Origin of the sequence: Sphingobium sp. PNB (genome assembly GCF_019873065.1) — a bacterium.
In the GTDB taxonomy this organism is placed as follows: domain Bacteria; phylum Pseudomonadota; class Alphaproteobacteria; order Sphingomonadales; family Sphingomonadaceae; genus Sphingobium; species Sphingobium fuliginis.
Map to the genome: position 1 here is coordinate 1 of NZ_JAINEZ010000006.1, position 114017 is coordinate 114017.

Annotated in this window: 103 protein-coding genes and 2 pseudogenes (1 of these 105 running past the window's edge); 50 read left to right on the forward strand and 55 right to left on the reverse strand. The window is 64.2% G+C overall.

Annotation, left to right across the window (positions count from 1 at the left end; genetic code table 11):
• Positions 1–79: 79 nt before the first annotated feature.
• The 4 genes and pseudogenes from K7W03_RS03580 to K7W03_RS03595 all read left to right on the forward strand — a co-directional run.
• Positions 80–514, forward strand: a pseudogene (locus K7W03_RS03580) (IS5 family transposase); the annotation flags it as partial.
• 61 nt (positions 515–575) lie between these two features.
• A complete protein-coding gene (locus K7W03_RS03585) occupies positions 576–1388 on the forward strand; it encodes a universal stress protein (RefSeq protein ID WP_319024289.1) in 813 nt (270 codons plus the stop codon).
• A 454-nt stretch (positions 1389–1842) separates the two neighbouring features.
• Positions 1843–2856: a universal stress protein gene (locus tag K7W03_RS03590; RefSeq protein ID WP_222885580.1), complete on the forward strand. Its 1014-nt coding sequence runs from the start codon at positions 1843–1845 to the stop codon at positions 2854–2856.
• 143 nt (positions 2857–2999) lie between these two features.
• Positions 3000–11315, forward strand: coding sequence for a GH36-type glycosyl hydrolase domain-containing protein (locus K7W03_RS03595; RefSeq protein ID WP_226869669.1), 8316 nt, complete (start codon positions 3000–3002; stop codon positions 11313–11315).
• Positions 11316–11707: 392 nt separating this feature from the next.
• Here K7W03_RS03595 and K7W03_RS03600 read toward each other — a convergent pair whose 3' ends face one another.
• The 3 genes from K7W03_RS03600 to K7W03_RS27685 form a co-directional block, all read right to left on the reverse strand.
• Positions 11708–12265 carry a nitroreductase family protein gene (locus tag K7W03_RS03600; RefSeq protein WP_222885582.1) on the reverse strand — a complete coding sequence of 186 codons (558 nt, stop codon included), beginning with the start codon at positions 12263–12265 and terminating at the stop codon, positions 11708–11710.
• A gap of 106 nt (positions 12266–12371) precedes the next feature.
• Positions 12372–13373, reverse strand: coding sequence for a zinc-dependent alcohol dehydrogenase family protein (locus K7W03_RS03605; RefSeq protein WP_222885583.1), 1002 nt, complete (start codon positions 13371–13373; stop codon positions 12372–12374).
• A gap of 247 nt (positions 13374–13620) precedes the next feature.
• Positions 13621–14124, reverse strand: coding sequence for a DUF305 domain-containing protein (locus tag K7W03_RS27685; protein ID WP_226869670.1), 504 nt, complete (start codon positions 14122–14124; stop codon positions 13621–13623).
• A 256-nt stretch (positions 14125–14380) separates the two neighbouring features.
• Here K7W03_RS27685 and K7W03_RS03615 point away from each other — a divergent pair, with 256 nt between their 5' ends.
• Positions 14381–14671, forward strand: coding sequence for a hypothetical protein (locus K7W03_RS03615; RefSeq protein ID WP_222885584.1), 291 nt, complete (start codon positions 14381–14383; stop codon positions 14669–14671).
• On the opposite strand, the gene K7W03_RS03620 is transcribed toward K7W03_RS03615, so the two are convergent.
• The 7 genes from K7W03_RS03620 to K7W03_RS03650 all read right to left on the reverse strand — a co-directional run bounded on the left by K7W03_RS03620 (position 14668) and on the right by K7W03_RS03650 (position 19571).
• Positions 14668–14829, reverse strand: coding sequence for a hypothetical protein (locus K7W03_RS03620; RefSeq protein ID WP_222885585.1), 162 nt, complete (start codon positions 14827–14829; stop codon positions 14668–14670). The genes K7W03_RS03615 and K7W03_RS03620 overlap by 4 nt on opposite strands.
• Positions 14826–17192, reverse strand: coding sequence for a heavy metal translocating P-type ATPase (locus K7W03_RS03625; protein ID WP_222885586.1), 2367 nt, complete (start codon positions 17190–17192; stop codon positions 14826–14828). The genes K7W03_RS03620 and K7W03_RS03625 overlap by 4 nt, the downstream gene beginning before the upstream one ends.
• Before the next feature lie 78 nt (positions 17193–17270).
• Complete coding sequence (locus K7W03_RS03630) at positions 17271–17921, reverse strand: methyltransferase family protein (protein ID WP_222885587.1); 651 nt, start codon at positions 17919–17921, stop codon at positions 17271–17273.
• 11 nt (positions 17922–17932) lie between these two features.
• Positions 17933–18181, reverse strand: coding sequence for a DUF2933 domain-containing protein (locus tag K7W03_RS03635; RefSeq protein WP_222885588.1), 249 nt, complete (start codon positions 18179–18181; stop codon positions 17933–17935).
• A gap of 69 nt (positions 18182–18250) precedes the next feature.
• Complete coding sequence (locus tag K7W03_RS03640) at positions 18251–18919, reverse strand: CopD family protein (protein ID WP_222885589.1); 669 nt, start codon at positions 18917–18919, stop codon at positions 18251–18253.
• Positions 18916–19161 carry a hypothetical protein gene (locus tag K7W03_RS03645; protein ID WP_222885590.1) on the reverse strand — a complete coding sequence of 82 codons (246 nt, stop codon included), beginning with the start codon at positions 19159–19161 and terminating at the stop codon, positions 18916–18918. The genes K7W03_RS03640 and K7W03_RS03645 overlap by 4 nt, the downstream gene beginning before the upstream one ends.
• 5 nt (positions 19162–19166) lie before the next feature.
• Positions 19167–19571, reverse strand: coding sequence for a copper resistance protein CopC (locus K7W03_RS03650; protein WP_222885591.1), 405 nt, complete (start codon positions 19569–19571; stop codon positions 19167–19169).
• Between the two features lie 129 nt (positions 19572–19700).
• On the opposite strand from K7W03_RS03650, the gene K7W03_RS03655 reads away from it, so the two are divergent.
• The 5 genes from K7W03_RS03655 to K7W03_RS03675 are packed head-to-tail and all read left to right on the forward strand — an operon-like array spanning position 19701 to position 23864.
• Positions 19701–19979: a hypothetical protein gene (locus tag K7W03_RS03655; RefSeq protein ID WP_222885592.1), complete on the forward strand. Its 279-nt coding sequence runs from the start codon at positions 19701–19703 to the stop codon at positions 19977–19979.
• Positions 19976–20416: a periplasmic heavy metal sensor gene (locus tag K7W03_RS03660; protein ID WP_222885593.1), complete on the forward strand. Its 441-nt coding sequence runs from the start codon at positions 19976–19978 to the stop codon at positions 20414–20416. Before K7W03_RS03655 ends, K7W03_RS03660 begins: the two co-directional genes overlap by 4 nt.
• Positions 20413–20976, forward strand: coding sequence for an RNA polymerase sigma factor (locus K7W03_RS03665; RefSeq protein ID WP_222885594.1), 564 nt, complete (start codon positions 20413–20415; stop codon positions 20974–20976). Before K7W03_RS03660 ends, K7W03_RS03665 begins: the two co-directional genes overlap by 4 nt.
• 51 nt (positions 20977–21027) lie before the next feature.
• Positions 21028–22860: a copper resistance system multicopper oxidase gene (locus K7W03_RS03670; RefSeq protein ID WP_222885595.1), complete on the forward strand. Its 1833-nt coding sequence runs from the start codon at positions 21028–21030 to the stop codon at positions 22858–22860.
• The gene (locus K7W03_RS03675; RefSeq protein WP_222885596.1) at positions 22857–23864 is read left to right on the forward strand and encodes a copper resistance protein B; all 1008 of its coding nucleotides are present in this window, start codon (positions 22857–22859) and stop codon (positions 23862–23864) included. The genes K7W03_RS03670 and K7W03_RS03675 overlap by 4 nt, the downstream gene beginning before the upstream one ends.
• Before the next feature lie 2 nt (positions 23865–23866).
• Here the strand turns inward: K7W03_RS03675 and K7W03_RS03680 are convergent, their stop codons facing one another.
• Both K7W03_RS03680 and K7W03_RS03685 read right to left on the reverse strand, forming a co-directional pair.
• Positions 23867–24463, reverse strand: a complete 597-nt coding sequence (locus K7W03_RS03680; RefSeq protein WP_222885597.1) for an HdeD family acid-resistance protein — start codon at positions 24461–24463, stop codon at positions 23867–23869.
• Between the two features lie 569 nt (positions 24464–25032).
• Entirely contained in the window at positions 25033–25683 is a 651-nt protein-coding gene (locus K7W03_RS03685; RefSeq protein WP_222885598.1) for a BON domain-containing protein, read from the reverse strand.
• A 527-nt stretch (positions 25684–26210) separates the two neighbouring features.
• Between K7W03_RS03685 and K7W03_RS03690 the strand changes: the two genes are divergently transcribed.
• The 5 genes from K7W03_RS03690 to K7W03_RS03710 all read left to right on the forward strand — a co-directional run bounded on the left by K7W03_RS03690 (position 26211) and on the right by K7W03_RS03710 (position 31800).
• Positions 26211–27248 (forward strand): zinc-dependent alcohol dehydrogenase family protein, encoded by a 1038-nt coding sequence (locus K7W03_RS03690; protein WP_222885599.1) that lies wholly within the window; start codon positions 26211–26213, stop codon positions 27246–27248.
• Positions 27245–28369 carry a VIT1/CCC1 transporter family protein gene (locus K7W03_RS03695; protein ID WP_222885600.1) on the forward strand — a complete coding sequence of 375 codons (1125 nt, stop codon included), beginning with the start codon at positions 27245–27247 and terminating at the stop codon, positions 28367–28369. Before K7W03_RS03690 ends, K7W03_RS03695 begins: the two co-directional genes overlap by 4 nt.
• A 147-nt stretch (positions 28370–28516) precedes the next feature.
• Positions 28517–29272 (forward strand): sensor histidine kinase, encoded by a 756-nt coding sequence (locus K7W03_RS03700; RefSeq protein ID WP_222885601.1) that lies wholly within the window; start codon positions 28517–28519, stop codon positions 29270–29272.
• The gene (locus tag K7W03_RS03705; RefSeq protein ID WP_222885602.1) at positions 29244–29894 is read left to right on the forward strand and encodes a BON domain-containing protein; all 651 of its coding nucleotides are present in this window, start codon (positions 29244–29246) and stop codon (positions 29892–29894) included. Before K7W03_RS03700 ends, K7W03_RS03705 begins: the two co-directional genes overlap by 29 nt.
• Before the next feature lie 304 nt (positions 29895–30198).
• Complete coding sequence (locus tag K7W03_RS03710; protein WP_222885603.1) at positions 30199–31800, forward strand: MBL fold metallo-hydrolase; 1602 nt, start codon at positions 30199–30201, stop codon at positions 31798–31800.
• Positions 31801–31830: 30 nt separating this feature from the next.
• On the opposite strand, the gene K7W03_RS03715 is transcribed toward K7W03_RS03710, so the two are convergent.
• The 3 genes from K7W03_RS03715 to K7W03_RS03725 form a co-directional block, all read right to left on the reverse strand.
• Entirely contained in the window at positions 31831–33345 is a 1515-nt protein-coding gene (locus K7W03_RS03715; RefSeq protein WP_319024290.1) for an acetyl-CoA hydrolase/transferase family protein, read from the reverse strand.
• 192 nt (positions 33346–33537) lie between these two features.
• Positions 33538–36081, reverse strand: a complete 2544-nt coding sequence (gene mgtA, locus K7W03_RS03720) for a magnesium-translocating P-type ATPase (protein ID WP_222885605.1) — start codon at positions 36079–36081, stop codon at positions 33538–33540.
• Positions 36078–36803, reverse strand: a complete 726-nt coding sequence (locus K7W03_RS03725) for a Bax inhibitor-1/YccA family protein (RefSeq protein WP_043151081.1) — start codon at positions 36801–36803, stop codon at positions 36078–36080. Before K7W03_RS03725 ends, mgtA begins: the two co-directional genes overlap by 4 nt.
• A gap of 140 nt (positions 36804–36943) precedes the next feature.
• On the opposite strand from K7W03_RS03725, the gene K7W03_RS03730 reads away from it, so the two are divergent.
• From K7W03_RS03730 to K7W03_RS03740, 3 genes are all read left to right on the forward strand, one after another.
• On the forward strand, positions 36944–38755 hold the full coding sequence (locus tag K7W03_RS03730; protein WP_222885606.1) for a PHA/PHB synthase family protein: 1812 nt from the start codon (positions 36944–36946) through the stop codon (positions 38753–38755).
• A complete protein-coding gene (locus K7W03_RS03735) occupies positions 38739–39794 on the forward strand; it encodes a lysylphosphatidylglycerol synthase transmembrane domain-containing protein (protein ID WP_222885607.1) in 1056 nt (351 codons plus the stop codon). Before K7W03_RS03730 ends, K7W03_RS03735 begins: the two co-directional genes overlap by 17 nt.
• Before the next feature lie 75 nt (positions 39795–39869).
• On the forward strand, positions 39870–40481 hold the full coding sequence (locus tag K7W03_RS03740; RefSeq protein WP_043151079.1) for a murein L,D-transpeptidase catalytic domain family protein: 612 nt from the start codon (positions 39870–39872) through the stop codon (positions 40479–40481).
• 133 nt (positions 40482–40614) lie between these two features.
• Here K7W03_RS03740 and K7W03_RS03745 read toward each other — a convergent pair whose 3' ends face one another.
• The 7 genes from K7W03_RS03745 to K7W03_RS03775 form a co-directional block, all read right to left on the reverse strand.
• On the reverse strand, positions 40615–41859 hold the full coding sequence (locus tag K7W03_RS03745; RefSeq protein ID WP_222885608.1) for a TolC family protein: 1245 nt from the start codon (positions 41857–41859) through the stop codon (positions 40615–40617).
• Positions 41856–42155, reverse strand: coding sequence for a DUF3240 family protein (locus K7W03_RS03750; RefSeq protein ID WP_222885609.1), 300 nt, complete (start codon positions 42153–42155; stop codon positions 41856–41858). Before K7W03_RS03750 ends, K7W03_RS03745 begins: the two co-directional genes overlap by 4 nt.
• On the reverse strand, positions 42148–45219 hold the full coding sequence (locus K7W03_RS03755) for an efflux RND transporter permease subunit (protein ID WP_222885610.1): 3072 nt from the start codon (positions 45217–45219) through the stop codon (positions 42148–42150). Before K7W03_RS03755 ends, K7W03_RS03750 begins: the two co-directional genes overlap by 8 nt.
• A 7-nt stretch (positions 45220–45226) precedes the next feature.
• On the reverse strand, positions 45227–46351 hold the full coding sequence (locus K7W03_RS03760) for an efflux RND transporter periplasmic adaptor subunit (protein WP_222885611.1): 1125 nt from the start codon (positions 46349–46351) through the stop codon (positions 45227–45229).
• A gap of 50 nt (positions 46352–46401) precedes the next feature.
• Positions 46402–47418 carry a sensor histidine kinase gene (locus K7W03_RS03765; protein WP_222885612.1) on the reverse strand — a complete coding sequence of 339 codons (1017 nt, stop codon included), beginning with the start codon at positions 47416–47418 and terminating at the stop codon, positions 46402–46404.
• Complete coding sequence (locus K7W03_RS03770; RefSeq protein ID WP_169572539.1) at positions 47415–48092, reverse strand: response regulator transcription factor; 678 nt, start codon at positions 48090–48092, stop codon at positions 47415–47417. Before K7W03_RS03770 ends, K7W03_RS03765 begins: the two co-directional genes overlap by 4 nt.
• Positions 48093–48211: 119 nt before the next feature.
• The gene (locus K7W03_RS03775) at positions 48212–48943 is read right to left on the reverse strand and encodes a cytochrome b/b6 domain-containing protein (RefSeq protein WP_169572541.1); all 732 of its coding nucleotides are present in this window, start codon (positions 48941–48943) and stop codon (positions 48212–48214) included.
• A 456-nt stretch (positions 48944–49399) separates the two neighbouring features.
• Here K7W03_RS03775 and K7W03_RS03780 point away from each other — a divergent pair, with 456 nt between their 5' ends.
• The gene (locus K7W03_RS03780; RefSeq protein ID WP_222885613.1) at positions 49400–50161 is read left to right on the forward strand and encodes an NRDE family protein; all 762 of its coding nucleotides are present in this window, start codon (positions 49400–49402) and stop codon (positions 50159–50161) included.
• Between the two features lie 167 nt (positions 50162–50328).
• On the opposite strand, the gene K7W03_RS03785 is transcribed toward K7W03_RS03780, so the two are convergent.
• Positions 50329–50511 carry a hypothetical protein gene (locus tag K7W03_RS03785; protein ID WP_043151069.1) on the reverse strand — a complete coding sequence of 61 codons (183 nt, stop codon included), beginning with the start codon at positions 50509–50511 and terminating at the stop codon, positions 50329–50331.
• 361 nt (positions 50512–50872) lie between these two features.
• Here K7W03_RS03785 and K7W03_RS03790 point away from each other — a divergent pair, with 361 nt between their 5' ends.
• From K7W03_RS03790 to K7W03_RS03810, 5 genes are all read left to right on the forward strand, one after another.
• Entirely contained in the window at positions 50873–51244 is a 372-nt protein-coding gene (locus K7W03_RS03790) for a hypothetical protein (RefSeq protein ID WP_169572545.1), read from the forward strand.
• Between the two features lie 180 nt (positions 51245–51424).
• Entirely contained in the window at positions 51425–53053 is a 1629-nt protein-coding gene (locus K7W03_RS03795) for an NAD(P)-binding protein (RefSeq protein WP_222885614.1), read from the forward strand.
• Between the two features lie 11 nt (positions 53054–53064).
• Complete coding sequence (gene nifJ, locus K7W03_RS03800; RefSeq protein ID WP_226869671.1) at positions 53065–56700, forward strand: pyruvate:ferredoxin (flavodoxin) oxidoreductase; 3636 nt, start codon at positions 53065–53067, stop codon at positions 56698–56700.
• Between the two features lie 82 nt (positions 56701–56782).
• The gene (locus K7W03_RS03805) at positions 56783–57856 is read left to right on the forward strand and encodes a dihydroorotate dehydrogenase-like protein (protein WP_222885615.1); all 1074 of its coding nucleotides are present in this window, start codon (positions 56783–56785) and stop codon (positions 57854–57856) included.
• 86 nt (positions 57857–57942) lie between these two features.
• Complete coding sequence (locus K7W03_RS03810) at positions 57943–59157, forward strand: MFS transporter (RefSeq protein ID WP_222885616.1); 1215 nt, start codon at positions 57943–57945, stop codon at positions 59155–59157.
• A gap of 3 nt (positions 59158–59160) precedes the next feature.
• Here K7W03_RS03810 and K7W03_RS03815 read toward each other — a convergent pair whose 3' ends face one another.
• Positions 59161–60252, reverse strand: coding sequence for a patatin-like phospholipase family protein (locus tag K7W03_RS03815; protein WP_222885617.1), 1092 nt, complete (start codon positions 60250–60252; stop codon positions 59161–59163).
• Positions 60253–60285: 33 nt separating this feature from the next.
• Positions 60286–61476 carry an NAD(P)/FAD-dependent oxidoreductase gene (locus K7W03_RS03820; protein WP_222885618.1) on the reverse strand — a complete coding sequence of 397 codons (1191 nt, stop codon included), beginning with the start codon at positions 61474–61476 and terminating at the stop codon, positions 60286–60288.
• A 359-nt stretch (positions 61477–61835) separates the two neighbouring features.
• Here K7W03_RS03820 and K7W03_RS03825 point away from each other — a divergent pair, with 359 nt between their 5' ends.
• The gene (locus tag K7W03_RS03825; protein ID WP_048576642.1) at positions 61836–62021 is read left to right on the forward strand and encodes a hypothetical protein; all 186 of its coding nucleotides are present in this window, start codon (positions 61836–61838) and stop codon (positions 62019–62021) included.
• Positions 62011–62697, forward strand: a complete 687-nt coding sequence (locus K7W03_RS03830; protein WP_222885619.1) for a sigma-70 family RNA polymerase sigma factor — start codon at positions 62011–62013, stop codon at positions 62695–62697. Before K7W03_RS03825 ends, K7W03_RS03830 begins: the two co-directional genes overlap by 11 nt.
• Before the next feature lie 16 nt (positions 62698–62713).
• Here K7W03_RS03830 and K7W03_RS03835 read toward each other — a convergent pair whose 3' ends face one another.
• The 10 genes from K7W03_RS03835 to K7W03_RS03880 all read right to left on the reverse strand — a co-directional run bounded on the left by K7W03_RS03835 (position 62714) and on the right by K7W03_RS03880 (position 70101).
• Positions 62714–62962, reverse strand: coding sequence for a hypothetical protein (locus K7W03_RS03835; RefSeq protein WP_222885620.1), 249 nt, complete (start codon positions 62960–62962; stop codon positions 62714–62716).
• Positions 62963–63042: 80 nt separating this feature from the next.
• Positions 63043–63540: a hypothetical protein gene (locus K7W03_RS03840; protein ID WP_222885621.1), complete on the reverse strand. Its 498-nt coding sequence runs from the start codon at positions 63538–63540 to the stop codon at positions 63043–63045.
• Positions 63541–63783: 243 nt separating this feature from the next.
• Positions 63784–64437 (reverse strand): DUF2059 domain-containing protein, encoded by a 654-nt coding sequence (locus K7W03_RS28190; RefSeq protein WP_222885622.1) that lies wholly within the window; start codon positions 64435–64437, stop codon positions 63784–63786.
• 29 nt (positions 64438–64466) lie between these two features.
• Positions 64467–65051, reverse strand: a complete 585-nt coding sequence (locus tag K7W03_RS03850) for a glycine zipper 2TM domain-containing protein (RefSeq protein WP_226869672.1) — start codon at positions 65049–65051, stop codon at positions 64467–64469.
• Between the two features lie 398 nt (positions 65052–65449).
• A complete protein-coding gene (locus tag K7W03_RS03855; RefSeq protein ID WP_226869673.1) occupies positions 65450–66025 on the reverse strand; it encodes an NUDIX domain-containing protein in 576 nt (191 codons plus the stop codon).
• Positions 65967–66386, reverse strand: a complete 420-nt coding sequence (locus K7W03_RS03860) for a secondary thiamine-phosphate synthase enzyme YjbQ (protein ID WP_169572558.1) — start codon at positions 66384–66386, stop codon at positions 65967–65969. The genes K7W03_RS03855 and K7W03_RS03860 overlap by 59 nt, the downstream gene beginning before the upstream one ends.
• Positions 66387–66948: 562 nt before the next feature.
• Entirely contained in the window at positions 66949–67305 is a 357-nt protein-coding gene (locus K7W03_RS03865; protein ID WP_169572560.1) for a carboxymuconolactone decarboxylase family protein, read from the reverse strand.
• Positions 67306–67322: 17 nt separating this feature from the next.
• On the reverse strand, positions 67323–68594 hold the full coding sequence (locus tag K7W03_RS03870; protein ID WP_222885623.1) for a TolC family outer membrane protein: 1272 nt from the start codon (positions 68592–68594) through the stop codon (positions 67323–67325).
• Complete coding sequence (locus K7W03_RS03875; protein ID WP_169572564.1) at positions 68591–68794, reverse strand: DUF2892 domain-containing protein; 204 nt, start codon at positions 68792–68794, stop codon at positions 68591–68593. Before K7W03_RS03875 ends, K7W03_RS03870 begins: the two co-directional genes overlap by 4 nt.
• Positions 68795–68820: 26 nt before the next feature.
• Positions 68821–70101: an NAD(P)/FAD-dependent oxidoreductase gene (locus K7W03_RS03880; protein WP_222885624.1), complete on the reverse strand. Its 1281-nt coding sequence runs from the start codon at positions 70099–70101 to the stop codon at positions 68821–68823.
• 87 nt (positions 70102–70188) lie between these two features.
• On the opposite strand from K7W03_RS03880, the gene K7W03_RS03885 reads away from it, so the two are divergent.
• The 6 genes from K7W03_RS03885 (at position 70189) to K7W03_RS03910 (ending at position 77323) form a co-directional block, all read left to right on the forward strand.
• On the forward strand, positions 70189–70530 hold the full coding sequence (locus tag K7W03_RS03885) for a rhodanese-like domain-containing protein (RefSeq protein WP_048576679.1): 342 nt from the start codon (positions 70189–70191) through the stop codon (positions 70528–70530).
• Positions 70531–70556: 26 nt separating this feature from the next.
• Entirely contained in the window at positions 70557–71579 is a 1023-nt protein-coding gene (locus K7W03_RS03890; protein WP_222885625.1) for an efflux RND transporter periplasmic adaptor subunit, read from the forward strand.
• On the forward strand, positions 71576–74794 hold the full coding sequence (locus K7W03_RS03895) for an efflux RND transporter permease subunit (protein ID WP_222885626.1): 3219 nt from the start codon (positions 71576–71578) through the stop codon (positions 74792–74794). The genes K7W03_RS03890 and K7W03_RS03895 overlap by 4 nt, the downstream gene beginning before the upstream one ends.
• Positions 74791–75114 carry an ArsR/SmtB family transcription factor gene (locus tag K7W03_RS03900; RefSeq protein WP_226869674.1) on the forward strand — a complete coding sequence of 108 codons (324 nt, stop codon included), beginning with the start codon at positions 74791–74793 and terminating at the stop codon, positions 75112–75114. Before K7W03_RS03895 ends, K7W03_RS03900 begins: the two co-directional genes overlap by 4 nt.
• Before the next feature lie 353 nt (positions 75115–75467).
• Positions 75468–76961 (forward strand): catalase, encoded by a 1494-nt coding sequence (locus K7W03_RS03905; protein WP_222885627.1) that lies wholly within the window; start codon positions 75468–75470, stop codon positions 76959–76961.
• A gap of 44 nt (positions 76962–77005) precedes the next feature.
• On the forward strand, positions 77006–77323 hold the full coding sequence (locus K7W03_RS03910; RefSeq protein ID WP_222885628.1) for a hypothetical protein: 318 nt from the start codon (positions 77006–77008) through the stop codon (positions 77321–77323).
• A gap of 307 nt (positions 77324–77630) precedes the next feature.
• Here K7W03_RS03910 and K7W03_RS03915 read toward each other — a convergent pair whose 3' ends face one another.
• From K7W03_RS03915 to K7W03_RS03930, 4 genes are read right to left on the reverse strand one after another with little or no spacing between them, the layout of a single operon-like run.
• Positions 77631–78104, reverse strand: coding sequence for a Dps family protein (locus tag K7W03_RS03915; RefSeq protein ID WP_222885629.1), 474 nt, complete (start codon positions 78102–78104; stop codon positions 77631–77633).
• A gap of 52 nt (positions 78105–78156) precedes the next feature.
• Positions 78157–78267: a cytochrome bd-I oxidase subunit CydX gene (cydX, locus tag K7W03_RS03920; protein ID WP_043151041.1), complete on the reverse strand. Its 111-nt coding sequence runs from the start codon at positions 78265–78267 to the stop codon at positions 78157–78159.
• Positions 78268–78284: 17 nt separating this feature from the next.
• Positions 78285–79433 carry a cytochrome d ubiquinol oxidase subunit II gene (cydB, locus tag K7W03_RS03925; protein WP_222885630.1) on the reverse strand — a complete coding sequence of 383 codons (1149 nt, stop codon included), beginning with the start codon at positions 79431–79433 and terminating at the stop codon, positions 78285–78287.
• Between the two features lie 11 nt (positions 79434–79444).
• Complete coding sequence (locus K7W03_RS03930; RefSeq protein WP_222885658.1) at positions 79445–81019, reverse strand: cytochrome ubiquinol oxidase subunit I; 1575 nt, start codon at positions 81017–81019, stop codon at positions 79445–79447.
• Positions 81020–81137: 118 nt separating this feature from the next.
• Between K7W03_RS03930 and cydD the strand changes: the two genes are divergently transcribed.
• Together cydD and K7W03_RS03940 are read left to right on the forward strand one after the other, a co-directional pair.
• Positions 81138–82709, forward strand: coding sequence for a thiol reductant ABC exporter subunit CydD (gene cydD / locus K7W03_RS03935; protein WP_222885631.1), 1572 nt, complete (start codon positions 81138–81140; stop codon positions 82707–82709).
• Positions 82706–84298 (forward strand): ATP-binding cassette domain-containing protein, encoded by a 1593-nt coding sequence (locus K7W03_RS03940; RefSeq protein WP_222885632.1) that lies wholly within the window; start codon positions 82706–82708, stop codon positions 84296–84298. Before cydD ends, K7W03_RS03940 begins: the two co-directional genes overlap by 4 nt.
• Here the strand turns inward: K7W03_RS03940 and K7W03_RS03945 are convergent.
• Positions 84295–84666 (reverse strand): metalloregulator ArsR/SmtB family transcription factor, encoded by a 372-nt coding sequence (locus K7W03_RS03945; RefSeq protein ID WP_319024291.1) that lies wholly within the window; start codon positions 84664–84666, stop codon positions 84295–84297. The two genes, K7W03_RS03940 and K7W03_RS03945, sit on opposite strands and share 4 nt — an antisense overlap.
• On the reverse strand, positions 84663–85325 hold the full coding sequence (locus tag K7W03_RS03950; protein ID WP_169572591.1) for a peroxiredoxin: 663 nt from the start codon (positions 85323–85325) through the stop codon (positions 84663–84665). Before K7W03_RS03950 ends, K7W03_RS03945 begins: the two co-directional genes overlap by 4 nt.
• Positions 85326–85415: 90 nt before the next feature.
• Between K7W03_RS03950 and trxC the strand changes: the two genes are divergently transcribed.
• Positions 85416–85871, forward strand: a complete 456-nt coding sequence (gene trxC, locus K7W03_RS03955) for a thioredoxin TrxC (RefSeq protein ID WP_169572593.1) — start codon at positions 85416–85418, stop codon at positions 85869–85871.
• Between the two features lie 232 nt (positions 85872–86103).
• On the opposite strand, the gene K7W03_RS03960 is transcribed toward trxC, so the two are convergent.
• Entirely contained in the window at positions 86104–87855 is a 1752-nt protein-coding gene (locus K7W03_RS03960; protein ID WP_222885633.1) for a chloride channel protein, read from the reverse strand.
• 127 nt (positions 87856–87982) lie between these two features.
• Between K7W03_RS03960 and lgt the strand changes: the two are divergent.
• Positions 87983–88844: pseudogene (gene lgt, locus K7W03_RS03965) on the forward strand (prolipoprotein diacylglyceryl transferase).
• A gap of 105 nt (positions 88845–88949) precedes the next feature.
• On the opposite strand, the gene K7W03_RS03970 reads toward lgt, so the two are convergent.
• The 4 genes from K7W03_RS03970 to K7W03_RS03985 are packed head-to-tail and all read right to left on the reverse strand — an operon-like array spanning position 88950 to position 91600.
• Positions 88950–89873: an alpha/beta hydrolase family protein gene (locus tag K7W03_RS03970; RefSeq protein ID WP_222885634.1), complete on the reverse strand. Its 924-nt coding sequence runs from the start codon at positions 89871–89873 to the stop codon at positions 88950–88952.
• Positions 89874–89883: 10 nt separating this feature from the next.
• Entirely contained in the window at positions 89884–90693 is an 810-nt protein-coding gene (locus K7W03_RS03975; protein ID WP_222885635.1) for a sterol desaturase family protein, read from the reverse strand.
• 1 nt (position 90694) lies between these two features.
• A complete protein-coding gene (locus K7W03_RS03980; protein WP_222885636.1) occupies positions 90695–91132 on the reverse strand; it encodes an EF-hand domain-containing protein in 438 nt (145 codons plus the stop codon).
• Positions 91133–91189: 57 nt separating this feature from the next.
• Positions 91190–91600: a hypothetical protein gene (locus K7W03_RS03985; RefSeq protein ID WP_222885637.1), complete on the reverse strand. Its 411-nt coding sequence runs from the start codon at positions 91598–91600 to the stop codon at positions 91190–91192.
• Positions 91601–91758: 158 nt separating this feature from the next.
• Here K7W03_RS03985 and K7W03_RS03990 point away from each other — a divergent pair, with 158 nt between their 5' ends.
• Both K7W03_RS03990 and K7W03_RS03995 read left to right on the forward strand, forming a co-directional pair.
• Entirely contained in the window at positions 91759–92475 is a 717-nt protein-coding gene (locus K7W03_RS03990) for a response regulator (protein ID WP_222885638.1), read from the forward strand.
• Between the two features lie 4 nt (positions 92476–92479).
• Complete coding sequence (locus tag K7W03_RS03995) at positions 92480–93871, forward strand: ATP-binding protein (RefSeq protein ID WP_222885639.1); 1392 nt, start codon at positions 92480–92482, stop codon at positions 93869–93871.
• Positions 93872–94156: 285 nt separating this feature from the next.
• Here the strand turns inward: K7W03_RS03995 and K7W03_RS04000 are convergent, their stop codons facing one another.
• Positions 94157–94882 carry a DUF6629 family protein gene (locus K7W03_RS04000; RefSeq protein ID WP_222885640.1) on the reverse strand — a complete coding sequence of 242 codons (726 nt, stop codon included), beginning with the start codon at positions 94880–94882 and terminating at the stop codon, positions 94157–94159.
• 313 nt (positions 94883–95195) lie between these two features.
• Positions 95196–97613 (reverse strand): phosphoenolpyruvate synthase, encoded by a 2418-nt coding sequence (gene ppsA, locus K7W03_RS04005; RefSeq protein ID WP_222885641.1) that lies wholly within the window; start codon positions 97611–97613, stop codon positions 95196–95198.
• Between the two features lie 140 nt (positions 97614–97753).
• Here ppsA and K7W03_RS04010 point away from each other — a divergent pair, with 140 nt between their 5' ends.
• The 4 genes from K7W03_RS04010 to K7W03_RS04025 all read left to right on the forward strand — a co-directional run bounded on the left by K7W03_RS04010 (position 97754) and on the right by K7W03_RS04025 (position 100509).
• Positions 97754–98761 carry a 2-hydroxyacid dehydrogenase gene (locus K7W03_RS04010; RefSeq protein WP_222885659.1) on the forward strand — a complete coding sequence of 336 codons (1008 nt, stop codon included), beginning with the start codon at positions 97754–97756 and terminating at the stop codon, positions 98759–98761.
• 217 nt (positions 98762–98978) lie between these two features.
• The gene (locus K7W03_RS04015) at positions 98979–99212 is read left to right on the forward strand and encodes a hypothetical protein (RefSeq protein ID WP_152542740.1); all 234 of its coding nucleotides are present in this window, start codon (positions 98979–98981) and stop codon (positions 99210–99212) included.
• A gap of 149 nt (positions 99213–99361) precedes the next feature.
• Positions 99362–100276, forward strand: a complete 915-nt coding sequence (locus K7W03_RS04020) for a class I fructose-bisphosphate aldolase (RefSeq protein ID WP_222885660.1) — start codon at positions 99362–99364, stop codon at positions 100274–100276.
• A gap of 65 nt (positions 100277–100341) precedes the next feature.
• Complete coding sequence (locus K7W03_RS04025; protein WP_200866976.1) at positions 100342–100509, forward strand: hypothetical protein; 168 nt, start codon at positions 100342–100344, stop codon at positions 100507–100509.
• Positions 100510–100659: 150 nt separating this feature from the next.
• On the opposite strand, the gene K7W03_RS04030 is transcribed toward K7W03_RS04025, so the two are convergent.
• Both K7W03_RS04030 and K7W03_RS04035 read right to left on the reverse strand, forming a co-directional pair.
• Entirely contained in the window at positions 100660–101076 is a 417-nt protein-coding gene (locus tag K7W03_RS04030) for a CBS domain-containing protein (RefSeq protein ID WP_222885642.1), read from the reverse strand.
• Between the two features lie 61 nt (positions 101077–101137).
• Positions 101138–102136, reverse strand: a complete 999-nt coding sequence (locus K7W03_RS04035; RefSeq protein WP_222885643.1) for a 1-phosphofructokinase family hexose kinase — start codon at positions 102134–102136, stop codon at positions 101138–101140.
• A 207-nt stretch (positions 102137–102343) separates the two neighbouring features.
• On the opposite strand from K7W03_RS04035, the gene K7W03_RS04040 reads away from it, so the two are divergent.
• From K7W03_RS04040 to K7W03_RS04050, 3 genes are all read left to right on the forward strand, one after another.
• Complete coding sequence (locus K7W03_RS04040; RefSeq protein ID WP_222885644.1) at positions 102344–103486, forward strand: L,D-transpeptidase family protein; 1143 nt, start codon at positions 102344–102346, stop codon at positions 103484–103486.
• A gap of 122 nt (positions 103487–103608) precedes the next feature.
• The gene (locus K7W03_RS04045) at positions 103609–105066 is read left to right on the forward strand and encodes a CHAD domain-containing protein (RefSeq protein WP_222885645.1); all 1458 of its coding nucleotides are present in this window, start codon (positions 103609–103611) and stop codon (positions 105064–105066) included.
• A 37-nt stretch (positions 105067–105103) separates the two neighbouring features.
• Positions 105104–105649 (forward strand): potassium channel family protein, encoded by a 546-nt coding sequence (locus K7W03_RS04050; protein WP_319024293.1) that lies wholly within the window; start codon positions 105104–105106, stop codon positions 105647–105649.
• 249 nt (positions 105650–105898) lie between these two features.
• Here the strand turns inward: K7W03_RS04050 and K7W03_RS04055 are convergent, their stop codons facing one another.
• The 3 genes from K7W03_RS04055 to K7W03_RS04065 form a co-directional block, all read right to left on the reverse strand.
• Positions 105899–106081, reverse strand: a complete 183-nt coding sequence (locus K7W03_RS04055; protein WP_222885646.1) for a hypothetical protein — start codon at positions 106079–106081, stop codon at positions 105899–105901.
• Between the two features lie 160 nt (positions 106082–106241).
• Positions 106242–106967 (reverse strand): Crp/Fnr family transcriptional regulator, encoded by a 726-nt coding sequence (locus K7W03_RS04060; protein WP_222885647.1) that lies wholly within the window; start codon positions 106965–106967, stop codon positions 106242–106244.
• Positions 106957–107415 (reverse strand): response regulator, encoded by a 459-nt coding sequence (locus tag K7W03_RS04065; RefSeq protein WP_319024294.1) that lies wholly within the window; start codon positions 107413–107415, stop codon positions 106957–106959. The genes K7W03_RS04060 and K7W03_RS04065 overlap by 11 nt, the downstream gene beginning before the upstream one ends.
• A 513-nt stretch (positions 107416–107928) precedes the next feature.
• Between K7W03_RS04065 and K7W03_RS04070 the strand changes: the two genes are divergently transcribed.
• Positions 107929–110721 carry a cation-translocating P-type ATPase gene (locus K7W03_RS04070; RefSeq protein ID WP_264319021.1) on the forward strand — a complete coding sequence of 931 codons (2793 nt, stop codon included), beginning with the start codon at positions 107929–107931 and terminating at the stop codon, positions 110719–110721.
• Here K7W03_RS04070 and K7W03_RS04075 read toward each other — a convergent pair.
• Together K7W03_RS04075 and K7W03_RS04080 are read right to left on the reverse strand one after the other, a co-directional pair.
• Positions 110670–111170: a hypothetical protein gene (locus K7W03_RS04075; protein ID WP_152542745.1), complete on the reverse strand. Its 501-nt coding sequence runs from the start codon at positions 111168–111170 to the stop codon at positions 110670–110672. The two genes, K7W03_RS04070 and K7W03_RS04075, sit on opposite strands and share 52 nt — an antisense overlap.
• A complete protein-coding gene (locus tag K7W03_RS04080) occupies positions 111148–111447 on the reverse strand; it encodes a DUF5132 domain-containing protein (protein ID WP_222885649.1) in 300 nt (99 codons plus the stop codon). The genes K7W03_RS04075 and K7W03_RS04080 overlap by 23 nt, the downstream gene beginning before the upstream one ends.
• Before the next feature lie 570 nt (positions 111448–112017).
• Between K7W03_RS04080 and K7W03_RS04085 the strand changes: the two genes are divergently transcribed.
• The 4 genes from K7W03_RS04085 to arsC all read left to right on the forward strand — a co-directional run.
• Complete coding sequence (locus tag K7W03_RS04085) at positions 112018–112587, forward strand: hypothetical protein (RefSeq protein WP_226869676.1); 570 nt, start codon at positions 112018–112020, stop codon at positions 112585–112587.
• Positions 112588–112833: 246 nt separating this feature from the next.
• Complete coding sequence (locus K7W03_RS04090) at positions 112834–113166, forward strand: ArsR/SmtB family transcription factor (RefSeq protein ID WP_043152239.1); 333 nt, start codon at positions 112834–112836, stop codon at positions 113164–113166.
• 11 nt (positions 113167–113177) lie between these two features.
• Positions 113178–113705 carry an arsenate reductase ArsC gene (locus K7W03_RS04095; RefSeq protein WP_222885650.1) on the forward strand — a complete coding sequence of 176 codons (528 nt, stop codon included), beginning with the start codon at positions 113178–113180 and terminating at the stop codon, positions 113703–113705.
• On the forward strand, positions 113705–114017 hold the 5' portion of the coding sequence (gene arsC, locus K7W03_RS04100; protein ID WP_222885651.1) for an arsenate reductase (glutaredoxin). 119 nt of this gene lie beyond the right edge of the window; 313 of the gene's 432 nt are visible here — the first part of the coding sequence; it begins with the start codon at positions 113705–113707; the stop codon falls past the right edge of the window. The genes K7W03_RS04095 and arsC overlap by 1 nt, the downstream gene beginning before the upstream one ends.

Below are 114017 nucleotides of genomic sequence, written 5' to 3' on the forward strand. Positions count from 1 at the left end.
TCCATGACCCTTGCTCCTTTCGCAAACGGCCTGCTGCCGTAAGGCAACAACGCTCAGTTAAGGGGCGAGCCATCCATAAAGGGGGGCTGAAGCTGCCGCCATCGGTCGTTCGCGCGGCGGCCTGACGACCAAGTTGCACGCTGCTGTCGACGCGATCGGTTTGCCGCTGCGCATCCATCCAACGCCGGGGCAATATGGCGACTGCCCGCAGGCTGAGGCCCTCCTGTCAGGCTTGCAGGGCGTCGGCCATGTCATCGCCGATGCCGCCTATGATGCCGATCCGCTACGCGCCTTCATCGCCGATAACCTCGGCGCAACCGCCCAGATCAAGGCCAACCCCAGCCGCGCCACTGCACCGCCAATCGACTGGAGGCTCTATAAGGAGCGCCATCAGGTCGAATGCTTCTTCAACAAACTCAAACGCTTCCGGCGGATCGCTCTTAGGTGCGAGAAAACCATCACCGCCTTCATGGGATTCGTACATCTCGCATGCGCCATGATCTGGATACGATGAATGCAGACAGCACCTAGCGTGCGATTGCAAACGGGATCGTAGCGAAAACGAGGAGGGCGTGGTGAAATCGATACTTCTGCATATCCATGACGATCACGGACAGACGGAGCGGCTTGCCGTGGCGCTGGACCTTGCGCGCGCCCACCAGTCACATATCACCTGCGTCCAGGTCACTCCGTTCAACAGCTATGTCGTCGGCGACCCCTTCGGCGGCCTTTATGCCTCTTCGCAACTGCTTGAGGCCCTTCAGGCGCGCGACGATGAGGAGCGAGAACGCATCGAGCAGCGACTGAAAAGCGAGGATATCTCCTGGGATTGGGAGCATGCCGATGGAAATGCCGCCGATGCGCTGGTGAGCCGCGGGCGCCTGGCCGACGTCCTGATCTTGAGCCGCCAGTACAAGGGGCAGGATGACACGCCGGAGCCTCTGCCGATCGTCGCCGACGTGGCCATTCACGCGCGCGCGCCGGTGCTGGTCGTGCCCCCGGGCACGACCAGCTTCAACGCCAGCGGGCCGGTCGTCATGGCCTGGAACGGATCGATCGAAGCCGCGCACAGCCTGCGTCTGACGCTTTCCTTCCTGCGGGTGGCGAGCGAAGTCCACATCGTCAACATCTCAAGCGATAACAACGATTTTCCACCGATGGACGCGAGCCGATATCTCGCCCGGCATGGCATAGGTTCTCAGTTGCACGAATGGCCCCAAGAGGCGCGCACGATCGCGCAGACGCTTTTGGACCCAGCGGGAGAACTGGCGGCATCTTCTCTCGTTATGGGAGCCTACGGGCACTCTCGGCTGCGTGAGACGGTGCTCGGCGGGGTGACCCGCGACCTCCTGTCCGACACGTCCGTTCCGCTGCTGCTGGCGCATTAGCCGCTCCGTGAGAATATCCGGTGGCGCCCAAGCACAGCAGGCGCTCCGCACATGATCCAATTCTATTGACGGGATGCTGAGCGGACGTGTGCGGCATACGAACTGAGAATCGGATTTTCGGCAGCATTGTTGACCCGCGATCCAGGAAAGCCGCTTGCGCGGATTGAGCCGTTGGCCGTCCTTGGGTCCTTCGATCAGGAGTGGCTGTTGGACAGATAGCTTTCACGCCTCATCGGGACTGGCGAGTCGTGCTGTTCGAGGCGGACGGCACGCGCCATGACTCCGTAGATACACTTATTTCGAGTCTCTTCCGGATCGGTCACCGTGGCCGCCATCAGAAATTGCGGCGTCGCAACGAGCTTCGGGCTTGTCCTCGAACGCCTGGCGCTGGGCGTGGTGGCCCTGTGTTAGGGCGCACGGAAAAATGCCGCGTAAGACAACAGGAGGCCGGAATATGTCGACATCGAACGCACTCTTCCCAGGCCGCGCCGACACGCAAGCGGGAACCTGTCACGTCGTCGCGTGCCTGGATCGATCCGAGCACGCGGCCGGCGTCGTTTCCCATGCATTTGCGATCGCCCAGGCGCTCGAGGTTCAGGTAACGCTGCTGCAGGTGCTGGAAGGCCAGCCGGCAAAGGAGATGCGGCCTGACCCGATCGAATGGGATCTTCGCCGGCACGAGGCGAGACGCACTCTGGGGAAACTGGCAGCCGCTCCCGAGCCCTCGACTACCATCGCCGAGATCAAACTTGCAGAAGGTGCAACTGCCGAGGAAATCTGCCGATTCACCTGCGGACAGCCCGATTGCCTTCTCGTACTTGGCACTCAGGGCGAGAATGGCGCAAGCCAGAAAGGCATTGGCGGCACGGCCCATAATGTTCTCGAGCGGGCGCCCGGTTCGATCCTGCTGGTCCCGATCGCGGCCTCCGTCGCGCCGGCGCCGAGCTATCGGCGCATCCTTGTGCCCGTGGATGGATCGACCTGGGCCGAAAGCGTCATCCCGCTCGCGGCCCGGCTTGCGAAATCGGCGCAAGCGGAACTGATCCTCGCGCACGTCGTCCCGACGCCGGAACTCACTGAAACCAGGCCGCTCGAGCCTCGCGATCTCGAACTCCAACGGCATGTTGTCGAACGAAATGAAGCGACGGCGCGCGCCTATCTCGACCATGTTCGGACATATGTGGCGGCCATGGGGCTGACAGTTCGGGCGATCTCGATGCGCAGCGAGGATGTTCGCGCTGCTCTGGCCGGGTTGATCCGCGCCGAAGCGGCCGACCTCGTCGTGCTGTCGGCGCGGGGCCATGGCGGCCGCCATCACATGGACGTTCCCTATGGCAGCGTCGCCGCCTACCTCATGACCCATTCGCCCGTGCCGATGCTGATCGTTCGTCCATCCGTGACTGCAGTGGAGCCGATGGTGCTGGCGAATGTCCAGAATGCGCGCCTCCCGGCCGTAGGTCCGGTCTGAGAATGGCGGATGTCGAGGATGCGGACCCGATAGTCGCCGCTGCGCACGAGCTTGCGCGCCGTCACCGTCTTGTGGGCTTGGCCCGCAGAGCGGCGCCGCTGACAACCTGGTCGCAGCTGCCGGCATTGCGTGCATGGCTGAGTATGGCCCGGATCGCCGCTGGCGCCGCGGAGCCGCAAAGCAGCTCGGCGGCCGAATGGCTGCTCGACAACGATTATCACGTTCAACGCGCAATCCTCCAGATCAAGGAGGATATGCCGGCCCAGTTCTACCGGCGCCTGCCCGGCCTCGCGGGTGAGGCGGCGAAGGGCCTGCCTCGCATCTATGCCCTGGCCCATGGGCTGCTCCACGCGTCGCATCTGCAGATATCGCTCAATACCGCGATCCCGTTCATCGAACGCTATCAGGATGAAGAGCCGCTGAGCATTGCCGAGCTCTGGGCGTTTCCGGCCATGCTGCGCCTGGCCTGCCTCGAGCTTCTGGTAACCGGCTTCGGACGCATATTCCCGGATGTGGCGCCGCCCTTCGAGGTGGGGCCCGATGCCGCCAAATCCGCCGCAGCGGACGATACCGAATGCGTTTCGCGTGCGATCGCTAACCTCGCAGTGATCTCGACGATCCAGTGGAAGGACTTTTTCGACCGGACAAGCCGCGTCGAGGCGATCCTGCGGCTCGACCCTGCCAAGGTCTATCCGCACATGGATTTCGACACGCGCGACCGTTACCGGCATGCAATCGAGCAACTGTCGGACCATGGCGGCCTGCCAGAGTTGGATGTCGCCGAACGCCTGCTCGTTCAATGCCGGGCCAATGACGACGTGCCGGCCGATCATGTCGGCTACTGGCTGGTCGGCGAGGGCCGGCCGGCGTTCGAGGATGCGATCGACGTGCGGCCGCTGGCGCTGGAATCGATAGGCCGCAGGCTTCTGCGCTATCCCGCGGCGCTTTATACGGCGTCGCTGTTTCTGGCCGGATTCGTCAGCTTTGTCGTTCCGGCGCTTTACCTGGCGCTGGTCGAGGCGACCGCCATGAGGTGGCTCCTAGGTATCGCGCTCACCACGCTGCCGGCGACCATCCTGAGCGTCACGTTCGTCAACTGGATCGCGACGCTGCTCGTGTCGCCCCGGGTGCTTCCAAAGCTCGATTTCGAGAGGGGTATCGCCGACGATTGCCGGACAGCGGTCGTGATGCCGGTGCTTGTCGCGCATCCGGCGGACGTGGCGGCGCTCCTCCAGCGGCTGGAAGGTCACTATCTCGGCAATCCCGATCCAAGGCTGCAGTTCGTTCTGCTGAGCGACCATGCCGATGCCGACAACGACAGCCTTCCTGGCGATGCGGATGTCGAGGCCGCGCTGGAAAATGGCGTGAAGCGCCTCAACGAGACCTATGGCGGCGCGGGCCGCGGCCCTTTCCATATGCTGCACCGGCCGCGGCTCTACAATCCCGCCCAGTCGGTCTGGATGGGATGGGAACGCAAACGCGGAAAGCTGGAGCAATTCAACGGCTATATCCTGCGCGGCGACCTCAGCCCTTTTTCACGCACCGCCGGCCGCATCGAAGCACTTCGCGAGGTTCGGTTCGTCGTGACCGCGGACGCCGATACCCGCCTGCCGACGGGCGTAGTCAATCGGATGGTGGCGACGCTCGCCCATCCGCTCAACAAGGCTCGTTTCGATCCGCGCACCGGGCGGGTGGCAAGCGGCTACACGATCCTCCAGCCGCGGGTCGAGATCGCACCTGAAACCAGCGGACGATCGCTGTTCACGCGCTACTTCGGCGGCGACACCGCGATCGACATCTATTCACGCGCCGTATCCGACGTCTACCAGGACCTGTTCGGCTCAGGCATATTCGTCGGCAAAGGCATCTATGAAGTCGCCGCCTTCGAGCGCAGTGTCGAGGGACGGATACCCGAAAACAACCTGCTCAGCCATGACCTGTTCGAAGGGCTGCATGGTCGCGCGGCGCTCGCCAGCGACATCATCGTCTATGAGGGCTTTCCGTCCGGCTATCTCGATTACCGCCGGCGCTGGCACCGCTGGGTGCGCGGCGATTGGCAGCTGCTGCCCTGGCTGCTTCCCCTGGTGCCGGGCCGCGCGGGAACGCGCCTTCACAACCGCCTCACCTGGTTCGACCGGCTCAAGATCTTCGACAATCTGCGCCGCAGCCTCGTGCCGCCCAGCCTTGTCGCCCTGCTGCTTGGCGGATGGTTCATCCTGGGCGGCAACCCCTGGATATGGACATCGCTCGCCATCGTCGCGCCGGCAGCCTATCTGTTCACCGACGTCGTCACCGGTCTCGCGCGCGGCCGCCGGCGCGGCGTTCTCCAGGGTGTCCTGCGACGGCTGGGCGATGAACTGGGACGATGGGCGCTGTCGATCGCCTTCCTGATAAGCGATGCCGCCATCGCGCTCAATGCGATACTGATCACGCTCTGGCGGCTAGGCACCGGGCGTGGACTGCTGGAGTGGACGTCTGCAGCGCACACGACAGCGCATTTTGCCGCGCTCGATCCGCGGCGGGCCGCCTGGCGCGAGATGTGGGTGTCACCCGCATTCGCGCTTGCAGTCGGCTCGGGGCTGGTACTGGCACATGCTGCGGCCCTCCTGCCCGCCGCGCCGCTACTGATGCTGTGGGTGCTGGCGCCTGAAATCGCGTACCGGATAAGCCGTCCGCGCCGCTCCTCGGTCGAGACGCTGGGCGCCGAAGACCGTCTGTTCCTGCGCAGCATCGCACGGCGGACATGGTTGTTCTTTGAAACCTTCGTGAGGCCGGAGGACAACTGGCTGCCGCCCGACAATTACCAGGAGCCGCCCGAGGAGGAGATCGCCCATCGGACGTCGCCGACCAATGTCGGCATGATGCTGCTCTCCACGCTGACGGCATGGAAGCTGGGGCATATCGGCGTGACCGATCTCGAGATGCGACTGCGTAATGCGCTGGACGCGCTCGACCGGCTCGATCGCTACCGGGGACATATGCTCAACTGGTATGATACCCGTACATTGCAGCCGCTCGAGCCGCGCTACGTCTCCACGGTCGACAGCGGCAATCTGGCCGTCAGTCTTGTCGTCGTGAACGAGGCGTGCCGCGATGCTGTTCGAGCCCCCGTGCTTTCCCCTGCATTATGGTCCGGTCTCGACGACACCCTCGATCTGCTTGTCGGCGCGCTTGCGGCCGATCGCGCCGACCCGGATCATGCCTGTCGTACTCTTGTTGCGGCGATGCGGGACGCCGCAACTGCGGCGCGGGACGACAGCGCCTGCTGGGGCGACCGGCTGGACGCGCTCTGCGATCGGGACTGCCCCGAGCTGCAGGAAAGGATCCGCAATGGCATCGCCAACGCGGGGACACTCCCGACGAACGTGATCCGCGACGTTCAGCTGTGGCTCGAGCGGGTTGATCATCATCTGCGCAGCATGCGCCGCGACGTGCAGATATTCCTCCCGTGGCTGACGCTGTTGACGCGCGCGCCCGCCGATTGCGCCGACATCGCCGCCCGGATCGGCCCCATGCTCGCGGGCGAGCGCACGCCCGCCGAAATCGAGGCCGCGTGCGCGGAGGCGAGCGCGCTGCTGGACACATTCGGCGGCTCCCTCGACCCTTGCGAAGCAAGGAACTGGGCGGAAGAACTCGGTTCGGCTCTCGCCCGCGCCGCGGATGCCCATAAGACCATGCGCGACCGGCTGGATGGCATCGCCCGGCGAGCGGGCGCCTGGGCCCATGGCATGGATTTCGCCCTGTTGTTCGATATGAGCAGCCGACTGTTCCATATCGGCTACAATGTCACCGTCGACCGCATCGATCAGCACCATTATGACCTGCTGGCGAGCGAGGCGAGGCTCGCGAGCTTCTTTGCCATCGCCAAGGGCGATGTGCCTCCCGAGCATTGGTTCTTCCTCGGCCGCCCGATCACGAAGAAGGCCTCGGGCCTGTCGCTGGTCTCGTGGAACGGCTCGATGTTCGAATATCTCATGCCAAACCTGTTCCTGCGCAGCGATCCCGCAACACTTCTCGGCCAAAGCGACCGGACCGCCGTCGATCTTCAGCATGCCTACGCGGCCAAGCATGGCATCCCCTGGGGCATATCCGAATCCTCCTTCGCCTCGATGGGTTCCGATCGCGTGTATCGCTACCATGCGTTCGGCGTCCCGGGGCTGGGCTTGCGCCGTGGGCTTGCGCGCGATCTGGTGGTGGCCCCCTATGCGACTGTGCTCGCACTCGCTGCGCGAACGGTCTTGGCAGTCCGTAACCTTCGTGATCTCGCGGGGCTGGGCATGCTCGGGCGATACGGCTTCTACGAGGCCATCGACTTCACACCCGAGCGGGTACCGGACGGAGAGCGCTTCGCGGTGGTTCGATCCTATATGGCGCACCATCACGGGATGAGCATGGCCGCTCTCGGCAATGCGCTGTGCGGCGATATGTTCGTCCGCTGGTTCCACGCCGACCCCCATATCCGCACGATCGACCTCCTCCTCAACGAACGCATTCCCTGGGAACTCCCGCCCGAGATTTCGCGCATCGAACTCCGCGAGCCGCAGCCGGTCGCCGAGGGCGCGATCCCCCGTCTCCAGCCCTGGAACCCTGGCTCCATCGGCGGTTCCACTGCGCTGCATGCGATCGGCAATGGTCGTCTGACCAGTCGTCTGGCGGCGAATGGGGGAGGGGGGCTCTACTGGCAGCGTTATGCGCTCACCCGCCCCGATCGGATCCCTGGCGACGCCGGGCTCTGGATCTATGTCCGCGATCGGGACACCGGCGCGCTCTGGTCGGCGACGCCGGAGCCGGTGCGCGCGCCGGCCACCGAGGCGCGCATTCTCTTCGAGGCGCATCGGGTCGAATATCATCGTCGGGATCACGATATCGCTCTGACCATGGCTGTCGGCATCCCGCACGGGGACGATCTGGAGATCCGCCGGGTCACTGTCGTCAACGAGAGTGACCGGCCGCGAACACTCGACTTCACGAGCTATGCCGAGGTCATGCTCGCGCCGCCGCTCGACGGCGCGCGCCACCCGGCGTTCAGCAAGCTCTTCGTCGGCAGCGAGCTGCTGCCGGGCGTGAATGGCCTGCTGTTCACGCGCCGACCACGCGATGCTGGCGATCGTCCGCCCGTGCTGCTTCACCGGATCATTGCCGACGACAAGGGCTTCACGCTGCGGGGTGCCGAAACCGATCGCGCGGCCTTCTTGGCGCGCCACGGTAATCAGGCGGACCCCGCCGCGATGCACTCTGATGAACTGGGCGGCACGACCGGCTGGACCCTCGATCCGATCTTGGCGATGCGCGCGGAGTTGGAGCTTCCGCCGCACGGGAGACGCGAACTCGCCTTCGTCACGATCGTTGCGGGCTCACGGGAATCCGCTCTGGAGCTCGCCGAGCGCTATGCGACTTTGACGGCACTCGAATGGGCAATGAATGACGCCCTGGCGGATGCGGCGCGCGAGATGCATCAACTTGGATTGGCGCCTGACCGCGTGCGGGACGCACAGATGTTGCTGTCCGCGTTGCTCCAGCCCGTTCAGTCATCTCCCGGCATGCAGAATGCGCTTGTTGCCGACCGTCACGGCAGAGGCGATCTCTGGGCGCATGGAATATCGGGCGATCATCCCATTCTGCTGGTGCGCGCAGGCGACGGCCAGCGAACCGCCCTGCTGCGGTTTCTTGCGGCAGCCCAGCAGCTGTGGCGGAGGCGGGGCATCGCGATCGATCTCGTGATGATGCACGAAGGGGCAGCGGGCTATCTTGAGCCGGTGCGCGAGCGGTTGATCGAGATCCTCCGCGAGGCGGGCGTGCAGGAGCAGCTCGGGCAAAATGGCGGAATCCACCTCGTGGGGATCGGGCACGGCGACACCGATCGCGCCCAATTTCTGGAACGCGCCGCGCAGATCGTGCTCGACGAAGCGGCGGGTGCGCTCGGCGACCAACTCGCGCGCGCCGAATCTCCCCAGCTTCGGAGCCCGCGCTTCGAGCCGGTCGGCAGCACCGGGGCGTCGCCAAGCGCCGGTTTGGGCTTGCTCCCGCTCAAGGAGCTGGCGTTCGACAATGGTCGCGGCGGGTTCACGCCGGAAGGCGAGACCTATGTGATCCACCTCGCGCCGGGTGAGACCACCCCCGCGCCCTGGTCGAACGTCCTCGCCAATGACGGCTTTGGCACCATCGTCACCGAGGCCGGTCTCGGTTTCACCTGGGCGATCAACAGCGGCGAAAACCGTCTGACCCCATGGAGCAACGATCCCGTTCGGGATCCGCAGACCGAGATCCTGTATCTGCGTGACGAGGAAAACGCGCATCTGTGGACCCCGACGCCGCAGCCCGCCGGGGCCGGAACCGCCTGCCGCATCCGACATGGCGCGGGCTATACGAGCTGGGAGAGCAGCAGCGAAGGCCTCGAACAGGAACTTCAGGTGTTCGTCCCCGTCGACGATCCGGTCAAGATCGTCCGGCTGAGGCTTCGCAACCTGTTGCCCCATGCCCGCCGGATCACGGCGACCTATTATGCCGAATGGCTGCTGGGCGCGGTTCACGGCGAACCGGCCCCGCTGCGGACCGCGCATTATGATGCCGAAGTCCATGCACTGATGGCAAACAACCCGTGGAACGAAGAATTCGGAGAGCGGACGGCTTTCCTTTCATGCAGCCGGCCACCGCACAGCCTGACGACATCGCGACGGGACTTCATGGGACGCGATGGCAATCCACGCCGGCCCGAAGCGCTGCTGAACTGGGATCTGGGCGGTCGGCAGCAGTCAGTCGGCGCGGATTGCTGCAGCGCCTTGCAGGTCCATCTGGATATCGCCGCCGGGCAAGCCGCCGAGGTCGTATTCGTACTGGGGCAGGGGGATCACCGTGCCCACGCCCGAACGCTGGTGCTGCGGTGGCAGGATAACGCTGAGGTGGAGCGCGCCTTCCAGCAATGCCAGGATGATTGGGACAGGCGTCTGGGCGCCGTCAAGGTGAAGACGCCGGATCCTGCGTTCGACATGCTCGTCAACAGATGGCTCCCCTACCAGACAATCAGTGCGCGTCTGCGGGCCCGTGCGGGTTTCTATCAGGCCGGCGGCGCCTTCGGTTATCGCGACCAGCTACAGGACGTGCTCGCCTTGCTGCATGCCGATCCCGATCTGGCGCGACGGCACATTCTCGCGGCCGCTGCTCACCAGTTCGAGCAGGGCGACGTTCTCCACTGGTGGCATCCGCCGCTGGACCGGGGTGTCCGGACGCATTGCTCAGACGACCTGCTCTGGCTGCCTTTTGTCACTGCCGCCTATGTGGAGGCTACGGGCGATGTCGGCATTCTTGCGGAAGAGGTGCCGTTCCTGCGCGGTCCCCCGCTGGCCGGGGACGAGGCCGACCGCTACGCGCGGTTTGACATCGCGGATGAACACCGATCCATGTTCGAGCATTGCGAGCGTGCGCTCCAATGCGGTCACCGCCTCGGGGCCCATGGGCTGCCGCTGATGGGCACCGGCGACTGGAATGACGGTATGAACCGGGTGGGCGAGCAGGGGCGCGGTGAAAGCGTCTGGCTCGCATGGTTCCTGATCGCCACGATCGATGGGTTCGTTGGCCTTTGCGGCCGGCTGCAGCGCAACGATCTGGCCGAGCGCTGGAAGCCCCGTGCGACGGCGCTTGCCAAGGCGGCCGAGCAATCCGCCTGGGATGGCGAATGGTACCTGCGGGCCTTCGACGACGACGGTCGGGCCTGGGGCTCGGCTGCGGACAGCGAGTGCCGGATCGACTCGATCGCTCAATCCTGGGCAGTGCTGTCGGGCGCCGGCAGTCCAGAGCGGATGGCGCGCGCCATGGCTGCGGCCCTGCAGCATCTGGTCCGTGACGACGATCGGCTGGTCCGGCTTCTCTCGCCCCCCTTCGACGCCACGCCACGCGACCCCGGCTACATCAAGGCCTATCCACCCGGCATTCGGGAAAATGGCGGCCAATACACGCATGCCGCCGTCTGGCTCGGCATCGCCCTTGCCCGGCTTGGCGATGCCGAGGGCGCGATGCGGGTCTTCGATCGCATCAACCCCATCAATCAGACCCGCTCGAGCGAAGACGTCGCGCGCTATCGAACCGAGCCCTATGTGCTGGCGGCGGACGTTGCCGGCACGCCGCCCCATGTCGGCCGCGGCGGCTGGAGCTGGTATACGGGCGCGGCCGGCTGGACATGGCGACTGGCGGTCGAGGAAATATTGGGGTTGCGGCTGGTGGAAGGCCGGCTGCATCTCGCGCCTTGCCTGCCGGCGGCATGGCGATCCTTCGAGGCAACGATCACCAGGACGGCGGGCAGCCTGCATATCCGGGTCGACAACCCCGAAGGACTTGCGCCAGGCGACGCGCATATCACGGTCGATGGGGCCGGGCCGCCAGGGGATGGCATTCCGTTTCCCTCTGGAGGCGAGATGCGTGAAGTTCGGTGTCTCCTGACCCCCCGCATTGCCTTGGCATCGTGATTTTTCGCAGGATGGTAACGCCGCAATTGCCGGTTAGATCTTCAGAATATATCACGTAGGCGGGCCGGATATTCGGACGGCCACAATTGCCATCGAACCGATTCCGACCGCCGGAAGTCCTTTGGTTCCGCCATGGCGCCCAACCTTGGACGTGGCGCTGTTGCACGGGAGAACAATCGAAGGAGCATGCGCACGGACACCATAATCATGGACAGCCGGTGGCAGATCAGCTGCTCGAAAAAGTCCGGTTCGCGGCATCATGATCGAGCCGGGAATGACCGCTGATCAAGTCGATCATGCGGGCAATAGCTGGTACTTCTGCAGCGCCTGATGCCGCCGCAGGTGCCGGCCAAAAGTCGTTCCTGTCGCCGCGATGTTTGCGGAGGGGATTTTCAGTCAATCCAGCGCAGCTGCGGCGGGTGGCGCGGGACTGGCGCGATCGGCGCCGTTGGATATCCGATAATGATCGGGGCAATCGGCACGAACGCGTCGGAAACGCCAAGCGTTCGCTTGCCGTCCGCCGTTTCGAGCCATCGCTGGGCGAAGCCGATCCAGCAGGATCCCAGGCCCAGCCCGTGTGCCGCCAGCATCAGGTTCTCCGCCGCAAGTGTGGCATTTTCGATAGCCCATCCTCCGGCGCGTGCCGAGACGGTGATGAGGACCGGTGCATGGTAGAAGATGTGGAAATCCGGACTTCTGAGAGTCTCGTGGAGATGTTCCGGAAAGGATCCGCTCGGCATCGTCTCAATCATATAGGCTTTGGCCGCCGCAGAAATCCGATCGAGCAGCGATGTGTTCTGGATAATGGTGAAGTCCCACGGCTGTTCGTTGACAGCGCTCGGGGCCTGAACGGCGGCATCGACCAGGCTCTTCAGCACCTCTTTCGGGACAGGAGCCGCCGTGTAGGTACGTGTCGCGCGGCGTCCGTAGATCGCTTCGGTCAGGTCCATGTGATGCACTCCGCAATAGATTGAAATCCTGGTTCGTCCGATGCCGCGGGCGGGGGTGGACAATCGTGCGCCGCAGCCTTTTGGTCGGCTCAGAGTCGATCGCGGCCTATGTTTCCGGATCGGGACAGATCACCGCAGCACCGGTCAATCGACCCTCGCGCAGCCGTCGCAATGCCTCGTTCGCGCGCTCCAGTGGAAAAGATTCGGTCACGGTCCTGATCCCCGCCCTTTCCACCATCTCGAAAAAGGAGGTGCCATCCTCGCGCGTCAGATTGGCGACGGAGAGGATCGCGCGCTCACCCCACAAATCGGCGTAGGGGAAAGCAGGGATGTCACTCATGTGAATGCCCGCGCAGACAACGCGGCCGCCCTTGCGTACGACCTTTAGCGCCGCCGGAACCAGCGCTCCTACCGGCGCAAAGATCAGTGCGGCGTCGAGCGGAACGGGAGGGGCCGCCTCGGACGACCCGGCCCAGATGCAGCCGAGCGACCGCGCGAACGCCTGTCCGTCCTCGTCGCCGGCCTTGGTGAAGGCATAGACCTCGCGTCCCTGCCATGTCGCGACCTGGGCGAGGATGTGCGCAGCCGCGCCAAAACCGCACAGCCCGATCCTCTGCCCGTCGCCGGCGAGACGCAGCGCGCGCCAGCCGATCAGACCGGCGCATAATAGCGGCGCAGCCTCCACGTCAGTGAAGCGATCCGGCAGCGAGAAGCAATAGCGTGCGTCCGCGACGACATGGCTGGCATAGCCCCCATCACGGGTACAGCCGGTAAACTCCGGCTGATCGCAGAGATTCTCGTGATCGCTTCTGCAAAAGCTACAGACGCCGCAGGTGTGGCCGAGCCAGGGGACACCGACACGTTGGCCGATCGCGAAACCTGCCGTTCTCGCGCCCATGGCAATCACGCGTCCGACAATTTCGTGGCCCGGGACGATCGGATAATGGGCCGGGATTTCCCCGTCGAGCACATGGAGGTCGGTGCGGCAGACGCCACATGCGACCACCTTGATCAGGAGCTGTGCCGGACCGGCAACAGGCAGCGGCCGCGTGACCATGCGCAAAGGCTTGCCGGGTCCGTCGAGTTGCATGGCATGCATTTGGCCCATGTCACGATCCTTTCATTGACGGCACGGCCAGTCTCGCACGACTCGCCGGACATCGCGCTAGGTAGACTTACGCAATGCCATGAAGGTCTCGTCGCGGCACATGACGCTGGCTGGGAGACCGGTATACTAAAGGGTTCAGAGAGGCAGCGGCCCCGCCAGCACCATTGTGAGCGCAAGACCAAGCACTTCGGTTTCAGAGTGGACTGCTTCCTCGGATGAACCTCGTTGGCTTACTCGCCTCAATGAATCATTGCGCAGTCTTGCCATTCTGGCGCAGCCACGCCTGCAGGGCATCGATCTCACGGTTCTGGACCGCAATGGATTGCGTAGCCATCCGGCTCACGGCGCCCTCAGGCTTGCCGGTGAGGATTAGCCGCGACATCTCCACCGCACCGCGATGATGTTCGACCATCTTGCGGACATAGGTTTCCGTCGCGTCGGCTCCGGTCGCATGCATCATCGCCATGTGCATCTTCATCTCGACATGCGGGAAAGGATTGGCAGCGGTCGGTTCCATCATCGGCATCTGACCCATTCCCTGCATGCCACCGCCCATGCCGCCCATCGAACCGCCTGCCGCGGTGCCATGGTCATGTTCGCTGTGGGTATCCGGTGGGGGAGCCGGTTGCGTTGGGGCGGGCTGCACCTGACCGTGGTCATGGTCCATAGCGGGCATCGGCCCGGGCTGGGCGAACGAGGGAGAACTGGCCAAAGTCAGGGCCATACAGGCTGCGAGGGTGACTGCTTTCATTGTTCTGCTCCTGTGAAGTCGTTCCAGGCCATACGCAGGCGGCGCATTTGCCCCTCCAATCTCCGCGATTTTATTTCAGGAGCGACTTGGAGCAGTCGTTGAAGACGCGCTGCGTGGTTATGTGCCGCAGGAGGCGGTCGCCAAAATGGGTCGGCTGGTTCAGCTCGGACCGACCCTGGCTCGGCCCGCCGGTGCTGCTGCCGGTAAGCCTCGAAGAGGCTAACGCCGCGTTCGAGGCGGGACGCGAGCAGGACTCTTGAAGGCCGATGCCCTTCTCGACAGCAACCTGCTCATCGCGATGTTGGCGGAAGCCCACGATCATCATGCGCTCTCTCCGGACTTGCTGATCGGCGAAGCAGCGATCGTTCACGACGTTCCGGTGATCGTCACCGGAAATGTCAGCCACATGCGGAGCCTATTTCCTTCGCTGACTATCGCGACACCCAAGGACGTTGGAAAAGGTCTCGTTCGCTGGGAAATGTTGCATGATCCGACCTATCGCGCTGGCTGCGCCAAGATCACTGAACCGACCTTTTTCCCCGGCTAGAGCATCGAGGCTGCATGGATGCTGCCGCCACCCTTCATGAACGATGGGCAGCACATATGTTTGGCCAGCAGGTCCGGTTCGTCGGCAATGACACGGATACCTTCCGCCGACCCGGCTGTTGGCGCGCTCGCTTCGAAATGACGAGGCAGGTCGATCACAGACGAATGACCCGCAATCGCAAGGCATTGGTGATGACACTTACCGATGACAGCGCCATGGCGGCCGCTGCAATGGCAGGCGAGAGCATCCAGCCAAAGGTTGGATAGAGCGCGCCGGCTGCGATCGGAATGCCCGCGACATTATAGGCGAAGGCGAAGACCAGGTTCTGGCGAATGTTGCGCATCACGGCGCGCGACAACCGCCGCGCGCGTAGGATACCGTTGAGATCGCCTTGCAGCAGCGTAACCCCCGCGCTTTCTATGGCGACATCCGCTCCCGCTCCCATGGCGATCCCGACCTCGGCTGCCGCCAGCGCCGGGGCGTCGTTGACGCCGTCGCCCGCCATGGCGACGCCGCGGCCGTCGGAGCGCAGCTTCTGCACAACGCTGGCCTTGTCTTCGGGCAGAACCTCGGCCTCGACATTATCGATGCCAAGGCGGGCCGCAACGGCAAGAGCAGTGGTGCGATTGTCCCCGGTCATCATGACGATACGGATGCCGTCTGCCTTTAGCTCGCGGACGGCTTGAGCCGAAGTTTCTTTGATAGGATCGGCTATGCCCAGAAGTCCGGCAAGCTTGCCATCGACGCTGGCAAAGATCGCGGTCGCGCCCTCGGCGCGCATCGCCTCGGCCGCTTCGTTGAGCGCAGCCGTATCGATCTTCTGCTCCGCCATGAACCGCGGGCCACCAAGCAGGATATGCTTGCCCGACACTGTGCCGGTCACGCCGCGCCCGACAGGCGAGTCGAAATCGCTCGCCTGTTCGAGCGCCAGCGTGCGGTCCTGCGCGGCGCGCAGAATGGCGTCAGCCAGCGGATGTTCGCTGCCCCGTTCGAGACTGGCCGCAAGGCGCAGAATCTCGTTCTCGTCCCATCCGCTGACGGTGCGGATACCAGTCACAGCGGGTCGGCCTTCGGTCAGCGTTCCGGTCTTGTCGACCACCAGCGTGTCGATCTTCTCGAACCGTTCCAGCGCCTCGGCATTCTTGATGAGTACGCCAGCCTGCGCGCCGCGCCCGACGCCGACCATGATCGACATCGGCGTGGCGAGGCCAAGGGCACAAGGACAGGCGATGATTAGCACCGAAACGGCGGCAACGAGGGCATAGGTCAGGCGCGGGTCGGGACCGAATACCGCCCAAGCGGCGGCCGCGATCAGCGCGACCGCGATCACTACGGGCACGAACCAGCCGGAGACCTGATCGGCCATGCGCTGGATCGGCGCACGGCTGCGCTGCGCCTCGGCCACCATCTGGACGATCCGCGAAAGCAGCGTCTCGCTCCCGACCTTCTCGGCGACCATGACGAAGCTTCCCGTCTTGTTGAGCGAGCCGGCGATCACCTTGGCGCCTGCTTCCTTGGTGACAGGCATGGATTCGCCGGTCACCAGTGATTCATCGATCGATACTCGTCCTTCGGCGATGACGCCGTCCACCGGCACCTTCTCGCCGGGCCGAACCCGCAGATGATCGCCGACAACCACGAGGTCGAGCGTGACTTCCTCGTCCTGTCCAGCGGCGGTCACCCTGCGGGCGGTCTTTGGCGCCAGATCAAGCAGGGCCTTGATCGCGCCGGACGTGCGCTCACGCGCGCGCAATTCCAACACTTGGCCGAGCAGGACCAGGACAGTGATGACGGCGGCCGCCTCGAAATAGACCGGCACAGTGCCCATCGTATCCCGGAAGGCGGGCGGAAACAGCGATGGCGCGAAATGGGCAACGAGGCTGTAGGCATAGGCGACGCCTACCCCCATGGCGACCAGCGTGAACATGTTGAGATGGCGAGATTTGAGCGAGGACCAGCCGCGCGTGAAGAACGGCCAGCCCGCCCACAGCACGACCGGCGTTGCGAGGAAAAACTGGATCCAGTTCGATGTCTGCTTGCCCACGAACATCATAAGGCCGGTCAGATGCCCGCCCATCTCCAGAGCAAAGACCGGAATGGTCAAGATAAGCGCCACCCAGAAACGGCGCGTCATGTCGGCGAGCTCGGGGTTGGGGGGGCTGTCGGCCGATACTATTGCCGGCTCGAGGGTCATGCCGCAGATCGGGCAGGAGCCGGGTCCGATCTGCCGCACCTCGGGATGCATCGGGCAAGTGTAGATGACAGCGTTTGCGACGGCGCGGGCCGGTGGCACGTCTTTCTTGTCCAGATACTGGTCCGGGTTTGCGACGAACTTCGACAGGCATTCTGCACTACAGAAGTGGTAGCCTTGGCCTGTATGGGTCGCATGATGCTCGGTCGCTGCCGAATCGACTTTCATGCCGCACACCGGATCAACGGCAGTGGCTGTACCGCTTGCCTTCGCGCCGCCGCCACAGCAGCCCGCACCATGATGATGCGCCTCGTGATCAGTCGATGTCATATCGATTCTCCTTCAACGTAGCGTCATGTGGGGTCTGACGTCATGTCAGGATCAAGCCCTCATTTGCCGGAACATGGTTCATCTCGGGCTTGAGGTTCGCCATTTCGGAAAGAAGCCGCCGGTCCGCGCCACATATTGGCGATAGGCATCGCCAAATTGAGCGATCGCAACCTGCTCTTCGTGGTAGGCAAGGCGGACGTACATAACGACGAGAACCGGATACATGACCAGCGTCAGCAGTGTCGGCCACTGCAATAGGAAGCCGGTCAAGATCAGGATGAAGCCGATATATTGGGGGTGCCGCAGCCGTTCATAAATGCCGGTGGCCGCCATTGCGCCATGTTGTTGCGCTGCATGGAGAACAGCCCAGCCCACCGAGATCATCCAGAAGCCGCCGCCGATCAGGACAAAACTGGCGATGTGGAATGGTCCGAAATGCGGGTTTATGCGCCATCCGAACATCATCTCGAGCAGATGGCCGGCATCATGTGAGAACCAGTCGACGCTGGGATAATGCGATTGGAGCCAGCCCGAGAACAGGTAGATGGTGAGCGGGAAGCCGTACATTTCGGCGAACAGCGCGACGAGAAAGGCGCTGAACGCGCTGAAACTGCGCCAGTCCCGTGCCGATTCCGGTTTGAAGAAACTCAGAGCGAACAGGATGAACACCACCGAGTTGACGAAGGCGAGGCCCCAGAGGCCGAAGCCCTGCATTTGATGCGCGCCCATGGTGCCCTCCATCATTGCACACCGGCGTCGCCGGTCCCCTGCGGTTTGCTTGAAGGAGTCCCGCCGCCATGTTTGTGACCATGGTGCATGAAGAGGTGCATGATCGGGCAGGACAGGACGAGCAGGAATGGCAGCGCGTTTAGCACATGCGCGGTATGTTCGGTAAAGAGATAATAGCCCGCGACGACGGCGAACCCGACGAAGATGAGTTTGGCGCGGCCTGACATCTTGCCGCCGTAATGGGCCTCATGATCCGACATGGGGTGTTCCTTCCAGTAGAGGGGAAGCTTGGTGGCACGCATTGCCGTGCGAAATGGCGCTGATGAGGGTCACCAGCCCGGCTCCAGTGTCCCGAGCCATGCAACGAGTCCGAGGATCAGGGCTGCGGCGACAAGTTCCATGACCATGGTCGCCCTGATCCGTCCCAGAGCCGCAGCCCCGTCCTCTAGGCTGGACGCGCGCTCAATCGCTGGAACAAGCCGGAACCGGTGGAGCGCAGCCAGCGCCAGCATGAGACCGAACAGCGCAAGCTTGCTGCCCATCAGAACGATATAGGTCGATCCGAAGGGAGGGCCGAAAGGCTGGTCGCCGAGGACGGCCAGACCGTTGACCAGGCCGGTCGCGATCAGCAGCGCGACCACAATCGGCCCCATGATGCCGAAACTCTTGAGGGATCGCTGCGCGACCGCCAAGTCAATGAGCGAGGCCCCTGGGCGACTCACAATGAAGAGAAGGCAAGCAATGGCGCCAATCCAGGTGCCTGCGACCAGAAGATGTATGATGGCGGCAAGGAGATGTGTCCATGCTGATGCGCCTTCGGTAGCGACACCGTGTCCGTTCCAGGCCAGCGATGCAAGGGCGATACCGCTGAGCGCCGCCACGCCTGCCATCGTATCTGTTCGACGCGCCGGTGCGAGCAGGGCAAGGCACAAGGTCAACGCGGTCGCGGCAAGACGCAGCGCAAAGGCCCAGCCAACCGAAGTGTTCAGCAGGATCAAACGGGCAGGCTCGAGGTCAGGCCATCGATCGACCTGCCCGACATGCTGGCCAGCAGCAGGGCAAAGCCGACGATGATCAGGCCTGCAGCACATAGACTGAGCGGGATCAACCATGCCCGGAACGGGATCTGGCCCCGTTCCGGCGCGCGCAGGACGTAGAGGCCGAAGAGGGGGACGCCGAACTGGAGCCCCTCGATCGCAAAGAGGCCGAAGCGGACAACAATGATCGGCCCCTCGGACATGGCCTTCAGCTGACCGTGAAAGCGAACTGGCTTTCGACCCGGTGGGTGTCTGCCGCTACCGCATGCCAGGTCACGATATAGCTGCCGCGCGGCAAAGCGTTCGCGAAAGTCGCGATGAGGGTTTTGCCATCCGAGGAAAATGTCGTTTTGACTGTCGGCACAAGCGGCATGGCCCCGTGAGCCATATGATCCGCGTGCGGCATGCCAGCCATGCCGGCAGGCGTGATCTCAAGACCGGTCAACTGGGGCAATAGCCGCTCAGTGAAGCGCAGCATGACCTGCCGGGTCGACGCGACGGATGCCTGGGCGGCGGGAATCGACGCGACCAGCGTCGGATGCGCCAGCACGGGCATGGCCGTCGTCATCGCGGTGGCGGCGAAGGCAGTGGCGACGATTTTGATGGCCTTCATGAAGCGCTCCTCGGATATCTCGCTGTCCATACGCAGGCCGAGTGCTCACCCCTCGGATCGTGCAGCCATTAATTTGAGGGGTCGGAGCATTCCTTGCGTATGACGAAGCGCGGAGATCGGAGAAACAGAATGACAGATATAGAAAGCGCGCTTGCGTGCCTGCGGGCGTTGCCGGTGGACCCCCGGGTCAGCACGATCGATGCAGCGGTGCTCGATGGGCTGAATCGGCAATTGGCTGGTGATCGCGCTTCCGGGCGGCTGTTCGTCACGGCCGCCGCCGTCGCGCTTGTGACCGGTATCCTGGGATCGAGCTTTCCGGGTGAACCCGCAACTGCGGCGACCGCCGCCTTCCCGCTCGGCGCCCCAGCAGCGCTCGCACCGTCAACATTGCTTGCGGGCGTGCGATGACCGACCGGTCCCGCTTCCTGTTCGTTATATTGATTGCATTCGGCGCGGCATTGGCGGGCGTCTTTGTCGGCCGCAGCTATATCGTGGCGCCGCCGCCGGTCGAGAGCGAACTCCATCAACTGCTCCATGAGCATCTCGAACTTGATCCCGCTCAGGAAACGAGGATCGAGGCAATCGAAGCCCGGTTCGCCATCCAGAAACAGGCGCTCGAACTGGAGTTGCGCGCGGACAATGCCCGTCTGGCGCAGGCCATTCGGACCGAGCATGGCTATGGCCCGCAGGTCAGCGACGCGATCGACCGCTCGCACAAGGCGATGGGCGAACTGCAGAAAGTGACGCTCGAGCATATCTTCGCGATGCGCGGGGTACTCCGGCCCGAGCAAGCCGCGCGGTTTGACGACGCAGTGGTCAAGGCGCTGACCGTCGAGGCAAAATGAGCCTCGATCTCGCCGAATGTTTGGACGGCGAACTGGCGGCGCTGGCGATCGGAGGGCGGCAAAGCGCGTACAGCGAACTGATGCGCCGGCATCGTGATGCCATTTTCCGCTTCGCCCGCGCGCACGCCGCCGATGACGATGCGGCTCTCGATATTACCCAGCAAACCTTCATCTCCGGCTTTGCGGCCCTGAAACGCTACGATCAATCGCGACCGATGAAGCATTGGCTGACCCGCATTGCGCTTAACAAATGCCGGGATTGGGGACGGCGCCGAAAGGTGCGTGCGATCTTCGCGTTTGCCGCGCCCTTGGAAGACGCGCCCGATCCGGTCGACCAGTCCGCCGATGTCGAGCGCGAAGCCAGTGACCGCCAGGAACTGAAGGAAGTGATGCAAGCGATGGTCAAACTGCCGGCCAAGCTCAAGGACGTGTTGGTGCTGCGCGCCGTTGAGGGTGCGTCGCAAGCAGAGGCCGCCGCGATCTTGGGCATCACCGAGAAAGCCGTCGAGACGCGGCTGCATCGCGCGCGGAACAAATTGCAGGAAGTTTTGAGGGCCTGAAGCGCGATTTGCGTATTGGCGCACAACAGATTCCGAACAGGCAGCCCTTCCATGACGACCTCTTCCGCCTCGCTACCGGCCCTTGATCGCCGGACGCTCCTGCGTGGCGCCAGCCTGGGCGGCGGGGGCCTTGCGCTTGCCGCGTGGATGCCCGCCTGGGCGCAGCCGGTATCGCGCGGCATCGCCAATCCTTTGCCCGAGCTTTCGGGCGACAGCATCTCCTTGCGGGTCGCGCACGAGACGGTGAAGGTCGACGGACGGCAGGCACATGTGATCGCCATGAATGGCACCGTTCCTGCCCCATTGCTGCGCCTGCGCGAAGGGCAGACCGTTCGAATCACCGTCGACAACGCGCTGGATGAGGAGACGTCGCTGCACTGGCATGGCCTGCTGGTGCCCTTCCAGATGGACGGCGTCCCGGGCCTGAGCTTCCCCGGCATCCCCGCGCGCGCATCCTTCACCTATGAGTTTCCGATCGTGCAGTCGGGCACCTACTGGTATCACAGCCATTCGGGTCTGCAGGAGGCGATGGGGCAGTACGGCCCGATCGTCATTGACCCCAGGGGCGCCGATCCGATCGCCTATGATCGCGAACATGTCGTGATGTTCTCCGACCACAGCTTCGTGCATCCGCACAAGCTGTTCACCAAGCTCAAGCAGGAGCCGGGCTACTATAACCGACAGAAGCAGACGCTGGTGGGGCTGCTCGGGGGAAAGGACCAGAAGCACGCCGATCGCCTGGAATGGGCGCGGATGCGGATGGACCCGACCGACATCCTCGATGTGACGGGTGCGGCCTATACGTATGTCGTCAACGGCTATGGTCCGCAGGACAATTGGACCGCGCTGTTCAAGCCAGGCGAGCGGGTGAGGCTGCGGCTGATCAACGCCGCCGCCATGACGATTTTCAATGTTCGCATCCCGGGCCTGCAAATGACCGTGGTGGCCGCCGATGGGCATCCGATCCGCCCGGTCGCTGTCGATGAGCTCCAGATGACGATCGCGGAGACCTATGACGTCATCGTCACGCCCATTGAAGACCACGCCTTCACCATCGTCGGCGAGGCGATCGACCGGTCCGGCATGGCGCGCGCCACGCTCGCGCCGCGCGAGGGCATGGCCGGCGAAGTGCCGCCGCTGCGCGATCGACCGCTGCTGACGATGACGGACATGGGCATGGGCGCGATGGAAGCGCCGACCGGGCCGAGCGGCCAGGCGGGGCAAGACATGGTGGGTATGGACATGCCCGGGATGGATATGTCCGGAATGAGTCATGGTGCGGGCCATGCCGCGCCAATGGATCATGGTTCCGCCAGCGCGTCTGGGCATTCGATGAAGATGCGCGATGGCGTCAATGCACCGCAGGTGGTGCTGGGACCAGGCGTTCAGACCATCGCACCGATGCCGGCGGACCGCACTGGCGAACGCGGCGTCGGCCTGGAAAGTGCTGGACACAAGGTGCTGGTCTATCGCGACCTGGTCGCGCTTGATCGCAATCCCGATGTCCGAGCTGCCGCGCGCGAGGTCGAACTGCATCTCACGGGCAACATGGAACGCTATATGTGGTCCATCGATGGCCAGACGCTGTCGGAATCACGGACTCCGATCCCGGTTCGCACCGGCGAGCGCGTGCGCATGACGCTTATCAACGACACCATGATGAACCACCCCATCCACCTGCACGGCCATTTCTTCGAGCTGGTGACGGGGCATGGCGATCATTCCCCGCGCAAGCACACGGTCAACGTGCCGCCGGGCGGCAAGGTCAGCTTCGACTTGACCGGCATCTATGGCGACTGGGCGTTCCACTGCCACATGTTCCTCCACATGCACGCGGGTATGATCCGCGTGGTGCAAGTGCGCAATTCGCGAGATGCCGCATGAACGCGCTCGGACTTCTCGGGCTTTCGCCACTCCTGTTCGCCGCATCGGTGTCCGCTCAGACGACGGATCAGTCAGGCTATCAGGACCACGACATGTCGACCATAGCGATGCCGGCGCAGCCGGCGACGCTGCCCGATCCGCATGCTGGTCACGCCAAGCCAAACCCGGACACGCAGTCGCAGGATCGCCGGGACATGGGCGCCATGCTGATGCCTGCCGCGGCGTCAGGCAAGCCCGTTGGCCCGGCAGGAACCGACGTCGACCCCGGCAGCGTGCCACCACCGCCGGTTGTGATCGACCGGCCTGCCGATCGCTATTTCGATCCGCAGGCGATGGCCGCCGCCCAGGCCAATCTGCTCGGCGAGCATGGCGGCATGACCTTCCATAAAATACTGTTCAATCTGGCTGAATATCAGGCGCGCAAGGGTCGCGATGGCTACCGCTGGGACGCGAGCGCATGGTTCGGCGGCGACATCGACCGGTTGGCGCTCAAATCTGAAGGTGAGGGTAGCTTCGGCGAACCGGTCGAGCATGGCGAAGTGCAGGCGCTCTGGTCGCATGCGGTCGATCCCTATTGGAACGTGCAGGGCGGTGTTCGGCAGGACTTCGGCAAGGGACGGAACCGCACCTATGCCAGCATCGGGATCGAAGGACTCGCGCCCTATTGGTTCGATCTTGGCGCTTCAGCCTTTGTGTCGACCAAGGGTGACGTGATGGCCCGCGTGGAAGGCGACATTGATCAGCGCATCACCCAGCGGCTGATCCTCCAGCCCCGCGTCGAAGCCAATTTTGCCGCGCAGGATATTCCCGAGAATGGGATCGGCGCCGGCCTCTCGAATCTCGAGCTCGGATTGCGGATGCGTTACGAGGTCGCTAGGGAATTCGCGCCCTATGTCGGCGTTTCCTGGGACCGGAGGCTCGGCGAGACGGCGCGCATCGCGCGGGCCGCGGGAGAACGAGCGTCATCCACGAGCTTCGTCGCTGGGATTAGGTTCTGGCTCTAGCCCTACCGCCAGCCCGAAGCGCGCGGTCCGAACGTGGCGCTACGCAGGGACAGACCGATCAGCAAGAGGGCGACCCCCTGGAATAGCAGGTCGATCGACAGAATCAGTCCCAGAACCCAGATCGAATTGACGGGCCAGCCGAGTGCAATCACCAGCGCGGCGGCAATGCTCGCGACGGCCGAGATAGTCATCCATCCCCAACCAGACGGCGTGCGCGTTGTCAGTGCTATGAAGAGGCGCAGCGCGCCGGAGAGCCCGAGCGAGACGGCGAGGAACAGGGTGAGCAGGGTGGCGGCGAACAGGGGATCGAGGAACATCGCAACGGCGGCCGCAAGATAAAGCAGGCCGCTCAGGAGCCAGAACGCGAATCGCGCCCATTTTTTGACGCCGAAGGCATGGATGATCTGGAACGTGCCGGCGGCGAGCATGACGACGCCGACGTAAAAAGTCGCTGCAACGGTCGTGATGAACAGATTCGCGGAGGCGATGGCTCCCAGCAGGATAAGTGCGATGCCGAGCACCGTGAACCAGCACCATGCGCCGCGTTGCTCCAGCGAAGCCGGACCGTCGCCGAAGCGCGATCCTTGCGTGTTGATCATGATGTTCGTCTCCTCTGTGTGCGGTCCAACGCCCGACGACTGCTTGCTAGGCTCCGGCGGCGTCCAGCACACTCCTTTTATCTACGGATTGGCGCCCCGAGGGTCAGTTCAGCGCATTATCCAGACAATGTCGGCGCGAATGCCGACGACGTCGCAAGAGCTGCCAGATGTCGCCGCCGATGAGGAAATCCCGACCCATGGCCAATGACCATATGTAGCCAGCCAGAGCTACCTCGGCGGCGGCGGGATCGCGTCCCTGGCGATGGCGGTTTCCTGATGCATGATGCGAATGTCCGGGACTCGATATCACCATTTTCGAGCAGCTTCACCGCCCGGTGGCAAGGGGAACCCGGGCGATGAGCATGTGCTGCATGGCCGCTGGATGTTCGAAAGCAAATCTGTGCACCTACGACCTGTTATCCGAGAGTTCGACGCTCAACGGGAGCCGGACGGTCACCGAGAAAATATTCGAGAGCGCGGCCGTTCTGGTGTGGCGAACGGCGATGCGCCATATCGACCAGCGCTTTTCGCAAGGATATCGTCGTCTGTCAGAGTCCAATACCGCGCATTCACGCGATGATGATGTCGTTCCGCACATCGGTCACGCCCGGCGCGGCCCATGCCGTTGCCGCAGCGACTTGCCTGTCATGGGGCGAGTGAACCGTTCCGGCGAGCACGACATTCCCCTCCTGCGCGCTGACCGTGACGGTCTTCGGGTCGAAAAACCAGGAGCGATGGAGCGCGTGCATGATCTCGTCGCTGATATTCGAGATATCGACCTTGCGCTTGATCGTGACCTGGTTGGACACGCCGATAACGCCGAGCAGCCGCCGGATATCCTGTTCGGCGCTGTCCCTCTGATAGTGCCAGTCGACCTCGCCGGTCAGGGTGATCCACCCCTTTTCAACCTGTACCTTGATGGCGTCGCGTGGAACGGACACGTCCCAGGCGAGCCGATCGACCGCGGCTGCCGCTATATCGTCGTCATCGCGCTGACTATCAAAGGGGAGCCGGATCTCGATCTCTTCGGCCACGGCCTTGACGCCCTTCACCCTGCGGGCCGCAGCCTCGGCTGCCTGCTTTTCCGCGAAACTCTCGACATGGCCCGTGAGCGTCACGACGCCTGCGTTCGCAGTGACGCCGATATGGGCGGCGGTCACGCTCGGTTCCCAGCTCAGCTCGGCGAGCACGGACTGTTGAAGATGACTATCCTGGGACATGATGTTCTCCAAAGCGATCGACAAAGGGAAGCTGCGCGTCTTGATCGACGATCCTCCTTACAGGTGTCATGTGACAGACAGGCGCAAACTACCTTCGCTCCGACGGAATTTGACTCCTGTAGAGGCAACTCGTCGCGCATCGGCCTTCTAAGCCGGGCTTGCAGGGCCGGCATTCCGGAGTTTTACTGGCGGGTCGTCCACGCATAAGCATCTGGGATGGGCTTCCGCACCGCCGAGATTCATCGCGCTCGTTTTGATGCGCAAGCAGGGCGTTACGAGTCTCTCGGTGCTCCTGGACGTCGCGTTCCTGTATCGCGACATGCTGGTGTGAGAGATTCGCCTTTGGCCAGCCCCACAGAAAGCCGAAACCCGTCGGATGTCACGCGACGCCGACAGGATTCGCCCCCTCCGTTGATTTACGGATAGGTTCGGCGCGAGTCCGGGTTCAAATCGCGGGACTTGATCATCGGCCCTGGAGGGATGCGCCCAGGGCGCACGCCGACATTTCACCACAAAGAGGTTTGTTCATGAAAGCGCTCGTTTATCAGGGTCCTGGCGCCAAGGCGCTCGAGGACCGACCCAAGCCCGAGATCCGTGACGCCGGCGACGCCGTCGTCCGCATTACGCGGACGACGATCTGCGGGACGGACCTGCATATCCTGAAGGGCGACGTCGCGACCTGCGCGCCGGGCCGCATCCTCGGTCATGAAGGCGTGGGCGTGGTCGAGGCGATCGGCGCGGGCGTCACCGTCTTCAAGCCGGGCGACCGCGTGCTCATCTCATGTGTCACCGCCTGCGGCCGCTGCGACTATTGCCGTCGCGGCATGTATTCGCATTGCACGACGGGAGGCTGGATCCTCGGCAACGAGATCGACGGCACCCAGGCCGAATATGTCCGCATCCCCCATGCCGACACCAGCCTCTACCCAATCCCCGAAGGCGCCGACGAGGAGGCCCTGGTGATGTTGAGCGACATATTGCCGACCGGCTTCGAGTGCGGCGTGCTCAACGGCAAGGTCGCGCCTGGAGGCAGTGTCGCCATCGTCGGTGCGGGTCCGATCGGGCTCGCGACGTTGCTGACGGCGCAATTCTATTCTCCCGCCCAGATCATCATGATCGATCTCGACGACAACCGGCTGGAAGTCGCCCGCCGTTTCGGTGCGACGCATGTCGTCAACAGCGCCGACGGGAAAGCGGCGGACGCGGTGAAGGCGCTGACCGAGGGACGCGGCGTCGACGCCGCGATCGAGGCCGTGGGCGTCCCCGCCACCTTCCTGCTGTGCCAGGATATCGTCGCGCCGGGCGGCGTAATCGCCAATATCGGCGTCCACGGCTCCAAGGTCGATCTCCACCTTGAGCGGCTCTGGTCGCACAACATCTCGATCACGACGCGGCTGGTCGACACCGCGACGACGCCGATGCTGCTCAAGACGGTCCAATCGAAGAAGATCGATCCCAAGCTGCTGATCACGCATCGCTTCGCGCTGGCGGACATTCTCGACGCCTATGATACCTTCAGCCGCGCCGCCGCGACCCAGGCGCTGAAAGTGATCATAGAAGCTTGACCACTGGGACCGACCCTGGCGCCCTGCCGCGCTATCGCTCCAATCTCCAGGGCGAGGTCGACGGCGCGGCGGTCTATGCGGCGCTGGCCGAGAGCGAGGCCGACCCGAAGCTGGCGGAGGTGTTCCATCGGCTCGCCGCTGTCGAGCAGGCCCATGGCGAGTTCTGGCGCAAGCGGATCGAAGCGGACGGCGGTCATTTCTCGCCTGCGCCTTCGGCAAGCGCACGCATCCTCTCCTGGCTGGCGAAGCGATTCGGACCGGCTTTCGTCCTGCCGGCGATCGCGGCCAGCGAGGCGCGCGGCAGCACAGCCTATGACGCTCAGCCCGAGGCGAAGGCCGCCGGGCTTCCGGGCGACGAGCGATCGCATGCCGTGCTGATGCGGGCCGCCGCCGGCAGAGGAGGTCTTTCAGGACCGACGATCGCGCTCCTCGAGGGACGCCACCGCGGCGGTGGCAACACCCTGCGCGCCGCCGTGCTCGGGGCCAATGACGGTCTCGTCTCCAATCTCAGCCTGGTGATGGGGGTGGCCGGCGCCGCCGTGGCGGACAATACGCTGCTGCTTACGGGACTTGCCGGTCTTGTCGCGGGCGCCTGCTCGATGGCGATGGGCGAATGGCTGTCGGTCACAAGCTCGCGCGAACTCTATCAGAGCCAGATCGAGACCGAAGCAGAGGAATTGCGCGAGGTTCCCGAGGAAGAGAAGGAGGAGCTGGTCCTGATCTATCAGGCCAAGGGCATTTCCGAACCGCAGGCACGCGCGCTGGCGGAGCGACTGCTGAGCAATGAAGGAACCGCGCTCGACACGCTGGCGCGCGAGGAGCTCGGGATCGATCCGGATCAGCTCGGCGGGTCAGCCTGGACGGCCGCGACATGGTCGTTCCTGCTCTTTGCGACCGGCGCGATCATCCCGGTCGCGCCGTTCCTGCTGCTCTCGGGGCGACCGGCGCTGATCGCCAGCCTGGCCGCCAGCGGTCTTGCCCTCGCGCTGATCGGCGCCGGCACGAGCCTTTTCACCGGCCGTTCCGCACTGTTCTCGGCGGCGCGCCAACTCGTCATAGGGATTGCCGCTGCCGCAGTCACCTATGGTGCCGGGGCAATCGTTGGCGTGTCGCTCGGCTGACGGCCACGATGAAGCCGTCGCCAAGAGCCCGCGGCGTGAAACATCAATATGGAAGGACGCGAGCACGGGGGATCGACCCCTAAGTAACATTCCCGATTCTCCGGGCGCTTCCTGAGAGGGACAAGAATTGCGTCAACGGAGGGCGCCATGCACAGTGTCTCACTTCACCGGGATCCGGATATATCCACGCGTGAGACTATTCACGATCTGCGCAACCTCTTCAGCGTCGTGGCCTCCGCGCGGCACATGCTGGACGACAGGCCGACGGGCGACCGGCGGACATTGCTGCTCGACGCGATCGAGGACGCCGCGTTGCGCGGGGGACGACTCACCAGCGCGATGCTCGGGCAAAGCAGATCGCAACGTGCCGGCGCTTGCTTCGATCTCAACGAGCATCTTTCCGGCCTCGGATCGCTGATGCGCGCGCGGGCGGGTCGGCAGGTCGAAATCCGGTTCGAACCAGCCGCCGGTTCGCTGCCGGTGAAGCTCGATCCCGCCGATCTCGACGCCGTGATCCTGGAGATGGTCTCCAATGCGTGTGCGGCGTTCGTGAAGCCCGGCGTCATCCGGATTCGCACCAGGCGGCTCGGAGGCCGTGTCCGGCTGATCGTCGCGGATAATGGATGCGGCATGAGTACCGCCAAGCTCCACAGGGCGCTGAATCGAGTCGAGCAGCCGTCCGTGAACGGCACCGGCCTCGGTCGCGTCCGGCATTTCGCGCAGAGCGCCCATGGCCGTCTGCGGATTCGGAGCCGCGAGAACAGCGGCACGATCGCTTCCCTGAACTTACCGCTGGTCCTCAAGGTCGCCGGCGCTGAGACCTCCGCGACGGCCCTCGCCCGGTGGAATAGAAAGACCCCCAAGGAGATCAGACATGAAAAGCGACAGTCAATTACAGCGTGATGTCCTCGATGAGCTGGAGTGGGAGCCTAGCATCGACCAGGCCGATATCGGTGTGGCGGTAACAGACGGCGTCGTCACCCTTTCCGGCTTCGTCAAAAGCTATCCGCAGAAGATAGCCGCCGAGAAGGCCACCCGCCGCGTGACCGGCGTCAGGGCAATCGCCGAGGAGATCAAGGTCCGGTTCGCTTCGGATCCGAAGACCGCTGATCATGAAATCGCCAAGCGCATCCTCGATATGTTCGCCTGGAACGTCTCGATCCCCGACGACAAGATCGCGGTGAAGGTAGAGCATGGCTGGGTGACGCTCAGCGGCACAGTCGACTGGTATTATCAGAGTGATGAGGCCCGGAAGGTCGCCGGCAAGGTCAACGGCGTCGTCGGCGTCAGCAACCTGATCGAACTGCGCAAGCTGCCCACATCGGGCGACGTCAAGGAACGGATCGTGGCGGCGATCAAGCGCAACGCCGATCTTGATGCCGCCTCCGTCACCGTCTTCACCGATGGCGGCAAGGTGACGCTGGGCGGCAAGGTCAGGGCGTGGAACGAGCGCCAGATCGCCGAGCGTGCGGCTTGGGCCGCTCCCGGCGTCACCACGGTCGACGACAATATCATCGTCGTCTGACTGCGCCACGTCGGACTCAGGGGCTGCCGGGATGTCCCGGCGGCCGCATCTGCGTTATCCTCTTCTAAACTCGGAGTTTCGTCGATCGCGCTGCCATCCGCGCCGATAGGCTGCTCAGCCAACGTCCGGATGAATGCCGCCCAGAATGTCGTCCCAAATACTGATTTCGTGGCGGCAAGTCCTGCTTGGGTTGCCTTCCTCTGCAACACGTCGGACACTCTCCGGCGAAACAATGGACATGGGCAAGTTCGAGTGGGAGAAACGACCTGTCCCCAGCCGATCCAGGACAATGATCTGATACTTCATGACTGACGACCTCACACTCGCCTTCCACGGAGCAGCCCGTACTGTCACTGGCTCCTGCATGGAATTCTGCCGTGACGGGAAACGGTTGCTTGTCGATTGCGGACTCTTCCAGGGTTCCCGTACGCTCGAAGTGCTCAACCGGAGTGCCCTCCCGTTCGACGCGGAGGAGGTCGACGCGGTCATCCTGACCCACGCCCATATCGATCATAGCGGGCTATTGCCCAGGCTCGTGGCCGAAGGCTTCACGGGCGAGATCTGGTGCACGGCGCCAACGGCGGATCTGCTCGAGTTCATGCTGGCCGACGCGGGGCGCATCCAGGAGAACGACGCCGCCCGACGCAATCGACGCAAGGATCGTGCGGACCAGCCGGAGATCCTACCGATCTACACCGAGCAGGACGCGATGGCCGCGTGGCGGCGGACCCGGCCCGTTGAGCTCGAGACATGGTTTGAGCCTGTCCCCGGGTTCAGGGCCCGCCTTTGGAACGCCGGGCACATCCTGGGCTCGGCGTCGGTTGAGCTCGATGTCGGGGGCAAGCATGTCCTGTGTTCCGGTGACCTTGGTCCCGAGCATAAGGCGTTTCAACGCGATCCCGAGGGTCCCTCGGGATTCGATCATGTCATCTGCGAATCCACCTACGGCGACCGCAAGCGCGACCATCTCGCCATCGGCGAGCGCCGAACCTTGCTGGAAGCCGAGATCAAGGGGGCGCTGGCGCACGGTGGCAATCTCATCATTCCGGTGTTCGCGCTTGAGCGCACGCAGGAACTGCTGCTGGATATCGCCGCGCTGATCGACGCCAACCGCATTCCATCCACCCCCGTCTTCGTCGATTCCCCTTTGGCCAATCGCGCGACCAGCGTGTTCGCCAAATATGCCGGGTCGCTCGAGGATATGGAGGGCGAGAATGTCTTTGGTCACGCGGCTTTTCATTTCGTCGATGATGTCGCGGAATCGATCCGGCTGAACAGCTTGTCGGGCGCCATCATCATGGCGGCCTCGGGCATGTGTGAAGGCGGTCGCATCCGGCACCATCTCAAGCACAATCTCTTCCGACGCGAATCCACGCTACTGTTCGTCGGCTTCCAGGCGGAGGGTTCGCTGGGCCGGATCATTCTCGATGGTGCCGAGCGTGTGCGCATTTCGGGGGAGGACATCGTCGTGCGCGCCCAGATCCGGCACATCGACACCTATTCGGCGCATGCCGATCAAGACGACCTGCTGGCGTGGATGGAGGCGCGGCGTCCTGTCGGGGGCAGTCTCTTCCTCTCGCATGGGGAAGCGACGGCGATGGAGACGTTGCGTCGCGTCACCCAGGCCCGCGAATTGAGCGCTTCCATCATCGTGCCGGAGATGGGCGAAGTGTTCCGGCTGCCCGTCGGCACGCCCGCGGCCCGGATCAAGACCGGAGATCCGGAGCTTCAGCAGGCCGTGGGTCGCGACTGGCAGAACAGCTACGCTGATTTCGCCACCGGCCTGAAACGCGAACTGGCCGAAATACAGGATGCCAAGATCCGTCAGCAGGCGCTCGACGATATGCGGGCTGTTCTGGAGAGCTACAAGAAGGTCCGGTACAAGCGCGCCGCCCGGCGGCACTGAGAGACGATGATACCGGGGCCTCGCGCTGGCTCAGGCCATCATCGTACCTGTCTCCACGAAGCGCTGGTGCCATGACAGGGCTTCGGCCAACAGGGACGGCGAGTGCTTGCCATAGGATGACCGCAAGGCCCGCTCGAAATAGTCGGACAGCGCAGGCTTGTAGCGAGGATGCGCGCATTTCTCGATGATCAGTCGTGCGCGCTGCTTGGGCGAGAGACCGCGCAAGTCGGCCAGACCCTGCTCGGTCACGAGTATCTGGACGTCCTGGTTGATGTGGTCGACATGGCTCACCTGCGGCACGATGGCGGAAATTGCCCCGTCCTTGGCGAGCGAAGGCGTCATGAAGATGGATACATAGGCGTTGCGCGCGAAATCGCCCGATCCGCCGATGCCGTTCTGGATGCGCGAGCCCATGATATGGGTGGAATTGACGTTGCCGTAGATGTCGGCTTCGATCAGCCCGTTCATCGCAATACAGCCCAGCCGGCGGATCAACTCGGGATGGTTGCTGATCTCCTGTGGGCGCAGCACCATCTTGTCCCGAAAACGCTCCATGTCGGCATTGAGACCCGCGGCGGCCTCGGGGCTGAGCGAGAAGGCCGTCGCGGATGCCATCCGCAGCTTGCCGGTGGCAAGAAGATCCAGCATCCCGTCCTGGATCACCTCGGTATAGGCGGTCATGTCCTCGAAAGGGCTGTCGACAAGGCCGGTCAGCACGGCGTTGGCGATGTTGCCTACCCCCGACTGGATCGGCAGCAGGGACGCGGGCAATCGGCCCTGTGCGACCTCATGGCGGAAGAAATCCAGCAGGTGACCGGCTATGGTCCTGGCGTCCTCGTCGGGCGCCTTGAACGGCAGATTGCGGTCGGGCGCGTCCGTTTCGACGATGGCGATGATCCTGGCGGGGTCGCACCGGAATCCGGTCTCGCCGATCCTGTCGTCCGGCCGCACGAGCGGGATCGGCACGCGGTGCGGGGGCAGGGCGGTGCCGTAATAGATGTCGTGCATGCCCTCCAGGGCGGGATTCTGCCAGCTGTTCACCTCGAGGATGACCTGGCTTGCCCTGTCCAGCCACGTCTTGTTGTTGCCGACCGACGACGACGGGATCAGCGAGCCGTCCGGCCGGATGCCGCTGATCTCCACCAGCGCCGTGTCCAGCGGACCCAGGAAGCCCTGCCATGCCATCGGCGCGACCTGGCTCAGATGCATGTCGAAATATTCCATCTCGCCGCGGTTGATCTTGTCGCGGGCAATGGGGTCGGAATTATAGGGCAGGCGGAATTCGATGCCATCGGCCTTGGCGAGCGCACCGTCGAGTTCCGGACCTGTCGACGCGCCGGTCCAGACGCGGAGCGAGAAGGGGTTGCCTGCGGCATGCTCGGCCTCGATCCGCTCGGCAAGGGCGAGCGGGACCGCCTTGGGATAGCCCGAACCAGTAAAGCCGCTCATGCCCACTGTGGTGCCGGGTGCGATCAACCGGGCGGCATCCTGCGCGCTCATCAGCTTCGACCGCAGCGCCTCGTAACCAATCCGTCGTTCCTTCACTGTCCCGAATCTCCGATTATGTCCAAGGTGCCTGCAAGCATTCATGATACCGGGCCCGTGCGCCAGCGCCGTGCGTCCGCATGGGCGCTTACGGCCCCGGCCTATCGCTCCGCCGCGATGCCAATTGCCGGCATTTCAAACCATCCCGATAAGATCGAGGGACGCGGTCATGCAGCCACGGCGGCCTCGTCATCAACGCGCGGACCTCGCTGGCCGCAATGCGAACCGCTTGAGGAACTCCGCGCTTGCCAGATAGCCGGCCACCAACAGCGCGATGGCGCCGAATATGGTTGCACCCGGTATCGCGAAGCCGAGCAGACCGGCCGAAGGCAGCAGCGGCAGCAGCAGCGGCAGCAGCAGCGCTGCCGCCAGGCCGGCCAGCGCGGTGACCGTCAGCACGATGTGAGGCCGGCTCGACCAGGCCGGGCGGGATGTACGGATCACGAACACGACGAGAATCTGCGTCATCATCGATTCCATGAACCAGGCCGTGCGAAACTCCGGGATGCCGACGTGGAAGACGCCGAGCAGAAGCGCGAAAGTCGCGAAGTCGAACAGCGAGGAAAGCGGTCCCATGATCGCGGTGAAGCGTACGAGCCCCCTTATGTCCCATCCCTGCGGACGCGCCAGATCGCCGCTGTCCGCGGTGTCGAACGGGATGCCGATCTCGGAAAGGTCGTAGAGAAGGTTGTTGAGCAGCACCTGTACTGGGGTGAGCGGCAGGAACGGCAGGAACAGCGACGCGATCGCCATGGTCAGCATGTTGCCGAAGTTGGAACTCGTTCCCATCCGGACATATTTCATGATGTTGGCATAGGTCCGTCGCCCCTCCGCGACACCATCGGCGAGCACGCCGAGATCGGGCGCGAGCAGGATCATGTCGGCCGCCTCGCGGGCCACATCGGTGGCGCCGTCGACAGACAGGCCGACATCGGCGGCGCGGATCGCCGGCGCGTCGTTGATGCCGTCGCCGATGAAGCCCACCGTGTGACCGCGTGCACGGAGAGCGCGGACGATCCGCGTCTTCTGGTCGGGCGTGACCCGAGCGAAAAGGTCGACCTGTTCCACCCGGGCAGCTAGTGCTGGATCATTCAGCTTCGCGATCTCTTCGCCGGTCAAAATACCTTCGACCGGCAGGGCGAGCGCCGCCACGAGATGCTGGATCACGGGCGCCGCATCGCCCGAAATCACCTTGATGCGAATGCCCGCCGCTTCGAGCCGGGCGACTGCGGACGTGGCGCTCGGTTTGGGCGGGTCGACGAACACGCAATAGCCCGCGAACACCAGCTCGTCCTCTCCCCGGGCGTCGATTCGCTCTTGCCCGGCCGCCGGTTTCCATGCGATCGCGAGCAATCTCAGCCCCTGCGCCGCGCGATCGTCGCGCAGCGCGCACAGACGGGCGCGCAGCGCATCGTCGAGCGGCACGAACTCTCCCGATCGGTCCTGCGCTCTTGTGCACAAGGCGAGCAGCGTCTCGGGCGCGCCCTTGACGATCTCGATTCGCTCGCTTCCCTGCTCGGCAAGCACCGCGACGCGCCGCCGCTCGAAATCGAACGGCCGTTCATCCAGCTTGCGCCAGCCCTCGAGCGAGCGGCCGGTCATGTGGAGCAGCAACGCCTGGTCGAGCGGACTTTTCAGGCCGGTCTCGAAGCGGGCGTTGACCGCCGCCAACTCCGCCACCCGCTCGTCATCCTCGCCGTCGATGCCTGGGTGGCCGACGAGCGTGATCCGCGCCTCGGTGAGCGTGCCGGTCTTGTCGGTGCACAATATATCCATCTGGCCGAGGTCGTGGATCGCGGATAGCCGCTTCACCACGACTTTGGCTTTCGCCATCCGCTGAGCGCCGCGCCCGAGCGCGACGGTCATGATCATCGGCAAAAGCTCGGGTGTCAGGCCCACCGCGAGCGCCATCGCGAACAGGAAGGATTGCAGCGGCGGCCGCCCGAGCGCGAGATGGGCGAGCAGCACGAACAGCACGAGGAAGATCGTGAGCCTGACGATCAGCACCCCGAGCTTGTGGATGCCATGCTCGAAAGCAGTCGTCGGCTGTTTGCCGGCGAGCGACCGCGCTATCGCGCCGAAACGGGTGCGCTGCCCTGTCTGGACGACCAGCATCGTCGCCGTGCCACCGATCAGCGAGGTCCCATGGAACAGGGCATTGCGCGCGTCAGCCGGCGTTTCGGCACCCATGGCGGCTTCGATCCGCTTTTCGACCGGATAGGGCTCGCCGGTCAGAAGCGCCTCGTTCACCTGCGCGCCGTTCGCCGCCAGGATGACGCCATCGGCGGGGACGAGATCGCCCGCCGCAAGCATGACGATATCGCCGGCCACCAGCTCGCGCACGGGCAACTCGATCGGCTTGCCGTCGCGCAGCACGGTCGCATGAAGGGCGATCACCCGCTTGAGCGCTTCCGCCGTCGCTTCGGCCCTGTGCTCCTGCACGAGATCGAGGGTGGTAGACAGCACGACGACGATGAAAATGATGGCAAAGCTCGCCATGTCGCCGGTGGCCCCGGCTATGCCGGCAGCCACGAGCAGGATAGCGATCAGCGGATTGCCGAGGCGGCGCAGGAGGTCGAGCAGGAGATGCCGCTGCTTCGCCGCGGAGATCTCGTTCGGTCCGTCACGGTCGAGGCGCGCGGCAGCCTCATTCGACGACAGCCCGTCGCGGGTCGCCGCGAGCGTGCGGAGAGAATCGTCGGGCGTGGCTTGCCAGAACGCCTGCGGCTCGGTCACCACCGCTCCCGTCCGCTGAACCGCAGCAACGACAGGAACAGGTTCAGGAAATCGAGGTAGAGCGTCAGCGCACCCAGCACCGCAGCGCCATTGCGCCCATCCGCGGCGCCTTCCTCATATTGACGCTTCAGCCGCTGTGCATCGAATGCGGTGAGCCCTGCGAACAGCAGGATGCCGACGCCCGAGGTGAGCAGATCGACAGTGCCTGAGCGCACGAACAGATTAAGCAGCATCGTCACGATGAGCCCGACGAGCGCGATCGTGAAGAAGGCGCCCAGGCCCGACAGATCCTTGTGCGTGACAGTGCCCACCAGAGCGAGCACGGCAAATCCGGCAGCAGCGGAAACGAAGGTGTAGCCGACGCTGTCGCTGCTGTAGGTGAGCAGCAAGCTGCCAAGCGACAATCCGACGAGCGCGGTGTAGAGGATGAAGATCGCGCTGGCCGTCGAGGCAGACAGCCGATCGACCCGTGCGCCGAGCAGGATCACCAGTCCCAGGGGCGCCAGCGTCACGATCCATCCAATGATGGTGAGCCCGTCGGCAGTGAACAGGGCGTCCGCGAGCGATCGGCTGTAGGCGGCCAGAAGGGCGAACGCTGCCGATAGGATCACGCCGCCGGCCATGTGGAGATAGACCGCGCTCATATAGGCGCCAAGCCCACGATACCCGCCGTTCGCATTGCCGGATGCCGGCCACTCAAATTCGTTGCTTCGATGGAGCATGCGCCGGTCCTCGCCTTGGGTAAAAGCTACACTTCTACCCTGTGTCGGCACGTCGCTGCGACCAATCCGCAAAGCTACGTAAGCTGACGGGCGGCCCGGGTCCGTAGGCTTACCTAATTCGTGGCGCTGCCGAAGTCCCTATGAGCCAAGTGACAGGCAACGAGGAGCAGGCAGTGGTTTCGCTATCGACGCCCGACGGAACGGCAACAAAATGTGCTGGTGGTCCATATGACGGATGGGCCGAACTGTTCCTTCGCCCCACGAGAGCGGCCGTTGCAACCCTTACAGGCGGGCTGGCGCCGTCGTCGCTCGGTGAGGCCTTCGCAGACTGGGCGACGCATCTCGCCTTATTTCCAGGCAGCCAAATGCATATTGTTGCCGAGACCGTCCGCGAATTTATGTCGCTCGCCGGTGGTGAGTGGCGGACTGCTGCGTCCGCAGGCGCACCCAAGCCCCAAGCCGGCCCTCCAACGCGGGATCACCGCTTCGACGATCCTTCCTGGGAGGCATGGCCTTTCGATCTGATACGTCAGTCCTTTTTGCACAGCGAGAGGTGGTGGGATGAGGCGGCGTGCGATATTCTTGGGGTTACAGCGCAGCATCGGGCAATCATGCGCTTTTCGATCCACCGGATGCTCGACATGCTGGCGCCCTCGAACTTTGTCGCCACCAATCCGGTTCTCCAGCACCGCATTATCGAGACCGGGGGCGAATGCCTGATCGATGGTGCGGCAACTCTGATCCAGGACTGGCTCCGCTCGCTTGCGGGGGAGCGGCCGGCCGGCGCCGAATTCTATCGTCCTGGCGCCGACGTGGCGATCACGCTGGGCAAGGTGGTTTATCGAAACGATCTGATCGAGCTCATCCAATATGTGCCGACGACGCAGGCCGTCCGTCCGGAACCGTTGCTGATCGTTCCGGCGTGGATCCTCAAATATTATGTTCTCGACCTGTCGCCCGAGAATTCGCTGGTGCGCTGGCTCGTGGGGCAGGGGCATACGGTGTTCATGATTTCGTGGCGCAATGTCGGCGAAGGCGGTCGCGCGCTCGACCTGGAGGATTATCGTCGGCTGGGTATCATGGCGCCGCTTGACGCGATCACCGCGATCACCGGCGGGAACAGAGTTCACGCTACGGGTTACTGTCTCGGGGGAACCTTGCTCGCGATCGCGGCGGCGGCAATGGCGCGCGATGGCGATGATCGTCTTGCGTCGATGACGCTGTTCGCGGCGCAAACCGATTTCAGCGAACCGGGCGAGGTCGGCCTGTTTATCGATGCGGCGCAGCTGGATTTTCTCGAGACGATGGCGCGCGCACGGGGTTATCTCGACAGCGCGCAGATGAGCGGCGCTTTCCAGGCGCTGCGCTCGAACGATCTTGTCTGGCCATATTTTGTCCGCGACTATCTCATGGGCGCACGCGGCCCCATGAGCGACCTGCAAGCTTGGCACAGCGACGCCACCCGCCTGCCTTTTGCAGCGCATAGCCAGTATCTTCGCTCCCTGGCTCTTGGTAACGATTTGGCCGAGGGACGGTACCAGGTCGACGGTCGACCGATCGCCCTCGAAAATATTCATGTGCCGGTTTTCGCGGTCGGCGCCGAAAGCGACTATGTCGCGCCCTGGCGATCGGTCTACAAGATCCATCGGCTGATGGGCACGGAGGTGACATTCCTGCTCACCACCGGCGGCCATGACGACGGAATTGTATCCGAGCCAGGCCATCCGGATCGATTCTATCGGTTGCTCGCACGACCGGCAGACGCGGACTGCGTCGAACCTGAAACCTGGCTGGCCCGGACATCGTCAGACGCAGGTTCGTGGTGGCCGGCATGGGCCGTCTGGCTCGATCTGCATTCAAGCCCTCCAAGCGTACCGCCGCCGCTCGGCGGTTCCGGCGTGAACGCCGGGGCGCTCGGGAACGCGCCGGGCAGCTATGTCCTCGAAAGCTGACGAGGCGACCGCAACAAAGCCGTCGGGCGCATGGCGGTCCTGGTTTCTCGGCATCATCCTTGTGGCGGCGCTGGTCGGGGCGGTGCTGCATTTCGGCGAGATAGAGAACTTCGGCCGTCTGGTCGCTCGCGCCAATCTCTTCTGGTTGGCTCTTGCCGTCCTGTTCCAGCTTTCGACCTATGCCAGCGTGGCGGCGGGCTGGGCGGCGGTGCTGCGCAGCGCCGGCACATCACGCCCGCTTTCCTCGTTGATGCGCATCGCGCTCACCAAATTATTCGCGGACCAGGCGGTGCCAAGCGCGGGAATGGGGGGCAATGTTCTTCTCGTCGACCAACTCGTGCGGTTGCGCGTGCCGCGCGGGACGGCGGTGGCGGCGCTGCTCGTCTCGATGATCGGCTATTATGCCGCCTTCGCTTTCTTCGCGGTCTCCATGCTGGTCCTGCTATGGCTCCATGACAAGGCGACGCCGCTGATGGCCGGTGTGGTCACCACGTTTCTGCTGGTGGCGCTCGCCATTCCGTCGCTCGCGCTCTGGCTCAGACATCGCGGCAGCCAACCCTTGTCGCCCCGGCTCGAACGGGTGGGCGTGGTCCGTAACCTGCTCGGGATCGTCGGTCAGGCCCCAGCCCATCTGATCGGCGATCGCCCGCTTTTGGTTCGAGTCACAGGCTTCAATGCATTGGTCTTCCTTGCCGACGCCGCGACGCTCTGGGCCTGCCTTGACGCACTGGGAGGGCCCGCCGGTTTCGGAACTGCGCTCATTGCGCTGATCATGGCTTCGATCGTCGTGACACTGGGCCCGATCCCGCTGGGTCTCGGCAGCTTCGAGGCAACGTCGACCGCAACGCTCGGTCTCCTGGGTGTGCCGATCGAGAATGCCTTTGCCGCCACCATGCTGCTGAGGATCCTGACATTGTGGCTGCCGCTTCTGCCCGGTCTTATGATGATGCGCTCGGTACTCAGGCGGCGTCCGCATCGGTCTCGGCGATCGTCTCGAACCAGCCCGCCCGGCAATCTTCCCGATTCTCGTAAGGTTTAGTACTTATCTGTGAAGTGGCTCATATCATGCTTATCATGGTCTTGATCAGCAAACAGATAGTGGTTCAAGACAAGCGTGACATTCATTTCCAGGCGCCATCTGCTTCTGGGTGGCGGTGCCGCTGCTTTGGGCATGTTACAACAGACGAACGGGCTTGCCGCCCTGCCAGGACCAGTTCCTCCGCGCCCGGCCTTGCTTCAACGCGCATTGAGTGCGCTGGACCGCCACCGCGCGACGATAAAGCATCGCGACGTGATCGGTATCGTGGATTTCAGCCAGGCGTCGCGCATTCCCCGGTTCCACCTCGTCGATGTGATGAGCGGGCGAAGCCAAAGTCTGCTGGTCGCGCACGGGCGCGGATCCGATCCGGATCATAGCGGTTGGGTCGAGCGCTTCTCGAATTCACCGGGCTCGGCGGCGTCTTCAGCGGGCGCTTATCTGGTCGGCAACGGCTATTCAGGCAAGCATGGTCGCTCGCAGCGCCTGATCGGCCTTGACCCTGAGAACAGCAACGCCGAGGCGCGCGCCATTGTCATCCATGCGGCATCCTACGTATCGGATGATATAGTTCGTGCCACCGGCAAGCTCGGGCGAAGCCAGGGGTGCTTTGCTGTTGCACAGGCCGATATAGCCCAAATTCTCGGCCGGCTCGGCCCGGGCCGAATGATCTACGCGGCCAAGCTTTAGTCAAGCGACCAAGGCGTTCGCGGTACGCCGCCGTCGGTGAGGTCCGGACTCGGCTTCCCTGCACATTTCATCTCTTGTGCCGCCAAGAAGCTGAACCAGAGGGCCTGGCTTCGCGCCCGTGCACAAGCCGTTCTCAATCATGGTCGCCATCGGGAACCCAGATGCTATGGGAATCGATCTGCAATTTCAGCAGCGCCCGCGAGGCTTCCGATCGCGCATCGATCTCGGATTGGCGAGCGTCGTTCGCCTGGCGGCGGGCATAGAGCAGGTCGACCAGATCGATCTGGCCCAGTTGATAGCCGCGCTCCGTCCGCCCGGCGGCGTCGGAAGCGCTCTGCGCCGATGCCTGCGCGCTTCGCCACGCTTCCAGCCGGGTGCGCGCATTCGACAGGTCGGCGTCGGCGATAGCCGCGACCGATCGCTGGATATTGGCGAGTTCGAGACGGGCGGCGTTTGCCTCCGCCGATGCCTGGGAGGCGGCTGCCCGGCGGTAGCCGCCTCCCAGCGGGATGGACGCCACCACGCCCGCGCCCCGCTCCATGCCGCTACGCTCACTGAACAGGCGGACACCGAAAGAGGGATCGGCGATCCGATCCGCTCGAACCCGTCGGGCAACGACGGCCAACCGCTGCGCCTCGCGGTCGGCGGCGCGGATCTCGTGACTGCGCGCGATCACCAGCGTCCGCATGGTTTCGAGTTTCTGTGGCGGCAGTTCGGGCAAGGCGAGTTCGGCTGGCTCGGGAGGAAGCGGTATCTCTGGAAAAGTCGCGACCAGGATCACGCGCGCCTGCTCGCGTGCGGAGAGAGATGCAGCGGCTTGGGCCTGCGCCTGCGCCAGTGCGGCGGAAGCCTGGTCGAGATCGAGCGCCGAGGCATCTCGTAGCTGGACGCGGCGACGCAAGGCGGTCAGGGCCGCTTCCAGCGAGCGCACCGTGTCGAGGTCGTTGCGATAATGGCTGCCAGCGGTCAGCCAGTCATGCCAGAGCCCGGTCAGGACCAACGCCGCCTGATGGCGCGCATCCTCCATCTGGTTCTCCGCAACCTTGACGCCCAGCGCGCCTGACTCGCGGTCGAGCGCCGCCTTGCCGGGGAGACGGAAGGGACGGGAGAGGGTTGCATCAAACTCGTCATAGCCGCCTTCGCGGTCAACGCTGCGGCGAATATAGCTGCCCGCGATAACCGCTTCATGGGTGCCCTTATACAGCATGTCCCCGCGCGCACGGGCGACTTCAACCCTGGCGGCGGCGGCCATGACGGTCGGATGGTTGTCGAGCGCTTCGTTGACCTTCTCGACCGGCGGGAGGTCCGCGCGCTGGGCATGGAGCATGCCAGGCGCCAGCAGCGAGAGCATGGCGAGGACGAGAATGAACGGCCTCATGCGAGCCTGCCCCGCGCCACGACCGGAACGGCGCGCCAGCGAACCGGCAGGTCGCGCCTGGATTCGGCCACGGCCCGAACCAGTTCGGTCATCGCATCGTCCGCTACGATCAGCTCGATCGCACTTCGATCAAGATTGCCCGTCACGCGCTCGGCGGTGCGTGCGTCGCTGAAATCCCGGCCGCGCACCGCGATATCGTGGATGTGGATCGGCGCCTGTGATGCCGCGCGGATCGCCGCCACGACGGTTTCGACATCGCGGGTCGCGCAGTGAAAGGTCAGGACCAGGTCAGGCATTTTCGGTTTCCCTGGCACTTTCACCAAAGCGCTCGAACAGGATGGGCAGGAGGACCAGCGTCAGCAGCGTCGAGGTGATGAGCCCGCCGATGACGACGATGGCGAGCGGGCGCTGGATTTCCGAGCCTGGGCCGCTGGCGAACAGCAGCGGGACGAGGCCGAAGGCGGTGATGCTCGCCGTCATCAGCACCGGGCGCAACCTGCGCTCCGCGCCCAGACGGACGGATTCTGTCATGCTGCGCCCTTCGGTGCGAAGCTGCCGGAAATAGGCGACCAGCACGAGACCGTTCAGCACCGCTATCCCCAGCAGCGCGATGAACCCGACCGAGGCCGGCACCGAAAGATATTCCCCCGACGCCCAAAGCGAGACGATGCCGCCCACCATCGCGAACGGGATGTTAAGCAGGATGACGATCGCGGCACGCAGCGACCGGAGCGTCGCTAGCAGCACGAAGAAGATCAGCAGCAGCGCCACCGGGATGACGAGCATCAGCCGGGCCGAGGCGCGCTGCTGGTTCTCGAACTGGCCGCCCCAGACGATGCGGTATCCAGCCGGCAGCTTGACTTTTGCCGCTACCGCCGCCCTGGCTTCGTCGACATAACCCACCAGGTCGCGGCCCGAGACGAACGCCTGCACCAGCGCGAAGCGCGAGCCGTTCTCATGGTCGAGCTTCACCGGCCCCTGGGTCCGCTCGACCCGCGCCATGTCGCTGACGCGAGCGAGAATGCCCCCGGGCGTGCGCAGTTGCAGGTCGGCGAAGCGCGTTGGGTCCGAGCGCAGGCTTTCGTCGCCGCGGATCATGATCGGAACGCGCTTCTGACCTTCCGCGACAATGCCCGCGTGAATGCCCTCGACCTGGGCGCGCAGTGCATCCTGCATCCGGTCCACCGGCATGCCGAAACGCCCGGCCGCCGCGCGATCGATGTCGAGCTGGAGATAATCGACACTGTCGTTGGCGACGGTCAGCACTTCCGACGCCCCGCTTATGCTGGAAAGGGTGCGCTGGACCTGACCGGCGAGGTCAGCGAGCGTCGCGAGGTCTGGCCCAAAAATCTTGACCGCGAGATCGCCGCGCGCGCCGGTCAGCATCTCGGACACTCGCATCTCGATCGGCTGGGTGAAGCTGGGCTGGATGCCGGGCATGCCTTCCATAGCCTTGCGCATCTCGCCGACGACGAAGTCCTTGTCGCCGCGCCATTCCGACTGCGGTTTCAAGCGCACGAAGCTGTCGGTCTCATTCGGCCCCATCGGATCGAGGCCGATCTCGTCGGCGCCGACGCGGGCGATCACGTCGCCGACCTCGGGCACCGTCAGCAACGCGCGCTGCGCCGCCATGTCGCCCTTGACCGATTGGTCGAGGCTGATCGACGGGAGCTTGGTGAGCTGCACGATCACCGAGCCCTCGTCCATGGTCGGCATGAAGGTCTTGCCGACCGCACCATAAGCGATACCGGCGATCACCAGCCCCGCCGTCGCCAGACCATAGACCAGTCGCTTGCGGGCGAATGCCGCGTCCAGCAGCGCGCGGTAGCGCGGCGAGATCCGGCGCATGATCCAGGGATCGCCGTGGTGGCCGCTCTTCAGGCCGAAGGAGGACAGCACCGGAACCAGCGTCAGAGCCAGCAACAGCGAGCCAGCCAGCGCGAAGACGATGGTCAGCGCGACGGGCGCGAACAGCTTGCCCTCCAATCCCTGGAGCGCAAGCAAGGGCAGGAAGACGAGCGCGATGATGACGATGCCCGCCGACACAGGAACGACCACCTCGTTGGTCGCCTGGAAGACATGATTGAGGCGCGGATGGTCGTCATCATGAGCCCGCCCGAGCCGCTCGACGATATTCTCGACCACCACCACCGCGCCGTCGACCAGCATGCCGATGGCGATGGCGAGGCCGCCCAGGCTCATCAGGTTCGCCGACAACCCCATGCCGCGCATGAACAGGAAGGTGATGAGGGCCGCCATCGGCAGGGTCGCGGCGACGATCGCCGCCGCCCGCCAGTCGCCCAGGAACAGGATGAGCAGCACGACAACGAGGATCGTCGCTTCGAGCAGAGCTTCCTCGACCGTGCCGATGGCGCGTTCGATCAGATCGGAACGGTCGTAGAAGACGTTGACATGCGTGTCGGCGGGCAGCGTCTTTTCGACCTCAACGAGCCTGGCGCGCACGCCATCGACCACTTGCCGCGCATCGGCGCCGCGCAAGGCGATCACCAGCCCCTCGACCGCCTCGGCCTTGCCGTTCTTGCTGACGGCGCCGTAACGGGTGAGGCTGCCGATCCCGATCGTCGCGACATCGCCCAACTGGACGATGCGGCCATCGCGACTGGCGATCACCAGCGACTGGAGATCCTCCACCGTGCGGATCGCGCCGACCGCGCGGACGATCAGCGATTCTTCTCCGCTTGTCAGGCGGCCGGCACCGTCGTTGCGGTTGCCGCTTTCGATCGCAGCGCTGATGTCTGCGGTCGACAGTCCCGTGCCGGCAAGCGCCACCAGATCGGGCCTGACCTCGAACGTCCGCACGAAACCGCCCAAGGCGTTCACGTCAGCCACGCCGGGCACGGTCCTGAGCGCGGGCCGGATCGTCCAGTCGAGCAGTTCGCGCTTCTGCTGGAGCGAGAGCGGCCCTTCGATCGTGAACATGTAAACGTCGGACAGCGGCGTCGAGATCGGGGCGAGGCCGCCGCTGACCGACGCGGGCAGATCGGCCATCACGCCCGACAGGCGCTCGGCAACCTGCTGGCGGGCCCAATAGATGTCGGTGCCGTCGGTGAAGTCGATGGTGATGTCGGCAATGGCATATTTGGCGGTGGAGCGCAGGATCGCCTGGTTGGGAATGCCCAGCATCTCCATCTCGATCGGCGTGATGACGCGGCTCTCCACCTCCTCGGGCGTCATCCCTGGCGCCTTCAGGATCATCTTGACCTGCGTCTGAGCGATATTGGGATAGGCATCGACCGGCAGGTTCACGAAGGCCCATGCACCGAGGCCCGCAACCGTCAGCGCGAGAGCCAGCACGAGCACGCGATAGGATAGAGCCGCGGCGACCAGTGAGCGCAGCATTGGCCGGTTACCGCGACAAGGCGAGCGCTTTGAGCGCGCTCGTGCCGGCGATGACGACCTGCTCGCCGGGCTTCACGCCAGACAGCAGGATGGCCTGGCTTCCATTCGCCCCGCCGCTCTTCACGTCGCGCACCGCAAAGCCGCCCTTGGTGGCGACGAAGACGACAGTCCGGCTGTTCATCGTTGCGACGGCGGCAGCAGGCACGCCGACCGCGCCCGCGGGAGCCGGGCCGGAAATCAGCAGATTGGTCGCCCGCCCCGCCACGATGCCTGGACCGGCGGCGATCTCGGCCTTCACGCTGGCCGAGCGTGTTGCAGGATCGATGGTCGACCCCACCGCCGTGACGCGGCCCTGTATGTTCGGATCGATCCGCACCAACATGCCCGGACGGACCAGCCCAACCAGCCGCTCGGGCAGCTGGCCAAGCACTTCGTAGCGGTTCGCTGCATCGATCACATAAGGCGCGCTCGTGCCCTCCACCGAATTTCCGGTCTGGATCCTGGCCGTGGTGATGCGGCCGGCGATCGGTGCCGTCAGCGTGTAGCTGCCGCTTGCACCATGGCCGTTGACCATGTGCAGGATACGCGCCTTCTCCGAAACATCGGCGCTCGTTTCCACGGCGATCGCACTGGCCTCGTCGGCACGGGCGCCGGCAATGATGCCCTCACGACTGAGTTGCGAGAGACGAGCGGCATTCGATCGAGCGACCCCCAGCCGTACGTTCGCGCGCGTCAGGTCCGCGCCCATCATCAGCACCTCGCGGCTCGAAATCACCGCAAGTGGCTGTCCACGCCGCACCGTGTCGCCTTCGACGACCAGGGTGCGCATCACCACGCCCGGAAAGGTTGCGGCCACAGCCACGCGCGCATTGGCGGGCGGCTGGATCAGGGCGGGCACGATCGCGAGCGGCGCTTCGCTCGCCGCAACGGCGGGTGCAAGGCGGATACCGAGTTGCGCCGCCTGCCTGGCCTCGACGCGTAGATGGCCCGGCGCCGCGCTCGCAGAGTCCACAGGGGGGCTGGACTGAGCGGCGGGCGGCGCCGTGCCGGCACGGGTGGTCAACCACCACAGGCCGGCAAGCGTCAGCGCGATCACGGCGACGCCGGCAAGGATGAAGCTGCGGTTCAACATGGCTTTCGCCTAGCGGACGAAGCTGACGACTCCCTGACGGGAGCGGAACGTCAGGCGCCGGGAAAGCGGAGCGACAACTCGCGCCTGTCCGAATCGGTCGCGAGCATCCCGCCGTGCGCCGCCATGATCCGGTCGACGATCGCGAGGCCCAGCCCCGCGCCGTCCTTGCTCGCATGGTCGGCGCGGCTGTGGCGCCGCACAAGATCGCGCAGGCGATCGGGCGAAAGGCCCGGCCCATCGTCTCGAACACCGATCGCCGCTCCGGGACCGACGCTGACATGGACAGCCCCGCCGGCGGGCGTCACGCGCACAGCATTCTCGATGAGATTGCGCAGGGCCGCCGCGATCGCCTCGCGCCGTCCACGGACGATCGGCGATTGCTCTCGGGTTTCGAGGGCGATGGTCTTGCCCGTCGCGATGATCCCCGGGGCCATGAAACTGACGACGTCGGTCGCCACATCCGTCAGCGAAACGGCTTCCGGCACCAGTTGGGCCGCCGTGGCGGCGTCGATCTGGGCGAGCAGCATGAGTTGGTCGATCAGCCGGCGCATGGCCGCGACATCTCCCTTGAGACGGCCTGCCTCGGCGTGATCGAGCCGGTCGAGTTCAAGCGACAGCACGGCGAGCGGCGTGCGCAGTTCGTGCGCGACGTCGGCGGCGAAGGCCTCCTGACGCATTGCCGCATCGTCGAGCCGGGTGAGCAGATCGTTGACCGCATCGGTGAACGGCAACGCCTCGGAGGGCATTCGCGAGGTATCGATCCGGAAGCCGCGCTCATGCCCGCGTGCCGCCTCGATCTCCGCCGCCGCCTCTTCCAGCGGGGTGAAGGCCTGTCTGATGACCCGGAGACCGACGAACGCGACCGGCGCCATCAGGATAACCACCGGCAGGGCGACATGATCCAGCATCTCGTTGAGTGCGCGGGACGTCGCTTCGCCTGCGGCAAGGTCTGCGAACGACAGCCGATAGAAGAAGGCGACGGCCGCAAGCAGCAGGACCGTGCCGACCAGCCCGACCAAGCCCAGGCCACGCACCAGCCGTCGGGAAACGGACCGCCGATAGGTCATGCACCATTGTCCCGCAACATATAGCCCACGCCCCGGATGGTATGGAGGTTTCCACCCGCGCCGGCATCTTCGAGCTTGCGCCGCAGCCGCGATATCGCCGCTTCCACCGCATTGGGCGTGACGGGCTCGTTGAAATTGTAGAGCGCGTCTTCGATGGCTTCCCGGCGAACGACCGCGCCCGCGCGCCGCATCAGCAGTTCCAGCAGGTCGGCCTCGCGGCGGGACAGGTCAATCTCCCTGCCGTCATGGCGCGCTGTCCGCCCAGCGGTGTCGAACAGTAGCGGCCCGACTTGCAGCACGGTCTGGGTGCGCGGGCCGGGGCGGCGAAGCAATGCGCGAAGGCGTGCGGCCAGTTCGTCGATCTCCACGGGCTTGACGACATAATCGTCGGCGCCGGCGTCAAGTCCCGTTACCCGGTCCTCCAGCGCGCCGCGCGCGGTCTGGACGATCGCGGGCGGGACCTGCCGGTATCGCCGCCGCGCGGCCAGCCAGTCGATCCCGTCGCCGTCAGGCAGGCCTAGGTCGAGGACGATGGCGTCATAGACCGCGCTGTCCATCGCGCTGTCCGCACCCGCCAGGCAACCGGCAACGTCGCACGAAAAGCCCCGGCGTTGGAGTCCGTCCGCGACCAGCTTCGCCAGCCGGTCATTGTCTTCGACTACAAGGACACGCATAAAAATGGACCTCTCCAATATAGCCCGTTCCAGGGCTTCTGCCCCTGTTCTTTGCGTATATTGGCACGAGCGACATGGAGGTTGCGGCAGCCCAGGTCAAACCGCGCCGGGAGCTACGCTCAATCCCCGTCAGGATTTTCGCCGCGCCCGGCGGCTGTGTACTCGCCGCCCTGGCCTTCTCCCGCCTCGCCATGCGCCTGCGGGCTGAAGGCGGCGGGATCGAACCGCGTGATGCCGAACACCGCCGCGATGACGACCACGCCGCCCAGCACGACCGCCATGAAACCCGGAACCCGCGCATCCCGCGCGCCCGGGTAGAGTGCGGTGCGCTTGCGACCCGTGACCATCGCTCTGGCGAGGTTGTCGCGAGTGACTAGCGACATCACGAGAACGGCGGCGACATGGATGCCGACCAGCGCCAGCATGCCGTAGGCGAGCGCTTCGTGGATGTCTTCGTCCGCTTTGCCCGCATCGACCTGGATGCCGGTCCACAGGACTGCGCCGACCGCCGCGAACAGGGCAAGCACAGCAAGCGCGCCAAGCGGATTATGCCCGACCGTGCGCTCCGGATGGCCGGTCACGAGGCCACGGATATGCGCCACGATACCCGAAGGCCGGATGAAATTCACGAACCGCGCATGCTCGCCTCCGACAAATCCCCAGATCAGGCGAAACGCAAGGAGCACGGCCGCGACCCAGCCGGCCGCCATGTGCCAGGCGGCGATCGGACTGTCACCTTCCGAGGATAGGAAGGCCGCTGTTATCGCAGCGACGAGCAGCCAGTGAAACAGCCTGAGCGGCGCGTCCCAGACCTTGAATGTATTGCCACCAGCGGGGTTTGCCACGAGCATCGACATCTCCTTTGCCCAATCGATAGGGCTGCTTACTGACGACAGCCTGACGGCCGCGACAATGATTCCTTAGTGGGCGTCCGCTGCACGTGCGCGAAGACACTCGCGGCGGCTGAAGCTATCAGCGATGATGCTGAGCGGCCGTTCTGACGGTCCCTGAGCACGATACGCTTCGTTTGGGCAAGCAATGACGCGTTGCCCGGCGAGCAGATCTATTCGCCGCACATCGGCGCGCGCATTGTGGGCGGCACACGCGTGACAGCCCTGCGAAACGGCTATGGCGACAAACGGGAGGAAACAGATGATGATAGGTGTTGCCGGGCCTGATCAGGTTGTCGGCCGAAACGGCGAGCGGCAACTTAAAGTCCCGAGACCGCCCGCTCTTGCGTGTCGGAAACGGAACGCCATCTCGTTGGACAGCGTTTCGATTGATCCGGCAGCCGTCGGCGAGCGGATATGTGCGTCTTAGCATTGGCGTGGTGCGCGCACCCGAATTGGCGCCTCGTCGTTGCCGGCAACCGTGACGAGTTTCACGCGCGCCCTGCAGAACCGTTACGACGATGGGACGAGCCCGATCATGTGCTTGCGGGCAGGGATCTGCTATCGGGCGGCACATGGCTCGGCGCCTCGGAGCAGGGACGGTTTGCCGTGGTCACGAACCTGCGAGGCTTCGGGCCGTCGGAGCCAGGCCGACCGTCCCGCGGCCTTCTATTGAAGGATCTGTTGGCGGGGGAGGGGCGATATGCCGAACCAGCCGACGCGGACCTCGTGGATTTCAATCCGTTCAACCTCATCGTGGTCCAGCCCGGCCAGGCCGAATTCTGGTCCAACAGGCCCGGTCCCACGCGGCACATCCTGCCGCCGCAGGTCTATGGTCTGTCCAACGGCGGGCTGGACGAGCCCTGGCCCAAGACTGTTCGCCTCAAGGCCGTTCTTCGCGACTGGATCGGCGCCGGCGCGCAGCACCCCGAGAGTCTTCTGGACGGACTAACGGAAGAGACCCTTACGGAACCGTCCGATTGGCCGGTCGGCCCATCTGACGTGGTGCAGGAGCCACCTCTTTCGCCGATTTTTATCCGCGATCCGGTTTACGGGACGCGGTGCAGCACCGTCGTCGCGATTGATGGTGTCGGGCGCGGCATCATCTTCGAGCGTCGTTTCGGCGCGAGTGGAGACAGGGAGGGTGAAACGGCCATCCCATTCTCGTGGCCGCGTTGAGGCTCCGACGTGCGCCGCGGCTGGATGGAGGATCGCGATAGCCCGGAGGCTCGCGCAGGACATTCGCGGACATGCGTCAACCATCGCCGGGCCTTGCTGGATCAGCGACCGCGTCGCCTGTCAACCCACACGCCGCACCTCGCGGGAGGTGAAGTTTTCCATTAGATTCAGATTACGGGGACCGCCGATATCACTCGAATGTCCCCCGGCTCGCTCCGCCGGGCCGCGACAGCCTTCGCCTTTTCGACTGCCAGCAGTCCGCGAAGAGTCGTCGCCTTGCAGGCGTCGGTTTCGCTCGCGAGCAGATTCTCGAACCGCTCGATATTGGTCTGGGTAACAAATTCCTTCATGGCCGCTGTTCCTTCGGAACGCTGCCCGGACCTGTCCGAGTCGTCTGACAGATCATAGCATGGCCCGACCCAATGGGCGCTCACATATGCCGAGAGTTCGCATTTCGGACTCCATTTCCGCGTACTTTCACATCCACATCGGTGCAAAATCTCAACGGGCGTTGCTTTGTGCGGAGATTCACTCTCTCGCGTTCGGCGTTCACGCAGGCAGCCGATAGTGTTACCGCCGCGCGTCCCGCAGCCCGTGCCGCTGTCGGCAAACTTCCCAAACCGGCCTACGTAGCATTCCCAATGCATGTCGGTTCTGCGTTTCGCCACAACGCATGCTTCCCCTTGAATTCGCACCGCAGGAGAAGACTCGATGACCTATCCCCTCGATCAACTGACCGCGACTTCCGAGGCTAATGTCCGCCTCGCGACAAGCATGGTCGAGACAGCCCGCCAGGCCGGAGAAGATTGGATGGATCTTGCGGGGAAGGCGTTCACGCATGTCGGCAAACCGGCTGAGACCAATGGCAAGGCCGGATTTTTGCCTTTTTCGCTGATCGCTCCGGGCAATCTCGGCGAAGGCGTTCTTGCCTCCGTGAACAAGAGCCGGGAGCGAACGACCCGGACGCTCGCCAGCGCGTGGGAAGCCTGGCAGCGCTCCATGGCTGATGCCTGGAATCCCGCGAAGCTGCTCGCCGGCGCGGCCAGGAACGCGGCGTCGGCCAACACGCAGCCTGCCGCCTGACGGCGTGGCTCCCGCCGGTCGTCAGGCAGCAGATTCACGCTCACATGATGCGATGCGCACCATGTGTCTGCCCAGCTGTCCAGCGGCCGGTATCGTGTCATCGTCCAATGAGCGTCTTCTCGGACAAAGGGGCCACCGCGCGAAGCCGATGGCTCGGCCGATATGCCCGGCAGGACCGCGATGATGAGCGATTTCACACCCCTCATCGATCTGGTTGCCCAGCCGGGCACTGGACCGGTGCGCACGCGCCATCCGCTCTATCTTGATCTTCTACCGCCTTGCAATCATGCGTGCCCGGCAGGCGAGGACATCCAGGCCTGGCTCGCCCATGCCCGGGCGGGTCGCTACCGTGAGGCCTGGCTGACGCTGGTGCAGGATAATCCCTTGCCGGCCATTCACGGGCGGGTCTGCTATCACCCGTGCGAAGCGAGCTGTAATCGCAAGGACATCGACAGCGCTGTCTCGATCCACGCGGTGGAGCGCTTCCTCGGCGACGAGGCGGCCCGCGAAGGCTGGCGTCTGCCTGTCGAGGCAACCCCCTCCGGCAAGCGCGTGCTGATCGTTGGGGCGGGACCGAGCGGTCTTTCCGCCGCCTATCATCTGGCGCGGCTGGGTCACACGGTGGAAATCCGGGATGCTGGCCCGTTGCCGGGCGGGATGATGTATTTCGGCATCCCGGCCTACCGGCTACCGCGCGAGGAGCTGATGCGCGAGGTGCAGCGGATCGAGGCGATGGGCGTCAGCATCGTCCTCGATCACAAGGTCGAGGATCTGCTCGCGGAGAAGGATGCTGGCGGCTTCGACGCCGCGTTCGTCGCGATTGGAGCGCATGCCTCCAGGCATGTCGACATTCCCGCGCGCGACGCCGCGCATGTCCTCGACGCGGTCAGCCTGCTCCGCGGGGTCGGGGCCGGCGAGCACCCAAAACTGGGGCGGCGGGTGGCCATCTATGGCGGCGGCAACACGGCGATGGATGCCGCCCGTACCGCCAGGCGCCTGGGCGCCGACGAAGCGCTGATCATCTATCATCGCGACCGGGCGCATATGGCGGCCCACGCCTTCGAGGCCGAGGAGGCACTGCAGGAGGGCGTGAAGATCCGGTGGCTGACCAGCATCAGGGACATCGCCGGCCCGAGCCTGACGGTCGAGGTCATGGAGCTGGGGGCCGACGGCACGCCACGCGGTACCGGCGAAATCGAAACGCTGACGGCGGACACGCTCGTGCTGGCGCTGGGGCAGCAGGCCGAAAGCGGTTTCCTCGCGAAGATCCCGGGTATCGAGGTCGCGGCGGACGGCACCGTCGTCGTCGCCCCGAACATGATGACCGGCCATCCCGGCATTTTCGCGGGCGGCGATATGGTGCCGAGCGAGCGCACCGTCACAGCTGCCGTCGGGCACGGCAAGAAAGCGGCGCGCGCCATCGACGGCTGGCTGCGCGGCGAGGACGTGCAGCCCGCACAGCCGCGCCCCGTTGTTGGGTTCGAGATGCTGCATCTGCCGATCTACAGCGATGCCGAGCAGCGCACGCAGGCCGCGCTGCCGGCCGCGACGCGATCCGCCGGATTCGAGGAGGTGGTAGCCGGGCTGGGCGAAGCGGACGCCCGTTACGAGGCGCAGCGTTGCCTGTCCTGCGGCAATTGTTTCGAGTGCGACCAATGCTATGCGGCCTGCCCCGAGCAGGCGATCGAGAAACTCGGCCCCGGGCTGCGCTACCAGTTTCTCTACGATCGCTGCACCGGATGCGGCGTCTGTTACGAGGCCTGCCCCTGCCATGCGATCGAGATGATCCCCGAACCGGCAGCGAGCTGAAGAAAGGCGTGATGCAGCCCGATATGCCCCGCACCGAGATCATGGACGGCAACACCGCAGTTGCCCATGTCGCCTATCGGATCAACGAGGTGTGCGCGATCTATCCGATCACGCCATCCTCGACGATGGCCGAACTGGCCGACGAATGGTCGGCGCGGGGACTGACCAACATCTGGGGCAATGTGCCGGTCGTGCAGGAAATGCAGAGCGAAGGCGGCGCTGCCGGTGCCGTCCATGGTGCGCTGCAGTCCGGTGCGCTCACGACGACTTTCACGGCATCGCAGGGGTTGCTGCTGATGCTGCCCAACATGTTCAAGATCGCCGGCGAGCTGACCTCGACCGTGTTCCATGTCGCCGCCCGGGCGATCGCGACTCAGGCGCTTTCGATCTTCGGCGATCATTCTGATGTCATGGCAGTGCGGACGACCGGCTTTGCCCTGCTGTCGTCCGCCTCGGTGCAGGAGGCCCATGACGCAGCGCTGATCGCGCAGGCGGCGACGCTCAAGGCCCGCATTCCGTTCCTGCATTTCTTCGACGGCTTTCGAACCTCGCACGAGCTCAACAAGATCACTCTGCTCTCCGATGTTCAGATCCGGGCTATGATCGACCAAGATCTCGTTCGCGCGCACCGGGCGCGGGCACTGACACCCGAGCATCCCGACGTGCGCGGCACGGCGCATAATCCGGATACCTTCTTCCAGGCGCGCGAGACGGTGAACCCCTATTACGCCCGCCTGCCCGCGATCGTGCAGGCGACGATGGACCGCTTCGCCGCGCTGACCGGCCGGGCCTACCATCTGTTCGAATATACCGGGCCGAGCGACGCCGAGCGCGTGATCGTGCTGATGGGTTCGGGCGTGGCGACCGCATGCGAGACGGCGGCGTTCCTCGGAGCGCAGGGCGAGTCCGTCGGCGTGTTGCAGGTGCGGCTCTACCGCCCCTTCGCGACCGAGCAGTTCCTGCAGGCCCTGCCCGAGACCTGCCGTGCGATCGCGGTGATCGAGCAGACCAAGGAACCGGGCGCATCGGGCGAGCCGCTCTACCAGGATGTCGTCGCGACGCTGGCCCAGGCGGCGGCAAGCGGTACGCGCGCGGCCATGCCGCGGGTGATCGGCGGACGCTATGGTCTGGGTTCGAAGAACTTCAATCCGGCGCAAGCGAAAGCCGTGTTCGACGAGTTGAGCAGTTCCAGCCCGAAGCACGGTTTCACCGTTGGCATCGAGGATGACGTCTCGCAGACCAGTCTGCCCGTCGATCCGGATTTCTCGCTCGAACGCGAGGATGTCGTGCGGGCCCTGTTCTTCGGGCTCGGCGCCGACGGCACGGTCGGCGCCAACAAGGACAGCGTCAAGATCCTCGCCGAGGATGCCAACAGCTATGCTCAGGGCTATTTCGTCTATGACTCGCACAAATCGGGCGCGCAGACGATCTCGCACCTGCGGTTCGGAAAGCATCCCATCGGATCGAGCTATCTGATCGAATCGGCCAACTTCATAGCCTGCCACCAGTATGGCCTTCTCGACCGCCTCGACGTGCTGCGGCTTGCGGCCGAGGGCGGGACATTCCTGCTCAACACGCCTCATGAGTCGGAGGCCGCCTGGCATCATCTGCCACGTTCGCTCCAGCACCAGATTGTGGAAAAGAAGCTGCGTTTCTTCGTGATCGACGCATCCAGGGTCGCGCGCGAGGCGGGCCTGGGCGAGCGGATCAACACCGTGCTGCAGACCTGCTTCTTCGCCATTTCGGGCGTGCTGCCGCGCGACCAGGCGATCGGGCGGATCAAGCACGCGATCGAGGCGAGCTACGGGATCAAGGGCGCGGGCGTGGTGCGCGCGAATTTCGCGGCAGTCGACCATGCGCTGGCCAATCTGTTCGAGGTGGCGGTGCCGTCCACCGTGACGAGCCTGTTCGAACGACCGCCAACGGTGCCGTCGCGCGCGCCGGCGTTCGTCCAGGAAGTGACTGCCAGCATGATGCGTGGTCGCGGCGACGATCTCCGCGTCAGCCAACTGCCGGTCGATGGAACCTATCCTTCCGGAACCGCGGCGTACGAGAAGCGGAACATCTCGGAGAGCGTCGCGCTCTGGGATCCGGACGTCTGCATCCAGTGCGGCCAATGTGGTTTTGCTTGCCCGCATAGCGTCATCCGTTCGAAATATTTCACGCAGGATGCCTGCGACGGCGCGCCGGAAGGGTTCAAGCACGCGCCGGTCAACTCCCGCGGGAACCCTGAGGTTCGCTTCGCGCTGGAGGTCTATCTGGAGGACTGCACCGGTTGCGGCATTTGCGTCGAGGTCTGTCCCGCGCACAGTTCGCGCGAACCGGGCAGGAAGGCGATCAACCTTGCGGACAAGGCGCCGATCCTTGAGACGGGGAAGGCCAGCATCGCCTTCTTCGAAACGCTGCCGGTCAACGATCGCGCGCGCGTCGATTTCGCCAATGTGCGCGGCGTGCAGTTCCTCGAGCCGCTGTTCGAATTCCCGGGCGCCTGCGCCGGCTGCGGCGAGACGCCCTATCTCAAGCTCCTGTCGCAGCTGTTTGGCGATCGGTTGCAGATCGCCAACGCGACCGGCTGCTCGTCGATCTACGGCGGCAATCTTCCCGTCACGCCCTGGACGAAGGATGCCTCCGGCCGCGGCCCCGCCTGGTCGAACTCCCTCTTCGAGGACAATGCCGAGTTCGGATTGGGCTTTCGCCTTGCGGCGGACAAGCATCTCGATCTGGCACGGACGCTGTTAAGCGATCTGGCGACGATGCTGGGCGGGGATGTCACTCGCGCAATCCTCGACGCGCCACAGGATCGCGAGTCTGACCTGCGCGCCCAGCGCGCCCGTGTCGATGCCCTGAAGCAAAAGCTCGCCGCGCTGGATGACGAGCGGGCCCGTGATCTTCTTTCGGTCGTCGACCATCTCGTTAGGCGCAGCATCTGGATAGTCGGCGGTGACGGCTGGGCTTACGACATCGGCTATGGCGGCCTTGACCACGTCCTGGCGAGCGGCCGGGACGTGAACATCCTCGTGCTCGACACCGAAGTCTACTCCAACACCGGCGGCCAGGCCTCCAAGGCAACCCCGCTCGGCGCCGTCGCCAAATTCGCGTCGGCGGGCAAGCGCGCGGCGCGCAAGGATCTGGCGCTGCAGGCGATCGCCTATGGCGACGTCTATGTCGCCCAGGTCGCGATGGGGGCCAACCCCCAGCACACATTGCTCGCGATGCGGGAAGCCGAGGCCTATCCGGGCCCGTCGCTGATCATCGCCTACAGCCATTGCATCGCGCACGGCTTCGACCTGCGCCATGGCATGAAGCAGCAGGATCTGGCGACCGCCAGCGGATACTGGCCGCTGTTCCGTTTCAACCCGGCGATGCGCGCGATCGGTGAAAGGCCGTTCCTGCTCGATTCACCGCGGCCGACGATAGCGTTCAAGGACTATGCCTATAACGAGTTGCGCTATCGCGCGCTCGCCCAGAGCGATCCGGCCGTAGCCGCGGCGCTGCTCGCCCAGGCACAGCAGGTCGCTGACGAAAAATATCGCCAATACGAGGCGCTCGCGAACCGCGGTGGCGATGCCTTCCATCCCAACACGCGCGAGGCCGGGCGACCGGCTGTCGCGCCAGCCGCGGGTGACCGTTCGGGCGAGGCGGGATGACGCGGCCCGTCGCCTGCAACCGTTCGTTCCCGCGCACGCGTCTCGCGCGCGCCAAGGGGCAACATCGCTCTGGCGTGGCAGCATGGGGCCGGTCGTGGAACGGTTCGTGCCGGGCAGGCTCGCATCTCGCGCCTTTGACCGGGAGCGGCGCATGGACCTGACCACCCACTATATGGGATTGCGCCTGAACAACCCGCTGATCGCCTCGGCAGCGCCGCAGAACGGGGAAATCAAGACGCTGCGGGCGCTGGAGGACCATGGCGCGGGTGCCGTGGTGCTTCCCTCGATCTTCGAGGAGGAGATCGACGCCGAGCGCCACGCGCTCGAGCGGCAGGGCCAACTTGCAGCGACCGGTTCGGCCGAGGCCCAGAGCTATTTCCCGCTCTATGGCGGGTACGGCTTTGGACCAGAGCGCTATCTCGATATCGTCCGACGCGCGAAGCAGGCCGTCGCAATACCGGTGATCGCCAGCCTGAACTGCGTGTCCGGCGAAGTTTGGGCCGAATACGCCCGCGATCTTGAACAGGCCGGAGCCGATGCGATCGAACTCAATATCTACTTTATCGCGGCCGACCCGACAGCGGACGGCCGCGCGGTCGAGCAGCGCTATATCGACACCCTGAAAGCCGTGAAGGCTGTCGTCGCCATTCCCGTCGCGGTCAAGCTCAGCCCCTATTTCAGCGGCATGGCGGCGATGGCGCACGCCCTCGCCGGCGAGGGCGCGGACGCTCTGGTGCTGTTCAACCGCTTCTACCAGCCCGACATCGATCTTGTTACGCTTGAACTGAAACTGGACCTCGAGCTCAGCACGCCGGCGGAGATGCGGTTGCCGCTGCTGTGGATCGCGGTGCTGCACGGGCGGGTAGGGGCCTCGCTTGGCGCAAGCACCGGCGTCGAGGCGCCGGGCGATGTGCTGAAATATCTGCTGGCGGGCGCCGATACCGTGATGACGACCTCGGCGCTGCTGCGGCATGGCATCCCGCACATGAAGACATTGATCGAGGGACTGACCACGCTGCTTGCCGCGCGAGGTGTCGCCTCGCTGGCCGATGTGCGCGGCAGAATGAGCCAGCGGCACCTCAAGGATCCAGCGGCGTTCGAGCGCGCCAACTATATCCACATCCTTCATGGTCACCCGGTCCGCCGCGATGGTTGAAACCCGCACCGGAATGAGCGCGGGACGCCTCGTGGCCCAGGCGGCGCGATCATTCCCAACCGGTTTTGCCGGCGTCCCTCCCCATCGTGGCTGAATCGCCTCCCGCCCGCGCCCTGTCACGCGCGATGCCGTCGGGTGTCTGGATGCTGGGTTTCGTCAGCATGTTCATGGATATTTCTTCGGAGATGATCCACGCGTTGCTGCCGGTCTTTCTTGTGACCACGCTTGGTGCGTCCGCGCTGACCCTCGGCGTGATCGAGGGCATCGCGGAAGCCATCGCCAATGTGACCAAGCTTTTTTCAGGCGGGCTGTCGGACTGGCTCGGCCGGCGCAAGCTGCTGACGACGGTGGGTTACGGTCTCGCCGCCCTGACCAAGCCCGTTTTCCCGCTCGCCGCGACGATCGGCTGGGTGGTCGCGGCGCGCTTTATCGACCGGATCGGCAAGGGCGTGCGCGACGCGCCCCGCGACGCCCTCATCGCCGACATTGCGCCGCCTGACCTGCGCGGCGCGAGCTTTGGCCTGCGTCAATCGCTCGATACGGTGGGCGCCGTCGTCGGCCCGCTTGCCGCAATCGCGCTCATGGCGCTCAGCTCCGACAATATTCGCCTGGTATTCTGGATCGCCGTAGTCCCGGCTCTTGCCTCGCTCGGGATCATGATCTTCGGCGTCCGCGAGCCGCCGCAACACCATGCCGAGGGGAAGGAGAGACTCCGGCTGTCGGATGCCGGTCTCATGCCGGTCGCCTTCTGGATGGCGACGGGCATCGCGATCATCTTCACCTTCGCACGGTTTTCCGAGGCCTTTCTCATCCTGCGCGCCCAGCATACGGGCCTGCCGCTTGCCTTTGTCCCGAGCGTGATGGTGGTGATGAACATCGTCTACGCCGGCTCGGCATATCCGGCGGGCGTGCTGTCCGACCGCATCGGCCGGACAGGTCTTCTCGCTATAGGCATCGCCTGCCTGATTGGCGCCGATCTCATTCTCGCCTTCGGCACGACGGTCGCCGGCGTCATGCTGGGCGTGCTATTCTGGGGCCTGCACATGGGGCTGACCCAGGGGCTCTTCGCCAGCCTCGTGGCCGATACGGCGCCTGCGCGGTTGCGCGGGACGGGCTTCGGCATCTTCAGCTTTGCTCAGGGGATCTCCATGCTGGTCGCGAGCGTCGTCGCGGGTGGCCTTTGGGACGGATACGGGCCGAAACTAACATTTGCCGCCGGCTCCTGTTTCGCTGCGATCGCGCTGATCACACTCCTCCTGTGGCGCTGGCGGATCGGCAAGAACGCGGTGGGGTCCATGTAGCCATCATGGCCGTGCGGGATCCGCGGAAGGCGCGCGCGCCTGGCCGAGTATTCCTTTTGCGACCGCATAGCCTTCGGACCGGCTGGCCTCGATCGCCACATCCGAAAAATCATAGTCGCCCGAGGAATGCTCGTCCGATTGGCCGGTCCGCACGAACCGGGTGATCCTCGTCGGCGCGCCGTCCCCCATGAGCTGGATATAATCGGGCAGATGCTTGACCCGGGCCGCGCTGGCGGGATCGACATAGCTGAGAACATGGTCAATGAGCCTGCGATAGCTGTCGACCGTCTCCCGGTAGTGCAGATCGCTCCGCACCCGCTCGGAATAAACGATCTCGTCGCGCCGGGCCAGAACCTCGATCATGTTGGAGGGAAGCGCCCGCTGTCCCGAATAAAGGTCGACGATGAAGACCCGCTTGCCGTCCGGGCCGCAGCGGTCGACGACGAGATCGAGCGGCGAGTTGCTGATAATGCCGCCATCCCAATAGGCCTTGCCGTCGATCACCGTCCACGGGAAGCCTGGCGGCAAGCTGCCGCTCGCCACGATATGGTCCGGCGTGAGGTCATCGACATAGCTGTCGAAGACCTCGAGTTCTGCGGTCGCCACGTTGACGGCGCTGATCAGCAGGCGCACCGGGCTCGTCTTGAGCGCGGCGAAGTCGACATGTTTCGCAATCAGCTGGCGCATGGGCGTCGTGTCATAATAGCTTGTCCAGGCCACGGGCCATTCCAGCGGGGTGAACGGTGGCAGCCACCTCGCCCTGAAGAAATTCGGCACGCCGCACGTCAGGATCTGGGCCGCGGCCACCGTCTGCCGGAAAATTGCGGGCGAGAGCGTCGGGGTTAGCACGGCCAGTTCGTTCCAGAAGGCTTCCAGGGCCTGCGTCGCCTGCCGGGGATTGCTGGCAATGACGGCGCCATTGAACGCGCCGATCGAAACACCCGCGACGATGTCCGGGAAAAGCTGCTCTTCCTCCAGGGCCTTGACGACCCCGCATTCGAACGCGCCCAGCGCGCCGCCGCCCTGCAGGATCAGCGCGGTCTGCGTCGGGATCTGATCGAGCGCAAAATCCGCCTCCGGCAGGCGCTCCTTCACCGAGCCGAAGTTGACCCGATAACGGATGAGCCCTTAGGCAACACGTGTCTCGTCGGCGGGTCGTCCGGTCGAGAACAGCGCGCGCGGCACGTCGCCCTTGAGATAGAACATCGCGAATGAGCCGTCGTCCAGCGAGCCCCGGGTGATCCATTCGTCGACTTCCTCGGTCGCGCCCAGCACGTTGAAGCCGATGTCGCCGACCTCGCAGAAGAAATAGGAGACTTCGTCATATCTCAGGCGTCGGCCCAGCATGTTTCGCGCTGCGAGGCGCGCCTGCTTTATGGCATTGTCCCAATGCTCGATATGGCGCCGGCGCGCGAAGACGGGATCGTAGAAGCTCGTGACGTCTCCTGCGGCGAAGACATTGGGCACGCTCGCTCGCAGCAGCGCGTCGATGGCGATATAGCCGTCTTCCAGCGCAATCCCGCTGCCTTCCAGAAAACCGCTGGTGGGCGCGACGCCGATACTGACCACGACCAGATCGCACGTTATCCGTCGGCCGGCGCTCGTTTCGATTTCTTCGACCGTCTCGCTCCCGTGAAACGCCACAGCGGTGTCATTCAGCACCACCGCAGCGCCCTGGTTCTTCGCACGGCGTTCGAAATGGGCCGAAAGGTCCGACGCCTCGAGATGGGGAAGGAGCACGCTTCCGCGCTCGAGGATGGTGACGTCGAGCCCACGTGCCACCAGCGACATGGCGATTTCCATGCCGAGAAAGCTGGCGCCGATGACGACTGCGTGCTTGGCCGTCCCGGCGGCTTCGCGGATGGCGTCCGTGTCGGCCTTGGTCCGTAGCGTGTGAACGCCCGCGAGCGCCTCTCCCGGAACCCCGAGCAACTTCGGCGTCGCTCCCGTGGCGATCAGAAGCTTGCCATAGGCGATTCTTTCGCCTGCCGCGGTCCGCACGATCTGTCTGACGGTGTCCACGCCGACCACCGGGCTGTTGAGCCGCAGTTCGATGTCACGCTCGTCGTAGAAACCTTTCGGATGGACGAAGATCCGTTCCTCGTCTTCACGTTCGGGCAGCAACTGCTTGGACAAAGGCGGGCGATGATAGGGCGGTAAATCGTCCGCCGATAATATGAGAACAGAGCCGCTCGCACCCTCGGCGCGCAGCGTCTCGGCTGCGGTCGCGCTCGCCACGCCGCCGCCGACGATGAGAAAGTCGATGTGCCGCGGTTCACTGGGGAGGCTGTCGTTGGCTTTCGCGGTCTCTGTCGTCACAGCTGCTCCCAGTTTCGAGTCGGTTCATGTGCGGACATCGCCGGCCGGTTCTTTGCGGCGGCCCAAGAGCATAAGAAGGAGATCGAAGGTCTGCGGGCAATGCGCAAAAGTCCTTAGATTTCCGGCGAGGGGCGGTTGGAAGCGTTGGGGGAACGGATGGTCATGCGTGAATCATTGTCATCTGCGGCAACGACCAAGGGCCGAGCCGCCGTCGCGGTTTCGTAAACTTACGTATGCCCGCACCATCATGCCCGGGCTAACTTCTTGTTCGAAATCGCGGATCACCTGCCCTGTGCCGGTGCCCACCTTCAACAATAGCTGGGATGCAGTGTCCTGGTGGATGATGTCAGGATGGAAATATGGCTTGGGTCGCCAGGTTGCTGCTGATCATACCCGCGCTGATCGCGGGCTGGTTCGTGTCGAAAGAAGATCCCCGCTTCTGGGTCGTGGCCATGGCTATAGCCCTCGTGTTCCTGGCGTTGACCTGCCTCGTCGCCTTTTATGTGCCGCCAGTGCGCCTGTGGCCGCGCCGTCGTGGACGGTGAGGTCGTCAATCGGCCGTCGATAACCAATGTCGTCGACACAAAGAATGATGTCGCAAGCAACTCCGAAGGTAGAGCGAAATCCATGACCCCGGGAGAATTCGACTGTGCGACACGGGCATCACTACCAGCGCTCACCCGTTATGCGCGACGGCTCACCAATGGCGCCGACGGAGCCGAGGATCTGGTGCAGGAGGCATTGTCGCGAGCATGGAAAGCGCGCGAGCGCTTCGAAACCGGAAGCAACTTCAAGGCATGGACCTTCACGATCCTGCGCAACCTCTTCCTCTCACATGTGCGGCGCGAGCGCAGGAAGGTCGATTGGAACGATCTCGCGATGCATAGCTTGCCGGTTTCGCCACCGGATCAGGAGATTGGCCTTCTGCGCGAGGAGTTCGGCCAGGCTCTGGCAGCGCTCTCCGAATCCAACCGGCAGGCGCTGCTTGCCGTGGTCGAGGACCAACTCGCCTATGAGGCCGCTGCCGAACAATGCGGCGTATCACTGGCAGTTCTGAAAAGCCGGGTTCACAGGGCACGGATTGCCATGCTCGCCTATCTTGGCGGGACGCATCGATCCCAACTCCAGAAATCTTCACCCCCCTATATTCATCGCGGCTTTGTCAGCCCTCCCGATGCGAGGCGATTGCCGAACAAGATATCGTTCTGCCGGGCGGCTTGAGCATGGAGGCGCTTGGTCACCAAGTCGCCTTCCTGTGGATGTCAACGTACGTGGCGACCATAGCCTCATCATAGTTGCGCTGAATGGCATCCGCACGTTGCTTCTCTGCAGCGAGCATCGCCGCACCCTGTCGGTTGAGAATGCGCACCTGACGGCGTTCGATCTCCTCCTTCTCGTCGGTCACGCCATCGACCGAAACGCTCGAGTCGATCTCCACTGTCTGGATGGCTGCGTTCGCTCCGGCAGGTTCCTTCGAAAAAGCCATCCCGGGCGTCTGGGCGACGAGGTGAGCGCCGCTGGTCCCTGCGACCAGCATGGCCCGCGAAGAGTCGAGCGGGTTTCTTCTCAGGTATCGCCAGCTGACCTTGTCTGACCTATATCAGCCTGGTCCGTAAGGGCGACGGGCCAAGGACATAAGATCGTCGAAGCGGCTGGGAGCAGCGACTCACTCGTTGCCCCATTGAGCCAAGCCCGCCGCCAGTCCTCGCAGGCCGTCCTGCTCCGCTCCATCGTCTCCAGCCGCCATTCCTCCACATCGGCGACGATATCATCCCATTGACCGCCGCGAACATCTGTCTGACTTTCAGCATTGGGCTGGAAAAGTCGCTGCATCACCGCATCCGATTCCGTGGAACATTCGATGCTAATCTTTTCGCTGATCTGGACGAAGCGTTCCCAGGCAGCACGCGCGATATCCGTCAGGACAAGGCCAAGCTGGAAGTTCAGCTGGCCAACACGGACGAACTCATCGACTGGCGAGGCCATCTTCATTTCCCGCTTGATATCAAAATCGATACGATATCGCCCGGTCGTGGGCGGCAGGCGAAACCCCGGATCCTGCATCGCGCCTGGCGCATTTCCACCGTTGCGCCACCGACCATCCGAGCATCTGCACAAATTGTACGATCCGGATCTTCATCATCGCTTCTGATTGATCTTTGACTAGCAAGCTTTGCACGTCCAGGTCTCTACGTGCTTTTCCGCAGGGCTCGATCTTTTCAGGGTGGTTCGGACCCGATTCGGCACGCCACCATTCGACATCCGGCCAGTTTCGCGAGACGCTCCCAGCGGGATCGCCGAACGTTCTCACAATGTCGGATGGGCAGAGGATGCCGCCGGCTCTTTCTTGCACCCACCCAAGCGGGCGCAGAATCGTCTTTGTGCATCGACAATGATCTCGGGAGTGACATCGCTCACCGCCTTCTCAAGTGCCGGAACCATGAGCGCGCGGCCCTTTTCGAGCCAGGCGCGACCGGCACTGCTCTCATAGAAGGCGTTAATTCCCGTCAACTCTTCCACTGTGAAGGCCGCCGCGCAACTCTCGCGAAGCCTTGAAAGGACGGGGGCCTTCGCAGCCACCATCGCCTCTCCCAATGAGTCGCGATAGGCGGAGATTGTATCTGTGTCGTCGGGGAAGGCGGCGGACAGCGTCCGGAAGGAGTCTTCGACCGCTTCGCGGATGTTGGCGTCCATGACCTGATCGAAGCCGGAGAGCGCAATCGAGCGGGTGCACAATACCCGACGCTGCGAAATGTCGTTCTCCGCAGCAGCGGCCTGGGCCGGAGAAATCGCCGGAGAGAGGGAAGCAGCGAGTATCAGCGCGGAGCCAAGCCAGAGGCGGCTATAGGCGGAACATCCGGCACGAGCGCGAGTGTTGTGGGTCACGATGATGGCCTCTAACTTGCCATTCTGGACGGCGTCAGGGTTGCGAGATAGTCGATGCGGCTTGTCCACGGTCACGACTTCATGCTTCCCGTGGACAGGGCGTTTTACCGGCAGCGGATGTCGTTTTGCTCGATCGATCGGCCGGCAAGCGCGCCCAGCGCGCCGCCGATCAGCGTACCGGCGGTACGATGGCGACCGCCGTCGATGATGTTGCCGAGAATCCCGCCGCTCGCGGCTCCGATGATGAGACCGGTCGTCCCGTCACTCCGCTTGCAGTAATAGCGTCCATCGGATCCACGATAAACCTCGTCGCGGTCGGACAGGCGACGCTCACCATAACGGGGATCGTCCCTGTAGTAACGGGCCGCGTCATACTCCGTCGTGTAGGGATCGCTGCCGCGCCGACCGGTCGTGTCAGGATGATCGGCGCGTACGACGGCTTCATAACGATCGCGCTCCGCCTCGTAGCGGGCGACCTCCGCGCGATAGCGTTCCTGGGCGTCCGTCCATCGCCGCTGATCGACAGCGCTCTGTGCGAGCGCAGATCCGCAAACCAGGGGGAGGGCGGCGAGTGCAAGCGCGGAGAGTGCGATTTTCCATCCGCGCGCCCTTGAAGCGCTTCCCGGACAATTGATTATTGCCGCGTCGGATCGGGTGGGGCTCTCGTTCATGAGAGGAACCGGGGACATGACATTCTCCTCGTTCGGGCGGGATCTTCACCGAACGATTAAAGGGCACCATGCCGCCCCAGTATACGCAACATTACCGAACGATCAGGACTTGGCAGGTTTGACCAAAGCGGAAGGCAGCCAGTCGGGGTGCCCCGCCACAGAACGCATCGTCGCGTGGATATCAATGTCAAATGCCTGGACTCCTCTATAGATCTTTCGGTCCGGATACCATCGTCTCCCCCGGCCACCTCCTGCCTTAGTGCAGTCCCCACCCGAGCGCGCGGCCGCCACCTCCAGCCTCTCTCGTTAGCGTATCATCGATGCGAGTGACGACTTGTCGGCAGGGCTACTGAGCCACGGGAACGGTCCTCGTTCGATCATTTCCCGCTGTCGCCGGCTATTCCAGACGGCGCCGGTCACCGTTCCAACGGCGAAGCCGAACTATCGTCGCTCCGCAGATAATCTGCGAGCCAATCGAGCAGCGGACGCTGGCTTATGAGCATGCTGGGCGAGGCGCTGGAGAGAGCGAACCAGCGCGCTTCATCTATTTCCGGAAACGACTGCATCTTGCCGGATCGCGGCGGCCATTCCATTTCGAACAGATTGCTCTCCACGGCGTCGATATCGACCTGCTGCTCAAGAGCGAACGCCTCGACAGATTTGCCTCCCGCCTGCCTCAGTTGTCCAAGCCGATGGAGCTCGCCGGTAAGGCGGATGCCGAGTTCCTCCTCGACTTCGCGCCGCGCCGCAGCGGATGCTTCCTCGCCCGGCTCGATCAAGCCCTTGGGAATCTGCCATGACCCAGCATCCTGGTTACGCCAGAAAGGCCCGCCTGGATGGACAAGCAGAACCTCAACCTCCGCACCGCGGCGCCTGTACAGCAGAACTCCCGCGCTCATCGGTGCCATGACGCTGCCTCTCGGACGACTGCGCTCATGCGCCAAGCAGATGCACCGCGACGGTGCGGCGATGTGGCCGTCGCCGGTGTTCAAACAGATAGATGCCCTGCCATGTGCCGAGCGCCAGGCGCCCATCGATCAGCGGGATGGAAAGCTGCACCTGCGTCAACGCAGTCCGCAGGTGCGCTGGCATGTCGTCCAAACCTTCATCGTCATGCACATATGCTGACGGATCTTCCGGTGCGATCCGCGCGAAATAGGCCTCGAGATCGACGCGTACCTCGGGCGCCGCATTTTCCTGGATCAGCAGTGATGCCGAGGTGTGGCGGCAGAACAGGGTGAGCAGCCCCTGCCGAAATCCCGCTTCAGCGACCCAGTCGGTTACGTGCCGTGTGATCTCGACGAGCCCCTGCCGCCGCGTCGAGAATTCGAGAATGGTCGCGACCTGCTTCACGGGCCGACATTGGCACCGCAGCCGTGCATACGCACCCCCTTGATGCGGCTGTAGGGCAAATTCGACGGACCGGCGGGTGCCTGCACATCTTCCCCAGCCATGTACGGCACGATCCACCCTGCGCGTCAGCTAGGTGGGCGGCGACCGATAGGTTCAGCAGCAGGTGGTCGATCCGAGCCCGCCGCGTTCGTGCATTCGTGTTCCCAAAATAGTCCATAGGCTGTGAGACGTCTCGCCAGGATGGATCATGCGCGGGCATTGGTCCGGGGCTTGCTCCAGCAGGATATAGCGGATGCTGAAGCAGGATCGCCGGGAAGCCCGCGCCGAAGCGCGTGGATCGATAGGGCTGGCATGAACCGATCGATCACGGATCGAATTGGATCGAAGAACAGGCGCTGTTGGTCCAGCTCTATAAGGCGACTCGGGCGCGTCCCCGTTGATGCATTGCTCCGAAGAATCGACCGAAGGCGCAGCTTCGTTCGCAGTATGATGTCCAAGCGGCCAGATGGCGGCAGCTGACCCCTAAAGCGTAAGGAGGGACGGGAAGGTCGCCCGATGGACACTATGAGCCCGGTGCCTTATCCGCGAACTGGTCGAAGGCCTCCACCGCTTGCGCCGCGTACATCAGGCTCGGACCTGCACCCATGTAGAGCGCCATGCCCATCACCTCCATGATCTCCTGGCGCGTGGCGCCATTCTTGACGGCCGCCTGCGAGTGGAAGGCGACGCATCCGTCGCAGCGGATCGCAACCGAGATGGCGAGCGCGATCAATTCCTTGGTCTTGGTGTCGAGAGCACCCGCTTCGGTCGCGGCGCGCGCCATCGCCGAGAAGGCCTTCATTACCTCTGGAGTGCCCAGGCGCACTTCCTTGATCGCCCCGGTCAATTCCGAGGCCATAGCTGGCCAGTCCTTGTGCATTTTCTTTCCTCCAGGCTTCAAAGGCGTCCGAGCAGCGCTGCAACCCGATAGGCTGCGACGATTCGGTCGGTGCGAGCGCGGGTGGCCCCCGCTTCGGCGGCAATCGCTTCGCGCTCGGCGTCGAGCAGATCAAGTTGCGGCTTCATACCCACCCGCACCTCGTGACGGACGCTCTCGAGCGCCTGCGCGGCCGAGGCGGCCTGTTCGGTCGCGGCCTGCTCGACGAGTTGCGCCGTCCGCACCTCCTGGAAGGCCGATATGACCTGCTCCTCGACCTGCATGCTGGCGGCGCGCATCCGCGCGTCGGCGGCGCGGACTTCGCTGCTCGCTTCGGCAACCTTGCCCGACACGCGACCGCCACTGAACAGCTCCCAGCGAGCCCGGACACCGACGGTCGCGCTGTCCGCGCGATAATCGGGAAAAAACTGGTCGCGCACCGTTCCGGCTTCGGCAAAAGCCCCGACAGTGGGCAATCGTTCGGCGCGCGCGCCACGGGACGCCGCCTGCGCCGCGCGCAGGCGGGCCTGGGCCTGGACGACCAGGGGGTTGCTGCGCATCGCCTCCTCCATCGCCTCGTCGAGCGTCGCGGGCAGCGGCGGATTGGCGGGCAAGGGCTGCAAATCGATGGGCTCAAGGCCGGTCAGGTTGGTGAAATGCGCGCGAGCCGAGACCTGCATGCCCTGCGCCCGGGCCAGACCCGCGCGCGCTTCGGCCAAGCGCGCACCAGCCTGCGCGACGTCCGTGCTGGGACTTTCACCGGCTCGATAGCGCAGTCGCGCCTGGCGCTCGATCTCGGTCGTCTCGGCGAGCAGCCGCTCATAAAGAGCCAGCATGTGCGCCGCTGTCAGGACGTCGCCATAAGCCTGGGTCACCGCCGTGGCGAGTTGCGCGCGCGCGCCGCTTTGCCCGGCCTCGGCGCCTGCAATCCCTGCGCGCGCCCGATCGATGCCCGCGCCGACCCGTCCGCCGGTGAAGAGCGGCTGCTCGACCGTCACCTGGGCCGCGCGCGGGGTTACATTGGCGGCGCCCAGCCCGAAAAAGCTCTGGGGATCGAGGCGACCATAACCGATCGTCCCGCTCAGCGTTGCGGTCGGAAGCTGTCCCGACCGCGCCTGATCGAGCCGCGCCTTGGCCGCGTCGGTCTCCGCATCCGCGACCACGATTTCGGGTGCATGCCGCATCGCCGCCGCAATCGCTTCATCAAGCGTCGTGGCGTTGGCCGCCGTGTTCGCCAGCAGCGAAGCGGCAAACCACAGCGTCAGGCGAGCGACCCGGCGGGATCGGTTCATTTGAAGGCGGTCCCCGGTCGGACGCCCATCGCCTTGAAGACGGTCGCGGCGGGGCAGAAACCAGTGAAGCCAGCCTGGATCATGTTGAGGCCGGCAAAAGCGGTCAGCGCGATCCACCAGGGATGAACCAGATAGGCCAGAACGATGCCCAGAAGGACGACACAGCCTGCAAATATCATGACGGCGCGATCGAGAGTCATTGTCGGATTCCCTTCCTGAAGTGAGATCACATCCGCAGCTTGCGGATGCCCATGACCTGGAGCGCCAACTTCTCGTAGAAGGGCTCGCTCTCGCCCTTGCGCACCTTGCGCAGGAAATATTTCTCGAAGCCGATCTTGGCGAGATGGACCCATTTGCCGCTCGCCGCCCAGTTGACGTTGCGTGGCGGGATCTGCGGCTGCGCGACGAAGGCGACACCGCCGTCGCCGAAATCGGCCAGGCAGACGGCGTTCCAGGTCGCTTCGGCGGTCGGCTCCTTGCCGTCCAGGATCATGGCGAGGTTCGCGGCAATCGCGGTCACCATGCTTTCGATCATGAAGCCGGTCTTGGGCACGCCGACCGGCACCGGCGTCGGGCCGGTAGGCGGGATGGCCACGCAGACGCCGAGCGCGAAGATTTCGGGAAAGGCCGGGTTGCGCTGGTGCTTGTCGACCAGGATGAACCCGCGCGGATTGGTGAGCCCGGCAATGTCGCGAACGGCCGGCACGCCCCGGAACGCGGGGAGCATCATCGAGAAACTGAACGGCAGATCGTGGGTCCTGGCGACCGCGCCGCCCTCGGCGATCTCCTCGACATGCATCAAGCCGGCATCGATCTTGGCGACGCGCGCATTGGTGATCCACTTGATGTGCCGCTCGCGCATCTCGCTTTCGAGCAAGGACTTGGTGTCGCCGACGCCATCGAGGCCGAGATGGCCGATATAGGGCTCGGCGGTGACGAACGTCATCGGCACCTTGTCGCGAATTTTGCGGCGGCGCAGCTCAGTGTCGAGGATCAGGGCAAACTCATAGGCCGGACCATAGCAGGAGGCGCCCTGGACGGCGCCTACCACGATGGGCCCGGGGTTTTCGACGAAGCGATCGAAGGCTTCTGCCGCCGCGGACGCATGAGCCGTCTGGCAGATCGAAACAGTATGACCGCCGTGCGGCCCCAGCCCTTCGATTTCATCGAACGCTAAATCAGGCCCGGTTGAAATTACAAGATAATCGTAATTGATTGACGTGCCGTCATTAAACTCCAGCCGCTTTTCCGAAGCATGGAGACGCTTCGCGCCGACCGCCGTGAAGCCGATCTTTTTCTTCGCGAAGATGGGCGGAAGGTGTACCTGAATCGCCTCGGGCTCGCGCCAGCGGACCGCGACCCATGGGTTGGAAGGCACGAAAGAGTAGGTTTCCGAGTCGGATACCATCATCACCTCGGCGCGCGCCTTTACTGCCGCGTTGATTTCATAGGCGGCGATGGTGCCGCCCAGTCCGGCGCCCAGCACCACGATCTTCGGCTTGTCCATGACTTCCTCTCGCACCTCTCAAGAACTGGCTTGACGGAATATAAGGATTACACGATATATGCAATAAGCAAATTAACGGAGAATCTCATGTTTGGTTTCGGAAAGTCAAAATCGCATCGTGAGTTGCAGCCCCTGGAACTCAAGAGCATGCTCGCGGACGGTTCCGCGCTGCTCATCGATGTGCGCGAGCCGGACGAATTCGCAGCGGGCCACATCGCTGGCGCAGTGAACATCCCTTTGTCGACCTTTTCACCGCGTAATGTTCCGGATGCAGCCGGGCGAACGGTCGTGCTTCAATGTGCGGGTGGCAAACGCTCCGGCATGGCGCTGGACCGTTGCGCGCAGGCGCAGACGGCGATCGACACGCATCTGGGCGGCGGCATCGGCGCATGGAAAAACGCCGGTCTGCCGATCGTCAGCGGCAAATAAGAGCGAAAGGGTGGGGGATGCGCAGGATGACAAACTGGGTCTGGCTTGCGAGCGCATCGCTCGCCTTGGCTTCCTGCGGCGGCAAGGAAGAAGCCGAGCCAGCCTCCGCGACGCTCCCCGCCGGTGAGTCGCTGAAGCTTGCGGCAAGCGACATCGCCGACATGAAGGCGGTCGGCGCCGAGATCACAACGCGCGATTCCGCCGAGGCGCTCGCCCGGATATCCGGGACACTTGTCAGTCTTTCGGTCCGCGAAGGCGATATGGTCGAAAAGGGCCAGCGCATCGGCATGATCGTCGATGCCCGCCTGGGCTATGAGACTAGCGCTTATGGCGCGCAGATCGCCGCCGCGCAGGCCGAGGCGGCGCGCGCGCGCGGCGACCTCGCCCGCGTCCAGGATCTCTACAACAACAAGGTTTATGCCAAGGCGCGCCTTGACCAAGCGGTCGCCCTATCGCGCGCCGCTGACGCCCAGGTCGCAGCCGCACGCGCGCAGCAAGGCGCAAGCGCCAGCGTCGCCGGGCAAGGCGCGATCCTTGCGCCGGCCACCGGCCGGGTGCTGCGTGCCGACATCCCGGCCGGATCGGTCGTCGCGTCGGGCATGTCGGTGGCGACGATCACCGCCGGTCCGCCGCTGCTGCGGCTCGAGCTGCCGGAATCGCTTGCCGGGCAGGTGCGCAGCGGCGCGCAAATCCTGGTGGCTGACGGCGATCTGCCCGACGGGTCGCGTCAGGGCCGAGTGACGCAGGTTTATCCCGCTGTCACCGGGGGCCGGGTGCGGGTCGATGCGACCGTGCCTGGCCTTTCGACACAGCTTGTGGGGCGGCGCGTCGGTGTCTCGATCGAAGTGGGTAGGCGCGGTGCCCTCGTGGTGCCGCGCCGCTTCGTCTCGACGCGCTACGGCATCGACCAGGTCGATGTCGTGACGGCCGACCGCCGGGTGAGCGCCGTGCCCGTGCAGGTTGCGCCCACCGCCAACCCCGACAGGATCGAGATTCTGAGCGGCGTCGCGGCCGGGGACACGCTCTTCCTGGCGGGCGCACGCAAATGAACCTCGGCATCTCCGGTCGCCTGACCCGCGCCACCATCATGTCGCCGCTGACGCCGCTCTTCCTGATGGCGGCGATCGCGGTCGGGCTGCTCGCCATCTTCTCGATTCCCCGCGAGGAGGAGCCGCAGATCAGCGTGCCGATGGTCGACATCCAGGTGATGGCGCCTGGCCTCGCTGCTGCCGACGCCGTCGAACTGGTCGGCATTCCGCTCGAGACCATCGTGAAGAGCGTCGATGGCGTTGAGCATGTCTATACCCAAGCCGAAGATGATGGCGTGATGGTGACGGCGCGCTTCCTGGTAGGATCGGACCCCGAGGACGCCGCGACCCGTATCGACGAGAAGCTGCGCGCCAATTGGGATCGAATCCCGGTGGGCATTCCCGACCCCAAAGTCACGGTGCGCGGGATCAACGACGTCCCCGCAATCGTGCTCACACTCACGCCCAAGCCGGGGGCCGCTGGGCAATGGAGCGACCAGGCGCTCCACGATCTTGCCACCAAGTTGCGCACCGAGATCGCCAAGGTCGACAATGTCGGCCTGACCTTCCTGACCGGCGGCCGTCCCGACGAGATCCGGATCGCACCGGACCCGGCCAGGCTCAACCAGTATGGCGTGCCGCTCGGCAGCGTCATCGAAGCGGCCGGCCAGGCCAATCGCAGTTTTCCGGCCGGCAGCATTCGCGAGGGCGGCAAGGCGGTTTCCGTCACCGCCGGCCGCACTTTGTCCTCCGCGCAGGAAGTGGGTATGCTCACCGTCCGCTCGGCGCGCGGCGCGCCGGTCTATCTGCGCGACGTTGCCGCCGTCACCCAGGGACCACGCGAGGACCAGTCCCGCGCCTGGCGCTGGGCGCGAATGGGCAACCAATGGTCGAGCGCGCCTGCTGTCAGCATCGCCATCGCCAAGCGGTCGGGTGCCAACGCGGTTGTCGTCTCTGACGCCGTGCTGTCCAGGATCGAAAGCCTCAAGGGCAAGCTCATCCCCGCCGGGGTCGATGTCGCGGTCACGCGCAACTATGGCGCGACCGCGAACGAGAAGGCCAATGAGCTGCTGTTCCATCTGGCGCTCGCGACCGTCTCCATCGTCGTCCTGATCGGCTTTGCCATCGGCTGGCGCGAGGCCGGCGTGACCGCTGTCGTCATCCCCACGACGATCCTGCTCACCATGTTCGCCTCGAACCTCATGGGCTACACGATCAACCGCGTCAGCCTGTTCGCGCTGATCTTCTCGATCGGCATCCTGGTCGACGATGCCATCGTCATGATCGAGAATATCGCCCGCCATTGGGCGATGCCGGACGATCGAACCCGGACGCAGGCCGCGATCGAGGCCGTGGCCGAGGTTGGCAATCCGACCGTGGTGGCAACCCTCACCGTGGTCGCCGCCTTGCTGCCGATGCTGTTCGTCTCCGGCCTCATGGGCCCCTACATGGCGCCGATCCCGGTCAACGCCTCCGCGGCGATGGTCTTTTCCTTTTTTGTTGCGGTCGTGATCGCGCCCTGGCTGATGGTTCGCTTCGCGCGCAAGGCGCTGACGGACGGAACGGCGCATGCCGGCCACGCACATGACCAGAGCGGCGGCAAGCTCGGCCGGCTCTATGCCCGCGTCGCCCACCGCGTGATCGACAGCCGTGCCTCGGCGCGCAATTTCCTGATCGCGGTCGGCATCGCCACGCTGCTCGCCTGCTCGATGTTCTATTTCAAGGCCGTGACCGTGAAGTTGCTGCCCTTCGACAACAAGTCGGAGCTCCAGGTGGTGGTCGATATGCCCGAAGGCACGAGCCTGGAGGCGACCGGCCGGACACTTGAGGATGTGGCGACCGTGGCGCGCAGGCTGCCCGAGGCAACCGCCATGGAAGCCTATGTCGGGACGTCCGCGCCGTTCAATTTCAACGGTCTCGTCCGCCACTATTTCCTGCGCAACAAGCCGGAGATGGGCGACGTGATGGTCGCCTTGTTGCCCAAAGGCGAGCGCGACCGGTCCAGCCACCAGATCGCCCTTGTCCTGCGCGAACAGCTCAAGGCGCTGAAACTGCCTGATGGGGCGTCGGTCAAGGTGGTCGAGACACCGCCAGGGCCGCCCGTGCTCGCGACCCTGCTGGCTGAGATCTATGGTCCCGATGCACAGACCCGGCAGCGCACCGCGACCGAACTGGAAAAGATCTTCCGTTCGGTCCCCTATATCGTCGATGTCGACAACAGCTTCGGCCAGCCTCGACCCAAACTGCGCCTGGTCCCGCAGCGGGACCGCATCGATTATTATGGGCTCTCCGAGCGTCAAGTCGCCGACAGCATCGGCGCGCTGATGGGCAGCCAGACGGTCGGCTATGCGCCGCGCGGCCAAGGCCGCACGCCATTGCCGATCACCATCGCCTTGCCGCAATCGGCACGAGGATGGTCGCAGACGCTGGCCAGCACGCCGGTCGCGGCAACGCCGGGCGGCGCGCTGATCGAGCTGGGCGCAATCGTGGATGCGCGCAACGAACAGGGCAGCCTGGCGATTTTCCGGCGCGACGGCCGCTTCGCCGACATGGTCACGGCCGAACTCGCCGGCGACTATGAGGCGCCGATCTATGGCATGCTCGCTGTCGACAAGGCGGTCGATGCCTATGACTGGGCGTCCAAAGGCCTCGCCAAGCCGACCATACGCCTCAACGGCCAGCCCGAAGATGAAGCCGTCACCTCGCTGCTATGGGACGGCGAGTGGGAAATCACCTGGGTTACCTTCCGCGACATGGGCGCGGCGTTCATGGTCGCACTGCTCGCCATCTACATCCTTGTCGTCGCCCAGTTCCGCAGTTTTAGGCTGCCGCTGGTGATCCTGACGCCGGTGCCGCTGACGCTGGTCGGCATCGTCATCGGGCACATGCTGTTTTCGGCGCCCTTCACCGCTACGTCGATGATCGGCTTCATCGCGCTCGCCGGCATCATCGTGCGCAATTCGATACTGCTGGTCGATTTCATCCGACACACCGCGACACCCGGCAAGCCGCTGCGCGACGTGCTGATCGAGGCGGGCGCGATCCGGTTCAAGCCGATCGTGCTGACGGCCGGGGCGGCGATGATCGGCGCGGCCGTGATCCTCACCGACCCAATCTTCCAGGGTCTTGCAATCTCGTTGCTTTTCGGCCTTGCTTCTTCGACCCTGCTCACCGTTCTCGTCATCCCGGCGATCTATGTCGTGCTGCGGGATGACGGGAAAAGCGCGACACGATGATGGCCTGGAGTGCTGCCGCCGAAATGCTCTGCGAGCGTGCGACGGAAGTCGCCGACCTGCTCAAGCTGGTGGCCAATGAGCAAAGACTGCTGCTGCTGTGCCGCCTGCGCGAGGGCGAAGCTTCGGTGGGCGAACTGGTGGGATTGTGCGGCCTGTCCCAATCCAGCGTTTCCCAGCATCTGGGGAAGATGCGCGAGGGCGGCCTGGTGCAAACCCGCCGTGAAGCGACCACGATCTACTATAGCATGGCAAACCCCCATGTGGATGCGCTGATGGAATTCCTGTGCTGCCGTTTCGGGCGAACGGAAGAGCACATATGAGAAATGGATAGGCGGCCGTCGCGGTGCCCCCGGAAAGTTCTACCCATGGGATCCGGCACCTACAGACCTGTTCCGCACCGTCGCGACGCAATTCGAACGGTGCTATTGCATGCTATCGATATTGTCATGCGCGAAGCAGCTCGCCCGACATTATGGTTATACAGAATTCACGAGACCATCGGCACGTGTCCGTGCGGCACTATCTCGCTCCACTCGACGTAGCGAAACGCGCCTACCGTCACGAGTTCTGGCGTCCGGCGACGGTCGTTGCTTCAGCATAAGGGCCTCTACGGATATCGGCAAAGGAGGATAGCGCCGAGACAGGAAACACTGATTTCTGCTGGAGAAGTGCAATGACCGACCGGGAAGATGAGCGCGGGTCCACGATGAGCACAGGTGCTCCGGCGCTGAGCGATCGCAACTCGCTGACGGTTGGTCCGGATGGCCCGATTCTACTTCAGGATGTCCATTTTCTCGAGCAAATGGCGCACTTCAACCGCGAAAAGGTCCCAGAACGGCAGCCGCATGCCAAAGGTTCGGGCGCTTTCGGCATATTCGCAATGACCAAGGACGTTTCCGCCTACACCAGGGCTGCCCTGTTCCAGCCGGGCGCGACCACTGAGATGCTCGCGCGCTTTTCTACAGTGGCCGGCGAGGCCGGCAGTCCCGACACCTGGCGCGATGTGCGTGGCTTCTCGCTTAAATTCTACACCGACGAAGGCAATTACGATCTGGTCGGCAACAACACGCCGATATTCTTCATTCGCGACGCAATGAAGTTCCCACACTTCATCCGCAGTCAAAAGCGCTTGCCGGATTCGGGCCTGCGCGACAATCACATGCAGTGGGATTTCTGGACCAGTAATCCGGAATCCGCCCATCAGGTGACCTATCTCATGGGCGAACGCGGTCTGCCCCGCACCTGGCGCCACATGAACGGCTACGGCTCCCACACCTATATGTGGATCAACGCCGCAGGCGAGAAATTCTGGGTGAAATATCACTTTCACACCAATCAGGGCATGGCCTTCTTTACCAGTGCCGAAGCCGCGACGATGGCGGGCGCCGATGCGGATTTCCATCGTCGCGACCTGTTTGAAGCTATCGCGCGCGGCGAGCATCCCAGTTGGTCGCTCTCGGTCCAGGTCATGCCCTATGCAGATGCCAGCGGCTACCGGATCAACCCGTTCGATCTGACCAAGACCTGGTCGCATGCGGATTATCCGCTGATCCCGGTGGGCACGATGACGCTCAATCGCAATCCGGAGAATTTCTTCGCCCAGATCGAGCAGGCGGCGTTCTCACCAGGAAACACGGTGCCGGGCATCGGCCTGTCGCCCGACAAGATGCTGCTCGGCCGGGCGTTCGCCTACAACGACGCGCAGCGTAACCGCATCGGCACCAACTTTCACCAGCTGCCGGTCAACCAGCCGAAGGTAGCGGTTAACACCTATATGTTCGACGGCCACATGGCCTATCATCACAGCGGTAGCGCTCCGGTGTACGCGCCCAACAGCGGCGGCAGAAGCTGGGCGGACGAAACAGGATCTGTCGCGGACGGCTGGGAGGCCGATGGCCGCATGGTTCGCAGCGCCTATACGCTGCGCGCCGAGGACGATGACTTCACGCAAGCCGGGGTCATGGTTCGCGATGTGTTCGACGACGAACAGCGGACGAAGCTGGTCGATCAGGTCGCGGGCAGTCTGCTCGGCGGCGTTCGCTCGCCGGTTCTCGAGCGGGCGTTCGAATATTGGAAGAGCATAGATGCCGATGTCGGCCGCCGGATCGAGGAAACCGTCCGCGGCGGCGGTGCGTCGAAGCCAGCGGAAGGCATGGGCGAGGGCTGATCGCAGCTATCAGCGCAACACCGTCCGGGCAAGGAGGCAATATCATGGTGAGCACGACAGGACCCGCGTCTGTGGATATGGACCAGGCGCTCCTTGATCCGGGATCGATCTTTGCGGACCCTGAAGAGCTTCTCTTGCAAGAGGATCTTTCGCGGGAAGAGAAGATCGATCTGCTCCGGCGCTGGGAATATGACGCAAGCGAGACCTGCGTCGCCCTGGAAGAAGGGATGCCCGGCGACGAGAGCGACCTGTTGCGGCGTATTCTGCTGGCACTCGATCATCTCATGGCCGGCATCGACGTGGAGCATGTCGGTCCGACCAAGCAACATGGCTTCGCCATTTCGGTCATCACATCCACATAGAAGTGGGGGCAATCCTCGAAAGCCGTTCGCGGGCATCGCAGAGCGCAATGTCGAGCGCTACAGGACACGCCGCGCTCACATGTAGCCCGAACATGCGTTGCTCACCCTGCGCCATCGTCGCGGTCGCTCACGGCTACTTCCTTTTCCGAGACCTGCCATATTCGCCCCGGAATTTCTCCGTGACGAGATCAAATGAAGCATGTCGATCAGCCGATGGGACGGAGCCCGTCGGAATTTGGATCGCGGCGGCCAGCTTGCTGCTGACTCTGGGATAGACAGATGCAGGATCTGTTACGAAACCGCACCCTCAATCTTCGAGCAGGGCGCGCAACATCCAGGCCGCCTGCTCATGCACGCCGATCCGCTGGGTCAGGAGGTCGGCCGTCGGTTCGTCGCTGGCAGCCTCGACGACAGGATAGAGGCTCCGCGCGGTTCGCGCCGTCGCTTCATGGCCTTGCGCCAGGATGGCGACCATCTCGAGCGCCTTGGGGGGCGTCGCCGGAGCGTCGGGAAGCGAACTCAGCTTGGCATATTGGCCGTAGGAGCCCGGGGCGGGATGACCCAGTGACCGGATGCGCTCGGCGATCGGGTCCACCGCATTCCACAGTTCGGTATATTGCGCCATGAACATCGTGTGCAGGCTGTTGAACATCGGCCCGGTGACGTTCCAGTGGAAATTATGCGTGGTCAGGTACAGCGTATAGGTGTCCGCGAGCAGGTGGCTGAGGCCGTCGCTGATCGCTGCACGATCCGTATCACTGATGCCGATGTTGAGGCTCATGACTATCTTCCGATCTTCGCTGGAAATGCTGTTCGTGTTTCTTGCTCGCGCGTTACGCCGTCATGTCTTCGTCGGGGTCGGTATGAAATTCGTGCCAGAGCCCGTTCAGGACGCCGAAGGCGACGGCCAGGCCGAGACCCAATATCCAGCTGAAATACCACATGGTCCATGTCCTTCAGATCAATAGAAGTCCGGGTTGGTGCCAACGTCCTTGAGCGTGATCCGCCCGAACAGCACCTTGTAGACCCAAGCAGTGTAGAGCAGCACGACCGGCAGGAAGACCAGCGTCACCAGCAGCATGATGAACAGGGTCACATGGCTGGAGGACGCGTTCCAGACGGTCAGGCTGGAGGCCGGGTCGATCGAGCTGGGCAGGATGAAGGGGAACATCGACAAGCCGACCGTCGCGATGATGCCAAGCGTGCCGAGCGACGAGCCGCCGAAAGCCAGGACTTCGCGGCCGGTCCGGATTCCAGCCAGGGCAATCAGCGGCCCGGCAAATCCGAACACCGGCGCCACCAGCATCCAGGGATGAAGCGCATAATTGCTCATCCATGCGCCGGGCGCGGCAATCATCGCCATCAGATGCGGATTGGACGGCCCCATCGGATCGACTGCGCCTGTCATGCGGAACCCCATGCCACCGCGTGCCACGATCAGGCCGCCGATGGCGAAGAGCAGGACGGAAAGAATAGCCGCGATCTGCCCGAAACGCTTTGCGCGATCGTGCACCGCGCCCCGTTCGATCTCGATCGCCAGCCAGCTTGCGCCGTGCAGCACCAGCATCGCGACCGACAGCAGGCCGGCCAGCAAAGAGAAGGGATGGAACAGGCCGAGCAGGCTGCCTTCGTAGAAGGCGCGCAGGTCGCCATCCAGGCGGAAGGGAATGCCGGTCAACACATTGCCGACGGCCACGCCGAACACCAGCGCCGGCACGAACCCGCCGACGAACAAGGCCCAGTCCCAGCGACCGCGCCACGCCGCGTCGGGTTTCTTGGAGCGATATTTGAAGCCGACGGGACGCAGGATCAGCGCGGCGAGCACCAGGAACATGGCGAGGTAGAAGCCGGAGAAGCTCACCGCATAGACGAACGGCCAGGCCGCGAAGATCGCGCCGCCGCCCAGGATGAACCACACTTGGTTGCCTTCCCAGGTCGCGCCGATCGAGTTGATCACCATCCGCCGCTCGGCGTCGGTCTTCGCGACGAAAGGCAGCAGGGCGGCGACGCCCAGATCGAACCCGTCGGTCAGCGCGAACCCGATGAGCAAGATGCCCATCAGGCCCCACCAGATCAGGCGAAGCGTCTCATAGTCGATGGGAGGTGCCATGATCGCTCTCCTTATTCGGCGGGCAGCGGCATATAGCCGTGCCCCGATACAGCGGCGTCCGCCGGCTCGTCGATATGTTCGAGCGGCCCCTTGCGGATAGCCGCCAGCATCAGCCGGACCTCGATCACCGCCAGCGTACCGTAAAGCAGCGTGAAGCCTATGATGGTGGTCCACAACTGGCCGACCGTCAGGCTGGAGGCGCCCAGGAAAGTCGGCAGCACGCCCTCGATCGCCCAGGGCTGTCGCCCGATCTCGGCCAGCACCCAGCCGAACTCCGCGGCGAGCCAGGGAAGCGGGATGATCCAGACCGCAGCCCGCAAGAACCAGCGCGCATCGAAGCGGCGCACAGTCGAGAAGTAGAAGGCCGCGCCGAAGAAGGCGATGAAGAAGAAACCAAGCCCCGCCATCACCCGGAACACCCAGAACATGACGGGCACGTTTGGCACCGTGGACCATGCCGCCTGGACGACCTGGTTCGGCGTGGCTTTGCGCGGATCGGCGACAAAGCGCTTGAGCAGCATGGCATAGCCGAGATCGAGCTTGTGCCGCTCGAACTGTTCGCGCGCGACCATGTCGGTGCGATCGACCTTCAGCTTCTCGACCGCATCATAGGCCTGGATGCCATTTTCGATCCGACCCTGCGCCTTGGCGACAAGTTCCGTGATACCCTCAACCTGGCCGGTCAGGCTGCGCGTCGAGATCAGGCCCAGCACATAGGGGATCTTGATCTCATAGCGTGTGTCGCGCCCTTCGAGGCTGGGTATGCCGAAGATGGCGATGCCGGCAGGCGCGGGTTCGGTGTGCCACATGGCCTCCAGCGAGGCCAATTTCATCTTCTGGTTGTCCGTAAGTGCGTAGCCAGACTCATCGCCGAGCACGACGACCGAGAGCGACGATGCAAGACCGAAAGCGGCGGCGACGGTGAAGGAGCGCTTGGCGACGGCGACCCATTTGCCTTTCAGCAGATACCAGGCCGAAACCCCGAGCACGAAGACCGACGCCGTTACATAGCCGGCGCTTACCGTGTGAACGAACTTCGCCTGCGCCACCGGATTGAACAGCACCGCCATGAAGTCGGTTACTTCCATGCGCATCGTGTCCGGGTTGAAGCGCGAGCCGACGGGATGCTGCATCCAGCCATTGGCGATCAGGATCCACAGCGCGGAAAGATTCGATCCGAGCGCCACCATGAACGTGGTGAAGAGGTGCTGGCGCTTCGACAGCTTGTCCCAGCCGAAGAACATCAGGCCCACAAAGGTGGCTTCGAGGAAGAAGGCCATTAGGCCTTCGATCGCCAGCGGCGCACCAAAGATATCGCCGACATAATGGGAGAAATAGGACCAATTGGTGCCGAACTCGAATTCCATGGTGAGGCCCGTGGCGACGCCGAGTACGAAGTTGATCCCGAACAGCTTGGCCCAGAAACGAGTGACCGTCCGCCAGATTGGCCGGCCGGTCATCACATAGATGCTCTCCATGATCACCAGCATGAAGGACAAGCCGAGCGTCAGCGGCACGAACAGGAAGTGATAGAGCGCGGTCAGCGCAAACTGCAGGCGCGAAAGCTCGATTACTGCCATATCCACCATTGGCGGAACTCCTGTGCGGTCGGTTGCGGCATCCTGCCCACCGAGTCAGTCGCGATATTGATTAGTCATTAGGCGTAAGTATGTATATGAACAAGCACCCTTTGGTGCGAAACTGATGCGAACGAGGCGCGCTTCCCTGTTATGGCTGGTGGACGGAGTGTTGGCCGTCTGTGTGGCCGCAGCAGTCGCTATCGCCATTTCGACGCGGGCCGGAAATCGTGAACATTACGTAGTCGCGCTCCTCCTGCTCGCCGCCGCTGCCGCAACGCGCGCAGCTCTCCAGATAACGGCCTTCTCTCAGGGGCACCGGGACGCGGCTCGTGCAAAGCGCGCATGGCGATCGCCTGCATTCGGCGCGGTGCTGCGCGCTGCTGCCGGCTCGCGACGGATGCTCGGGGAGCAGGTCGCCGATGCTATCGACCGGATAGAGGACATTGACGGCTATCATGCGCGCTTCTTACCGTTGCGTTTTGCGGCGGTGGCGACGCCCTTGCTGATCGCGGCATCCGCAGCGCTGGCGAGTTGGATTGCAGCGGCCATTCTCCTGGCGACGCTGATCCCCTTTGCCCTGGGCATGGCGCTGGCGGGATCCGTGGCGAGCCGGGCAGCCGCTCGGCAGCTCGACGTACTGGGGCGGCTCTCGGGACTGTTTATCGATCGCATCAGGGCGCTCCCCTTGATCCTTGGCTTTGGCGCGCAGGATCGGATTACGCGCCAGCTTGCCGAGGCGACACAGGAGGTCGCCCGGCGCACCGTCGCGGTTCTGCGCATTACCTTTCTCTCCGGGGCGATCATCGAGTTCTTTGCCGCGCTGTCGGTTGCAATGGTCGCGGTCTATTGCGGTTTCAATCTGCTCGGGCTGCTGCCCTTTCCCGTGCCCGAGACGCTCGACCTGAGCCGCGCCCTCTATGTCCTCATCCTTGCGCCTGAATTCTATCTGCCGATGCGCCGCCTGGCCGCAGCCTATCACGACAAGCAGGTCGGCGAAGCGGCGCTCGAGCGTCTGGCCGCCCTGACTCCGGCGCCGGTGGTCGCCACGTCGCCGGTCCATATGCTGGCGGCTCCGCCCGCCATCCGGTTCGAGTCAGTCGTTATCGATTATGGCGAACGAAGAGTGGGACCGATCTCGATGCACATCGCCGCCGGCTGCGTGACGGCGCTCTCGGGTACGACCGGAACGGGCAAGTCGAGCCTGCTCCACGCGCTGTTGGGGCTGGCGCCGGTGGTCGCGGGCGATATCCTTCTCGACGGACGCCCACTCTCGCCGGAGGCGCTGCGCGGGGAGGTCAGCTGGGCCGGTCAGGCGACGGCGCTCGTGCCGGGAAGCCTGGCCGACAATATCCGCCTGGCGCGTCCCCATGCGAGCGATGCGGAGGTCGAGGATGTCGCGCGGCGCGCGGGACTGACCGAGGTCGTGCAGACCCGAGGGGCGGGCCTTGCAACCCTCATCGACCCACGCGGATCGGGCCTCTCGGGCGGCGAGCGCCGGCGCGTCGGTATCGCGCGGGCGCTGCTCCGCGACGCCCCGCTGTGGCTCCTCGACGAACCCACCGCCGATCTCGACGAAGGCTCGGCGATGGAACTGGCCCGGCACATAGTCGAGGCGGGCAGGGGGCGCACGGTTCTCCTCGTCACCCATAGCGCCGTGATCGCTGCATTGGCCGATCATCGCGTGGTGCTCTCATGAATCGCGAACTGGCGGCGCTCCTGGCGGATGTGTCAAAGCCACAGCAGCGCGCAAGCCGCGTCGCGCTGTGTTGCGCGGCGACTGCCGCGACCGCGGCGATCTTGCTGCTGGGGCTTGCAGGCTGGTTCATCACCGCCGCGGCCCTTGCCGGGGCGGCGGGAATAGCCGCGATCCAGGCGTTCAACTATCTGATCCCCAGCGCCGCGATCCGCCTGCTCGCGATCGTACGGACCGTCACGCGCTACGGCGAAAGACTCTATGGGCACAAGGCTGCGCTGTTCGCTCTTGCTGCCCTCCGGGCCCGACTGTTCGGGCGCCTGATCAACGCGTCGTCGCCAGAATACACCCGGTCTGCTGGCGAGGCTGGCGCGTTGCTGCTGCAGGACGTTGACGCGCTCGAGGATCGCTTCGTCCGCGCGCCAGCCTATTTCGCCGGGATGTTCGGTGCAGCCACGGCGTTGGCGCTGGCGCTGCCCGCCGGACCGCACGCTTTTCTTGCGTTGTTCGTCATCATGGCTGCGGGAGTCCTGGCCGCGCGATCGTTCGCCCGGCGTGTGCTGCCGCGCCGGGCGCTCGACATCCAGGAGCAGATCGCGCGGCTGAAGCAGGATTTCGTCGAGTATGCAGCGGCGTCGCCCGAGATCGCCGCTTATGGATTTGGTCCCTCGATCGAGGCGCTGCTGGCGCGGCAGGCCGCCCGGCTCGATGACGCCCGTGTCAGCTTCGCTCGGAATGAGGCGCTGCTCGGCGCGGGGGTATCCGCGCTGGGCGGCCTCGCCATTGCGACGATGATTGCCCTGTCGCAGGCAAGCCTTCCCCTCACCCTGCTTGCCGCCCTCGCAGCCGCAGGGGCGCTCGAAGCGCTCGGCGCCACGATCAGGTCCCTCGGCCGCGACGCCGTCGTCGCGGCAGGCCTGGAGCGGCTGGCGCAACTCGCCGGTATTCCTGGGCCCACGGCGGCGCCTGTCCCTTTGATCGGTGAGAGCATTGCGCTGGGCGACGATCCGCGCTCGGTCATTCTTGCAAAGGGTGATCGGCTCGCGATCACGGGCCGGTCCGGGGCGGGCAAGACTAGTCTGCTGGAGTGTCTCGCCGGCTGGCGCACCACAGGTGGCCATAGCTTGCGGATCGATCAGCGGCCACTTGCCGAATGTCCGCCCGAGGCGCGACGGCGCCTATTCGCGCTCTCGCCGCAGGATGGAGGAATGATCGCCGGCACCATTGCCGACAATTTGAGGCTGGCGCGGCCTGGCCTTGCAGACGAGGCCCTCTGGCACGCGCTCGGCATAGCCTGTCTGGCAGATGACGTTCGCGTCATGCCCGAGAGACTGTTGACCTGGATTGGCGACGGCGGTGCCCGCCTGTCGGGAGGACAGCGCAAACGGCTGTCCCTGGCGCGCGCACTGCTGGCTGGGCGACCCTGGCTGCTCCTCGACGAGCCGAGTGAGGGGCTTGATCCTGCCACGGAGGCGGTGCTCTGCGGCAACCTGGATTCCTGGCTGCGGGATACTCGAACCGGACTGGTTCTGGTCACCCACCGTTCCGCGATGCTGCCACTTGCACATCGCTTCCTGGAGCTGCCCGATTAAAGGATCTTCGCGAACGTGGCCGCCGAACCGCGCGCGGGGATGGCCTTGATGGGTTCGGCTCCCGAGGTCTTCATCCCGGCCAGATCTGCCATGAAGGCGGCCGTGCCGGCCAGTGCCGTCGGCGCGAGGTCGTAATAGACCTGTTTTGCGGCGCGGCGCGTCCTGACGAGTTCCGCCTTGCGCAGGATCGCCAGCTGCTGCGAGAGACCGGGCTGGCCGATCCCAGTCAATGCTTCGAGTTCGCCCACCGATTGCTCACCCCGTATGCGCAACGCGTCGATCAGCCTTAGCCGTGTTTCGTGGCCCAGGATGCGCATCACCTCGGCAACTGTCTCCAGCTCGATTTCCGACAAGGGCTTGGCCGTCACGTCGATGCGTCCTTCCGATCGGGACGAGATCTGTGAAACCAGAGCGGATCGGCTGCGCCGGCAAGAAGCGCGGCCTGATCGGCATGGGGCGGCAAAAGCACATCGTCGCCCGGACGCCAGCCTTCGGGCGTCACTACATTATCGGCATCGACCCGCTGCAACGCGGCAAGCACGCGCAGCATCTCATCAACCGACCGACCGACCGTCGCGGGATAGCAGATCATCGCTCGGATGATGCCATCGGGATCGATGAAATAGGTCGAGCGCATCGTCGCTGCGTCGGGGGAACGGTCCGAGATCATGCCATAGGCCCGGCCGATGATCAGCGAGGGATCCTCGACGATCGGAAAGGCGACCCTCACGTCGAAAGCATCGCGAATCGCCCTGATCCAGCCCAGATGCGCGTAAAGGCTATCGACAGACACCGCGAGCAGCTTGCAACCGAGCGCCTCGAACCGCTCTGACGCCCGTGAGAGCGCGACGAACTCGCTCGTACACACCGGCGTGAAATCCGCCGGATGCGAGAACAGTATCAGCCAGCGACCCCGGAAATCCGACAAGCTGACCGTGCCCATCGTGCTACGCGCCTGGAAATTGGGTGCCGCGTCTCCGATCTGCAAGATATCTGGCGTCTGGGCGGTGGCCGTCGCATCGTTCATTCACGTCTTCCGTTCCATAGCCATCTTGGCAATCGTGATCTCTTGATTACATAAGTCATGTAATCAACTAAATGGCCGGAGTAAAGCCGCATGACAGCAATCCAGTCCGATCCGGCCCTTGTGGTGTGTCCGCGATGCGTTTCGGTTAATCGGGTTCCGGTGCGAAGACTTGACCAACATCCTCAGTGCGGCCGCTGCAAGCAGCCGCTCTTTCGGGGTGAGCCGATCGTCGCGGACTCGCACGCGTTTGCGCGCCACGTCGAAGCCGGCTCATTGCCGGTGCTGGTTGATTTCTGGGCGCCCTGGTGCGGGCCTTGCCGCGCGATGGCACCCGCCTTTGCCGCCGCTGCCCAGGAACTCGAGCCCGGCATGCGGTTGCTCAAGATTGATACCCAGGCAGAGGAGGCCGTTGCCGCGCGATTCGCCATCCGCTCCATTCCGACGATGATTCTCTTTGCCAATGGTCACGAAATCAAGCGCACGGCGGGTGCAATGGATCGTCAGTCCATCATTGCCTGGGCAGATCGTAATCGCCCATCTTCCTGAGCGGTGAATTGGGGACCGAAGGGTAGCGCGCGGGAAGTTCAGCAAAAATCTCCTGAAAGGGTTGGCCTTTGGCAGGGTCACTCAAGATACGCCCGTCGAAGGCTTGGCGTGAAGATCGGACCGAAGCGGCACTCGTGTTCCGACAGCGGCAACCGATTCATAACAGCGGACTGGCATTGCGCTGTCTGGATAGGCATGGCCGAGGGCGGACGCTGTCGGCTTCGCGGCTTGCCTAGTCCTCCCCGTAGAGGTCGCGCTGCACGCGGTCGATCTCGTCGGCATAGCGCTTGCGCACATATTTTTCGGTCAACATGCCGAGGATACGACCTTCCGGATCGATAACGGCGAGATCGTCGGCACCGCTGTCGTCGAAGCGCTCCATAATCGCGCCGATCGTCAGTTCGGGCGACAAGGTCACGTCCTTCAGGATCGCGAGTTCCGACACCGGACGCTCGCCTGCGTCGGTGTCGGCAAAGACCGCAGCTGTGGGAACCAGCCCCGCATAATGGCTGGCTTCGTCCTCGAGCAGGACGCGACTCGTCGAACCCAGGGGGAACTGCGCCTTGAACTCTGCCATGGGCAGCGTCGACAAGGCTGTGGCCGGCGCAGCGCGCATCATCCGCCGTGCGGTCAGAGAACGCATCCAGCCGATGTCGCGCGCGCTTCTGATCACTTCGCCCCTAAGGTGGAGGCGCCAGGTTGAGAAAGAATAGCCGAACCGCTCGCGGACGAGTGCGCTCGAGCACAGGGTCGCTGTGAGGACGATCGCCGTGATCTCGAAATCATGGGTTGCTTCCAGGACGAGGAGCGACATCGTCATCGGGCCACCGACAACCGCGACCGCGAGGCCCGCCATGCCGACAAGCGCCGCATCCACCGGTGATAAAGGGATCACGCCGGGGATGAGCGCCCACAGTTCTGCGAAAATCTGGCCGAGCAATGCACCGAGAAACAGGGAAGCAAAGAACAGGCCACCGCGAAATCCGAAGCCGAGCGACACGATCGACGCCAGGCACTTCAGCGCGAAGACAAGCGCCAGCGCACCCAGGGTCAGTTCGCCACCGATGGTCAGGTGCAGGGCCCCATGTCCGGCCGAGAGTGCATGCGGCGAGATCATCGCGATCGGAATCAGGATCAAACCGCCAATGGCTGGACGCGACCATTCGGGAAGTACACTGCGCCTAACGACCGCCTCGACGAGCGAGACTAGGCGCATGAGCGCGATACCGACAACCGCCGAGATCAGGCCGAGCCCGGCATAGAGCAGATAATCGACGGTGGCGAGATTCTGGCTGCTCGTTGCGGCGATGAGATAAGCAGTGGCGCCTAGTGTGCGAGCCGTGATCACAGCGGCGAGCGTGGCGGCGACGACAGGTGCGATGCTGGCGGGTGTGTAGGCTCCGATGACGATCTCGAAGGCGTAGAAGGCCCCGGTGAGAGGCGCACCGAATGCCGCGCCAATCGCGGCGCCGGCTCCCGCGCCGACCAGCACGCGCAGGTCATTGCGGCGCAGGTTGAGCCATTGGCCGATGAGCGAGGCAACGCCGCCGCCGGCCTGCGCATAGGCAGCTTCGAGCCCGACGGACGCGCCGCAGCCGTTCGAGATCAGCGTCTGGCCGGATACGAGCATGGTGTCGCGGAACGGAATGCGGCCGCCATGGAGGGCGTTGGCTTCGACTACGTCTATCGCCGTGCGCTTGTGGTAGCGGACGGTGAGAATGATCGCCCCGAGCAGCAGTCCTCCCAGGGGCAGAGCCAGCAATCGCCCTGGCGAAATCGTTGCAAGGCCGCTCAGTCGATCCTCGACGTCGAAATGATAGAATGTCGACTGCAGGAAATGCGCGACAGTGCCGAGGATTGCCGCGAGCAGCCCGGCAGCGATGCCGACACCGATCGAAAGCAAAATGAAGCCTGCTTCGCTCAAGCGGAAAAGGCGGCGCGCGAGCGAAAGAAGTGCGGTGGGGCGCAGCAGGCGTTCACTCATGGGAAACTGGCTGCGCTTTCGGCACCAAATGTGACGGAAATGATTGGAAACATGGAAAGGATTACCGTTGAGCGCGAGTCCGAATAATGGAAAGAGGCTAGATCCCCCCTTAGATCGGACCAGCGTCATGAGTCTCGCGGGCTATGTCCCAAACGCGATCTATTTTTCGTCGCTTCATCTCAATCCCGTGCTCGTCCAGGTCGGTCCGTTCGCGCTGCGCTGGTACAGTCTCGCCTATATCGCCGGCATCCTGCTCGGCTGGCTATATCTCGTCCGCCTTTTGGACGAGAATGCGGCGCCGATGACTCGAGAGCATGCCAACGCGCTCGTCACATGGGCGACGGCGGGCATAGTGATCGGCGGGCGCCTTGCCTATGTGCTCTTCTACGATTTTGCCACCTATCTGGCTCATCCACTGAATGTCCTGCGTCTCTGGGCGGGCGGAATGTCCTTTCATGGTGGCGCGCTGGGTGTCGCCATCGCCATCTTCCTCTTCGCCCGTCGCCATCGCCTCGATTGGCTGCGGATCATCGACTATGTAGCGAATGTCCGCACCGATCGGACTGTTTCTCGGCCGGCTTGCAAACTTCGTAAACGGAGAACTGTGGGGGCGACCGACCACCCTGCCCTGGGGGATCGTATTTCCCGGTGCCGGCCCTCTGCCGCGCCACCCAAGCCAGCTTTATGAAGCGATGCTCGAGGGACCGCTCCTGTTCGCGATGCTATGGTGTTTGTTCCGGTTTACCGGAGCACGGCGGCGCCCCGGCCTTCTGTGTGGCGCGTTTGTGCTCGGCTATGGCGTTTTCCGCTTCCTCGTTGAGTTTGTCCGCGAGCCCGATCAGCAACTCGTCGCCTTTGCCGTCTATTCAGGGCTTCACATGGGTCAGTGGCTCTGCGTACCCATGATTCTGGGTGGGTCCTGGCTGGTTCTGCGGGTGGTTTTAACTCCGGCGCCGACGTGCACCCGGCATCCGACAGGTAAATCCTAACTGCGGGCGTGCAGTGGCTTTTTCGCACCTGCGCGACATTAGGTCTGGGGGAAGCCGACCGCTTGAGCTTGATGGGTGCTCCAATCCCCGGAACTGGGTCGAGGTTCAGCGATGTTCGAGCCGATCGCCAGCGATCAAGCCCACGTCATCCGCGTCGAGCTGGCGCTTCGCCGCTTCATCGCCCAGCAAGGTCCAGCGCCAGAAGGCGATCGTCGCGTCGATGACCACCGCCTGGATATGGGCGTTCGGTGCGGGACGGCCATCACCCCGGCCGTTGAAGTCCATGTGGGTGGCGCCGTCGAGCACCAGCAGATATTTGCCGCCGGGCGGCATGGCGCGATACGGGCGCTCGCGGTCAGCGGGCCTGATCTGCGGGGTCAGTGGAACGCTGTCGTCCGTTCCGGTGATCGAGAAGAAGGGAATCTGCACGTCGGCGAACGCCGCTTCCGTCGAGCCCCGGAACGGCGGCGAAGGACTGAAAGCGATCGCTGCCTTCACGCGATGGTCCGTGTAGGCATTGCTGCCAGCCATCGGGAAATGCTGGCCTGCGATCGCCTGGGTGGTATGCGCGCCGAAGCTGTGACCCGACATGCCGATCCGCGAGAGATCGAGGCGGCTGAGATCGCATCTACCCTCGCGCCCCTTGCGGCCGAGTTCGTCGATGACGAAGTGGACATCCGTAATGCGGGAAACGAGCTGCTGCGGCGACATCGCGCCGCGCACCGCGCCGCCGCGCAGGATGCTCCGGTCGCTGCCGGGGTGCTGGAGGTTGACGACCGCAAATCCGGCGCTGGCCCAAGCCAGCGCCCAGAGCATGCCCGAATCCACCGAGCCGCCGAGGCCATGGCTGAACAGGATGACGGGCACCTTGCCCGACCCTTCCGGCATGCGGATGCGGACGGGCACCGTGCGGGTGCGGGCGCTATCCACCCAGCTGGCCTCGCACACTGGGCCGGGCGACGTTGTCGCCCAGGCGGTTGACGATGGGGTGAGGCTCAGTGCGGCTATCAGGATCAGAATGATTTTCATGAACTTTTCCTCAGGGCGCGCCGAACAGGGCGCGCGCTAGCTGGCGCGGTCCCCTGGCCATGGAGGCGTCCCGGGCGATGTAGCTCCACTCGCGCAGCGCCAGCCGGATCGGATTGGCCGTCGCCTCGCGATGGGCCAGGCCGTAGCGTATCGGCTCATCGGGCCGTTCGGTCGCCAGTGTCCCGAACAGACGGTCGAAGACGATCAGCACGCCGCCATAGTTGCGGTCGATATAGGCAGGGTTCGACGCATGGTGCAGCCGGTGGTGGGCGGGCGTGTTGAAAATCCATTCCATCGGGCCGAGCCTGCCCACCGCTTCGGTGTGCAGGAAGAACTGGTAGCGCAGGTTGAGCGCGAGTAGCCCGAACACCAGCCGCGGATCGAACCCGGCGAACACCAGCGGGACATAGAAGATCCAGCCGGCCGAGAAGAGATTGGTCCAGCCGAGCCGTAGGGACGACAGCAAGGTCATCTGCGTGGCCGAATGATGCACCGAATGCGACGCCCACAGCCAGCGCACGCGGTGGCTGGCGCGGTGAAACCAATAATAGGCGAATTCGACCGCGAGGAAGCCCGCCACCCAGGTTCGCCAGTCGTCGAGCGGCAAGCGGATTAGCGCGATCGTCCACGCCGCCGTGAATAGGCCGCCCAGCAGCAGCGCGTTGAGCGCGGCAAACGGGATGTTGCCGGCAACGATGCCGAGCGTCGTGAGCGCCGTGCGGGCATCATAGCCATGCCCCTTGCGCATACGCCAGGTCACCTCGGCCAGCACCAGCGCCAGCATCATTGCCAACCAGACAGGCGAGCGCTCGGGGCTCATGTCAGTTCGCTCCGTCCCGCATCTGGGCCATGGCGGTGCGGGCTGCAGCGAGCTCTGCGCTGTCGATAGCACCATCATTGTTGCTATCGGCACGCTCGAAGATGGGTGCCGGAGCCGATGCCATCTCGGCTCTGGTCAGCCGGCCGTCCCTATTGGCGTCGGCCTGCGCGATCATGGCCTCCAGGCGGTCCACCGCCTGCGGGCGGAATTTGGCGAGGCGTGCGAAATCGGCCTTGCTGATCGCGCCGTCATGGTTGCGGTCCATCGTGTCGAAACGAGCCATGCGCGCGGCGGAGAATTCGGCGCGGGTGATGATGCCGTCATGATTGGCATCGGCCTTGTCGAACGCCGCAGCGCCGTCGCGCCCCCCGAAGCGCTGGGCGCAGGCGGGCGTGGCGACAGCCGCGGTTGCAGCGATCAGGATGAGAAATCGGGTCATCGGGAATTCCATCGACGGGGTGGCCGCGCCCCGGGAGAAGAGCGCGGCCGGGGGCAATCAATAGGGATCGCGATTGACCGTGCCCGACACCGAGGTGCTGGTGCCGTCGCGGCGGGTGCGGGTCGAAGCATAGCTCGCGGTGCCGTCGCCATTGTTGGTCGCGGTCGTGCTGCGGCCGAAGCTCGTGCCGTCGTTGAGCGTGGTCGTGCGGCCGCCATTATAGTTGCCGTCGCCCCAGTTGGCGCTGCGGTTGCTGTTGTAGCCGCGCCCATTGTTGGTCTGAAGGCTGCGGTTGATCGAGGTGCTGCCCGGCTGGCGCGAGACCGAGCGCTGCTTGACATAGCCGCGGCCGCCCGAGCCCTGGACGCTCACCACACGACCGCGCGGGCGGGCTTCCGCAGACGTGGCGGCGGTGGCGCTGGCGACCGCTGCCGTCGCGGCCGCGATCAGGAAGAGTTGCTTGTACATGGATACGCTCCTTGATTGTCCGACGGTCTGGCCGCCTTCAATCGGTATGGGCGCGTTGCGTAAGCCTAGTGCTGCACCACGGTGACGGACGGTGACGAATTGTAACGCACTGCCGCATGCTTATTCCATCCTCCATCGCAACGCGGCACAAACACTTCATGGAGACAAGTTCCATTGCCGTCGTCGAGGACGACAACGAAATCCGGTCCTTGGTGACCGGGCTGCTCGTGCGCGAAGGTTTCGAGGCGATCGGGTGCCGCACCGCGATGGAGTTCGACCGGTTGATCGAGCGCCAGCGGGTCGATCTCGCGATCCTCGATATCATGCTGCCGGGCGAGGACGGCCTGTCGCTGTGCCGGCGACTGCGCGCCCGCGGGGATGTCCCGGTACTGATGGTCACCGCCAAGGGCGACGACATCGATCGCATCGTCGGGCTCGAGATCGGCGCCGACGACTATCTCCCCAAGCCATTCAATCCGCGCGAGCTCGTGGCCCGCGTGCGGGCCATCCTGCGGCGCACGCGGAACGCCCAGCGGGTCGTGCCGGCATTGCCGTGCGAGCGGTACGTCTTCGCCGGCTGGGTGCTCGACGCGGGTTCGCGCGCGCTCACCGATCCCGACAGCAGCCTGGTCGATCTGACCGGCGGCGAATATGACCTGCTGCTGAGCCTCGTCACCCACGCGCAGCGCGTGCTCAACCGCGACCAGTTGCTCGACTGGACGCGCGGGCGCAGCGCCGGCCCTTATGACCGGGCGGTCGACGTCCAACTCAGCCGCCTGCGCCGCAAGCTCGCCGGGCATCCGACCGGCGAGGCGCTGATCAAGACCGTGCGTGGCGGCGGCTATATCTTCACGCCGACGGTCGCCAGGGGTTGAGCCGATGACGATCGGGTCCAACCTCTCGCTGCGCATCACCGCCATCCTGCTCGGTGGCTTCGTGCTGCTCCAGATGCTGATCTGGGTGGTGATGGCGCTCCCCTCGCGCGGCGACGATCAGCGCCCCTATAATCTGCCGCTGCCGACCGAGGCGCGGACCATGGTCGACACATTGGAGGCTGCGCCGCCAGCCCGGCGCGCATCGCTCGTCACCATGTTCAATGGCTCGCTCTATACCGTGCGGATTCTGCGCGAGCCGCCGCCGGCGCCGACCACGCAGCGCGAGGGGCTGGATCGTCTGCGCATCGACTATGCAGCGGCGCTGCCCGGCCGTGATATCGGCCTTACCGGACGACGGCCGCTGCTTGGCCGCGTGGCGGGTACACGCCCCTGGACCAGCCGTTTCTTCGCGCCGATCACGCTTACCGTGCCGATGCGCGGTGGCGATCTGCTTGTGGTCGACAGTCGGCCCTCGATGGTGGTGCGGGCCTATCTGCGCCAGCGCGCGTTCCTCGGCGCCGTCGGCGGACTGCTGGTGCTTGGCGTACTGGCGCTCGCGGTCCGCCAGACGACACGGCCGCTGGTCCGGCTATCGGCGGGCGTCCGCCGCTTTACGTCCGATCTCGACACGCCCGACCTCCCCGTCGCCGGATCGCGCGAGATGCGCGATCTCTCGGCCGCCTTCAACGAGATGAAGGCCAGGATCGGTGGGCTGATGGCGGAGCGCACGCGCATGCTGGTGGGAATCGCGCACGACATGCGTACCTACCTGACCCGGCTGCGGCTGCGCGCCGAGTTTATCGACGACAGCGAACAGCGTGCGAAGGCCGCCGCCGATCTCGACGAAATGGCGGCGCTGCTCGACGACACGCTGCTGCTCGCGAAGCGGGATGGCCGAGCGACACCGCAGCCCCAACGCATCGATCTGGCGACAGAACTCGCCGCGATCGTTGCGCTGCGCGTCGACATGGGCGATGCCGTCACGCTCGGCGCCATACCTCCCGATCTCGCGATCGAAGCGACGCCGATCTCGCTTCGCCGCATGTTCGCCAATCTGATCGACAACGGCGTGCGCCATGGCGGCCATGTGTCGATCGAGGCAAGCGCAGATGATCAGACAGTCACGATTTCGGTCGCCGATGACGGACCCGGCGTTCCGCCCGAGACGCTGCAGCGGCTGGGCGAGCCGTTCGGGCGGCTCGACCCTTCGCGCAACCGTGAGACCGGGGGCGCCGGGCTTGGCCTCGCAATCGTCCGCGCATTGGCCGATCGCGAAGGTGCCACCATCCGCTTTGCGAATCAGCCCAAAGGCGGCTTTGTCGCTACAGCGACTTTTCCACGAGACAACCCGAACATTTCGCGCTCCACCCGATCATCAAAAGTCCGGGCGGGGTGACGGGGCGGATGCCCCGCCGCCGCGCGGCATGCGCACACAACGCAACTTCAGCTAGAAATTCCCATGCATCGTGGGTCATTCATGCGGATAATCTCGATCAAGTATTTCGCGCCTTGGCTGACGGCACGCACCGGTAATTTTTGACGGCTTGCTCCAGGCGCGGACGTCAGAGGTAGACGCTTCCCCTGAGCCGGCGTTCTCAACATTGCTCGGTTCCTCAGGGTGGCGATAAGGACGAGGCCAGCGGGTCGATTGCAGAGCTTCCGATCAACCAGCCTCGGGTGTTCAATCCGTTCCCACAAGATCTGACCTGCCCGGACGTAACCAGGCGAGAAGGAACGGCCTGAGGTTTGGTGAAGCGCCGTTGGGCGTCTCGATATCAATGTTCAGACGCTTGAATTGCCAATAGATCATCACGCTCATGATCGCGGCGTAAAAACACCAGGCAGAAGCAAATGCGTATTCTTTGACGATCTGTGCGACCGTCAGCGCAATGACGTTCACCACGCCGTAGGCTTTGACGACGCGATGGGTGGACAGCAGCAGAGCGCCGCACGTCGCTATAATATACAGGCAGGATATCCAGAAATCGCCGGTCAGCGGATTGCGGTAGGCGATCGAGTTCTGCTCGACAAAGACCTGGCTCGGAAAGAATATCAACCCGTAAACGTCCCACACACATACGAGCGCGCCGACGGCGGTCAGGCCGAGAATGGCCTTTCTGCGCCAGCCGGGTGGCTCCATCAACACGACAGCGGCTGGCATCAGCAGGGGCAGTATCCCCTGCGCATAGAGCATGAACAGGAAGGCGACATGATCAAGCGCAAGCTTGTCGATATGCCTGTCAAGGCCGAGCCAGACGAACCCTTCGGAGAATTGGTGAACCGCGAACAGCATCGGCACGGAAGCGAACAGGAGGGCGCGCGGCTCCCGGACATGCCGCAATGTCGCCACGCCGATCGATCCAATCACGGCGCTGGCGATAAAGCTGGAACTGGCTGAAAAGCACATGTCGTCATTCCCCGAAAAGGGGCGCGGACCCCTGACAAGCGCTTCCTGTGTCATACACAAGCGTGATGCGGCGATCTTTGGCGTCTTCGCTGCCGCGGTCCAGCTTCAATTTAAGTGAAAGGCCGCGAGTAGGATTTATCTATTCGGCTCCGCGATCGGGTCCCGGGCCCCTTTCTGGGCGGAGCGTCGCACCTGACAGACAACAGCGGCGCTGACCTTGGCGAATAACTGCGACCGGCGCCATCGCATCTGGTTTATCAAGGATACGGACATAAACGGAGATAGCCACGCGGGCGCAGGCGATTCATTCCGTTCACGCGGCCAGTACGGGAGCCGGCGTCGGCTCTGCACGAGGGGACTGTTCCGCCTGGCTGATATGGGCCATCGTCCGAACGAAGCTGTCGGGATTGAGCGAGATCGAATCGATGCCCTCGTTCACCAGGAATGCCGCGAAATCGGGATAGTTGCTGGGCGCCTGGCCACAGATGCCGATCTTGATGCCGGCGGCATGCGCCTTTCGGATCGCTTCCGACACCATCCGCATTACGGCTTCGTCCCGCTCGTCGAACAGCGTCGCGAGCAGATCGGAATCGCGATCGACACCGAGCACAAGCTGGGTGAGATCATTCGACCCGATCGAGAAGCCGTCGAAGCGCTTGGCGAACTCTTCGGCGAGGATCACGTTCGAAGGGATCTCGCACATCATATAAACTTGGAGCCCGTTGTCCCCGCGGCGCAGGCCGTTCTCCGCCATCACCGCGAGCACCCGATCGGCTTCGGCCGGCGTGCGGCAGAAGGGGACCATGATGATCACATTGGTAAAGCCGAGCGTTTCGCGGACGTGCTTGAGTGCGCGACATTCAAGCGCGAAACCCTCGCGATAGCGCTCGTCATAATAGCGCGAGGCGCCGCGAAATCCGAGCATCGGATTTTCCTCCTCCGGCTCGAAGGCTCGACCACCCAGAAGGTGGGAATATTCGTTCGTCTTGAAATCGCTCAGCCGCACAATCGCCGGATACGGATGATAGGGGGCCGCCAGTTTGGCGATCCCGCGCGACAGGATTTCCACGAAATAGTCTGCCGGACTGGCATGGCCTCGAGTCAGCTCTCGGATCAGGCGGTTGTCCTCCGCGCTAACCCGCTCGGGATGGAGCAGGGCCATCGGATGCGCCTTGATCAGCGCGTTGATGATGAACTCCATGCGGGCAAGACCGACACCCTTGGCCGGGAGGCGCCACCACTGAAAGGCGGCGGCCGGATTGGCAATGTTGACCATCACGTCCGTCCTGGTCGTGGGAATGGCGCCCAGATCAATCTCTTCCCGGTCGAAAGCGAGAAGACCGTCATAGACGCTGCCGACATCGCCCTCCGCGCAGCAGAGCGTGATGGCCTTCTCCTGGCCGAGTACCGTCGTGGCGTTGCCGGTCCCCACGACTGCGGGAACGCCCAACTCGCGGCTGACGATCGCGGCATGGCTGGTGGCGCCGCCATGATCGGTGATGATGCCGGCCGCGCGCTTCATGATCGGCACCCAGTCGGGATCGGTCGTGCCGGTGACGAGGATCGCGCCGTCGCGAAACTGGCCGATGTCTGCGGCGTTGCGGATTACGCAGGCCTGCCCTGATGCGATCGCGCTGCCGATGGCGGCGCCGGTCACCAGCGGAGTGCCGCCCTTGGTCTTGAGCTGATAGCGCTGGAAGGACGAGCGGCTTAGCCCGGCCTGGACGGTTTCTGGACGTGCCTGGACGAGGTAGAGCAGGCCGGTCTCGCCGTCCTTGGCCCATTCCATGTCCATCGGCCGGCCGTAATGGGCCTCGACGATGACGGCCCATCGACCGAGTTCGAGGATGTCGTCGTCATCGAGCACGAAGGCTTCGCGTTCGGCGGGGCTGGTCTCCACGATGCGGGTGCGCTTGCTGCCTCCTTCGGCATAGCGCATCTTCAAGGCCTTCTTGCCAAGACTTTTCTCGATGATGGGACGCGCGTTCGCCTGTTCGAGCAGCGGCTTGAAGACAAGATATTTGTCCGGGTCGACGCTGCCCTGCACAACCGTTTCGCCCAGACCCCAGGCGGCGCTGATCACCGCCACGTTAGGGAAGCCGCTTTCGGTGTCGATCGAGAACATCACGCCCGATCCGGCAAGATCGGATCGCACCATCTGTTGGACGCCGATCGATAGTGCGACATCGAAATGGTCAAACCCCTTGGTCTGGCGGTAGCTGATCGCCCGATCTGTGAAGAGTGATGCAAAACAGCGACGGCAAGCATCGAGCAGGGCGCGGTGGCCCCGCACGTTGAGGAAGGTCTCCTGCTGACCAGCGAAGCTGGCGTCCGGCAGATCCTCTGCCGTTGCGCTGCTGCGGACCGCCACGGCGAGATTGGGGGCGCCAGCCCTGGTCTTGAGTTCGTCATAGGCCGCCTGGATGGCGTCGGCGAGGGCAGGGGGAACCTCGCTGTCAAGGAACAGAGACCGGATCGCATGGCCGGCTTCCTGGAGCGTCGCCTTGCCTTCCTCGTAGGTGGCGAGCTGCGCCCGGATCGCGGCTTCTATTCTGTTGGCCGCAATGAAGCTCCGATAGGCGTCGGCGCTCGTGGCGAAGCCATTGGGAACACGCACCCCCTTGCCCGAAAGCGTGCGCACCATTTCACCGAGTGAAGCATTCTTGCCGCCTACCGACGCGATATCGCCGATCCCGATCTTGTCGAACCAAAGTATCGGGCTCTCGGTCATTGTCTGGTCCACCTCTGTAGAGATGGAGGACGATATGTTCGCCCATGGTGGCTTGTCTGTCGGGGATGATACGTAGTGGCCGACGCACTGAAATCCGGCATGTCGAGAGGACGGGCGCATGCTTTTCAGGGAGTCACATGATGCGGGTGGCCGTTTTCAGTACCAAGCCCTATGACCGGCAGTTCCTCGAGGTTGGCAACGCTGCGGCCGGCTTTCCGCACGATCTCGCTTTCCTGGAAGCGCGGCTCAGCGTCGAGACTGCGCCGCTTGCCGCCGGATCCGGCGCCGTCTGCGCCTTCGTGAATGATTGCCTTGATCGCCTGGTGCTGGAACGTCTTGCCGTGCTCGGGATTAAGCTCGTCGTGCTACGCAGCGCGGGATTCAACAATGTCGATCTTCTCGCCGCAGATGCGCTGAAACTCCCGGTAGCAAGGGTTCCGGCCTATTCGCCCCAAGCGATCGCGGAACATACGCTCGCCCTCATCCTGTCCCTCGACCGCAAGATCCACAAGGCCTATGCCCGAGTGCGCGAAGGCAATTTCTCGCTCGAAGGACTGCTGGGGTTCGATCTGAACGGGCGGACGGTCGGCATCGTCGGAACCGGAAAAATCGGGGCAGTCGTAGCGCGCATTCTCAACGGTTTCGGTTGCCATATTCTCGCCTGTGACCCCACCGCGAACGCCGAAATTGTCGCCATGGGTGGCATTTATGTGGAGCTGGATGCGTTGCTGGCTGCATCCGACATCATCACGCTGCACTGTCCGCTCCTGCCGGAAACCCGGCATATCATCGATAGCCGCGCCGTCGCCCGGATGAAGCGCGGCGTCATGCTGATCAACACAAGCCGGGGCGGGGTCATCGATACGCAGGCGATGATCGATGGGTTGAAGACGGGTGTGATCGGCTATCTAGGGCTCGACGTCTATGAGGAGGAGGATGGGCTCTTCTTCGAGAACCTGTCGCAAGACGTGATCCAGGACGATATTTTCGCGCGCCTGCTGACATTCCCCAACGTTCTCGTCACCGGGCACCAGGGCTTCTTCACGGGCGAGGCTCTGACCGCGATTGCGGCGGCGACGATTGAGAACCTTTCCAGCTTCGAGGGGACAGGCGTCGCTGCGCACCAGATTGCGCCGGTTCGCAGCTGATATCGATCTGTCCCGCGACGCTCGCCGGACCCGTAACCTGCGCGATGTTCCGATCCGGTCAATTACGCATAGGCGCACAGCTGGCGAACGATCATCCTGCGTCCAACAACGGAGAAGCATGATGCGCACGATCCTGACAAGTATAGCGCTCCTCGCGCTCTGCGCCTGCGATGCGGCCGAAAAAAATGTAACAGAGCCGAGGGAAGTAGCCGGAAATGTGACCAATTATGTCGCAGAGGTCGTGGCTCTACCCGAACGTCAGCGGAATGCGGTCTTCTTCCGCGCGATCCGGGACGCGGGTCTGCCGTGCCAGAATGTGACCGGCGCCGAGCAGATCGCGACTGGCGAAAAGGCGCCGATGTGGCGCGCTCAATGCGAGGACGGCGTCGCGCACCTCATCCAGGTCCTGCCGGACGGGACCGCCAACGTCGTCAGCCGGGCGACCCCGTAGGTGACCGCGCCGTACGCAGATCACGAGAGCGCCAGGACGGACGCCGGCGGCCGGCGCTGGAGGGTGCGGTGATCACAGCCAGTGTCACGGATACGCAAGACGGCGACGATCTCCCCGAGCCGGATATTCAGCGTGAACACCCTGTGCGGATGCATATTTCCGACACGGTCCACAAGATCCTCGCGCGCTACGAAGGAGAACCGGCCGAGATCAAGCTGAACCTGGCGCGCATTCTCATGCATGGCCGGGTAGGAGGCAGCGGCCGTCTAATCATCCTTCCCGTCGACCAGGGGATCGAGCACGGCCCGGCGCGAAGCTTTGCCGCCAATCCAGCCGCCTACGATCCCCACTACCATTTTCGGCTCGCGATCGATGCGGGCCTGTCTGCCTTTGCAGCACCGGCCGGCATGCTCGCGGCCGGGGCTGACTCGTTCGCCGGACAGATCCCCACGATCCTCAAGCTGAACGCCGCCAACAGCCTCACGGTGATCAAGGATCAAGCGGTCGTCGCGACCGTGGACGACGCGGTGCGCCTCAACTGCGCCGCTGTAGGATTCACGCTCTACCCTGGTTCGGATGCCTTTATCGACCAGGCCGAGGAGTTGCGCATCGTGGGCCAGGAGGCCCGCGCCGCCGGCCTTCCATTGCTTGTCTGGTCCTATCCGCGTGGCGGGCTGATTTCCGAACAGGGCGAGACCGCGCTCGATATCATCGCCTATGCCGCACACATCGCTGTCGCGCTGGGCGCCCATATCGTGAAGGTGAAGCTGCCCAGCGAGCATATCGAACAGGACGCCGCCAGGCCTGCCTATGCCGACCGGCAATGGTCCGACCCGGTCGAGAGGATAAGGCACGTCGTCCAGGCCGCTTTTTCCGGGCGTCGCCTCGTGCTCTTCTCGGGAGGCGCGGCTAGGGACGCAGAGTCGCTGTATCGGGACGCCCGCGCGATACGTGATGGCGGCGGCAGCGGCTCGATCATCGGCCGCAACAGCTTCCAGCGGCCTCGCTCCGAGGCTCTGGCGATGCTGGACGAGGTCGTGCGAATCTATTCCGGCACAGGCTGATGGCCCCCGGCACTTCTGACCCCAATCCCGAGTTGCGGGCAAAGATCGAAATGAGGAGAAACAGCATGGCGACCCAGCCGGAATTCCCGCCGCCAGACACCATCGAACCCCAGTCGCCACCGGAGGCTCCGCCTGGGCCCGGTCCGGCGGAAAATCCTTTTTCCGAGCCGCCGGAGATCATTCCAGACGTTCCGGACCAGGATTATCCGGGCCGAGAGAACGATCCGGCATAAAGGCATTTCGCGCCGGGCGGTAGCCGGCCGCGAGAGATAACGGCATGATCTGCCGTTCAGCGTGTCAGCCCGAGGCCTGAGCACTGCGCCAAGAGGATTAAGGTTGGCGCGGATGTACGCGGCAGGAATTTGCGAGCTCGAGGGCTTTGCTTATGCGACCAAGGCATGCAGCACGTCGGCACGGCTGATCAGGCCTACAACCCGACCGTCCGTCACTACAGGAAGCCGTTTGACAGCATGGCATTCCATGAGCTCGATCGCTTCCTCCATGGATGCATCGGATCCGATCGTGATCGGGTCGCGCGACATAATCTCGCCGACGGTCCGGGATTCTAGCGCGTTGATGCGCGCGTTGGCATCTGCGCCGAAGAGCGCGGTCAGCCGAGCCGGCCGCTCTTCACGCCGGAAGAAATCGCCCTCGGAGATAATGCCCTGGAGATGCCCGCCCCGATCGACCACGGGCAGGGCGCTGATGTGGTGGTTGGCCATGGTTCGTATCGCCTGCGCAAGCGAAGCATCATGCGTGATCGTCGCCGCCCCGAGGCTCATAACATCGCTTGCTTTCATCTTCTCTCTCCGTCCGCTCGATCATTTGCCTGCCGTTGCAGCAAGGCAGGGCGCTTGTCTCTCACGCGCGATGTGCCTCCGCCGCCCGGCTGCTATGCGCTGCCATATTGGTCGAAGCTTCCGCCGGCGTTTCGCCCGGATCGACAAGGACGTACAGCCGTTCCACCTCATCCCGATGGCAAAGATCAGTACCCGGCGTCAGGACGGCGGCAGCGCCTGCCGCGATTCCATATCGAAAGGCGTCCATCGGATCCCGGCCGCAAGCCAGCGCGAATGTCATTGCCGCCAGAAAGCTATCGCCGGCGCCGACTGCGCTCTTCGCTTCAACGGGCACTGCGGGCAGCCAGAGGACACCGGAGCGCTGCGCGAGGAGGCCGCCTTCATGGCCCATGGTCACAGCCACATATTGGGCCTGGTCCTTGTGGACGATGTCCGACGCTGCCGTCGCGATGTCGCTGCGATCTGCCAGTGAACGGCCTACAAGCTGCTGAAGCTCGCCAAGACTGGGCTTGACCAGCAATATGCCGCCGGCGGCGAGGCCCTGCTGGAGTGCGGCCCCCGAACTGTCTAGAATGAACTCGATCCCGCGAGCCCGCGTCTTCGTCTGCAGGCGGCTGTAGAAATCGTCGGGCACGCCCGGCGGCAGCGATCCGCTCGCGACGAGATAATCACATTCGATACCGTCGAGATGGTCAAGGCATGCTTGCCATTCCTGCTCGGTGACGACGGGGCCGCGCGGCACGAACCGGAATTCCTTGCCTGTTTCCCGCTCATAGACCGCCGTGCTTATGCGGGTGTTGCCTTGGATCGGGATGCGGGAGCGAACCATCTGGTGAAGATCGAGAAGACTATCGAGCGTAGCGCCGGTGGCGCCGCCCGCGAGATAGTGCGCGCGCGCGGTGCCACCCAGCCGGGCAATGACACGCGCCACATTGATGCCGCCGCCGCCCGGGTCATAATGTTCCTGGCGGGCCCGGATCTTGTGAGTGTGAAAGACGCGGTCCGCCTCATAGGCCACATCTATGGCCGGGTTCATCGTAAGGGTCGCAATTCTCTTCATGTCCGGGAGGTTATCATCGCGAGCCTTGGCGTCGGAATAAGTATATGTCCCGAGATGCTCCGCAGTTCGGCTCGCTTGACTGCCATGGCCACCGCGACGGCTCTGTCACCGCCATACCCCTGTGCAGCTATCGAGTGGGCTTCGGTGCGGACACGGCTCCGTATTGTTCCCTATGTTGTCACGCCCCGGCTTTCGACAGGAAAAGCCATGAAGAAATTCCTGCTTCTCGCCTTTGCCTGCTTCCTGCCCGCAGCATCCGTCCCCAACCCGCCGCATTGGCACAAGGCGCAGGCCGAACGCCTCGTCGAATGGCTCGACGCAGCTGCCGACGACGGCCTCGCGCCCGTCAGCAAGGAAGCGCACGTGGTCCGCGCGGCGATTGCGGCCGGTGAAGAGGTGCGCCTTGATACGGTGGCGACGGCGGCAGCGATCCGGCTGTTGCAGGCTCACCGGACGGGTTGCTGCAATGCGTCCCTGCGCACCGGTTGGCGCATCGCGGGGGAGCCGCTTGGGGCCGAACCCGCTACTTCGGTGGCGTCGTCGTTGGCGCGAGACGACCTCGACCGGCTGTTCGGCACGGCGCGCCCCTCGCATCCCTTCTATTATTCGCTTCGCGAAGCCTATTCGCACGAGCAGGATCCTGCGCGGCGCGCGACAATCGCCGCCAATCTCGATCGTTGGCGCTGGATGCCGCGCGTGCTCGGAGCCCGCTACCTGCTGGTTAACACCGCGGCCTTCGAAGCGACGCTGTGGGACGGCCGGAAGCAAATCGGCCGCTGGGCGGTAATCGTCGGCAAGACCGGCTCGCCGACACCGGTATTCGCCGCAACAGTGACAGGTGTGACGTTCAACCCCTGGTGGGAGATTCCGTCGAGCATCGTCGCGGAAAGCGTCGGCGCTTTGGTGCGCAACCGTCCTGCCGAGGCGGCGCGCAAGGGCTATGTCGTGCAGGGTGGCCGGTATCGACAGCGCCCGGGCGCAACCAATGCACTCGGGCGGATGAAACTCGTCATGCCCAATCCTTACAGCGTCTATCTTCACGACACACCGAGCAAGGGTCTGTTCGAGCAGGATGTACGCGCCTTCAGCCATGGCTGCGTCCGGGTCGGGGACGCGCTCGGCCTCGCCACGGCGCTTCTTGCGACCGAGCCGGGCTGGGACCGGGCGCGCACGGATGCCATGGTCGCGGCAGGGCGGACGGCTACCGTACCAATGGCTGCTCCGGTTCCCGTCTATGTCGCTTATTTCACGGCCGAACCGGACGGCGAAGGCGGTATCCGCTATTTTCCCGACGTTTACCATCGGGACCGCGGCATGCCGGTGCCGGGCGAGGAGAACTGTCCCCGATGACCTTTGCAAATTGCGGTGCCCAGCGGGAACATCGACCACGCCCATCGGCCGAATCTGCGCGAGGCGGCTTGGCGTTCAGACGGCTCCTAGATGACATCACGAAACGGTGAGAGAAGGCATGCATGGCGGACGAAATCGAACTGAAGCTCGAACTGACGCCGGACGCCGCCGATGCGTTCGAAGCTTCCGCTTTGCTGCCGGCCAATCCTGAAAAGATCGAGCAAGGGTCGGTCTATTTCGACACCCCGGATCATGCTCTGGCGAAGAAGGGGCTTTCGCTTCGCATCCGCCGTTCGGGCAGGAAGCGCACGCAGACCGTGAAGGCGGATGGCGCCAGTGCCGCGGGCCTGTTCGTGCGCTCCGAATGGGAACGCGCCGTCAAGGACGACAAGCCCATCCTCGATGATACGACGCCGGTCCGGGCCATGATCGGCGGCGCGGTCGATAGCGTCGGTTCGGTCTTCGAGGTGCGGATCGCGCGGCGCACGTGGATACTAAGGCAGGAGGGCGCGACGATCGAAGTGGTTCTGGACCGCGGCGAGGCGGCGGCGGGGGACCGAACATCGCCGATCTGCGAGATCGAGCTGGAGTTGAAGGCCGGCGATCCGGCCGCATTGTTCACGCTTGCCCGGCGCATCGATGCGGTCGCGCCCGTCCGGCTCAGTGTACAGACCAAGGCCGAGCGGGGCTACCGGCTCACCGGACCGGTCACGACGATGGTCAAGGCCGAGCCGATAGCGCTAACCAGCGACATGACGGCAGCCCAGGCGTTCCAGCATATCGTCCAGAGCTGCGTGCGGCAGTTCCGGTTGAACGAGACGCTGCTGCTGGCCCGCCGGGACACCGAGGCCCTGCACCAGGCACGCGTGGCGTTGCGCCGCCTGCGATCAAGCTTCTCAATCTTCAAGCCGCTGATCGGCGGAGACATGAAAGTGAAGCTGGGCGAGGAGCTGCGGTGGGTCGCTTCGAAGCTTGGCGACGCCCGCAACCTTGATGTGTTGCTCGAACGCGCCCGATCGGGTCCACTATACGATCGCATCGAGGCGGCGCGCCAAGCGGCCTATGGCGAGGTCGCGGATGCATTGGCGTCATCGCGCGCGCGGAAGCTGATGCTCGATCTTGCGGAGTGGACTGTGAACGGCGACTGGCTACATGTGTCCGCCACCGAGGCGGATCGCCATCAGCCGGCGCGAGAATTCGCAGTCGCCGCGCTCGGCCGTTTTCGCCGCAAAGTGAAGAAGGGGGGAGGTGATCTCGCTCATGCGGCCGATGCCGCCCGGCACCGGGTCCGCAAGAACGTCAAGAAATTGCGCTATGGGGCCGAGTTCTTCGCCACCTTGTTCGAGCGCAAGCACGAGAGGCGGCGGTACGAGCGATTCCTCGTGGCGCTGGAAGAGCTTCAGGACCAGCTCGGTCTGCTCAACGACCTGGCGACGGCGCCAAGCCTGCTGGAAAAGCTTGGATTGGCTGATGAGCCCGATGCGCCGACGTTGTTGGTCAACGCCCGAAAGAAGGCGCTGTTGAAGGCTGCGGCGGTTGCGCATGACGCGCTGATCGACACGAAGCGGTTCTGGCGATGACCGATAGTTCCGGCTCTCATCGCTGGCGTAGAAACGGATGCCGGTGCAAGCCCGGCTTACGCCGACCAAAGTGCCTCTATCGAATGGATTGTCGTGGGCGGGACGGGCCGTCCATGCCAATCTGGCCGCCATGACATTGTCCACGCAGCTGGGTATCGCAACAGCGGTCGTCGCCCTGACGGTGCTGGTGCACCTCGTGGGGCTTGGGGCCTTGCTTGCAATTCTGCGCCGACACCGTCACGCATCGAGCCGAATGCTGGCGGCGATGTTCAACACAGCGGCGATTCTTTTAGCGGCGTTCGGCCTCTTTGCACTGCATTCGGTCGAGATCTGGATCTGGGCGGGCGTATACCGGTGGCTCAACGCTTTTCCTGATTTCGAGCAGGCGCTTTACTTCTCCACCTCGACCTATGTGACAATAGGCTACGGAGATCTGGTTCTACCTCCGGGCAGTCGCATCCTGGGCGCGATCGAGGGCGCCAGCGGGATTATTCTGATCGGCTGGTCCACCGCCTTCTTCTTTTCCATCGTTGATCGTTTGAAGCTGCTTGAACGAGGGTTCGAGCATGATCGGGCAGAATAGCTTTGGTCAGTCATTCGTGGTCGAGCCTGATCGAAAGGGACGCAAAGTCGGAGCTCATCATCATGGCGCCAGCGGGCCGTCATGCTTCCCGCCCGATCCGCATCCAGAACGTCGCTCAGCCTGGATCGCGACCGTTTCCGGAAAATCTCCATTGACGCCGAAATGGACCGCATCGAAGCGACGAACATCGTCAGGCTCTGGGCTGCTTTCTTCCAAGACGTTGGGCATTGCGCGCTGCCCCTTTTGCAGTCACCTATCGTTCTCAAGCGACCGCAGCTTCTCTTCCTCATCGTGAAGAAGTTTGCGGATTTCATCATGCCTGTCGCGATGGGCGGCATTGTGGAGAAGCGCCTGGAAGCGCAGGATATTCTGGTTGTGCGCCCAGGATCGCTTCTCGAAGTCGCTCCGACCGCTCCCGCCCTCACGCGCCATTTAACGCTCCCGCTAGCGACCTGCCTACGGATGAGTGGAGCGCCGCTGGCGGCTATCCTATCGACTCAGCGTGTCGGAGTGCACAGAGTGATGACCGTTCGCCCGCGCGTCTGTTCGATGTCGAACATAGCAGTAGCGTTTCCGAACCTTTCCCGAAAAATCAGCCGCCGCGCTGCGTTTCCGGGCCGAACAATCGATTCATCTCTGCGGTGGTCTCGGCGTAGCATTCGCACGAGGTCTCCTCGAGACCCGCCCGGTCGATGATCGTAATGATCCCGCGCACATAATCGATGTATCCCGCCCGATGGAGCACCTTGGCGGTCAGCGAGACGCTGGAGCGGGTTGTTCCAAGCATCGTAGCGAGGAATTCGTGGGTGAGCGGAAAGCTGTCGGCAAGCGCGCTGTCATGGCTCGTCAGCAGCCAACGACAGCAGCGCTCCTCGAGCGTATGCAGTCGGTTACACGCCGCAGTCTGCGCGAGCTGGCCAAAGGCGAAGCGCCAGTACCGCTCCATCATCCGCCTCAGGTCGCGATCCCGCTCGAGCTCGCGCGAAAGGAAAGTTCGGCTGATCTTGAGCGCGCTGCCCGGCACCTGCACCATCGTCTCGGTGATCGCCACATCGACGCCGAACAGCGCATTGGAATCGGTGATGCCCTCAAGGCCGATCGCGCCCACTTCGACGGAGCGGCCGTCGCGCATCACCTTGACCATCGAGATGATGCCCCGGTTTACGAAATAGAGATGCTGGATCAATCCGTTAACATGATCGATGACGGCCCCCGACTCCGTCCGAATGAGCTCCATCTCGGGTGTCAGCCTTGCGAGCGTTGCCGAAGGCAGCGCAAGCAAAAGGCGGTTGGTGATCGGCTCCCCTTCACTGGCCATCGTGACGCGCTCCGCCTGACTGACAGTGCGCATGCAAGAGACGGTCGATAGTGTCACCGACGGCTCCTTCGCGAAACGGCTTCTCGATCACCGCCCCAAAGCCGAGGCTGGTAGCTCGCTCCTGAAGGTCTGGGGTAGAGTAGGCGGTAATCAGTATGGCGGGTCCATTCCAATCCCGCGAACGCAGGCGCGACAAAATCTCGAAGCCGTCGAGTTCGTCGAGCCGATAGTCCGCCACCAGGCAGGCAGCGCTCGTGCAAAACGGATCGTCGAGCAGCGTCTTTCCGCTCGCGTGCGCCCTGACGTCATAGCCCCGCGCCTGCAAGACCAGCTGGAGCGATCGCCTGACGGCAGGATCGTCCTCTGCAAGCAGGATCTTCGGCTGTCCTGAATCCGAAACAGTGTTCCGGTATGTCATGTCGTTCCGTTCGGAGAGGAGATTTTGCATCGCTTCCGATAGCGGGTCCACCTACGCGACGCGTTACGTAAAGCCCCGGATGGGGCGTCATCAGTCCCGCGCACCACTTCGGAGAGGCGCCAGGCGCTCTGTTCGTTATGGCCCGCGACCATCGCGCTTGTGTCGGAATTTGTGCCGCGGTCACGTCCCCGGGGATGTAACTGCGGCGATCTGCTCGCGCTACTCTGCCCGCGCGGTGCCGGGGGCTGCGGACCAGTGAACTCTGGCTCGCAAAGCGACGACGTTGAGGGAACATACCAATCTGCTGCGGTCTCTCGATGATGTAACGCCTGCGGACATATGATTGGTCATGCTTCCCGGGCAGCGTCCGGAAGAGTGAAAGGATCGCGAATACCAGTGGCGATTTCGATACATCATCACATTCCGGGTCGGACGCGATTGCGGTTTTCTCCATGGCCTGCCGATGACGCGTTACGGCGTTTCCGAAGCAGATTGGTGGCTCGCGGTTGCCGTGTAGGGGAGGGCAATGCCTTCTTGGGCAGCATGCTTGTCGAACATGATCCCGCAGTGACCATTGCCGCCATCGTCTCCTGGTTGGAGGAATCAGCGCCGATCGAGGCGGCCGCCGAGCCAGATGACCGGCTTTCCCGCTCCGGTCCGCGGCGACCGAGGCTTTTGGACGAACCGCCACTGGAGAGTGACGCCATTTTCCGTTCGCGGGGTGAGGATATCCTCGAGCTGTTGCGTAGCGGGGCGGACGGTCTTTCTGCGAACGAGGCGCGCCGCCGGCTCGCCGTCTACGGGCCGAACCAGACTCCGCCGCCGCTCGGCCGCTCGCAGCGGGATATGGTCGCGGCGCAGTTCACGGGCTTGCCGGTGGCGCTGCTGTTCGGATCGGCGGTTCTTTCCTTCGCTACCGGTGGCCTGCTGGACGCCGCTTTGACGATCGGCGTCGTACTCGCCAACGCCGCCATCGGCTTCTCTTCGGAAAATGCCACGGAGCGCCTTATCCGCCGCCTGTCGCGGCCGACGGAGCATATGGCGGAGGTCCAGCGTGACGGCAATCGCCTTACGGTGCTCGCCGCGACGATCGTGCCCGGCGATATCCTCGTCCTCGCGCCGGGCCAGTTCGTGCCCGCCGATGCCCGAATTCTCGAATGCCGGGATCTGACGGTGGATGAATCGACGCTGACGGGCGAGAGCCTGCCAGTTCGAAAGCACGCCAAGGTGCTGGACCAGGTGCCGGCTGGAGTCGCCGACCGGCACAATATCGTCCACGATGGAACGATCGTCAGCGGTGGAGACGGGCGCGCCGTCGTCTTTCAGACGGGCAGCGGCACGGAGGCCGCACGAACCCGCGCCTTGATCGATCTGGCGCGTCCGCCCCGACCCGTCATCGAGGAGGAACTCTCTTCCCTCAGCGGCCGTCTCGCATTGCTCTGCGTCGGCGCGTCGAGCGTCGTATTCCTGGTCGGGCTGCTGCGCGGCGAGCCGCTGCTGGCCATGGCGCGAAGCGCGGTCGCACTGGCGGTCGCTGCCATTCCCGAGGGTCTTCCAGCCATCGCGACCACAACGCTTGCGCTGGGTGCAAGGGCGATGGAGCGCGAGCAGGCTTTTGTTCGGGCGCTGCCAGCGGTCGAGGCCCTTGGCACCATCGACACCATCTGCCTCGACAAGACCGGCACCCTGACCGAGAACAGGATGGCGGTCGTGGGGGTCGCCATCGGAGAAGAGGTTCGGCGGACTTCGGCGGACGGGCATAGCGATGGCCTGGCCCCACACCTGCTGCGGGCCATCGCCGAAGCCGTGGCGCTGTGCAATGAGGCAAATCTGGCATTGCAGACGGGATCCTCCACCGAACTGGCGCTTCTTCGCTTTTGCAGTGACACCGGCATCGACCCCGATGCCGTCCAACAACAGTCGCCGATAGTGGGCCTCCAGAGCCGGGATCAGGCGCATCGATGGATGGCGACAGCGCATCGCCGCAACGGCGCGGATTATGTCGCGGTCAAGGGCGCGCCGGACGAATTGCTCGCGCTTGCCGCCCACGAACTGACGGAGGATGGGCTTCGGCCGCTCGACGAGGAACGGCGTCGCCGGATCCTTGCCACCAATGAGACGCTCGCCCGGGAAGGCTTGCGGGTGCTCGGCGTTGCGAGGAAGGAAGGTGATCTTCGCGACGGATTGCCGGACGACCTCGTCTGGCTGGGCCTCGTGGCGCTCGCTGACCCTGTCCGCGCGGAGGCGCAGGAAGCGGTCGAGATCTTTCACCGCGCCGGCATTCGAACGATCATTATCACCGGAGACCAGCCGGCCACCGCGCTTTCGGTCGCCGAAGCGGTCGCCGTGTCACGGACCGGCATCATCCCCGTCGTGGACGGCGCGAACCTTGCGGATCTCGACGATCAGGCGCTTGGCGCTTTGGCGCTCCGGACGTCGGTCTTCGCCCGTATCAGCCCTGGTGACAAGCTGCGCATCGTCCGCGCGCTTCAGGGCGCGGGCCGGCGCGTGGCGATGATCGGGGATGGCGTCAACGACGGTCCCGCGCTCAGGGCTGCTGCGGTAGGCGTCGCCATGGGAAGGCAGGGAACCGATGTCGCGCGCGAGGTGGCGGACATCGTGATCGCCGACGATGATTTACGGGCGTTGGCACGGGCGATCGCCCGCGGGCGCGCGACCGATGACAGCATCGGCGCGGCCACCCGCTATTTCCTGTCGACGAACCTGTCGGAGGTGCTCCTCATGCTCGGCGAAACCCTGCATGGTCGGGGCGGGCTCGAAACGCCGATGGAGTTGTTCTGGCTCAATCTGGTGACGGACATCATGCCAGGTCTGGGGCTGGCGATGGCCGAGCCGCGAGGCGACGTGATGACACGCCCCCCGCGCACTGCGGATGCGCCGCTGTTCGGCCACGACGAGCTTCGGGATCTTGGATTCGACGGCGCACACCTCGCTGCGTCGGCGTTGACCGCCCATCTCATCCTGTTGGCGCGCAAGGGCGCCGGACCACAGGCACGCGCGGCGACCTTCATAACATTGTCGCTGGCGCAGTTTGCCCACGCCTGGGGGCTGCGTGACCGGACGCCCGGATCGGTCGCAGGTCGAGTGGTATCGGAGACACGGCTTGGCGGCGCATTGGCAGCGGCTTGCGGACTGCTTGCCGCGCCTTTCCTGATCCGGCCACTGCGAACGCTGCTCGGGCTGGGTGTGCCCGGTCCGGGCGACTTGGCGCTCTCCGCCGGGCTGGCGGCGACCTCTTTCGGCATCGGCGAACTGCGACGGACTCAGCGAATGAACGTTCGCAGTGGCCGGGCCATCGTCAGGGTGGCGGCCTGACCGAGGAGGGTCAGCGCCGGTCCGGCAACCCTGCCTCTTGCGAGCTGGATCACACCCCCGGCCACAAGCCCCGCGAAAGCCAGGCTCCACAGATCCGCACGGCCGTCCGTCAGGCGCGCTATCGCTCCGTCGACCGTACCAAGCTGCCGTGCGGCGGCACCCATCGGATCGATCGGCTGAAGATGCGTGATGGACGAAGCAAACTGGATGCCTTCTCTGGCGATCGACTCCCGCAACTCATCAAAATCGCCTCGGTGTCTGATAACGATGCTGCCGCTTGTCGGCCTGATCTCGGCGGAGTCTATGCCCGGAATCGCGGCCAATGCCGTAGCAAGCGACTCAAGCCGCTCGAGGTGGGGCAGGGGACGATCGAGCACGATCCGGACGCGTCCGGGCATACGGTGCTTGAGATGACCTCGCGTCGTTTCAGCTTTTGGACTGCGATCCATCGACGGCGTCCTTCTCCTGGCTGGCTGCTCCTTGCGTGGCCGCGGTTGCGGAAGCGGCCTCTGGCGCCGGTGTTTGCTTCATCTCATGGGCGACCTCGGCGACCAGATCCTCGACATCTTCAGCGAAACGCGCGGCCGCGCCGCGACCTGCTGCATAGCCGGCAAGACCGGCCCGCAGCGCCCGTTTGGCCGCAGGCCTCGTCGTTTCCCACGGGATCGACGCCACCAGGGCGCCACCCGCTCCGACCACCATTCCCCAGAAGAAGCTGCCGCGCATGATCGTTCCCGTATTTTCCTGCCGCCATGGCAAATCGAGCCGTGCCTTTCGCTCGGCTTGAGCCGACTCTGCACGAGCAATATGAAAATCTGTGGCTGATCCGAGCCTGCCTCATGCTCTTAACCGGACGAATTCGTATACATACGTAGGTCCCGGCGATCACCGTCCCTCATAGTTCTTCCACTGGAAGCGAAGCGACAATCTTGTCGCAGCGGTCGTCCTTCCGCCAGAAGCCCAGGTGCCGACGCGGAAGGTTCCTTGCCGCGGTGGAAGCGCTTGGGGACCGGCAGCATGCCCAACGATCTGGTCAACCGTACCGCACATATAGGAGGAACTTGGAATAGCCGATGATCCCGATGCAGCAAAGCCGGTGGCCAGCCGCGGCAGGAAGGCGATGCCGAGGGCTGCGTCCAACGCCACATGACGTCCTGCACGAAGTGGTTCTGGCAAGGACCGATGGCCCGGTCCTCATCGTGGGCAGAAATCTCCCATCGCTTGGGACTTAGGGGAATTCCTTACAGAGGGACCTGCCTGACGCATCTAAAACCCTATCTTTCGGATATGACGGTCTTGCCCACTTACAGCCCACGCAAGTCGACGGCAGCCGCCGGGGTTCCGCTCTGCGCCCTGCTGATCGCTTCGCTTCTGCTGGCCGGCTGCATTCCCCATAGCCCGCCGCCCAAGACCGGCGCAGCCGCGCCACCCGTCGCGCAGCCGGAACGCAAGGTAGACCAGACGGGCAGGAGGGCAGGCGAGATCGTGACCCAGCCGGTTCGCGACGTCGGTGTGGCCGCGACCAATATTCCGCCGGTGTTGGAAAGAGCGAGCGAGAACCCCTACAGCCTCGACGGCCTTAGAGCCTGCACCGAACTGGCCCGTGCGGTGACCGAACTGAGCGCGGTGCTTGGACCGGACTTCATTGTCGGAGCGAAACAGCAAGAGAACAGCGCCGGAAAATTTGCGGAGGCCGGCGGCCAGATGGTGGTGAACTCGCTCATTCCCTTCCGGGGACTGGTGCGGGAGGCGACCGGCGCGGCGCCGGCGCAGCGTCGCCTCAACACCGCGATCGATGCGGGTTTTGCGCGACGGGGCTTCCTGCGCGGCATCCACCAGGCAAGAGGCTGCCGTCCGGCGCTCTGAGGCGCCGGGAACGCGTCCTCAAGAGGCTGGACGTCGCGGCGACCGATCCTAAAGAAGGTCTCCTTCCCGACGGTTGCGGACGACCGTACCGTCGGGAAGGCCGCTGCTGAAGAGATTCGCGCCGCTTGAGCGACCCGAGCGGCTCTCCCGGCTGGGCCGCGATCCGGCTGGGGATGTTGGAAAAGCATGTAAATCGCTGTGAATGTCGTCGTTGATCATTATCCATATATCCGTTAATATAGATATATGGATAATGATTCAGCCATCGCCACTTTAGGCGCTCTCGCGCAGGGCACCCGCCTTGACGCCTTCCGGCTTCTGGTCCGGCATGAGCCCGACGGGCTCGCTGCCGGCGAGATCGCCAAGGCATTGGCTGTTCCCCAGAATACCATGTCGGTTCACCTGGCCACGCTCTCACGAGCCGGATTGATCCGTTCCGAGCGGCGCAGCCGGGTCATCAACTATCGCGCCGAGCTGGACCAGTTGAAGACGCTGACCCTGTTTCTCGTGAAGGATTGCTGTGGCGGCAACGCGGCGCTGTGCGCGCCATTGATCGCCGAACTCGCCCCCTGCTGCTGATGGAGTCAGCCATGTCCGACCGCATCTTCAACGTCCTCTTCCTGTGCACCGGTAACTCGGCCCGCTCGATTCTTGCGGAGAGCGCCCTCACCAAGCTGGGCGGCGGTCGCTTCCGTGCCTTTTCGGCCGGGAGCTACCCCAAGGGCGCGATCAACCCTGACGCGCTCGCTCTGCTCGAGCGGATTGAATATCCTACAGAAGGTCTCCGTTCGAAGAGCTGGGACGAGTTCGCCGTGCCTGGCGCGCCCGTGATGGATTTCGTGTTCACCGTCTGCGACGACGCGGCGGGCGAGGTCTGCCCGATCTGGCCGGGTCATCCTGTCACCGCCCATTGGGGGATCGAGGATCCAAGCCACGTCCAGGGTTCGCAGATCGAGCGGGAGCGCGCGTTCGTGACAGCGCTGCGCTATCTTGAGAACCGCATCAAGCTCTTCGCGGCGTTGCCCTTCGATAGGGTCGACGCCATGGCTTTGCGGGCCCGTGTCCGTGAGATCGGGCATGGCGAAGGCGCGAGCAGCCGTCGCGGGGACGCAGCCTGATGCCGGTCGATATCATAATCTACCACAATCCCGATTGCGGCACCTCCCGCAACACGCTGGCGATGATCCGCAATGCTGGAATCGAACCGCATGTGATCGACTATCTGAAGACTCCTCCGTCGCGGTCGATGCTTATGTGGCTGATCGAGCGCATGGGTATTACCACGCGCTCTTTGCTGCGCGAGAAGGGCACGCCTTTCGCTGAGTTGGGGCTCGATAACCCGTCGCTGAGTGATGGGCAGCTTGTCGATGCGATGATGGCGCATCCAATCTTGATCAACCGCCCGATCGTAGTGTCACCGCTCGGCGTCA

Excerpts from the sequence above, each read along its gene's own strand:
- K7W03_RS03590 (WP_222885580.1), top strand. The coding sequence starts at position 1,843 with ATGTCGACATCGAACGCACTCTTCCCAGGCCGCGCCGACACGCAAGCG.
- K7W03_RS03880 (WP_222885624.1), bottom strand. The coding sequence starts at position 70,101 with ATGGACAAGCCGAAGATCGTGGTGCTGGGCGCCGGACTGGGCGGCACC.
- K7W03_RS03990 (WP_222885638.1), top strand. The coding sequence starts at position 91,759 with ATGGAGACAAGTTCCATTGCCGTCGTCGAGGACGACAACGAAATCCGG.
- K7W03_RS04030 (WP_222885642.1), bottom strand. The coding sequence starts at position 101,076 with ATGAAAGCAAGCGATGTTATGAGCCTCGGGGCGGCGACGATCACGCAT.
- K7W03_RS03780 (WP_222885613.1), top strand. The coding sequence starts at position 49,400 with ATGTGCGTCTTAGCATTGGCGTGGTGCGCGCACCCGAATTGGCGCCTC.
- K7W03_RS03890 (WP_222885625.1), top strand. The coding sequence starts at position 70,557 with ATGACAAACTGGGTCTGGCTTGCGAGCGCATCGCTCGCCTTGGCTTCC.
- K7W03_RS03960 (WP_222885633.1), bottom strand. The coding sequence starts at position 87,855 with ATGAGTGAACGCCTGCTGCGCCCCACCGCACTTCTTTCGCTCGCGCGC.
- K7W03_RS03635 (WP_222885588.1), bottom strand. The coding sequence starts at position 18,181 with ATGTCGGATCATGAGGCCCATTACGGCGGCAAGATGTCAGGCCGCGCC.
- K7W03_RS03865 (WP_169572560.1), bottom strand. The coding sequence starts at position 67,305 with ATGCACAAGGACTGGCCAGCTATGGCCTCGGAATTGACCGGGGCGATC.
- K7W03_RS04040 (WP_222885644.1), top strand. The coding sequence starts at position 102,344 with ATGAAGAAATTCCTGCTTCTCGCCTTTGCCTGCTTCCTGCCCGCAGCA.
- K7W03_RS03950 (WP_169572591.1), bottom strand. The coding sequence starts at position 85,325 with ATGAACGATGCGACGGCCACCGCCCAGACGCCAGATATCTTGCAGATC.
- K7W03_RS03685 (WP_222885598.1), bottom strand. The coding sequence starts at position 25,683 with ATGTCCCAGGATAGTCATCTTCAACAGTCCGTGCTCGCCGAGCTGAGC.
- K7W03_RS03605 (WP_222885583.1), bottom strand. The coding sequence starts at position 13,373 with ATGGGCCAAATGCATGCCATGCAACTCGACGGACCCGGCAAGCCTTTG.
- K7W03_RS03900 (WP_226869674.1), top strand. The coding sequence starts at position 74,791 with ATGATGGCCTGGAGTGCTGCCGCCGAAATGCTCTGCGAGCGTGCGACG.
- K7W03_RS03775 (WP_169572541.1), bottom strand. The coding sequence starts at position 48,943 with ATGCTCGTGGCAAACCCCGCTGGTGGCAATACATTCAAGGTCTGGGAC.
- K7W03_RS03835 (WP_222885620.1), bottom strand. The coding sequence starts at position 62,962 with ATGGCTTTTTCGAAGGAACCTGCCGGAGCGAACGCAGCCATCCAGACA.
- K7W03_RS04065 (WP_319024294.1), bottom strand. The coding sequence starts at position 107,415 with ATGCAAAATCTCCTCTCCGAACGGAACGACATGACATACCGGAACACT.
- K7W03_RS03985 (WP_222885637.1), bottom strand. The coding sequence starts at position 91,600 with ATGTACAAGCAACTCTTCCTGATCGCGGCCGCGACGGCAGCGGTCGCC.
- K7W03_RS03825 (WP_048576642.1), top strand. The coding sequence starts at position 61,836 with ATGGCTTGGGTCGCCAGGTTGCTGCTGATCATACCCGCGCTGATCGCG.
- K7W03_RS03690 (WP_222885599.1), top strand. The coding sequence starts at position 26,211 with ATGAAAGCGCTCGTTTATCAGGGTCCTGGCGCCAAGGCGCTCGAGGAC.
- K7W03_RS03980 (WP_222885636.1), bottom strand. The coding sequence starts at position 91,132 with ATGACCCGATTTCTCATCCTGATCGCTGCAACCGCGGCTGTCGCCACG.
- K7W03_RS04025 (WP_200866976.1), top strand. The coding sequence starts at position 100,342 with ATGGCGACCCAGCCGGAATTCCCGCCGCCAGACACCATCGAACCCCAG.
- K7W03_RS03850 (WP_226869672.1), bottom strand. The coding sequence starts at position 65,051 with ATGTCCCCGGTTCCTCTCATGAACGAGAGCCCCACCCGATCCGACGCG.
- K7W03_RS03675 (WP_222885596.1), top strand. The coding sequence starts at position 22,857 with ATGAACGCGCTCGGACTTCTCGGGCTTTCGCCACTCCTGTTCGCCGCA.
- ppsA (WP_222885641.1), bottom strand. The coding sequence starts at position 97,613 with ATGACCGAGAGCCCGATACTTTGGTTCGACAAGATCGGGATCGGCGAT.
- K7W03_RS04000 (WP_222885640.1), bottom strand. The coding sequence starts at position 94,882 with ATGTGCTTTTCAGCCAGTTCCAGCTTTATCGCCAGCGCCGTGATTGGA.
- nifJ (WP_226869671.1), top strand. The coding sequence starts at position 53,065 with ATGCAGCCCGATATGCCCCGCACCGAGATCATGGACGGCAACACCGCA.
- cydD (WP_222885631.1), top strand. The coding sequence starts at position 81,138 with ATGCGAACGAGGCGCGCTTCCCTGTTATGGCTGGTGGACGGAGTGTTG.
- K7W03_RS04075 (WP_152542745.1), bottom strand. The coding sequence starts at position 111,170 with ATGGATCGCAGTCCAAAAGCTGAAACGACGCGAGGTCATCTCAAGCAC.
- K7W03_RS04080 (WP_222885649.1), bottom strand. The coding sequence starts at position 111,447 with ATGCGCGGCAGCTTCTTCTGGGGAATGGTGGTCGGAGCGGGTGGCGCC.
- K7W03_RS03755 (WP_222885610.1), bottom strand. The coding sequence starts at position 45,219 with ATGCTGCGCTCACTGGTCGCCGCGGCTCTATCCTATCGCGTGCTCGTG.
- K7W03_RS03750 (WP_222885609.1), bottom strand. The coding sequence starts at position 42,155 with ATGCCTGACCTGGTCCTGACCTTTCACTGCGCGACCCGCGATGTCGAA.
- K7W03_RS03875 (WP_169572564.1), bottom strand. The coding sequence starts at position 68,794 with ATGACTCTCGATCGCGCCGTCATGATATTTGCAGGCTGTGTCGTCCTT.
- cydB (WP_222885630.1), bottom strand. The coding sequence starts at position 79,433 with ATGGCACCTCCCATCGACTATGAGACGCTTCGCCTGATCTGGTGGGGC.
- K7W03_RS04090 (WP_043152239.1), top strand. The coding sequence starts at position 112,834 with ATGGATAATGATTCAGCCATCGCCACTTTAGGCGCTCTCGCGCAGGGC.
- K7W03_RS04035 (WP_222885643.1), bottom strand. The coding sequence starts at position 102,136 with ATGAAGAGAATTGCGACCCTTACGATGAACCCGGCCATAGATGTGGCC.
- K7W03_RS03760 (WP_222885611.1), bottom strand. The coding sequence starts at position 46,351 with ATGTTGAACCGCAGCTTCATCCTTGCCGGCGTCGCCGTGATCGCGCTG.
- K7W03_RS03680 (WP_222885597.1), bottom strand. The coding sequence starts at position 24,463 with ATGATCAACACGCAAGGATCGCGCTTCGGCGACGGTCCGGCTTCGCTG.
- K7W03_RS03940 (WP_222885632.1), top strand. The coding sequence starts at position 82,706 with ATGAATCGCGAACTGGCGGCGCTCCTGGCGGATGTGTCAAAGCCACAG.
- K7W03_RS03600 (WP_222885582.1), bottom strand. The coding sequence starts at position 12,265 with ATGGACCTGACCGAAGCGATCTACGGACGCCGCGCGACACGTACCTAC.
- K7W03_RS03595 (WP_226869669.1), top strand. The coding sequence starts at position 3,000 with ATGGCCCGGATCGCCGCTGGCGCCGCGGAGCCGCAAAGCAGCTCGGCG.
- cydX (WP_043151041.1), bottom strand. The coding sequence starts at position 78,267 with ATGTGGTATTTCAGCTGGATATTGGGTCTCGGCCTGGCCGTCGCCTTC.
- K7W03_RS03895 (WP_222885626.1), top strand. The coding sequence starts at position 71,576 with ATGAACCTCGGCATCTCCGGTCGCCTGACCCGCGCCACCATCATGTCG.
- K7W03_RS03790 (WP_169572545.1), top strand. The coding sequence starts at position 50,873 with ATGACCTATCCCCTCGATCAACTGACCGCGACTTCCGAGGCTAATGTC.
- K7W03_RS03730 (WP_222885606.1), top strand. The coding sequence starts at position 36,944 with ATGAGCCAAGTGACAGGCAACGAGGAGCAGGCAGTGGTTTCGCTATCG.
- K7W03_RS03905 (WP_222885627.1), top strand. The coding sequence starts at position 75,468 with ATGACCGACCGGGAAGATGAGCGCGGGTCCACGATGAGCACAGGTGCT.
- trxC (WP_169572593.1), top strand. The coding sequence starts at position 85,416 with ATGACAGCAATCCAGTCCGATCCGGCCCTTGTGGTGTGTCCGCGATGC.
- K7W03_RS03765 (WP_222885612.1), bottom strand. The coding sequence starts at position 47,418 with ATGACCTATCGGCGGTCCGTTTCCCGACGGCTGGTGCGTGGCCTGGGC.
- K7W03_RS03700 (WP_222885601.1), top strand. The coding sequence starts at position 28,517 with ATGCACAGTGTCTCACTTCACCGGGATCCGGATATATCCACGCGTGAG.
- K7W03_RS03725 (WP_043151081.1), bottom strand. The coding sequence starts at position 36,803 with ATGCTCCATCGAAGCAACGAATTTGAGTGGCCGGCATCCGGCAATGCG.
- K7W03_RS03840 (WP_222885621.1), bottom strand. The coding sequence starts at position 63,540 with ATGCAGGATCCGGGGTTTCGCCTGCCGCCCACGACCGGGCGATATCGT.
- K7W03_RS03745 (WP_222885608.1), bottom strand. The coding sequence starts at position 41,859 with ATGAGGCCGTTCATTCTCGTCCTCGCCATGCTCTCGCTGCTGGCGCCT.
- K7W03_RS03710 (WP_222885603.1), top strand. The coding sequence starts at position 30,199 with ATGACTGACGACCTCACACTCGCCTTCCACGGAGCAGCCCGTACTGTC.
- K7W03_RS03670 (WP_222885595.1), top strand. The coding sequence starts at position 21,028 with ATGACGACCTCTTCCGCCTCGCTACCGGCCCTTGATCGCCGGACGCTC.
- K7W03_RS03870 (WP_222885623.1), bottom strand. The coding sequence starts at position 68,594 with ATGAACCGATCCCGCCGGGTCGCTCGCCTGACGCTGTGGTTTGCCGCT.
- K7W03_RS03660 (WP_222885593.1), top strand. The coding sequence starts at position 19,976 with ATGACCGACCGGTCCCGCTTCCTGTTCGTTATATTGATTGCATTCGGC.
- K7W03_RS03650 (WP_222885591.1), bottom strand. The coding sequence starts at position 19,571 with ATGAAGGCCATCAAAATCGTCGCCACTGCCTTCGCCGCCACCGCGATG.
- K7W03_RS03645 (WP_222885590.1), bottom strand. The coding sequence starts at position 19,161 with ATGTCCGAGGGGCCGATCATTGTTGTCCGCTTCGGCCTCTTTGCGATC.
- K7W03_RS03625 (WP_222885586.1), bottom strand. The coding sequence starts at position 17,192 with ATGACATCGACTGATCACGAGGCGCATCATCATGGTGCGGGCTGCTGT.
- K7W03_RS03975 (WP_222885635.1), bottom strand. The coding sequence starts at position 90,693 with ATGAGCCCCGAGCGCTCGCCTGTCTGGTTGGCAATGATGCTGGCGCTG.
- K7W03_RS04070 (WP_264319021.1), top strand. The coding sequence starts at position 107,929 with ATGCTTGTCGAACATGATCCCGCAGTGACCATTGCCGCCATCGTCTCC.
- K7W03_RS04055 (WP_222885646.1), bottom strand. The coding sequence starts at position 106,081 with ATGGCGCGTGAGGGCGGGAGCGGTCGGAGCGACTTCGAGAAGCGATCC.
- K7W03_RS03655 (WP_222885592.1), top strand. The coding sequence starts at position 19,701 with ATGACAGATATAGAAAGCGCGCTTGCGTGCCTGCGGGCGTTGCCGGTG.
- K7W03_RS03795 (WP_222885614.1), top strand. The coding sequence starts at position 51,425 with ATGATGAGCGATTTCACACCCCTCATCGATCTGGTTGCCCAGCCGGGC.
- K7W03_RS03770 (WP_169572539.1), bottom strand. The coding sequence starts at position 48,092 with ATGCGTGTCCTTGTAGTCGAAGACAATGACCGGCTGGCGAAGCTGGTC.
- K7W03_RS03805 (WP_222885615.1), top strand. The coding sequence starts at position 56,783 with ATGGGGCCGGTCGTGGAACGGTTCGTGCCGGGCAGGCTCGCATCTCGC.
- K7W03_RS03995 (WP_222885639.1), top strand. The coding sequence starts at position 92,480 with ATGACGATCGGGTCCAACCTCTCGCTGCGCATCACCGCCATCCTGCTC.
- K7W03_RS04010 (WP_222885659.1), top strand. The coding sequence starts at position 97,754 with ATGCGGGTGGCCGTTTTCAGTACCAAGCCCTATGACCGGCAGTTCCTC.
- K7W03_RS03970 (WP_222885634.1), bottom strand. The coding sequence starts at position 89,873 with ATGAAAATCATTCTGATCCTGATAGCCGCACTGAGCCTCACCCCATCG.
- K7W03_RS04045 (WP_222885645.1), top strand. The coding sequence starts at position 103,609 with ATGGCGGACGAAATCGAACTGAAGCTCGAACTGACGCCGGACGCCGCC.
- K7W03_RS04095 (WP_222885650.1), top strand. The coding sequence starts at position 113,178 with ATGTCCGACCGCATCTTCAACGTCCTCTTCCTGTGCACCGGTAACTCG.
- K7W03_RS04060 (WP_222885647.1), bottom strand. The coding sequence starts at position 106,967 with ATGGCCAGTGAAGGGGAGCCGATCACCAACCGCCTTTTGCTTGCGCTG.
- K7W03_RS03910 (WP_222885628.1), top strand. The coding sequence starts at position 77,006 with ATGGTGAGCACGACAGGACCCGCGTCTGTGGATATGGACCAGGCGCTC.
- K7W03_RS03735 (WP_222885607.1), top strand. The coding sequence starts at position 38,739 with ATGTCCTCGAAAGCTGACGAGGCGACCGCAACAAAGCCGTCGGGCGCA.
- K7W03_RS03665 (WP_222885594.1), top strand. The coding sequence starts at position 20,413 with ATGAGCCTCGATCTCGCCGAATGTTTGGACGGCGAACTGGCGGCGCTG.
- K7W03_RS03885 (WP_048576679.1), top strand. The coding sequence starts at position 70,189 with ATGTTTGGTTTCGGAAAGTCAAAATCGCATCGTGAGTTGCAGCCCCTG.
- K7W03_RS03705 (WP_222885602.1), top strand. The coding sequence starts at position 29,244 with ATGAAAAGCGACAGTCAATTACAGCGTGATGTCCTCGATGAGCTGGAG.
- K7W03_RS03630 (WP_222885587.1), bottom strand. The coding sequence starts at position 17,921 with ATGGGCGCGCATCAAATGCAGGGCTTCGGCCTCTGGGGCCTCGCCTTC.
- K7W03_RS04050 (WP_319024293.1), top strand. The coding sequence starts at position 105,104 with ATGCCGGTGCAAGCCCGGCTTACGCCGACCAAAGTGCCTCTATCGAAT.
- K7W03_RS03915 (WP_222885629.1), bottom strand. The coding sequence starts at position 78,104 with ATGAGCCTCAACATCGGCATCAGTGATACGGATCGTGCAGCGATCAGC.
- K7W03_RS27685 (WP_226869670.1), bottom strand. The coding sequence starts at position 14,124 with ATGAAAGCAGTCACCCTCGCAGCCTGTATGGCCCTGACTTTGGCCAGT.
- K7W03_RS03785 (WP_043151069.1), bottom strand. The coding sequence starts at position 50,511 with ATGAAGGAATTTGTTACCCAGACCAATATCGAGCGGTTCGAGAATCTG.
- K7W03_RS04020 (WP_222885660.1), top strand. The coding sequence starts at position 99,362 with ATGCATATTTCCGACACGGTCCACAAGATCCTCGCGCGCTACGAAGGA.